We start from the raw sequence: 115343 nt of genomic DNA on the forward strand, positions 1-115343 counted from the left end.
GAATTATGTAAAACTTGACTTAGCGTTTTGGCATGACTTATACCCCCGAAGGTTTCAGGAGAGGTTACGGGCTCATGTATAAAGTGTTTTTGTCTAAGACTAAATCTATCCCAATTTGTCATTTGAATTGGTAGTAATATAGTTATAAGTTCAATAAGCCAAGGCAAAATAGGGATTTGAGGGACTCTTCTCATTCCTTTCCATATTAGAAGCGTCTGAATTACTACATCAATACTTGTATAGGGTTGCCCTAAAACTAATTTTTTTATTTTAGTGGCAGAAAAAGGTTGTACAGGCTCGAAATCAGAGTTAGCTAGATGCCCGCAAATGAAAGCGATATCTGCTGCGTGAATAAAATGAAACCTTGAGGATAATTTTATCCATCTAGCCAGCCAGATCCATCTCAATGCATCTCTAAGCCCTTCGGTAAGATAACTAGTTGGAAATTTACTTTTACCGTCTAAACGTCCGCCAAAAACTAGTGTTGGGAAAACAGCTATGATCTTCGTTGCAAGCTGATGAGATTCAAGCTCTCTGAGGCATTGTGCTTTTGTTTGTATGTACTCTGTTCCATAGGTAAAAGCTTCCGGTAACAAATTTAAGTTTCTGTCAAGAACACTTGCAGTTGAGAAATAAATAATTTGTTTGATATTGGAGGGATTTAGTAAATTGAGCAAATTTTTTACTGCATCAATATTGACTTCTTTCGCCCTTTTAGGATCACCCCAAGCAGTCGCAGTATGAATAACTCTGTTGACTTCTGAAATTTCTTTCTTGAACTTATTTGATTCTCTCAAATCTCCGACTAAAATTTTAATCCTTGGGTTTTCTAAATTTATTGAAGTTATTTTTTTAGGATCTCTAACCCATAAAAATAATTCTGAAGTTGAGTTTTCGATTAGCCAATTTGCTATGTATTGCCCAACACATCCACTTGCTCCAGTAATCAGAATTATTTCGTTTTTCAAGATGAAACTTTTATAAGTTCATTCACATTTTTACCAGCCTCGAAAAATACTCTTGCATTTTCTTCTGGCGTCCCTGGAAGTATTCCATGACCAAGGTTAAGAATATGTTTTCTACCTTTCGCTTTTCTGACGACATCAACAATTCTTGATCTAATAGCATCAGGAGTACCAAACAAAAGTCCTGGATCAACATTTCCTTGGACTCCAACTGCTTGAGGCAGCCTTTTTAGTCCATCTGCCATGTCAACAGTCCAATCTAGAGAGACTATATCTACTCCGGTTTGTCCCATCCTTTCAATAACTCCCGCACTACCTGAGATATATAAAATCATAGGTGTATCTGGATGTTTTTCTTTTACTAAATTGACTACTTTTTGTTGATAAGGCGCAGCAAACTCGTCATAATCTTGTGGACTTAATTGTCCTGCCCATGAATCAAACATTTGAACTACTTGGGCCCCAGATTGAATTTGATAGGACAAGTAGTTTGCAATTGATTCTGCAAAGTGATTTAAAAGTTGATGCAGTAGTTCTGGCTCTTGGAATGCCATCGCCTTTATAACTGCATAATTTTTGCTGCTTTTTCCCTCTACAACATATGCAGCAAGAGTCCAAGGAGCACCTACAAAGCCAAGAACTGCAGCCTTGTTCCCAACGCTTTCCCTTAGCCTTCCAAGGACTTCCCCAACAAAAGACATGCTTTCTTCTGGTTGAAGGGGTTTAAGGTCTTTAACCTGTTTGAGGCTTCTTATTGGGTCATTTATTAAGGGTCCTTTACTTTCAACGATGTCAAAGTTAATTCCCATCCCAGGAAGAGGAGTCAAGATGTCTGAAAAAAGTATCACTCCATCTGGTTGAAAAGCTTTAAAAGGTTGCATTGAAATTTCATAAGAAAGATCGGGGTTTTCGGATCTTTCCCTGAAGCTTGGATGATTATCACGAAGGTCACGATATACCTTCATGTATCTCCCCGCTTGTCTCATCATCCAAACTGGGGGCCTTTCAACATTTTCTCCGCGAGCTGCACGGAGTAGTAAAGGAGTAGTTTCGTTCATTATTTTGTCCTTTTATTCGAAAAACTTACATGAAGCAGTAACTTGAAAATCATGAAATACGTTCTCTGCAAAAGTTCGACATACCTTTTGAATTTTTACATCCAGACGACAGTTGAAATTAGGTTTTAAGTCAAGGTTGAAACATTTCTATTCGAGGAAGCTTAATTCTTCTTGGATTTATGCTTTAGAACCAGAACGCTAAGAGGAGGAAGGCAAAGATCTATAGAATTTTCATAGCCATGTATGTTGTATAGATCTGTTGATTTCCCTCCCATATTACCTAGGTTTGAACCTCCATATTGACTCGCATCTGTATTGAAAATTTCTTCATAGAATCCGTCAACAGGCACACCTATTCTGTAATTGGAGTGGTTTTGAGGTGTGAAGTTTGCCACTATTACTAGCCATTCTCCATCAGTTTTTTCTCTTCTCATGAAACTGATTACTGAATTTTTATTATCATCGCAATCAATCCACTGGAATCCGTATTCGTCAAAATCATTTCTCCATAAAGCAGGTTCTCTTTTATATAAATTATTCAAATCATCTACTAATTTCTGTATTCCTTTGTGAGGTTCATAATTTAGAAGATCCCATTGCAAATCATCCCAAACATTCCATTCTTGGCGCTGCCCAAATTCCATTCCCATAAATATTGTTTTTTTACCTGGATGTGTCCACATATATGCAAGTAAGGCTCGTGTATTAGCGTACTTCTGCCAGTCATCGCCAGGCATTTTGTGTAAGAGATGACTTTTCCCGTGAACAACTTCATCGTGGCTTAAAGCAAGCATAAAGTTTTCGGTAAAGTTATAACAAATGGAGAAAGTAATGTTGTTTTGATTGAATTGTCTAAACCATGGGTCAATTTCAAAATAATCGAGCATATCGTGCATCCAACCCATGTTCCATTTTAGATTGAAACCGAGTCCATCCATGTCAGTTGGTTTGGTTACACCAGTCCATGTCGTTGATTCTTCTGCAATAGAAAGTGCACCTGGAAAATGTTGAAAAAGAACGTGATTAGCCTGTTGTAGAAATCTGACTGCTTCAAAATTTTCATTCCCTCCATCTTCATTAGGTATCCATTCACCCTCTGGACGAAGATAGTCTTTGTAAAGCATTGAGGCAACTGCATCAACACGTATGCCATCTATATGAAATTGATCAAACCAGAAAATTAGATTTGCAACTAGAAAATTACGAACTTCATTTCGACTGTAATTGAAAATTAATGTTCCCCATTCTTTATGCTCTCCAACTCTTGGATCTGAATGCTCGTATAGATGGCTGCCATCAAAATAAGCTAGTCCATGCTGATCTTTAGGGAAGTGGCCCGGGACCCAATCGAGAATGATTCCTATTCCTTCTTTATGACATGAATCAACGAAGGCACGAAACTCATCTGGTGATCCAAATCTACTTGTAGGCGCATACCAACCTGTAACTTGATACCCCCATGACCCATCAAAAGGGTGCTCTGAAATTGGCATAAGCTCGATATGAGTGAAGCCTCTTTCTTTGACATAGGGAATGACCTTATTTGCCAGTTCTTTATATGTAAGCAATCTTGAGCCAGGCTTCATATCTGCAGCTGGAACTGGAGCTCTATGCTCTCCGTTTGAGTTGATAAATGGATCGTCCGAGGAAGCATGCATCCAGCTTCCTAAATGCATTTCATAAACCGAAATTGGTTGCTCTAAAGGATCTCTATTGTCACGATTGGATATCCAAGACTGATCACTCCATTGAAATGAGTCGATTTTTGATATAACTGAGCTTTTTGCTGGTCTTACTTCATGTTGAAAACCATAAGGGTCGGCTTTCTCGTAGCAATGTCCTTTTTCAGTCCTGATTTCATATTTGTATAAATCTCCCTCACTTAGACCAGGTATGAATAGTTCCCAAATTCCTCCTAGACGTTTTTGCATTGGGTGATGGCGTCCATCCCATGAATTGAGATCACCAATAACGGAAACACTCTTTGCATGAGGCGCCCATAAGCAAAACATAACTCCTTTCTTTTTATCTATTTCTGTGAGATGAGCACCCATTTTTCGCCATATGTGATGGTGATTTCCCTCCGCGAAAAGATGTCTATCAATTTCACCCATCCACTCTTTTCGGAAACTCCAAGGATCATGTTGAACATGTTCAATTCCTCCTCTATTTACTTTTATTTGATAGTCAGTACCTGGATCTTTTTCTAAAACCCCCTCAAATATCCATTCATGATTGGGATTTTGTAGCTTAATTTTAGTTTGTTGTGTTACCAGTTCAACTTGACTTGCCTCAGGCATCCATATTCGAATGATCCATTTATCTTTAAATGGTTGAGGGCCAAGAATTGAAAATGGACTTTCATGTCTGCATTCAGAAAGTCTTTGTCCGTCGTCTTTCAAAGAATCTAATAGAATAGAGACGGTCATGATTTATAGCTTAAATAGCTAGTAAGCTTAATCCTCTACAAGTAAATATTGAACCCCTAAGAGGAAATAAGTGATTCAAATTTAAGTTTTGAATTTAAAAGTAAGAGTGAAATTGTTGTCACTAGGCAGTTAGGGCTAGGTCCTTCGCACAAATATTTACTCTTACCAGGATTTATTCCAATTGCTGGCCATCCAGATCCTGAAATTGAAATTCTTAAACGATCCCCTTTTTTAAATGTGGCGAGAATAGGTTGAAGTCTGATTTCTCTAGCACTTGTTATACCTTTATCACAATCAGCAATTCTGAGTACACCCGTCGAAAGTTGAGTAACAGTATTCTCTACTGCTTTAGGAATTATTGATAATGCAACAAATAGATCAAAACATTCCCTGTCACAGTTAGTTTCTAAAAAAAGAGTTGGAATGCCCTCCAGCCTAAGATCTTTCAAAATAGGGTCTGATGTAAATACTGCGACATCAGGTCGAATATCAAGCTGATATCTGTTTGCTTCACCAGCGGTATCACTCAGATGTCCTCCGATGGAAGGTATGGGTCTCCATGGGTCGTGAACTAAATTCACCTCACTATCTGCTTCTAAATCAGAATTCGGGGCTAGGAATCCTTCAAGATGATTTATTGAGGCTAAACCTTCGCTTCGAAGACTCCAAGTGGGAGTTTTGTTTTGAACCGAAAGCTCCCAACCCTTAGTGGTTAAGTTCCAAAGATTGATTTGAGAGAAATGACTCTCTTTGTTTTTTTCTTTTAAATGAGAATCAAAAAAATCTAACTGGGTGCGTTGTGCTCCCTCCCACCATTGAAGATGAGTAGCAGGACCAATTAGTAATTTGGGATTGCCTCCAGCCTTTTTAGCTTTCTCAAAAATATCTAAAATTCCTTTCAAATGAGGATCCCACCAACCCCCAATTAGAAGCAAGGGTTTTTTTAACCAGCTACTTAATGGCTTATGAGTTTTCCATTGAGGAGTTTTGCTTGACGAAAGATTTAGCCATTTATGTGCCATCCCTTCTGGGTCATACTTTTCAAGTAAATCATGACCGTTATATAAATATTTTTTCGATTCAAGATTTTCACGGATTTCATGCCAACCTTTCCAATTCTTCTCTCTTTGTGCTTTTTGGGCGGCTAATTGCAAACCCCATCCAATTCCCAAGTGCCACCAAAACGCTCCTCCTTCACAACTCCAATGTTCATCCTCCGAAAGGCCTGTCATTGCAGGAATAATGCAATCAGGTGGGGGAGTACCTTCCTCCGCAATGAGCTGTGTTAATCCTTGATATGAAAAACCGTATGTGCCTAGTAGACCATTGCATTCAGGCAAGGATCGGACCCAATTATGAGTTTGACTAGTGTCTGAAGCTTCTTGATTGAAACCTGAAAATTCCCCTCCAGACCCACCTTGACCACGAACATCTTGTATGACAACTAGATAGCCCTTGCTAGCCCACCAAGATGGATGGGCATAAGTAATTGTAGAAGCAATTTCTCTTCCATATGGTTGGCGCATAAGTAAGACTGGCCATGGTCCATTCCCCTGAGGCGACCAGATTCGAGATTTGAGTACTGTTCCGTCTCTAAGTTGTAAGTCTTCGTCTCTGTATCTTATTGAATTCATTATCTCTTTAAAAAGTTTCTGGGCAATAAAGACCTCTTACGTACATAGAAAGGATCTCAGCATCTCCTTCGCTTATATTTTTTTGAATTGAGATTTTTTGAATAGATTTTTGTGAACCGGCTGAAATGTTTTCTTTATTTAGTTTTCTAAAGCTTTCACAAATAGACTTCGCTTCATCAGGATTCCTTTTTACACCTTCAAGAAGTCTTGATTGAGCGATTACACCTTGATTGATTCCAAATGATGCAAATATTAAAGTGATTAGTAAACCATTCATTTCAATTAGTTTACCAAGTTTCTATTGGATTAATTATATTCTATTACCTAATGGCACTTGGGTACATTAAATAAATTTTTTTTTGCTTTCTCTATTAAAAAATGAGCTTTTTTTAGATCTATTATTGGAATTCTTCCTGTTCGTAGAGTTCTTTCAAAGCGCCCAGTCTTTTGAACTAGCTCTTGAGGCGTAAGTCGTGAAATGGCCTTATTAGAAATTAACCCTGAGTGCATCAATAAGGCAGCTTCGCTAAGTTGAATATCTAAAGTACATATAAAATATGCTATGCATTTAAGTCTTTTTAGATTGCGAACACTTCCCAAGCTTCCATAGATTAGATTATTTATTTCTTCATCACTAATAGATAATAAAGAATCCCATGTTTTTATATTATTTGATATGAGTATTTTTTCTTCTTGATAAAAGCTTTTAGGAAGATCTTTCAAAAATGACTTATTACTCATCAGTCTCTAATAAGGAAATTTCTTCAATATCAGCATCATTTGAGAAATTTTCACTTGCAGAATAATTCCTGTCTGGTAATTCTATTATCTTTGATTCTTTTAAATCATTTATTAATTCACCTAGAATAATTGGTTTACTTGTTCCATCACCAGCGGATTCTATTTTTCTGAGCCTGACTTTGACCTGAGCGCCATTTCTTCCTCCCCCTTTCAAATTTCCGGCTATTTGTAACAATGTTGGTTTTATTGCTTCTTTAGGGAAATCATTAGATGCTTGTGCAACAACTAAATCAAATCCATTGTCGTAAACAATAGGAGCATATTTGTAGCCCTCAACATTAAAGGGAGGAGTATAGCTTTGCTCAAAGGCCCAGCAACTAGCAGATAATAAAAGTGTGAAAATTGTTGTCCCAGTTAGTCGGAATTTAATTCCCCAGTTAAATAAATAAGCCAAAATAGTCAATACGCCCAGTCCTGCCCCCACCCAGGCTAGCCATTTTGTAACATCTTGGATAACTTCAATCATAGACATAGGCTGGTTTCTCCTGAATTGATTCTTTATAGTTTGTTAGCTCCCCCAAGTTTGAGAATAATGTTTCATGGGAGATGAGTGGAGCTCTAAAAGATTAAAGCGTTGGGGACTTGCTGGAACCTTTGCTGCGTTGGGTGGTGTTTTGATTTGGAGTGGCGCAGATCTACTAGTAGATAGAACTATAAGCCGTTTTTCTCCACAAATAGAAAAAACATTATCTAATTCATTAGGTCATCCTTTAAAAATAGGTTCATACAGGGGGCTCAGACCATGGGGAGTTGAGTTAGGGCCAACAAGGCTCCTTCCAGGGATTAAAGATTCTTCTTCAGTTAATATTTCAAATTTAACAATTAAATTTGCTCCTTTTGCGAGTTTATTGAATTGGAAACCAGTAGCAATATTTAATCCAAAAGGAACAGAAATTATATTAAACAAAAATGATACTGGTTCATTTTGGGTTGTTCCCCAGAAAGATAATCCTAAACAAATCAATCTTCAACTAAAATTTAATTTAAAAGAACCAACCAAAATTGTATTTAATGCTGGGGATACGACATTATTAGCAAAAGGTAATCTATCTCTAAATCTTGGTGAGAAAAAAATTTTTGGTGCGATTAATCTAGAGTCCAAAGAACAAGGAAGCCTCTATCTTTCAGGAAAGGGTTATTGGGATGGAATCGAATTTCAAACTAAAGTAAAAATCAATAAACTTAGTCTTTCTATCTTTGAGAGAATTTTAGGAAATAATTCTAATTTTATTGCAAGAGGAAATATAAATGGAAGTCTAAAATTGGGAGTTAAGAAAGGCTTGATAAGGTGTAATGGTGGTTTATTGCTTAATAACTTAACTCTGATGGGAGGGCCTCTAAGTGATACATTGTCTACAAATAATTCAAAAATAGAATGTGATAAAAATAAGCTTAAGTTAATTGATTCTAATTGGAATTATGGATATTGGGATATATCTAATTCATCTGAAATACCATTCTATAAAAAAGATAAAACTTATATAAATTCTGAAACTACTATTAAAATTAAAGATTTTGATCATAAACCACTTTCTTTAAAATTAAAATTACCAATCTCAGTAGTTGACAGACAATTTATTCCTGGGGAACTTAATGCTAATTTTAATTTAGAATCTTTTCCTTTAGGTGCTTTAAATCCAATACTAAATGCATCATTATCAGGGAAATTAAATACAAAAGGTGATTTTCAGGGTCCTTTATCTTCTCTGAACTCTACTATTAACCTTTCCTTGGAAAATCCACAAGTTAATGGTATTCGATTAAGGGAAAAATGGAGAGGTTCTTTTACTCGAATTCCAAGTGAAAAGAAGTGGGGGAGTTTGAGAATGAAATCAGAAGGTGCTTCTATCCCAGCTAATCTTCAAATTAACTTTAATAAGGATGGTGATTTTAATGATTTAAATCTAAATAGATTAGGAGGTGAAATAAGTCTAAATCCTAAATCAAATGCTTTTGAATGGGAGGCTAATAAATTCAAATTAGATCGTGTAGAAGTGGCATTCCCGCCAGAGAAAAGTTTTAAACGAATCTTTGGGGAAGTTACAGGTAACGGATTATTTTCTCTTGACCCATTATTTCTTAATGGTGATTTGAGTTTAGATTATTTTAGATTGTTAGGTTTCAAATTAAAAAATGCAAGTATTAAAGGTCAAATTAAAAATTCAGAAACTAATTTAACAGGTGAATTAATACCATCTGAAAATGGAAAGATTAAATTTGATATTAATAATGGCTCCGAATTTTCTTTGTTAGCTCAAGTGAAGGATGTAAGCGCTAGTTGGATTACTGCTACAGCTTTAGAGTTTCCTAAATTAGGATTGAAATATTCAGATGCAATTGGGAAGGCTGAAGATTTAGAAAAATTTATAATTGGTTATCCAATTAGTTCTATAGATTCTCAGTTCGAAGCTTTAACTAGGTCTCAAGATTCATATAGAGAAGAGATTTCTAAGGTAAATAGTGAGAGCATTATTAATCCTTATGATCTAAAGGGGGATATTAATGCTGATATTAAATTAAGTGGTCCAAACCTATCTGATTTAAATTTAGAAGCAAAAGCTTTTGGTAAGGTTTGGACAAATAAATTAAAGATTATAAATTCTAATAAAATCAGACCCTTTAAGGTAACTTTTAATGGGAACCTAGCTTCAGGTCTGGGAGATTTTTCTTTACTTAATTTAAATTTTTCATTATTATCTCTAGTTGCGCCAATACCTTCAGCGGTTGATGGGTATTTTGGTTTAAAAGGTAAATATAGTTTAGCTAATTCAACTCCACAAGTTACAGCAGATTTAATTATTAAAGATACAGTAATTTATAACAGAAAGATTATTTTAGATAATGGAAATATTATATTTAAAGACAATAATCTCGAATTTGATATCACTCTAAGGGATAAATCTTCGGCAAATCCTGTTAAGTTAGGTGGAACCTACCCATTAATTAGTTCTTATCCTATTGATCTAAAGATCGAAAGTCATGGAGATGGGTTAGCGTTCTTGACTGGGCTAACGAAAGGGAATGTCTCTTGGACCTCAGGGACAGCTGATCTAAGCTTGTTGATTAGAGGAACCCCTGCGAAACCGGTTGCTAATGGTTTTTTGGTTTTAAAAAACAGTGAGCTACTTTTTCAAGATAAAGAAATTAATAATTTGAATAGCACAATAGTTTTTGATTTTAATCGAATTGAAATCCGTGATCTAAAAGCAAATATGGGGGCTAACGGCATTATTAGCAGTCAAGGTGGAATTTCGTTGTTTGATTCTCAATTAAGTGAAAGCGAGCCATTGGCTCTTTCGATAGAAAAAACACGTATTAAGACGGCATTTACTGACATCAGAGCTTCGTCTAGCCTTGTTGTTAAGGGATCTATTTTGAAACCTCAATTATCAGGTGAAGTCTTTATCTCAGAAGGTTCGATTTTTGCTAAAAGGGCTAAAAATCCAAGTAAGACTTCATCTGAAAAATCGGATCGTTATCAAGATTCTAAGGTCAGAATAATTCGTAGATTACCAGAACAAAACTGGAACCAGAAAGAACCTCTGGTTTTATTTATTCAAGATGAAGATGCACCTGCAAGTCGAATAGTTAGTGCTGGTTTGCCTAATGGATTTGAATCACTAACCTTTGATAATTTAAAGCTCGCACTTGGCCCTTCATTGCGATTAGTTTCTCAACCCTTGGCAAGCTTTGAAACAAATGGATTCCTTATCTTGAATGGCGCTTTTGACGAGACCCTTGATGTTAGTGGAGTTATTAAACTTGATAGTGGCTACGTTAATCTCTTTACGACTACTTTTAATCTAGATCAAAGTGAACCAAATGTAGCCGTATTTGTACCATCTATGGGCTTGGTTCCATATATTGATGTGACTCTGAATAGCCGCGTTCCAGATAATGTTAGAGACGTAAGTAATTTTTCCTCTAATGGCATGGCATCATTTGGTATTGGAGGATCTCGTTTCGTAAATGTTGAAGTGGCGGCTTCTGGACCTGCAGATCGCATTAGTGAAAATTTTCAATTGAGAAGTACTCCATCTTTGGGAAGAAGTGAGTTGATAGGACTTTTAGGAGGTAATTCTCTTGCAAATCTAATAAGTAGTGGAGGCAATGGTGATGTACTTGCGAGCTTTTTGAATAGATCTTTTGCTTCGTATCTTCAAGGCAATATCAATGGTTTTTTGAGTGATAGGCTTCAAATATCATTGTATCCGGCATATATAAATGGATCAGATTCAGAGGATGATACTAGTGATAGTAGTTCTTCAAGTGCTGACCAGGAAGATACTAATCTACCTGGTCAACAGGCATGGGTGACCGAAATAGGAGTTGATCTTAACGATAAAATTAATTTCTCAGTTCAGGCTGCTCCTAACCGAAAAGATATTCCACCGAAAGGAAATATTACTTTTCAAATGAATCCCAACGTAGGTCTACTAGGCTCGTTTGATAAGAATGGGAATTGGCAAAGTCAACTCCAACTCTATTTTAGATATTAAATAATGAATAGTTAAAAAAAATGATCTACTTAAAAAATGCTCAGTTAGATAGATTTTTATCTTCTTTTATTGCTTGATTAGCCATTAAAGGAATATTTTAAAGATAGTAAAAATTATCTTTGATTAAATAGTTGATCTAAATCAAATGAGTACAAACTTTTCAGTTCCTGAGCCTACCCCCCAGCTAGTAAAAGTAGCCGAGAGTGCAAAAGAGGCTTCTATTTCGCTTGGTCAATCCACAAACAAACAACGGTGTGAGGCTTTGACTGAAATGGCAAATGCTTTGAATGATAATGCTGATGAAATATTAAAAGCAAATGTTCAAGACCTTGAAAGGTCAGAAAAAGAAGGGTTGAATAAGTCACTTCTATCAAGACTTCAGTTAACAAAAACTAAACTCAAAGGATGCATAGACGGAGTCCTCAAAGTTTCAAATCTTGCAGATCCAATAGGTAAAAGACAACTTCATAGGGAATTGAATGAAAACCTTATTCTTGAGAGAGTGACAGTTCCATTAGGAGTCTTAGGAGTGATATTTGAGTCGAGACCAGATGCATTAATACAAATAGCGTCTCTTGCTGTTCGTTCTGGTAATGGAGCGTTATTAAAAGGAGGAAGTGAGGCAAAAGACACAAATCAAGCAATAATGGATTCTCTTGATAAAGGATTAAGAAAAGCAAATGTGGGTTCTGGGGCGTTGTCTTTGCTTACCACACGTCAAGAAAGTCTAGGCTTACTACGTTTAGATAAGTTTGTAAATTTGATAATACCTAGAGGTAGCAATGAGTTGGTTCAATTTATTCAAGAAAATACTCGTATCCCTGTCTTAGGGCACGCTGATGGAATTTGCCATTTATATGTGGATAATTCTGTAGATATTGATAAGGCTATAAGCATAGCTTTAGATAGTAAGATTCAATATCCTGCTGCTTGTAACGCAATTGAGACATTATTAATTCATGAAGATATTGCCGAGATGTTTTTGAAGAAAGGCTTGCCAATTTTTTCAAGTGAAGGAGTTACTCTAAAGGGAGATACAAAGAGTCAAGCTTTAGGGGTAAAAAATAAGGCTGATGAATCAGACTGGTCTAAAGAATATCTTGATTTAATTCTTTCAATAAAAATTGTTCGTAATGTAAACGAAGCTATTGAACATATTCGTAAATATAGCTCTCGACATACAGAGGCAATAGTTACTGAAGACAAGATGGTTGCTGAAAAATTTTTAAGTTCGGTTGATAGTGCAGGTGTTTATCATAATTGCTCTACTCGTTTTGCAGATGGTTTCCGATATGGGTTTGGAGCTGAAGTTGGTATAAGCACACAGACTCTTCCACCAAGAGGACCAGTTGGATTGGAAGGCTTAGTTACCTATCGCTATTATCTCAGAGGTGATGGTGATCTCGTTAAGGACTTCGCTTCTGGAGATAGAAGTTTTTCTCATATTGATCTACCATTATGAGTCAACTTCATAATTTAAGCGCAATTCATATCAAAGATATTAATCTATGGGCTCATGTAGGTGTTTTAGAAAGTGAGCGAATACATGGTCAAAGATTTCTTCTTGACCTCAGTTTTTGGTTGGAATTGGATGAGTCATCCAAGCTTGATAAATTAGATAAATCAATAGATTATAGCGAGGCAGTTAAAGCTGTTAAAAAACTTTCATTTGAAATCAAATGCTTAACGATTGAATATTTTAGTGATCAAATTTTGAATCTTCTTGAGTCTCTATATGGTCCAGTGCCAATTCATATTCTGCTGACAAAATGCTCTCCACCAATAGATGGATTTACTGGAAGTGTTCTAATCGAAAAAAAGAGAAATTTCTTATTTCCTATTAATTAATTGTATATAAACAAAAGACCAATTTTTCTTGTTCATGGTTTGTGGAACAATCCTAAATTATTTGAAAAATTAATTAAAAAAATAAACGAAGATGATTATGAATTGTATAGACCACATTTGCCACACAAATATGGAAAGACCTCCCTTAAGCGTTTAGCTCTAGATCTTGATTCTAAGATTGAAGAACTGGTGGGTCCTGAAATCGAAATTGATATTGTTGGTTTTTCAATGGGTGGATTAATAAGCAGGTTTTGGTTACAAAATCATGATGGTTTTTTAAGAACTAAACGTTTTTTTAGTATTGGTACGCCTCATTTTGGTACTTACACAGCTCAAATGATCCCTTCATTTTTGATGCCAGGTATTGCTGAGATGAAAAGAGGAAGTCGTTTATTATCTCTATTAAATAATGACTTGACTTCCTTAGAAAAGGTCGAATGTACTAGCTTTTTTACAAAATGGGATTTGATGTCATTCCCAGGCTGGCAGGCAAAACTTTCTATTGGTGAGTCTTATCACTTACCTGTGTTGACACATAAAGAATTGATAACAAATTCTAGCTCTCTTGATATTTTGGTCAAAAAGATTTTTAAAAATAGCTAATTAAGACCACTATGTCTTATTAGTGCTTCAGTAGAGGGAAGTCTTCCTCTAAATTGTTTGAAAACCTTATTGGGTGAACGACTACCACCAAGACTAAGAATTGAATCTCGATATTTTTTACCAATCTTTCTTACTTCATCCTGATTAGCAAGGCCTGCCTCTTCAAAAGCGGCAAAGGCGTCAGAACTGAGTACCTCAGCCCATTTGTAAGAGTAGTATCCAGCAGCATAGCCACCAGCAAAAATATGACTGAAGGCACAGAGAAATTGATCTTCTGGAATAGGCTCCATTACTGTTGTATTTTTTGCGATTTCTCGTCGAAACTCATCTGGGGAAATTTCTAAATCTTCATTCCATTGACTATGGAGTTTTAGATCAGTAAGAGCAAAATGTATTTGCCTTAAAGTCGCTAGCCCAGAATTAAATGTTCTGCTTTGCCTTAATTTATTGATTTCAGATTCTGGTAATGGTTCTTTCGTCTTCCAATGTATTGCTATTTCAGAAATTGTTTGATCCTCCAAGCACCAATTTTCCATGAATTGGCTTGCTAATTCGACAGCATCCCATTCGACGTTATTAATACCGGCTGCTTGAGGGTAATTTATAGTTGTCAGCATATGTTGTAGTCCATGCCCAAATTCATGAAAGAGAGTTTCTACTTCTTCGAAACTCATAAGACTGGGTTTGTTAGCAATTGGAGGAGTTTGATTGCAGACTAAATAGGCTACTGGGAGAACAATATCATCTTTTGTTTTTTGATTTCGGCACAAACATTCATCCATCCAGGCCCCTCCTCTTTTTGTCGCAGGACGACTGAATGGATCTAGATAAAAAGATGCAATTTTTTGGCCATCTATATTTTTAACATTGAAGAAACGAACATCTTCATGCCATAAAGGAGCTGTATTAATTGCTTCTTCAATGTCAATTTCAAAAAGTCTTTTGCACAGATTGAATAGACCATCAAGAACTTGATCTAGAGGAAACCATGGCCTGAGTTTCTCTTGGTCAAGATCGTATTTCTCTTTGCGAAGAACTTCGGACCAAAAACTTATATCCCATGGAGATAGCTCAAAATCTTCGTTTTCTCCATTTCTTTTGGCACACTCACGAAGATGTATTACTTCTTTTTCGGCATGATGTATTGCTGCTATTCGTAATTCTTCTAGTAACATCTCAACAGCTTCTTCATTGTCCGCCATCTTTGTGGCTAAACTAATTTCACACCAATTTTTATATCCTAATAGTTTTGCCTGTTTGTTTCTGAGATCTAGAATTTCTTCGATTATTTTTTTATTATTAATCTTTCCATCGCTAGCTCTACTTACAAAAGCTCTGTAGACTTTCTCTCTAATACGTCTATTTTTTGCATAGGTTTGAAAAGGAATGTACCTAGGCAAATCTAACCCAACTCTCCATGGTCCAATTGCTGATGACGGGTCATTACCTTCTTCATCTTTGTCACCAGCTTCCTTTGCCGCAAGAGCCAATGTTTCAAGTGCTCTTTCAGGAAGCCCCTCGACTTCTGATTTGTTTTTTAATAAAAGGCTCCAATTCTTAGTAGCATCTAATACGTTGTTACTAAATGTCGTTGACAATTCGGCTAGTCGCTCACTACGAGAATTAAATAGTGTTTTTTCATCAGCTTCTAGACCGATCCCTTTGTTTTTCATGGTTATGAGTTCTGTCTCAAGTATTCTTATTTGTGTTTCGTCCTTTATATTTCCATGCTCTTTTAAATTTAAGAGCGCCTTAAAAATGACCTCGTTTTGAGCGAGCTGATTGCTAAATCTAACGATTGTAGGTTGCTGATTTGAATGAACTGCACGTAATTCAGTGGAATTGCATACTGCATTCAGATGACTTACAACCCCCCAACTCCACCTAAGCTTTTCACCTATTTCATAAAGCTGAGGCATTACATCATCCCAACTAAGTGAGCTTTTAGTTTGTAATTGTTTTTCGAGTTGTACTTCTAGTTTATCTAATTTTTCATTTAGTTCTTTTATAAGCTTGGGTATATTTTCAGTGATCTCGTTAGGGGTGATTTTATCGTAATCAGGAAGGCCTTCACCTTTTAATAGAGCTGTTGGCTTTATTGAAGTCATTTTTAAGATTCAAAAACTAACTGATTGGTACAAGGTTATTGGTAATTAATGATTGTGCGAGAGCATTTGTTGATACCTCATATAAATCAATAGCTATTCTTGGCCAAAAACCTATTACTAATGTAGGAACTAAGAGGCTTAAACCTATTGAAAGCTCTCTAGCATCCATTTCTTTCACTATGGATAATGCAGGGATCCTAGGGCCAAAAAATACTCTTCTACACATTGAAAGAAGGTAGATAGGAGTTAAAACCAGTCCGATAGCTGCTAAAAGAATTGTTATTGCTCTAAATAAAGAAGTGAATCCTTCTTGACTAGTGATGCCTAGAAAAACTGTGATTTCACTTATAAATCCACTCATCCCTGGTAAGGCAAGTGACGCTAAAGAACTGGCCAAGAAGAATGCGAAAGTAATTGGTAAAGCCTTTGCTAAACCGCCCATGTTAGGGATTGAAAGAGTATTGGTTCTTTCATAAAAACTTCCAGTAACAAAAAACATTGCGGCAGCAATCAGTCCATGGCTAATCATTTGGAGCATCGCTCCACTGATTCCAAGTGCATTAATTGCGCCAATTCCAACAAGAACAAAACCCATGTGACTTACAGAACTGCAAGCGATGCGCCTTTTTACATTGTCTTGTGCAAAAGCATTTAGAGCTCCATAAATAATATTTACTATCCCAATGATGATTAGAGCTGGAGCAAGTATTAAATGAGTATCAGGTAAAATTTGGACATTAAATCTTATAAGAGCGTAACCTCCCATTTTTAATAAAACACCAGCTAATAACATAGAAACCGGTGCATTTGCTTCCCCATGAGCATCGGGAAGCCAGGTATGAAGTGGAAAGATAGGAAGCTTTACTCCAAAACCAATTAAAAAACCTAAATAACAAAATATCCCAAAATTCCCGGTAAAAGATTTGGCTGCAATTTCACTTAAATTGAAGGTGAATTGATCTCCAGAAAGAGCTAAAGCAAGCCCACTAATTAATATTAAAAGGGAAGCCAGTGCGGTGTAAAGAATGAATTTTGTTGCTGCATAAAGTTTCCTTTTGCCTCCCCAAATAGCAATCAAAAGATAGACTGGAACTAGCTCAAGCTCCCAAGCTAAAAAGAATAGTAAGAAATCTTGCGATAGGAAAACTAAAGCTTGGGCTGAAGCTTGTATAAGTAATAGCGCAAAGTAAAGCCTTGTTTTTTGTTTTACTTTCCAACTTGCAGCTGCGGACAAAAAAGTGATTAGACCGCTTAGGACTACCAGCGGAGCGGATATTCCATCTACTCCCAATGACCATTCAAGTCCTATAGACGGAAGCCACTGAAGTCTTTCTACCAACTGCAAGCTTTCGCTATTTGGATCAAATAAATTGGCTAAAGCCAATACAACTATTAGAAAATCGGCTAATAAAATTACTAGGGCTATATTTCTCGGAAGATTAGAATTTTTACTTTCTTGCGTTGGGAGGAAAGGCATTATCAATGCTCCAACTATGGGAAGGAGCACAATGAGTGAGAGCCATGGAAATACCGTCTGAGAATCAATACTCATAGGCAGATTGGCATCCATAATTTGGGGCAAGTCAGCCATAAAGCTATCAGTTTTTTTTCGTTTTCATGAGTAGAACTACCCAAAGGTGTTTGAAATGCATTCGCTTCCTGTGAGCTGGAGGCTCATTAAAGGAGCACGACTTGCTACACCAGCAGCTTCCCAAGCTTTGACCATCGCGACACTGACTTCTCGGCCTTTAGTCGCTTTGCACAAGGCAAGAATGCTTGGTCCTGCTCCACTAATTGCACATCCTAAAGCTCCGGCAGCCTTTGCTGCTTCTCTTACCTCTAACCCACCTTTAATCAAACCCCATCTGTAGGGTTCATGAAGCTTGTCATGCATACCATCTGTAATTAAATCCTCATTTCCAGTCCTTAGTCCTTGAAGCAGAAGAGTAAGTGCACCTAAATTGATTACTGCATCATTGACTGGAATATTCTCCGGCATTACACGTCTCGCTTCGCTTGTGCTAAGGCGAATAGATGGAATTGCAACTACTGCTTTTATTGATTTATCCCAATCACAGCGGACCACTCGCCATCTGTCGGATGCAGTTTTAGCGGTTACGCAAAGACCTCCTATTAATGATGGAACAACATTGTCTGGATGACCCTCTATATCTATTGCCAGCTCCAATAATTTTTCCTTAGGCAAAGGATATCCAGCAAGTGCATTTGCTCCAACTAGCCCTGCCACGATGGCTGTAGCACTGCTTCCAAGTCCTCTTGCGGGAGGTACTGCCAATTTTACTCTTGCTTCAAGAGCTACAGGCTCTATACCTGCAGTTCTCCAAACTCTTTGCGCGGCTCGATAAAAAAGGTTTTCAGGGCCGCCTCTTAAATGATTGCCTTCAGTACTTTCCATTATTAATTCAAATCTTTCAGCATTACCTTCAATTCTTTTAATAGTGAACTGATTGGAAAGGTCTAATGCTGCTCCAAGGCAATCAAACCCTGGACCAATATTGGCTGTAGTAGAAGGGACTTCTACTACGACAGTTTGTCCTATTTTTGGCGGCCCCATGTTTTTATCCTTTAGCTAAGTCTCCCATTTTATTCGGCAATTAAGCGTGCTCTGCAAGCTGAGCTGAATAATGTCGCTTCTTTATCTTTAAGAACAACCAATGGAATTTCCTTTAAATAAGATTGAAAGCGACCCTTATTACTAAATGCACTAAGGAAGTTAGAAGAGTTTATTCCATCGAGGTTTTTTGCTGCTGTTCCACCTGCTATCCATAAGCCTGAAGAGCAAAGTTCTTGTAAAGCAAGGTCTCCAGCTGCAGACCCATAAGCATTTAGCCATAGTTGCAAGGCTTCAGTCATTAATTTGTCTCCGTTTTTTGCTTTTTCCCAAACAAGTGCGGGTAAATCTGTGGAATCTGATTTGTCACTATCCATATTTTTTAAAATTACCTGAAGTGGATGGCTTTCATTTATTGGATCATCCAATTTCCATCTGGCAATCATGCCAAGGCCAGTACCACTAACAATTCTTTCAATGGATATTCTTTGAATATTTAACTTCTTTTTTAGCCATTTGACTAATGCCCATTCGTTTTCTGTTCTTGGGGAAAATTCTCGATGCCCTCCTTCACTTGGAAATATAGAGATGCTTTTAGGGGTTATCAAGCCTCTGGACATTCCTAAGCCAGTACCAGCTCCGATAATTGCAATTAATTTTTGATTGTTTTTGTAATCAGAATTTAATGTCCCTTGTATTACTTCATATTGGTTTCTATTGAAAAATGGTATTCCATAGATTAAAACTGAAAAATCATTTATTAATTCAATATTATTTATTTTTGAAAGTAGAGATAACTTTTTTGATTCGATATCCCAGCCAAGATTTGTAATCTTAACCTCCTGATTTTGTATTGGCCCGGCTACACCAATAGAACCATTTTGAGGCAGTGATATATGATCTGGTAAATGTTTAATAAAATCTTCAAATAATGAGTAAAAAGATTTCCATTCTGATGAAATATAGTACTTCTCAAATAATTTTTTTGGATATTTCTCGTTTGAATAAATAGCTAATATTGTTTTAGTTCCCCCAAGGTCTCCAGCAAGTAAATTCATTAGTTATTAAAGTCGTTTTTGATTTAAGATTGATTACCTTGTATACCTTTTTTGCTAATTGATTCGTCAATTATTAATTTAAACTTGTCTATACTCATATTTCCAAGATCTTTACCTTCTCTTGTCCTTACTGAGATTTCACTATTCTCTTCTTCCTTATCTCCAATAATTATCAAGAATGGTATTCTTTGCATAGTATGTTCTCGTATTTTAAAACCGACTTTTTCATTTCTGATATCAATTTCAGCTCTGAAACCAAAGTCAACTAATTTATCTTTAGCAGTAAAACATGCTTCATTATTTCTATCAGTTATGCCCATAATCATTATTTGAATAGGTGATAACCATGTAGGAAAATTCCCTGAATAATTCTCAATTAAAATCCCAATAAATCTTTCAAAAGAACCTAAAATAGCTCTGTGAAGCATTACAGGTGTTTGTTTTCTTCCTGTAATATCTATATAACTTGCATTGAGCCTTTGAGGCATGGAGAAATCCACTTGAATTGTTCCGCATTGCCATACTCTGTTGAGACAATCTTTTAAGGAAAATTCTATTTTTGGACCATAGAAGGCACCCTCTCCAGGGAGGAGCGACCAATCTAATCCTTTTGAATCAAGTGCCTCAGATAAGGCTTTTTCTGATTTGTCCCAGATATCATCACTTCCAACCCTTTTCACTGGTCTTGTTGAGAGCTTAATAAGAATTGAATCAAAGCCAAAGGTTTTATAAACCTCAAATACCAAATCAATAAAATTTTGGACTTCTTCTTGGATTTGTTCATCGGTACAAAATATGTGTGCATCATCTTGAACAAAATTTCTTACTCTCATTAAGCCATGCAGTGCACCAGAAGGCTCATTGCGATGACAAGAACCAAATTCAGAAAGTCTAATAGGAAGATCTCGATAGCTTTTTAAACCTTGATTGAATATTTGTATGTGGCATGGACAATTCATAGGTTTTATTGCATATTCCCTGTTCTCTGAAGTTGTAGTAAACATATCTTCTTTAAATTTATCCCAATGGCCTGATTTCTCCCAAAGACTCCTATCAACTACTTGCGGAGATTTAACTTCTTGATAATCATATTTTGTAATGGTTTCCCGAATAAAATCTTCTAAAATTCTATAAATAGTCCACCCTTTAGGGTGCCAAAAAACCATACCGGGTGCTTCTTCTTGTGAGTGAAAAAGTGAATATTTTTTCCCTAACTTTCTATGATCTCTTTTCTCAGCTTCTTCAATTCTAGAGAGATATTCTTTTAACTCTTTTGAGCTTTTCCAAGCTGTTCCATATATTCTTTGTAGCATTTCATTATTAGAGTCTCCGCGCCAATAAGCTCCTGATACTTTCATTAGCTTAAATGCTCTTAGATGCCTTGTATTTGGCACATGAGGACCTCTGCACATATCAATATATTCTTGATGTTTGTATAACTTTATGATTTCATTTTTAGGGATATTTTTAACTATGTCTAGCTTGAAAATTTCACCTCTATCAGTAAAAACCTCCTTGGCTTTTTCTGGACTAACTATTTCAACACCTACACTATAATCTCTATTAACTAACTCTTTCATTCTCTTCTCAATTTTGAGAAGATCATCAGGAGTGAATGTATCTTTATAAGAAATATCATAATAAAAACCATCTTCAATTACTGGCCCTATTGCCATTTTTGCTTCGGGGTATAATTGCTTTACAGCATGTCCAAGAAGATGAGCGAATGAATGTCTAATAATTTCTAGACCTTCATCATCTTTAGATGTAATAATCTGTATATGAGAATTTTGAGTTATAGGAATACAAGTATCTATTAATTCCCCATTCACTCTCCCCGCTAACGCTGCTTTTGCTAAACCAGGCCCAATTTCTGAAGCTATTTGATCAATTGTTACAGCGGAATCATATTTTTTTTCAGTTCCATCAGGTAATGTAATTATTGGCATAATTTTCTACAAATTCGAATAAAATCCTAGAGCTTCTTTAACTCTATTTAATGTTAACTTAGAAACCTCCTCGGCAGTCAGTTTGCCTTTATTTAGTATTCTTTTTAACTCTTCTGGATCATTCATTAGTTCTTTATATTTTTCTTGAATAGGTTTAAGAACGTTAATCATTGCCTCTGTAAATTCTGGTTTGAATTTACCCCAGCCCATTTCTGCGCAATACTCAGCGGCTTTTTCTCTACCTAAGCCAGAAATTATTGAATAAATTGTTAAAAGATTATCAGCTTCGGGTCTTAAAGGATTACCGAATTCTAATCCTAATTCTGAGTCGGTTTTTGAACGTTTTATTTTTTTAGTAATTATATCTGGACTGTCTAATAAAGTAATCCTACTATTTTCATTTGGGTCGCTTTTACTCATTTTCTTTGTTCCGTCTGTCAGGCTCATGACTTTGGAACACTCTTTCAAAATTAAGGGATTTGGAACTTTAAGTATTGGATTCTCTTTCGTTCCGAATTTTGAATTAACTCGTTGAGAAGCAATATCTCTCGCAAGCTCTAGATGTTGCTTTTGATCTTCTCCAACAGGAACTAAATCAGCGTCATAGAGAAGAATATCCGCTGCCATAAGGACTGGATAATCTAATAATCCAATAGATACATTGTCGCCTTGTTTAATGGACTTTTCCTTGAACTGAATCATTCTTTCCATCCAGTTTAAAGGAGTTAAGCAATTTAATATCCAGCAAAGCTCGCTATGGGCGCTTATCTGACTTTGTATGAATATTGAGCATTTATCAGGATTCATCCCACAAGCGATATACAAAGCCGCTGTAGATAAAGAATTTTGATAAAGAGATTTTGGGTCATGCGGAGTCGTTATCGCATGAAGATCAACAACGCAGACAAATGTTTCATAATTTTCTTGTAATTCAACCCAATTTCTTATTGCTCCAAGCCAATTACCAATATGAACATCTCCTGTGGGTTGAACACCAGATAAGACTCGCTTCTGATTCACTTATCCTTGCTCGCTTGTATTTGTGGAATCATCTTCATTTGAACTTGCTTTTGTTGCTTCATCATTATCTTTTTCTGCATGATCTTGAGCAAGATTGTTTGCTTGATCAGTATCAGCTACCTCTTGTTCTTTAACTGGCTTTTCTGGTCTTGCAAAAGGGTTAGGCTTTGTGTTGGCTGAGTTGTTATTTTCACCGTTATAGTTTCCCCTGTTACCCCTGCCTCTTCTTTGTTCATTGGCGGGCGCTTGGGACCTATATTCGTTGACTAAATTTTCAAGATTTCCATCTTCAAGCATTTGGGCAAGAGTTCTTACTGCGAAACCTAAAACAGCAACAGTAGAACGAAGATTAAAGGCTTCTTGTAATGATCTAGCTGCTCGCATTTCATTATCACTTAAGCGAATACGAAAGCCTCCCTCTCTATTGTTAGGACCTCGGCCACCTCTGAAATTATTACGACCATTTTGTCTTTGGTTTTGGAAATCGCCACCACCGGACTGATTATTGGTGTAAGAGTCACCCATGAACATATTTGCCAATAGGGGCAAGTGTGACGCATAGCCGGTACTTTTGCGACATATTTGGATATCTTGATTAGCACTTTCACATCTAATGATATTGATCCCAGCGGAATGATTTGATTTCTTTAGGCATAAATTTTTCTTATTAAAAACGTAAAACCTTCTTTCTTTGCGGTTATTAAGGGAAAATTTGCTTTAAAATGAAAGTTAGCTAAGAAGAAACTGTATTTATTGAAATCGTGGAAAATCATTCATTAACAAAATCTCCTCTCTCCTTACCTTCTTTTTCGATTCCAAAAATTAGTCTTTTTATTGGGCTAACTATTACAGGTCAATGGGTTTTAAGTGATGTGGCCCATATCCCTGGGGGTGGACTTGGATTGCTATTAGGACTTGGTTGTATTTTTTATTTTCTAAAACCAGGAAAGGTTTCATTTGATGCTCCCTCTACTGTTCAAGGATGGGTAAGAAGATGTCATGACGTTTTAGAGAATTTTGAGTACTTACTTGATGATGGAGAGCAAAGTGAAAGAAAAAAAGAAAGAATAAATTCCTTGCAAAAAATTATTGATAGAAGCGAAGATCAAAGCATTGGTTTCTTGAAAACAAAAGGCGTAAAATTACCTGATAAAGAGCAATTGGAAAAAGTTTTAGGAATAAATAATCAAATAAAAGTTTCTTTTCCACCAGCTCTTCCTGTAAGAGATCGAAATTGGATTTTGCCAGATTTAATCCAAGAGCAAGATTTTATTGTTTATTCTTTGGCACTTCCCATGAGCGCAGCTGATCTTTTGTGGATTAAAAATATCCCTACAGATCAACCAGCCTGGCTAATGGTTGCCAGTAAAGAATCTACTGATTGGTCTGATGAGCGAAATGCATTAGAGGCTCAATTACCAGATAGATGGACTAACAGAGTATTGAAATGGGATGGATCTCAAAAAGAAATGGCAACGGTTCTTTCTCCAATCAAGAAACTTCTTGAAAATCCAAAGAAGAATACAGACATTACTAAACAAAGACTTTTGTCTCGATTGCATACTTCTTGGCAAAAAGATTTAGAAAAATTAAGAAGAGAAAAATTCAAGGTTATTCAAACAAGATCTCAGTGGATAGTTGCTGGTATCGTTTTCGCCTCCCCTGTAGCCTCAACTGATTTGCTTGCAGTTGCAGTGGTTAATGGCTTGATGATCAAAGAAATGTCGAAAATATGGTCTTCCAAAATGAAGCCAGAATTACTTGAGGCAGTCTCACGACAACTAGCAATGGCTGCAATTGCTCAAGGAGTGGTCGAATGGAGTGGACAGTCCTTGTTGAGCTTGGCAAAGCTTGATGGCTCCTCTTGGGTTGCTGCTGGAACAATTCAGGCCTTGAGTGCTGCTTATTTAACAAGAGTTGTTGGGAGATCGATGGCTGATTGGATGGCTCTCAATAATGGAGTAACTCAACCTGATTTAGAACTTATTAAGCAACAAGCTCCTCAACTAGTATCAAAAGCTGCTGAGCTAGAAAGAGTTGATTGGGTGGCTTTTTTAAAGCAATCAAAAGAATGGATTCAGTCTCAATCTATTAATTACAAAGTTAAATCCGTTTAAGTTTATAGCTTTTCTTCTGGGATCTCTTTGACTTATATTTAGATAAAACATTAATATTTTCTAATTTCAAATATATGTTTAATAAAAAGGTTATTTCTGAGTATATTTATAAGAAAAATAAGATACTTAGTTTATCTATTTTCCTTGCTTTAAATATTTTATTCCTGACAGGATGTGTAAATAAAAACACCTATAAGCCAGGCAATGATAAGCCTTTCGTTTTAACTACTTTTACAATTTTGGCCGATCTTGCAAGAAATGTTGCTGGGGATAGACTTTTAGTTAAATCAATAACGAAACCAGGAGCAGAAATCCATAGTTATCAATTTACACCTAGTGATATTGTGAAAACTAAAGGAGCAAAACTGATTATTGAAAATGGTTTAGGCCTTGAAGCTTGGTTTTCGAAATTTATGATTAGCACGGGTGATATTCCTAATGTGAAATTAACTGAAGGAATGAAGCCATTATTGATAGATGGAGATGCTTATTCAGGAAAACCAAATCCTCATGCTTGGATGTCGCCAAAAAGAGCTATGAAATATGTAGATAAAATCGTCGATGCTTTTATCACAATTGATCCTGATGGAGCTCTTGAATACTCATCTAACGCTTCAACCTATAAAGCTAAACTTGAATCGCTTGATAAAGAGCTAAGAGATTCTTTATCCTCTATTCCTAAAGAAAGAAGATTTTTGGTGACATGTGAAGGAGCCTTTACTTATCTGGCCCGTGATTACGGAATGAAAGAGGCGTATTTGTGGCCAGTTAATGCTGAAAGTCAAGTAACCCCTAGGAGAATGGTGAACCTAATAAAAAAAATCAAAGAAAATGAAGTCCCAACAATTTTTTGTGAAAGTACTGTGAGTGCAGACGCACAAATGGAAGTTGCGAAATCAAGCGGAGCTGTTTTTGGTGGGACCTTCTACGTTGATTCACTCTCAGATCTAAATGGTCCTGCTCCTACCTATATAGATTTACTAAGGCACAATGTTCGATTAATTACTAAGGGCCTATCCATTTCAAAAGTGAAAAAATAATGAACCCAATTTTTAAAAGCCATGAGAAAGATTTTATGCGTATTGAGGCAGACCAAGTTTGTGTTGACTACAACGGTACAGTTGCTCTCTATGACGCAAGTTTAAATTTAAAAGCTGGATCTATATGTGGCCTTGTGGGCATGAATGGCGCAGGAAAATCAACTTTTTTCAAGGCTCTGATGGGTTTTGTTAGACCTTCAAGGGGGAAAATTAGGATCAATGGTATAAAGGTTAATCAAGCCCAGAAGGAACAATCAGTTGCATATGTTCCACAAAATGAAGGAATAGATTATTCATTTCCAGTGAGTGTTTGGGATGTTGTGATGATGGGCCGATATGGTGCTATGAATATTTTTCGAATACCAAGAGAGTCAGATAGAAGAGCAGTTGTTCATGCTCTTGAGAGAGTTGATCTTTTTGATCTCAGAGAAAGACCAATAGGATCTTTATCTGGAGGGCAACGCAAAAGAGCTTTTCTTGCAAGAGCAATTGCTCAACGGGCATCAGTACTTCTATTAGACGAGCCTTTTTCTGGAGTTGATGTACCCACTGAAAAGCTTATGGCTGAGCTATTTCTTCAGTTTCGACAAGAAGGGCATACTATTTTGATATCCACTCATGATTTGAATCATGTGCGAGATTTTTGTGATTTTGTTGTCCTTATCAATAAGACAGTTCTTGCGTATGGTGAAACCTCGGAGGTCTTTACTTCAGAAAATCTAAATAAAACATTTGGAGGAATCCCACCAAACCCTTTATCAGGTCCAACGTCAAGTAAAGATTTTATAAATGAGTGAATTTCTAATTTCCATTACGCCAATTGATTGGCTATTGGATCCATTAACTCATGACTTCATGAGAAGAGCTTTAATGGTTAGCGCACTAGTGGGAGGGGTTTGCGGACTTTTATCTTGTTATATGACATTAAAAGGTTGGGCATTAATGGGTGACGCGGTTTCTCATGCGGTTATGCCTGGAGTAGTTGTTGCTTATGCATTAGGGCTCCCTTTTTCCTTATGTGCTTTTGTTTTTGGCGTTGGTTCAGTTGCTTTGATTGGATTTGTTAAACAGAAATCTAGAATCAAGGAAGATACAGTAATAGGACTTGTTTTTACTGGCTTTTTTGCATTAGGCCTTGTATTGGTTTCAAAAATAAAAAGTAATATTGATCTAATGCAAATACTTTTTGGAAGCCCTCTTGGTATTTCTCGTTCAGATGTTAACCAGACTTTAATAATTTCGTTTATTGTTATATCTATTTTGCTTATATTTAGAAAAGATTTAATGCTTTATTGTTTTGATGCTAAGCATGCTAGATCTATAGGAATAAATACAGGCATTCTTCATTATTTATTATTAACTTTATTGTCATTATCTGCAGTAGTAGGATTGCAAACGGTAGGTATTATTCTTGTAGTAGCAATGTTAATAACTCCTGGTGCAACGGCATATTTACTCACAGATCGTTTTGATAGAATGACGATATTAGCAGTAATTAGCAGTTCTTTCTCAAGTATTTTAGGAGTTTATATAAGTTATTGGTCAGATATTGAAACAGGAGGATCTATTGTTTTAGTGCAAACATTAATCTTTTTAATAGCTTTCTTATTCGCTCCAAGATATGGAATATTTAAAAACCAAACTCTTATAAATAATGATTAATTTAATAGAACTATGAACAACTCAGCTTCCGAACAAAAATGGAAATGGTGGCCACTCTTACCTCTTTACCCTTACGGAAGAAGACGAACAATATTTCGTGAATTAGTCCCTAATCAAATATGGAGTTTTGAGCAACTTCAAGGTATCTATTATGTTGCCGTGCCAGTGAGGTTGTTAGTCATAAGAGTAAAAAATGAATTAATGATAATTAATCCTCTCCCTCCAACCAGTGAATTACTAAAAGAAATAGACCTACTTCAAAAAAAAATAGGACCAGTAAAAACTATTGTTTTGCCTACGGCTTCTGGCTTAGAACACAAAATCGGACTTCCTGCTTTGGCTAGAGCTTTTCCTAATGCAAAAATATGGTTATGTCCTGGGCAATGGAGTTTTCCTTTTCAATTGCCTTTTGATTGGCTAGGAATTCCATCTAATAGAACAAATATTTTATTGGCTGATGGATTTCCACATGGTGATGATTGTGAATGGATTTCTTTAGGACCTATTGATATTGGTCTCGCACGTTTTCAAGAGATTTCTTGTTTTCACAAACCAACAAAATCTTTATTGGTAACTGATGCTCTGGTAGGTATCGAGGCCACCCCTCCTGAGCTCTTTAATTTAGATCCAACTCCGTTGTTGTTTCATTCTAGAGAGAAAGGCTCCGAGGAACTTATTGATTCACCTATTGCTAGAAGGAAAGGATGGCTTCGATTAGTTCTTTTCGCTTCTTACCTCAAACCTGAAAAGTTGGAGATACCAAAAATAAAAGAGATTCTTGAAAACTCTTTTAAGCCAAAGATGAGAAACAAAAGATCACATTTCGGAATCTATCCTTTTGCTTGGCAGGAGGGTTGGGATCTGTCTGCGAAAAAACTTGTTGGAGAAAAGACTCCCCTAATACAAATCGCTCCAGTAATAGAAAGATTAGTTTTCCCTAGAGGAAAAAAAGCTTTTATCTCTTGGTTGAATAAAATTGAGTCTTTAAAAGGGATTTCTTTTCTGATTTCTGCCCATTACAGTGGAAAAGTGAGATTCACTACAAATGAAATAAGAGCTTTAAAAGTTAAAATTGATAATTCAAATTGGGAAAAAACCCAAGGAGATTTTAAGTTTTTAAGTTGGTTCGATCAAAAATTATTAAATTTTGGAATAGTTCCTAAAAATCCACTTAAAAAATTCAGCGATTAAATTTTATCTGGGTCAACAGACATCTCTTCGTCGGATAAAAGAGTTTCTTCTAATTGTTTCCTTTGTTCCATCTGTCTTAAGAAATAACCTGTCATCATTGCAGAGGCTAATAAACTTGCCAAATTATCTTTGCTGGAGGTTACTTTTACCTCAAATTGCTCCCCAGGAAGCATTCCTAGCAAACCTTGTACATTGTGTCTGATTATTTCTTGAATCTCAGGACTTGCGGACTTTGCAACTCTCTGGAGAACATCTGCCGGTTGATCTTGTAAATATTGGATTAAAGCATTGGCTTCGTGACCTTCATTATTGTCTGTAGCTAAAAATTCAGGATTAAACATCCAGTTTTTTTCTATGTACAATTACATTATCGCAAAATGTACACTAAAAAAAATTAATTTAGGTTATGGGAACCGAATAGGCCCTATTTTTTTTAATGGCCAGTACCTTGCAAGCGCCGTACCTATAAGATTTTTTTCTGGGAGAGCTCCCCAGATATGAGAGTCTAAACTGTTATTTCGGTTGTCTCCTAAGACCCAAAGTGAATATTCAGGTACATTTATTGCGTCCATTTCATATTGGATAGGTTCTTTAATCCAAGGTTCATTTATTTCTTTTCCATTTCTATATAGTTTCCCATCAGTTACTTCTATTTTGTCTCCAGGTAAGCCAACGACTCTTTTAATTAGCGCTGAACCATCACTGTAACCTGCTTCTGTAAGAATTTTGGGAGGTTTGAAAATAACAATCGTGTTTAAATTTAAATGTTTATTTAGTTTATTATTAAGTCTTGGGGTTATTTTTTCTATCAATATTCTGTCTTGAATTTGCAAAGTTGGAATCATTGATCCAGATGGAATCCATCTAGGTTCAACTGCTTGCCATCTTAATAAAAGCGCAATTAATATCCAAACCAACAATCCTTTCCAGCTATTTTGGTTTTGATTCTTTTTTGATCCAGTAGATGTCATGAATTTTCTTTGTTTTAGTTACTTGTTGGAAAGTTTTTTACAAAAATCCAAGTAGTTGTTCTTTTGACAATTTCACTAGCTCGTTACAATTTTTTTATCAGCTTAGAGCTCCTTAAAACTCTAGTAGCTAAGGGAGTGAAATATTTTGTCCTTTGCCCCGGTAGCAGATCAGGCCCTCTAGCTTTGGCCGCAGCAAGTCTCTCTAAAAGAAAAGAATTAACTCTCATAACATCAATTGACGAAAGGTCAGCTGCATTCCTTGCTTTGGGAATAAGTGCAGCTAGTGGGCAAGTAAGTTGTGTCATTACAACTTCTGGAAGTGCTGTCGCAAATCTTTTGCCGGCTGCTGTTGAAGCAGATAGGTCATGCCATCCTCTCTTGTTTTTAACTGCAGATAGACCTTTGCGATTAAAAGAATGTGGAGCCAATCAAGCAGTTAATCAACAGGATTTTCTTAAGTCTGTTTGTAGACATTTTGATGAATCTCCAAAAGAAGGAATTCATTTGATTTCTAAAGAAAGACTGACATCTCTAGTTGGAAAATCATTCGAAATGGCTTCTAACATCCCCGGACCAGTTCATATTAACCTTGCTTATGAAGAGCCTTTGCATCCTTGCGAACTTGATCAGAAAAAAGTTCTTGATGGATGGGTCATTGAAGGATTTTTAAAGGGAAAAATCACTCCAACTAAGGATGAGGTTGTTAAAAGTTTTCAATCTTTAAAACTACTAAAATTAGATCCATTTTCTTTGGGAATAATTATTGTTGGGCCATGGAGAGGAAAAGTAAAACAACTTAATTCCTTTAGGGGCGCATTAAAGAAATGGCAAAAATTAACTGGATGGCCAATTCTTGCGGATCCGCTCTCTGGGGTTGAAAATGATCAAGAGGGTTTAATAAATCACTGGGATCTTTTTTTCTCAATAGGTTTATTTGAAAAAATCAAAGAGATTCAAGTTTTACGATTGGGTCCAATACCTCCGAGTAGAGAATTACAAACTTGGCTTAAAAAACCTGGGAAATTTCAATTACTTATTACTGAGGGAGATTCTCGAAATCTTGATCCCATAGGTGGCTCGACACAATTTAGTGAAGGATTTTCTTGTTGGGTTGATAAAATGCTTGAGGTTATTCCGGTAAAGCCAGCAATAGATAAAAAAATTGTTAGTAAAAAGTTGATTAAAGAGCTTATAAAATATGATTTATTTATCCATGATTGGCTTGATAAAAGGTTATTCAGAAATGGGTTAATTACTGAACCTGCTTTAGCTAGATTGCTTCCTCGCTTGTTACCAGAGTCTATCCCTGTGATGATTGCTTCAAGTAGTCCCATAAGAGATTGGTTGAGTTATTCAGGTGAGGGGGCTTTCCTGAGGAGGTGTTTTGGCTTTAGGGGGGCATCAGGAATTGATGGGACACTCTCAATGGGTATGGGATTATCAATAATTATGGGGAGAATGGTATTGGTTACAGGTGATTTAGCACTTCTTCATGATACAAATGGTTGGCTATTTTCAAAGGATAAAAATATTAGTCTAATTGTAATCATGATTGATAATGGTGGAGGGGGTATATTTAATCAATTAAATATAGATAGAATTGAAGAAGGCGATTTTGAAGACATTTTTCTTATGCCTCAGCAAGTTTGTCATCTTACACTTGCGAAAGCCTATGGATTGAAATATAAGCAAGTTGCTTGCTTGGATGATTTAGAAAAAGCAATTGAATGGAGTTTTTCTTTGTCAACAAATGTATTAATAAGAGTTTGTACTAACTCTATTGAAGATCATAGATTGAGAGTAAATTTAAGTGATGACCTAAAAAAAACATTATCTGAGAATTTATCAAGTTTTGACTAAATTTAATTAAAAAATGACTTTAAAACCTATTACTCCTAACAATAACAATATGTCTAGAAGAGTTCTCCCTGGGGAAATTATTACCTCATGGGTTTCTGTTGGTGAATACAAAGATATCTTGCTTGATAAAAGCACAGAAGGAATTGCTCGTGTTGCAATAAATCGTCCTGAGAAAAGAAATGCTTTTCGACCTCAAACAATTTCAGAACTTTGTGATGCATTTATTCGAATAAGAGAAGATCCAAAAATTGGAGTTGTTTTATTTACAGGGGTAGGGCCTTCCAAAGATGGAAAGTTCGCTTTTTGTTCTGGCGGAGATCAGGCTATACGTGGAAGTGGAGGATACCTTGGAGATGATGGAATTCCTCGTTTAAATGTTCTTGATTTACAACGTATAATTCGGAGCCTTCCTAAAGTAGTTATTGCGCTTGTCCCTGGTTTCGCTATAGGGGGAGGACATGTTTTACATTTAATTTGTGATCTGAGCTTGGCTGCAGATAATGCAATTTTCGGACAAACAGGACCTAAAGTTGGGAGTTTTGATGCAGGGTTTGGTTCCAGTTATTTAGCAAGGGTTGTAGGTCAAAAAAAGGCTAGAGAAATTTGGTTCCTATGCAGGAAATATGGAGCGAAGGAAGCATTGGATATGGGGCTAATAAATGCAATCTCACCAATTAATTTACTCGAGTCAGAAGGAGTTAAATGGGCGAGGGAAATACTTCAAAACAGTCCCACAGCTATAAAGTGTTTGAAATTTTCTTTTAATGCTGATACAGATGGATTAGCAGGTATCCAAGAGCTAGCTGGCCAGGCAACACATCTTTTTTATACGACTGATGAGTCAAAGGAGGGAAGAAATGCTTTTATGGAGAAAAGGGATCCTGATTTCTCCGAATCAAAATGGCTTCCATGATTTTATTTGGTTTATCCAAAAAATAAATCTTTCTTTTTCATGAATTAAATGCGAATACTTTTTGCTGCTGCTGAATGCGCCCCAATGATAAAGGTTGGAGGTATGGGTGATGTTGTTGGTTCATTACCTCCTGCGCTTAAAAAACTTGGACATGACGTTCGATTAATAATTCCAGGGTATGGAAAATTATGGACGTTGATGGATATTGCTCCTGAACCTATCTTTCGATCCAACACAATGGGTGTTGACTTCTCTGTTTTTGAAACAAAGCATCCCTCTAATGGGTTGCCAATTTATTTAGTTGGACATCCATGTTTTGATTCTGAGCGTATTTACGGAGGAGAAGATGAAGATTGGAGATTTACTTTTTTTGCTAGTGCAGTCTCTGAATTTGCATGGAACTCATGGAAACCACAAGTCCTCCATTGTCATGACTGGCATACTGGAATGATTCCAGTTTGGATGCATCAAGACCCCGAAATCAGTACGGTATTTACTATTCATAATCTCAAATATCAAGGCCCATGGAGATGGAAGCTTGATCAAATAACTTGGTGCCCTTGGTATATGCATGGTGATCACACCATGGCATCAGCAATGTTGTATGCGGATAGAGTGAATGCAGTATCTCCAACTTATTCAAGAGAAATTCGAACATCTGAATATGGAGAAAAATTAGAGGGACTTTTAAATTATATTTCTGGGAAATTACGAGGAATATTAAATGGAGTTGATCTAGATGAGTGGAACCCAGCAACGGATAATTCATTGCCAGCTAAATTTAGTGTAGATAATATTTCTGGTAGAGCAATTAATAAAAGAGTCCTGCAAGAAAGAATGGGACTGGAAGTGAACCCTGATAAATATCTAATGGGAATGGTTGGTAGGCTTGTTGACCAAAAAGGTATTGATCTTTTACTACAAGTTGCTAATAGGCTTCTTTCTTATACTGACTCTCAGGTCGTTGTTCTTGGGACGGGTGATCGCTATTTAGAGTCATCTTTATGGCAACTTGCGATTGAATATCCTGGTCGTTTTTCTGTTTTTCTTACTTACGATGATGCATTATCTAGGCTCATTTATGGAGGCGCTGATGCATTCCTAATGCCTAGTCGCTTTGAGCCGTGTGGTATCAGTCAGTTATTAGCTATGCGTTATGGTGCAATTCCGATCGTTAGGAAAGTAGGTGGTTTAGTAGATACAGTAGAGCCTTATAACCCCATGAATGAAACAGGTTCCGGATTTTGCTTTGATCGGTATGAACCAATTGACTTTTATACATCATTAGTTCGTTCTTGGGAAGAATATAGACATCAAAAAAGTTGGAAGCAGTTGCAATTAAGAGCAATGTCAAATAAATATAGTTGGGATAGATCCGCGAAGGAATATGAATTAATGTACAAAGACGTTTGTGGAATTAAGGAGCCTTCTCCTGATGCGGCAGAGGTTGAAAAGTTTTCTTATGGCCAAGAAGCAGATCCTTCAAGAAAAGGCAAAAAAATAAAATTATAGGATTTTTGAGTATTTAGATTACTTTGCTTCTATTCAAATATTTGTATGGATATTACTTTTAAGGATTTAATTAAACTTTGGGGGACGCTAGATAATCAAAAGGAAATAGATCTTGATTTACCTATTGGTCGTATATCTACTGATTCGAGGACAATCGAAAAAGGTGATTTCTTTGTCCCTTTGGTAGGTAATAAATTTGATGCTCATGATTACTTAGATATGGCTTTTGATCTTGGTATACAGGCAGCAGTAGTTTCTGAAAAATATAATGGTTTGGTACCAATTGGCCTACCTCACTGGGTGGTTCCAGATACTCTGTACGCATATCAACAAATCGCATTGCTTCATCGAAGAAATTTAAATCTTCCTGTAGTTGCTGTTACTGGCTCTGTTGGTAAAACAACTACAAGAGAATTGATTCGAGCAATATTGTCTCCTCTTGGTGAAATTGTCTCTAGCAGAGGGAATGAAAATAATGATATAGGTGTTCCAAAAACTTTGCTTAGTGGGTCGGAAACAGATGCTGCATTTGTTCTTGAAATGGGTATGCGTGGTTTTGGTCAAATTACACGTCTCTCTCGAGTCGCTGAACCTGATATAGCTGTAATTACAAATGTGGGACAAGCTCATATTGGCATTCTTGGTAGTAGAGAAAATATTGCAAAAGCCAAGTCAGAAATCACCTCATACTTAAGCCCTGATGGTGTTGTGATTATTCCTTTTGGCGATTACATCTTAGAAAAAGCTTTGTTAGAAAAATGGTCAGGACGTATTGTTCGAGTAGAGATAGAGGGCTTTTCACTGAATTGGTTAGATTGTAATAATGAGCATTTTGCTTTTCAAGATATTGAACCAGATTATATTTCTCAAATTGATATGCAAAATAATTTCATTCTTTTTGAGGGAAGAAAATTCAAATTGCCCCTTGAAGGAAGACATAATGCTATGAATTTTCTTCTGGCATTAACTGTCGCAACAGAATTAGGACTATCAATAAAGAAACTTGATCAATTAAAAATAAATATGCCAATAGGAAGAAATAGATTGGTTGATTGTGGACAATATTTAGTATTAGATGAGACTTACAATGCATCTCCTGAATCTGTTATTGCATCTCTAGAGTTATTGGTAAGCAAGCCTGGTAGACATTTTGCGGTTTTAGGTACGATGCTTGAGTTGGGCTCTGAGAGTATTTTACTGCATCAGAAAGTTCTTAAAAAAGCAATTGAATTAGGTCTAACTGGTATTGTTTTCGTCTCTTGTGGAGAGGAATCTAATATCATAAAAAAGACAATTAAAGAATTACCAAATCATGATGTAGTAAGTAACCCAAAAGATGCGGCCATGTCTCTACTACCATGGCTTTCACCGGGAGACAATATTTTAATTAAAGGTAGTCGTAAGTTGGAATTAGAAAAAGTATTACCTTATTTACAGAAATAACTTCGCCGTTATAGTTAATCAGCCTTAGTTCTAATAATTGCTTTTGATCTTTCAACTACTAAACTTTTATCTGGAATATCTTTACTTATTGTTGAGCCTGCACCAATGGTTACATGTGCTCCAATCTTGATGGGTGCAACAAGTACTGAATTCGCACCGGTTTTTGAATAATCATCAATAATTGTTCTATGTTTATTTTTACCATCGAAATTAGCTGTGATAGTACCTGCTCCAATATTAATATTTTTTCCTAGAGCTGAATCACCTACATAGCTTAAATGATTGATTTTTGTTCCTTCACCAATACAACTTTTTTTTATTTCTACAAAGTTTCCTATTTTAGAATTTTGTCTTATGTTTGATTCCGGTCTTATGTGGGCGAATGGGCCAATTGATGTATTATTTCCAATCGTTGCCTCATTGATGAATGAATGAATGGCTAATACATTTTCTGCAAGAGTTGAATTTGTTATGACACTACCTGGTCCTAAATGACATCCATTTCCAATACTGCATTTACCGCGAAGATGAGTTTGTGGCTCAATAATTACGTCTGTACCAAAGTTTGAATCCTCACTTAGAGAGCAACTAATAGGATCAACAAAAGAAACTCCCTTGCTCATCCATAAGGATTTAAGCTCTTCTTGGATGTAATGCTCGCATTCAGATAGTTGAACTCTATCATTAATGCCTTTGATCTCAAATGGATTGTCTACCTCAAAATGCAATGCTTTTTTGAGTAAACTTATAGTATCTGTTAAATAAATTTCATTTTGACTATTTTGGTTAGACAATAGGTTTAATACATCTGATAATTGTTGCCAATTGAAACAATATATACCTGCATTTATTAATTTGTTTTTTCGCTGTTCATTGGTGCAATCTCTCTCTTCGATGATTTTTTTTACTAGTCCGGACTCATCTGTAAATACTCGTCCATATCCTGTTGGTGAGTCTAAACTTGCAGATAAAAAAGTTACACTCGCGTTGGATTCTTTATGAAATTTTAACAGCGAACTTAGCGTTTCCTCTTTTAGTAGTGGTACATCGCCATTTAATACTAGAAGTTCCCCATTAAACCCTTTTAATCTAGGCTTTAATTGCTGAATCGCATGTCCTGTTCCATTTTGAGGTTGCTGAAGAACAAAATCTAAGTCTTGATGTTTTCTCAGAGAGTCCTCTACTAAATTAGCTTGATGTCCTACAACTATTAATCTACGGTTTGGCTTGAGCCCATGAGTACAAGACAAAACCCTATCAATAAGTGATTTTCCTGCCAAAGGGTGAAGGACCTTAGGCAGCTTGCTTTTCATTCGCGTACCTTTTCCAGCCGCTAAAATTGCGATGGCAAGCATTAGAGTATTTTTTTAGAAATCTAATTGCTTTATTGCTATCGCGCAGTATTCCATCGTTTTCTCCATGATGAAGTGTTTATTAATTGACTTTTAGATTGCTCTATTTCTCTTGTTGAAATAATTTCTTTAGAGTTTCCTTTCCCTGTTGGATCTCTATAAGGAATTGATGAACGCGTAGCAAGGTGTTCTACTTCTTTGGTGCTTAGCTCTTTAATCTGACAATTTTTTTCAATCAACTGTTGTTCAATTTTCTTTTTCATAGCAACTGTCCCTGAACTCCATTTTCTTTGATCATCGGTTGATGGAACTATTGAATAGATGTTTAAACCAGCTCTTTTGAAACTCGCTCTAATTGAGGCAGCAGTTGAATATGTAATCAAGCGGCCCTCGGTAGATAGCCTTTCGGTTAATAAAGAGATGAACTCCTCACTCCATAGCTCGGGACACTTTTGTGGAGAAAAAGGATCAAGAAGAATTAAATCAAACCTAAGAGAATCTTGTATTTCGAATATTTTTTGCCTCGCATCCCCCCAGTGAATAGTTCCTTGGTTAAAACCTTCAGTCCATTTCCCCGATATGTTTAAGCAATTAAAAAAATTTAATACTTTTGAAGACCAAATTTCTTGAAATATTTTTTCATTAAGACCAAGATTTAGAGGCTTTTGATCAATCTCAAGTCCATGCCATTCGATTTTAATATTGCGTTGAAGTAACTCTTCGAGAATACATCCAGTGTTGTATCCTAAGCCCATACAAACATCTAAAACAACAATTTTTTTAGCGTTATAAAATTCTTCTAATTGAGCTGGTAATAGATATTTATTGATTGATTCTCTGAGGGCTCCGTCCTTGTCATGAAATCCTTCTTCATAGCTCAAGCTATAAAGACTTAAACTCCCATCTTTTGTCGTATGTTTTTTATAATCATCCAATTCTCAGAAAGCTAATTTTTTTGTTGAAGTCTCTTAAGATCACTCCAAAAATCAGGATATGAAATAGCTGCAGCCTCACTACGTCGTAATGTCGAATTAGAATTAGCCATTATTGATGCAATAGCTAAACTCATGGCTATACGGTGATCATCCTCGCTATCAAGTTCGCATCCCTCTAAGCTTTTTCCTCCATAGATAGTTAGACCATCTTGATGCTCATCTACGCTGGCTCCCATCCTTTTTAATTGCCTTGCCATTACAGCTAATCGATCAGTTTCTTTAACTCTTAGTTCACTTGCTCCTTTTATTTGACTGATACCATTACAAAAACATGCTCCTACGGATAAAATGGGTATCTCGTCTACAAGCCGTGGCATTATCTCACCGTCAATTTTAAATGGTTTTAAGTTTTCTTTGTAGAAAACTTCAATATCTCCGACAGGTTCACCGGCTACATCTCTTTTGTTTATTACGTTGATATTTGCTTCCATTTCTTCTAATACGTCAAGTATTCCAGTCCTTGTTGGATTTAGACCAACATTTTCTACAACCAACTCTGATCCGGGTATGATGCTACCTGCAATGAGCCAAAATGCAGCGGAACTAATATCCCCTGGAACAATAATTGATTGACCTTTTAGATCTTTACCAGGGGAAACAGTTATATGTCTACCCATTTCTCCACCAACCTCAAGATTAGCTCCGAAGGCTTTTAGCATTCTCTCGCTATGATCTCTTGATCTGGCGGGTTCAATAACCGTCGTTGAGCCTTCTGCGTTAAGAGCAGCTAGTAGGATTGCAGATTTTATCTGAGCACTAGCTACTGGCGTACCAATTACGGCACCTCTTAATTTATTCCCGATAATCGATAGAGGAGCCAAGTTTCCACCGCATCTTCCGAAAACTTTAGCCCCCATCATTTTTAACGGCTGTCCTACTCTTTTCATCGGCCTATTTCTTAGTGATTTATCGCCTGTGAGGATGAAATGATGATCTTTTTGACCGGCTAATAATCCCATTATTAATCTCATAGTTGTTCCTGAATTTCCGCAGTTCAAAATATCTTGTGGCTCCTGGAGGCCATTTAATCCAACGCCCTCAATTTCAATAATGTCTCCTTTCTTGATTGGACTAATCTTTACGCCCATTGACCTAAGGCATTCAGCAGTACTTAATGGATCTTCAGCAGGTAAAAGGCCCTCAATTAGTGTTTTCCCTTTAGCAATAGCCCCAAAAAGTAGTGCACGGTGTGAGATTGATTTATCTCCAGGTACTTTCACCTTTCCACAGAGCTCCCCTCCTTTTTGAAGGTTTCTTAAAGACTGATCTTTAGTGGGGGCGTTCAAAGAAAAAACAATATATTTTTTTATATTTTATTTATCGATAAGCTTTATTCCTGATTTATGAATTGTTTATTTGTTTTTGACGCATTAGTTCATCGATAACATACCCAAATAATTCTGGACTTGGTTTCTTGTTTTCCAGTTCCGATAACCCTAGTTCTTCCCATCTTTCATCAACTTTGTCTTCAAGCTCTTTCGGTCTTGTTAGTGGTTTGCCCCAATCATGATTTTTCTCTGGGCCAATTTTTGTTGTTGCATCAATAGCTAATCTCCCTCCTAAGCCAATATTTTCACTCGCGAAGTCAAGGGTATCAAAAGGAGTGTTTTCTAGCACAAATAAATCTCTTTGAGGGTCAACTTGGCTGGATAAGACCCAAACGACTTGTCTAGGATCTCTTACGTTAATTGTGGAGTCGACGACGACGACAAATTTTGTATAAGTAAATTGGGGTAAAGCACTCCAAAACGCCATAGCAGCTCTTTTAGCTTGACCTGGATAAGCTTTGTCAATTGATATGACTGCCAACTTATAACTCAAGGCTTCCATCGGAAGGAAAAAATCAATAATTTCAGGTATTTGTTGTTTAAGTATTGGTGTGTAAATTCGATTTAATGCTATTGCCAGCATTGCTTCTTCTTTTGGAGGCCTTCCGCTAAAAGTTGTTAAGAATATTGGTTTTTTTCTTTGAGTCATACATTGGAATCTAATCAAAGGTGAGGACTCAGCACCCCCATAGAAGCCCATATGGTCTCCAAAAGGACCATCCATCATCTCTTCTCCAGGAGATATAGACCCTTCAAGAACAACTTCACTATGACTTGGTACCTGAAGATCAATAGTTTTGCATTTGGTTAATCGAACACCCTCTCCTGCATACAAGCCTGCAAAAAGCCACTCGCTTAGCTGCACTGGAATGGGAGTTGCTGCCGCCATGACAAGAAGTGGATGAACTCCAATAGCAACAGCTACTTCTAGTTTCTTATTCATTGCAGCTGCTTTGCGAAGATGCCTGGCTCCTCCTCTGACACTTAACCAATGGACTGTCATGCTCTTTGCAGACTGTCTTTGGAGTCTGTAAACACCAACATTTGGCACGCCTGTTTCTGGATCTTTCGTTATTACGAGGCCTAAAGTGATGGCTCCCCCAGCATCCTCTGGCCAGGGACGCAAAAGTGGCAAATGATTTAGATCCAAGTCTTTTTCACTAATTACTTGTTGATGGCATGGTGGCAATAGATCAATATCTGGACGTGCTTTAAGTAGATCCCATGCAACTGAAGCAAAAGCTTTGGTTTCTTTCAGCCCTTTCGGAGGACGTGGTTGCTGAAGAAGAGCTAATTTCTTCCCTAAATCTTCCAATTCTTCTTGCTTCTCTAAACCCATACTCCACACCACACGTTCCATCGTCCCAAGTAAATTCACTGCAACAGGCATTGATGATCCTTTTACATTTTCAAAAAGTAGAGCAGGACCTCCCATCCCAAGGACTCGATCACTTATGGCCGCAATTTCTAGGTCACTATCAACTGGACTGCTTATTCTCTTCAGTTGTCCTTTCTTTTCTAAAAGAGTAAGAAAATCTCTTATGTCCCGTGTAAGAGGTTCTTGACGAAATAATTTCATGAAGGTCTGCACGATTAACCTATTTATCTAGTTACTGTGACGCAAGTTATCAGCCTTTGTGGAAATGAAACTTTCTTATTTTTATGTAGCGGCAGATGTTCCTGATGGAATTATTCCTGAATCATCAGTAGTGATTGATGTTCTGAGAGCTACAACAACTATTGCTTGGGCACTGGAAAACGGAGCTGATTCAGTGCAAGTGTTTGCAGATGTTGATGAACTTAAAAATCAGGCAAAGACTTTTGACTCTAAAGAAAAAATACTTGTTGGAGAGAGAGGTGGAAAAAAATTAGATGGATTTGACTTGGGAAACTCCCCATTGGGAGTCTCACCTGAGAGTGTAAAAGGGAAAAGAGTTTTTATGAGCACTACCAACGGGACAAGATCATTACATCGTGTTAGAGAGTCCAAAAGTTTGTACACAATGGCACTCCCAAATAGAAAAGCTATTGCTGAAAGATTGAAAAGTGATAATCCTAAAGAAGTTTGGATTGTTGGTAGTGGTTGGGAAGGTTCATATTCTTTAGAAGATTCTTTAGCTGCTGGGGCTTTAGCCTCTCTTTTAATGGATCAATTAGAGTCTGTGCAGATAGTAAATGATGAATTAATGGCCTCCGTAGCACTATGGAAAAATTGGGAAAATGATGTTGAAGGATGTTTACGTATTGCAAGTCATGGACAAAGACTTGCAGGAATAGGTAATCATGATGATGATTTTGCTTGTTGCGCTTCTTTGGATAACCTTTCTGTTATTCCAAAACAGATTGAGATGGGCGTACTTCGCTCTAACTAACTTTTAAATTATTTTCTTTTTAACTCAGTGTCAGATTTTTTGGCTGCGGCCTTACAGCTAACAAGTACCTCAGACATAGACTCAAACCTCAATGCTGCTGAAGAACAAATTGAGTTAGCAGCAAGGCGTGGGGCTGATCTTGTTGGACTTCCTGAAAACTTTGCATTTTTGGGTGAAGATCAGAAAAAATTAAAAATTGCATCTTCAATATATGAAAAATGCAATAGTTTTTTAGTAACAATGGCAAGGAGATATCAAGTTGTTTTACTTGGAGGTGGTTTCCCTGTTCCAGCTGGAGATGGAATAAGAACTTTAAATAGAGCCGAGTTGTTTGGAAAGGACGGTCAATCTCTAGCAAGATATGACAAGATTCATCTTTTTGATGTTGATCTACCTGAAGGAAATACTTATAGGGAATCTGAAACAATTGTTTCAGGAAGTGAATCTCCACCAGTAGTTGATGTGCCTGGTCTTTGCAAAATTGGATTATCTATTTGTTACGATGTGCGATTCCCTGAACTTTATCGGGATTTGGTAAATAAAGGCGCAGATTTATTAATGATTCCAGCTGCTTTTACAGCTTTTACGGGAAAGGATCATTGGCAAGTCTTGCTCCAAGCAAGAGCTATTGAAAACACTGCTTATGTTGTTGCACCAGCGCAAACTGGTCGTCACTATGGCAGAAGACAAAGTCATGGGCATGCGATGGTAATTGATCCATGGGGGACAGTTTTAGCAGATGCAGGGGTTGTTCAAGGAGCAGCAATAGCTCCTGCTGATAAAGAAAGAGTAGAGAGAATTAGAGGACAAATGCCCAGCCTGAAACATCGAAAAACAGAGCTTTTTATTTGATGTTTAAAGATCAATCTTTAATGTCAAAACTGGGATTGTTTGCGGGATTTATTTTTTGTTCCAATCTCTTTATTTCTTTACCTCTAAGATCTGCTAGTGCTCTTGCCGCTTGGGCCTTAACTAGCAACGGTAGTCTTAAATTACGAACTTCCTCTGGGGCTAAATTAGATGCTTTTTATCAATCCTCAACTACTGATAAGGGTGATAGGGTTTGGATCGATTTCACTGGAGAATTAAGCCGCCCTAGGACTATTAAAGGTAATGGATCAGTTAAGGAAATCAGGCTAGGAAAACCCTCTAAGGGTATAACAAGGCTTGTTATTGAATTCCTGCCATCAGTAGAATTAGAACCCTCAAAATTACAATTAATTGGTATATCAACAAATACCTGGGAGTTGGAACTTATTGGTCTAGAAAGTAATTCTTTTCGTCCGATTGAAGAAGGTAATATTCTAAGAAACTCAATAAAAAGAACTTATGAAAAAATAAAGCCTGAAGATTTAGATGTTTCTTCTTTACCAAATGTACCCTATGGAAAGTATAAAGTTGTTATCGATCCAGGGCATGGTGGCTCAGACCCTGGTGCTGTTGGAATTAATGGATTAAGAGAGACTGATATTGTTTTAGAAGTGTCAAAGAGTGTTTCAGATTTTCTAACAAATAAAGGAGTTAAAACTATTTTAACTCGGAATTATGAGAGAACATTAGACTTACAGCCAAGAGTTACCAAGGCTAATAATTCAAAAGCAGATGTTTTTGTTAGTATTCATGCAAATGCAACACGAGGTAAGAGAAAAGAAGTTAACGGCTTAGAGACCTATTATTACTCTGGTTATAAAGGCTATTCTTTAGCAAAAAATATACAAAAACAAATTTTGATTGTTTCTCCGCAAAGTCCTGATAGGGGTGTTCGTAGATCACGCTTTTATGTGATAAGAAAAACATCAATGCCTGCAGCTTTAGTAGAAATTGGATTTGTTACTGGTATGTATGACGCCGATTTGTTACGACAAAAAGTTTATAGGGATAAAATGTCTTTTGCTATTGCTAGGGGAATACTTAACTATCTAAAAATTTCAAATTAGATATGCGTATTGGATTATTTGATAGTGGTATTGGAGGCTTCACTGTTCTAAAAAAGGTTATTAAGTTATGTCCCAATAATTCATTTATATATTTAGCTGATACAGCAAGACTTCCTTATGGAATAAAGACGACTAATGAGATCAAAAAAATTGCTGAAGAAATATCATCTTGGTTTAGATATCAAAAAATTGACGCCTTTTTGGTCGCCTGTAACACAACAAATGCCATTGCCTTGGACATACTTAAAAAAAATTTAGATATCCCTGTTTTTGACTTGATTGGCTCTGCTGCCTCAACCATTCAGGAATCTAGGGTGGGTGTTCTCGCAACTCCTTCTACAGTAAAAACAAAAGCTTATACAAATGCGATTTTAGAATTCAAGCCAAAAACTTTTGTAATTGAGCAACCATGCCCTGCATTTGTTCCAATGATTGAAATGGATAATATTAATTCAGATGATATTACTGATGTTGCGACTGGGTATTTACAACCTCTTTTAAAACAAAAAATTCATTCTTTAATTCTTGGTTGTAGTCATTATCCTCTCATAGCCCCCTCTCTGAGAAAGGTTTTACCATCAAGTGTTAAATTGATTGACCCCGCAGAAGCTCTTTCTTTTAAATTAAAGTTGTTTATTGATTCAAAAACAAGCAATTATTCAAAGAATAAAAATTTTGTTGATTTAAAGTTTTACGTAACCTCTAACCTTAAACATTTTCCCAATAAAGCAAAGCATTGGTTAAATGTATTTCCTGAAGTTAATCTTGTTTCACTGCAGAAGAAGGGCTGGGTCTCTTAATATCAAAAAGTAGAGCGGTTTTATGACCACAGCCACGGAAATCCTTCAACCAGTAGAACTTGATCTAGAAGCGTTGCTTTTGGATCTTCGCAGCCTCATAGGTGCTGGGCACCCTATTTTGCAGGCTGCTGCAGAACATCTTTTTAGTGCAGGCGGTAAACGTTTAAGACCTGGAATTGTTTTATTAATTTCAAGAGCTTTGACTTCTGAAAAGGAACTTCCTCTGAAGCATCGGAAATTGGCCCAGATTACTGAGATGATTCATACCGCTTCTCTTGTTCATGATGATGTCGTTGATGAAGCTGATACCCGAAGAGGTGTTGAAACTGTCCATAGTAGATTTGATCCAAGGATAGCTGTTCTTGCTGGAGATTTTCTCTTTGCTCAAGCAAGTTGGCATTTAGCAAATCTTGAGAATTTAGAGGTTGTTAAATTGTTAAGTAGGGTGATTATGGATCTAGCTGAAGGTGAAATAAAACAGGGTCTTAATAGATTCGATTCAAGTCAATCTTTTGAGAGTTATTTAGAAAAAAGTTATTGTAAAACTGCCTCTCTAATTGCTAATAGTTCCAAGGCTATCGGTGTTTTATCTAATGTCGATCAAGAGAGCTTAAATTCACTCTATTTTTTTGGAAGACAATTAGGATTAGCTTTTCAAGTGGTTGATGATATTCTCGACTTTACGGGAAATGATGAACAACTAGGTAAACCAGCGGCTAGTGATCTTCAGAGTGGTTATCTTACTGCCCCGGTCTTTTATGCTTTGGAAGAAAACCCAAGTCTTAGTGAACTTATTAATGGTAAATTCTCCCAAAAAGATGATCTTGATCAAGCTCTATCTCTCGTAAGAGATTCAAGTGCGATTAAAAAATCAAGAGAATTAGCCGAACAATTTGCATCTGAATCAAAAGATTCTATTTCTTGGTTGCCAGATTCACCATCTAAAAAAGCTTTACTAGAATTACCTGAATTTGTTATTAGCAGACTTTATTAACTTAATATTCATTCAATATTTGATCAATTTCTTTTAGATGACTGATTTGTCTTAAATTAAGGTGTTGATCCAAATCTTCTTTTTTCGGAAGTTCTTCACTTTGTGCTTTTAAAAATAAAACATAACATCCAGCCTCTAAGGCTGAAGATACTCCAGCAATTGAATCTTCAACAGCCCAGCATTCTTGAGGAGCAATATTTAATTTTTTAGCTGCTAGTAGATATGGATCTGGAGCTGGTTTCCCCTTCGCTAGCAATTTTTCATCGCCAAGAACTATTACAGAAAATAGATTCATCCATTTGTGTTGAGTCGTTTTTATTTGGAAAGATTCAGCGCTGCTACTAGTTACTAAAGCCATTGGGATATTGTTCTTATGACATCTTTCTACCAAGCTCTCTCCACCTTGCATTGCTTGGGCCCTAAGGATGAGTTGTCTTGAGATGGGTCTATGACGGTCTAGTAAGTCTTTCACCTCAACTGTCTTTGGAATCAATTTAACTAGTTCATTGGCACAATCAATTCTTCTTTTTCCTCTCAAGAGTTTTAGTTGCTCAAGGGTTAAATTTAGATCAAAAAGTGCGGCGGTTTCTTTCCATGCTTGTCCATGTAAGGGTTCTGAATCAATTAGAACTCCATCAAGATCAAATAAAAATGCTTTAGGAAAATTCCAATTTTTCTTCATTATGAATTTGTTTTAAATAAGAGTTTCACTATTCAAGCCTTTTGGTCAGAAATAGCTTGAATGAAATAAATGAAAAGTTGTTTTTATCTTTCATGAATTCAAACAATTCTAACTCTATTGAGTCTGTTCTACAGGAGCAGAGAGTTTTCCCCCCTTCTGATAACTTTTCCAGTAAAAGTAGGATCTCATCTTTTTCAAAGTATTTGGAAATGTCTGAGATGGCCAAATCAGATCCAAATAAGTTTTGGGGTGACGCTGCTAGAGAAGAATTGCACTGGTTTAAATCTTTTAATAAAGTACTCGATTGGTCCAATCCACCATTCGCTAAATGGTTTGATGGAGGAAAAACTAATATTTCCTTTAACTGCTTAGATCGTCACTTAAATAGTTCAACGGCTGACAAAGTCGCCTTGATTTGGGAAGGTGAGCCAGGTGATAAGAAAAAATATACCTACAAACAACTACACAAAGAAGTATGCAAAGCCGCCAATGCACTCAAGTCTATAGGTATAGGTAAAGGAGATCTTGTCGCTTTGTATATGCCTATGGTTCCCGAAGCTGCAATTGCAATGCTTGCATGTGCAAGGATTGGAGCTCCGCATTCAGTAGTATTTGGAGGCTTTTCCTCTGAGGCACTAAGGGACCGATTAATTAATGGAGAAGCGAAAGCAATAATTACAGCTGATGGTGGTTTTAGAAAAGATAAAGTAATTCCTCTCAAAGATGCTGTTGATCAAGCATTGGGAGGTGGTGCTTGTCCAAAGGTCGAATCAGTTTTAGTTGTTCAAAGGACAAAAAAAAATATCGCCATGGATGATGGTAGAGATTATTGGTGGCATGAAATTGTAGACAGTCAAGCAGATGATTGTTTGCCGGAACAAATGGATAGTGAGGATTGTTTATTTGTTTTGTATACCTCAGGCTCTACAGGCAAACCAAAGGGAGTAGTTCATTCAACAGCTGGGTATAACCTTTGGTCTCATTTAACTTTTAAATGGATTTTTGATATTCGTGAAAATGATGTTTATTGGTGCACGGCTGATGTGGGTTGGATAACCGGACATAGTTATATCGTCTATGGTCCACTATCTAATGGTGCAACCACTGTTATGTATGAAGGAGTTCCTAGACCATCAAATCCAGGAGCTTTTTGGGATGTCATTCAGAAGCATAAAATTTCGATTTTTTACACTGCTCCAACTGCTATAAGGGCTTTTATGAAAGCGGGTAACAAGATTCCTAACCAATATGATTTATCTAGTTTGAGGCTTTTAGGAACTGTTGGAGAGCCTATTAATCCAGAGGCTTGGATATGGTATCGGGATGTTATTGGAGGAGGTCGATGCCCGATAGTTGATACATGGTGGCAAACAGAAACTGGAGGAGTGATGATTAGTCCTCTCCCTGGGGCGACGCCAACGAAACCTGGATCAGCAACTTTCCCTTTACCCGGAATTGAAGCCGATGTAGTCAATTCAGATGGGGATTCTGTCGCTAATAATGAGGGTGGATATTTGGTAGTGAAAAGACCTTGGCCTGGAATGATGAGGAATGTTTATGGAGACGAAAAAAGATTTAGAGAGAGTTACTGGGAGTATTTAAAACCTTCAGACAATAGCTATATGTATTTTGCTGGAGATGGGGCTCGAAGAGATGAAGATGGTTATTTTTGGGTTATGGGGAGAGTTGATGATGTTATAAACGTCTCTGGTCATAGGCTTGGAACAATGGAAATAGAATCAGCTTTAGTTAGTCATGAGCTCATTTCAGAGGCCGCAGTTGTGGGTAGACCTGATGATTTAAAAGGAGAATCAATCGTAGCCTTTGTAACCTTGAGAACTGGCGCAGAAGCAAATGAAAATATTGAGGCACAATTAAAAAAACACGTCGTGAATGAAATAGGCCCTATTGCTAAACCTGATGAATTTAAGTTTACTGATTCTCTTCCTAAAACAAGAAGTGGAAAAATAATGCGCAGAATTTTGAGAGCACTGGCTTCAGGAGATGAAATAAGCGGAGATACAAGTACCCTTGAGGATAGATCAGTTTTAGATAAATTAAGAAGTTAAGATTTCCCAATGAATTATTTGATCGACTATTAAATTAATATTTTCGTATTTTAAAGAATTTTGAAGATTAGCTTTTAGTAATTTTTCTCTTAGTCCCACGCTTACTGGGGTTAGATGATTTCCGTCTAGATTCATGATTTTAGATTTATCAGCGGATCTTTCCTTTAATGATTTAAGTAAAAAATCATTTTGATCTAAGTTATCGTTTTTAAATTTAATTAATAGATTGTTTATTTGCTCATAGTGTTCTCTAACAAGATTTAATGTTTCGCTAGGACTTGGACTGAATTCAGTTTGAAAATTAAGCTTTTTAGACATCTTTCTAAGTAAAGGTATAGATTTATCTGCCCTGAAATTATTAAAGCTTATAGCTACTAAACCATCGCAATTTCTTCCTCCATCCGGCGCTAGTAAATGTAATTTGCATCCAAGACTATGTCCTAGTCTAATTGATTTTGGTATTAAACCAATTCTTTTTTCAAGAATTTTTCGAGATTGACGGAATTGTTTCCACGCTTGATTTGCTTGTAGTTGATGATCAAAGTTAGGGATATAGCCCCATGAATGAACAGCAAAATTTTTTTTTAAAAGACAAGAAATAAGTCTTTTGTATGTAACTTCGGGCTTGATTGATATATAGCTACCTCCAATTAGTTCTATAAGACCAACTGGTCTTGATGGCCATTGGCAAGAAACATCGCTTATACGCTTAAAAGTGCTCATCGATGAATAATCACTCTTTAAGAGAACTAGAAAACGATTATAAATTAAAAATAAGTATCTTTTATTTTTAATGTTCTACTAAGTTTTTATTCAACTATGTTTTTTTGATGATAATAGAAGTACGACTAATTAATTTTGAAGTGAAAGAAGAGCAGAATCATCAAAAAGAGAGTGAGCAGCTTAACTTTTTAGATGAAACAACTAAAGAAATTGCTAATGAAAAGGAAAAAGATTTAGTAGTACAAAGTCCTCTCCAATCAAAGGATGAACGGTTCGGAATCTTAAGGAATGAACATTTCCCTGAGAATATCTTGATTTTGGATACTGAAACCACTGGCCTTGACAATGAAAATGATGATTGTCTTGAAGTAGGTTCGATCCTTTTTAATGTAAAAAGTAGATCGGTGCTAGCGCAGCAATCTTTTCTTTTACCAGTTGAAATTAATAACGCAGAAAAAATAAACAATATTCCTGCTGAAATAACTAGATTGCCTCAACCTCTCTCTGAAGCAATTAAATATTTTGAATCTTTAGTTCGAGTATCAAATGTGATTGTTGCTCACAATTCAGAATTTGATAAGAAATGGTTTGGTCTCAAGAAATTGCCTCAGATTGAAAAACCATGGATATGTTCTATGGACGATATAACTTGGCCAGCTGATAGACAATTGAAGACACGTCCTTCTGTAAGAGATCTTGCATTGGCTTATGGTGTGCCGGTCTGGAATGCACATAGAGCTTTGACCGATTGCATATATCTGGCAGAGGTTTTTATAAGATGTAGCGAACTTGAAAAACTACTGATTAGAGCTTTAGAGCCAAAAGTTTTGCTTCGAGCTGAGATCTCCTATGAGGACAGGTATTTAGCGAAAAATGCTGGCTTTAGGTGGAATGATGCAATTAAGGGCGCTTGGTCTAGGAAAATGAGTCGTAGAGACAAGGAGAAATTAGATTTTCCTGTTCATGAGGTTGACTTTCATTCTTGAAGTAGATTCTTCATAAAGTACTCATTTCAAATCTTTGCTATTTGTTTAATGTATTGATTAGTGAGTTTTTTAGAGTTTTCTCCATGATTGATTTATGAGAAAATATACCACTAAGAAAAATATAGTTGGTCAGCGTCCCCTTGTTAAAAGCAAGGCTGGCAATAACGAATTAAAAAAGCGTCTCAGGCAATGGCAGCATTCAAGAAGCTGGGCTCGTTTAATTTGTGAAGCTGAAAAAATGTGGAGTCTTGACTCAAGAGATCTAAAGAGACTTGGAGCTATGGAATTAATTCAACTCCAAAATGAAATGCCTTTTAATGTGAGAAGAAGAGTTAATTATTGGTTGGTTAAATATTCAGGCGCTACTCGACTAGAGAATTAGGCTTAGTGCCCTTCCTGCTTTAAGTCTCACCAATTTGGTTTAGCAAAACTCAGGGATAAATATTATTTTACAGTTTACTTAAACAATTACTATTAAACGAATAACAAATGATTTTGCTGAAGCTACTTTGACCAATCTCAAGAATTTAAGAGGAATGGTAGATCTTTTACCTGCTCAGAGTCAGGGCTGGCAGAAGGTCGAATCAATTGCACTTGAACATTTTAGTCGAGCTGGGCTTCAAGAAATTAGAACACCAATTATTGAACAAACAGAATTGTTTTCAAGGGGGATTGGCGAAAATACTGATGTTGTAGGCAAAGAAATGTATAGTTTCGACGATAGGGGTGGTCGCTCTTGCACATTGAGACCTGAGGGTACAGCATCTGTTGCGAGGTCAATTGTTCAGCATGGATTATTAAATAAAGGCCCTCAAAGACTTTGGTATAGAGGGCCAATGTTTAGATACGAGCGCCCTCAAGCAGGAAGACAAAGGCAGTTCCATCAAATAGGAGTTGAATTTGTTGGATTAGCTTCTGTTATTAGTGACGCTGAAGTTATTTCAATAGCTTGGAACTTTTTAAAGGATGTTGGTCTAAATGAGTTGACTTTAGAAATTAATAGTCTTGGAAGTAATGAAGATCGCAATATTTTCAAAGAAGAGTTAAAAGATTGGCTTAATCAGAGATTTGACTTGTTAGATGAAGATTCTCAGAAAAGAATTAATGTTAATCCCTTGAGAATATTAGATAGTAAAAATAATTCTACAAAAGAACTTTTATCTGAAGCTCCTTCTTTAATCGACTTTTTATCTAATGAGAGTAAAACTAGATTTGATTATTTACAGGAGTTACTCGTTAATCTAAAGATTCCATATGAAATTAATTATAATTTGGTAAGAGGACTTGATTATTATTCTCATACAGCTTTCGAAATAACAAGTGATCATTTAGGTTCTCAAGCTACCGTATGTGGAGGAGGACGTTACGATGGTTTGATAAGTGAACTTGGGGGGCCTCAAGCTCCTTCTATCGGTTGGGCTATTGGAATGGAAAGGCTTATTATTCTAGCTGGAGATAAAATTTTACAGTCAAAATCTCCAGATGTTTATGTGATTCATAAAGGTAAAAAAGCTGAGCAACTTGCCTTGGAAATTACTTGTCAGTTAAGGTCATCTAACTTAATTATTGAATTGGACTACTCAGGTTCATCTTTTTCAAAACAATTTAAGCGAGCAGATAAAAGTAGGGCTAAATGGGCCTTAGTTATAGGTGAGGATGAGGTATCTAAAGGTCAGTTATTAATGAAGAAATTAAGGGATAAACAAAAGGATGAGGAGAGTAGGGAATATATTTTCTCGAAGTCGGATCTAGATCAGTTAATTAAAAAGTTGATTGCTGAAAAAAAATGATGAATTATTTTAAATGAGCTCCATTAAAATCCAGAAAATATGTTGTATTGGCGCTGGTTATGTAGGTGGTCCAACCATGTCTGTTATTGCAGATAAATGTCCTGATTTAGAAATTAGGGTTGTTGATATCAATAAAGAACGAATTGATGCATGGAATGATTCAGATCTCAATAAATTGCCAATATTTGAACCTGGACTAGATCGGATAATTTCAAGAACAAGAGGGCGGAACCTTTTCTTCAGCACAGAAATGGAAAAGTCGATATCTGATGCTGATATGATTTTTATATCAGTCAATACTCCCACCAAAACAAAAGGTCTTGGAGCAGGACAAGCAAGTGATCTTAGTTGGGTTGAAGCTAGTGCAAGGCAAGTAGCTAAATACGCAAAAGGACACACGATAGTAATTGAAAAAAGTACTCTTCCAGTTCGTACTGCACAGGCAATAAAAGAGATACTTAAGACAACAGATAAAGAGATGCAAAAAAATGAAATTTCAAAAACTTTTTCTGTTTTATCGAATCCTGAATTTTTGGCTGAAGGCACCGCAATTAATGACTTAGAAAAACCTGATAGGGTTTTAATTGGTGGAGAGGATTCTGACTCTATAGATGCATTGGTTAAGATTTATTTGAACTGGGTTCCTTATGAGCAAATAATTTGTACTAATCTTTGGAGTAGCGAACTTTCAAAATTAGCTGCTAATGCATTCCTAGCTCAGAGAATTAGTTCCATCAATTCTATTTCAGCCTTTTGTGAGGCTACTGGAGCTGATGTTCAGGAAGTTGCTAAAGCAATAGGAACAGATAAAAGAATAGGTAATCAATTTCTTAGTGCAGGACCTGGGTTTGGTGGGAGCTGCTTTAAAAAGGATATTTTGAATTTAGTTTATTTGAGTGGATATTTTGGATTACCAGAGGTTGCTAATTACTGGAATCAAGTTGTCGTGCTCAATACTTGGCAACAAGATAGAATTTATAAAATTGTCCTAGAGAAGCTTTTTGGTACAGTTAATGGAAAAAATATAGCAATACTCGGTTTTTCTTTTAAGGCAAACACCAACGATACCCGAGAATCACCTGCGATAAGAATTTCCAGTGACTTACTCGAAGAAGGAGCAATTTTATCAATTTATGACCCTAAGGTTACATTTGAGAGAATAGAAGAAGATTTTGAAAAATTTTCATTTAATAATCAAGGAATTTGGAAAATGGCCAGTTCTATTCCAGAAGCATTGAAAAATGTTGATGCAGTTATAATTCTCACTGCATGGGATGAATTCTTTGGACTTGATTGGAATTATTTAGCTTCTTTAATGAGATCACCAGCTTGGGTCTTTGATACAAGATCTGTTGTTAATCGACAAGAAGTTGAAGATACAGGTGTAAATCTTTGGAAGCTGGGTGAGGGGAACTAAAATATCTTCATAAAACAAATAATATGCCTATAATTGATGCTTAAATAAATCTAATTTATTTTAAGTCTGTTATTAATTTAATTTTAGAAAAAATAATGCTCTTTAAATTTCTTTCCAAAAAGAAGAAGAAAAAACTTCAAGAACATTCAGAACAAAAATTTGACATGAATAATTGGATGAACTTATCAAAGGAAGAGAGACTTGAAATAGATTTTAATGAAAAGAATACTATAATGAGAAAGAAGAGGGCATTACTAAAATCAATCCGAGAAGAATATATAAAAATGAAAAATGAGAAATAATTAATATTTAAGTTTCAAAAAAATGCTCAAAAAGTTATTTATTAGAATAATCTCAGTGAATTTTTGAATTTTATGATTTGGCCTCCAGTAAAGGCATGGACTAGCAAGGTTTATCTCAATGGTCACATTCATTTCGTAGCAATTAATTATGGTGGCGAATTGCCAAGAAGATGGGTCCTTTTGATGTCTGTACTTGACTCGACTGTGGTTGTAAAAGTTCCGTGGTCCCAATTGGTTGATTTATCTAATTGGGAGGCTGGATGGGATGAAATAAATTATAGAGAATCTTCTGAATTAGTTAATAATAAAATTGATGTAAAAACTACAAACTTTACTCATCCATCTATTGATTCTGGTTTGACAATACCTATAAGTGGAAAGACTATTAGACCTTGGTTTGAAGAGATTTAAGTAATATTTTATCTACGATTTTAATGCAATATAAGTATGTTTTTATTATTACTAGCTTTCCAAGCGCATATCTTTGAGCTTTCTTTGGCGGGCTTTTTACGTTAGAAAAAAGATACTTGTTTGTTCAAGAATGAGAGAAGCATCAATGTGGTTATCAGAAAAAGAAGCTAGTGAGGTTTTAAGAGTAGATGAACAATCTTTAGAGGCGATGAGAGAAAGGGGTTATTTAAAGCCAGGAACCCACTGGAGAAGTTCAAATGATCCTAAACAATTGCCATGGAAGCCAAAAGTCTTTTATTTTATAAGGGGATGTAAAGAAGTTATTGAATTTTTGCATAGCAATGATGATTCTTTTGCTCAAAGAGCGGCCTAAAGAAAAAAATAATTTTTGTAGATTTGATATTTAAGAATTGGCCTTTTAAGCTACTAAATTTTCGCCTTTACAGTCCTTGATCGAAGTCTCCAAAATCGGATAAAGAGAAATCATTTTTCCGTATTCAGGCGATGTTCTGTAAACCTTCGCTTTTTTTCTGTATTGATCTTCTGTCTCCATCTCTAGACAATTAAGTCGATTGAAGTTCATGATTCATTATCAAAAGGGATTTAACTATTTAATAGTTATAAATAATGAGACCAAATTAATCTTTTATATTAATTACATATTTGGTTGTCTTTATATGGATTATGGGTCTTAATTGGTCTCGAATGCCTGATAAAAATTTATTTTATGTATCAATTAATTCTTTAATTAACAAGTCTTGGTCATGCAATTCGCTTGATTATTTTGTCATGAGTCTTTGGCTGTCTGTTTTGTATTGTTTAAAACCTGCTTTTTTTGATATTTTTTTATTTCATTGGATTTAAATAATAAAAAAAATTTACAGATTCTTTCTGTTGCATGAGTATTCGGTGAAATTGAAGTATTCTCTATTCGGTTTTGAAAAATAGAACTTCTAATGCAGACCTATGGAAATTCAGCCGTCACCTACGGGTGGTGGGCTGGTAACTCAGGGGTCACCAACCGTTCAGGCAAATTTATTGCTGCTCATGCCGCTCATACCGGTTTGATTGCTTTCTGGGCTGGTGCCTTCACGTTATTTGAATTGGCTCGATTTGACCCTTCTGTACCAATGGGTCATCAGCCTTTAATTGCGCTTCCTCATTTAGCAACTTTGGGTATAGGTTTCGATGAAACTGGAACCTTTGTTGGTGGAAGTGCGGTTGTTGCAGTTGCTGTGTGTCATCTAGTTGGATCCATGGCTTATGGGGCAGGTGGATTGATGCACTCTCTTCTTTTCTCTAGTGACATGCAGGAATCTTCTGTGCCACAGGCCAGAAAATTCAAGCTTGAATGGGACAACCCAGATAACCAGACTTTCATCCTTGGACATCATTTGATTTTCTTTGGTGTTGCATGTATTTGGTTTGTTGAATGGGCGCGAATTCATGGGGTCTACGATCCTTCTATTGGTGCTATTCGTCAGGTTGAATACGACCTTAATTTGAGTCATATCTGGGATCATCAGTTTGATTTTCTAACTATTGACAGCTTGGAGGATGTTATGGGAGGTCATGCTTTCTTGGCTTTCTTAGAAATTACTGGTGGTGCTTTCCATATCGCTACTAAGCAAGTTGGAGAATATACGAAGTTCAAAGGAGCTGGGCTTCTTTCTGCAGAAGCTATTCTTTCTTGGTCACTAGCTGGTATTGGCTGGATGGCAGTTGTCGCAGCATTCTGGAGTGCAACAAATACCACTGTTTACCCTGTTGAATGGTTTGGAGAACCACTAGCACTTAAATTTGGAATATCTCCTTATTGGGTAGATACTGTTGATTTAGGTTCAGCCCACACTTCTAGGGCTTGGCTAGCTAATGTTCATTACTACTTTGGATTTTTCTTTATTCAGGGTCACCTATGGCATGCTCTTAGGGCAATGGGATTCGATTTCAAACGAGTAACTAGTGCCTTAAGTAATCTTGATACTGCTTCAGTATCTTTAAAATAGTTAAATAAATTTAACTTAATAAAAAAGCCCCACATTTATGGGGCTTTTTTATTGGGTTCTATTTATCAATAGCTCAATTCTTTCAATAATAATTAATCAGATTTTTATTAGTTTAAAATATTAAACTAATAAAAATCTGATTATGGTTTGATCTCAGGTTTGCTAATAATTAAAGCTAATTAATTGATTTGATTGAGATATGATAAGAATCAAAATTACTTTAGATGTTAAATATTCATATGGGATATTATTTTTTAGGGATTTTCATTTACTTCCGTAAGCTTGTTAATAGATGAGTCTGTCGTTTTTAGGTTTGGAAGACCTATATAAAATTAATGCAATCCCAACGTTAGTCCTCTCTTTGGGTTTGCTTGGACTGATAGGAATTCTTTTAACCCTTGGTAGAAGATTGGATTCCGCGATGAAGTTGGAAAGATTTGGTATTCCCATAGCCCTTTTAATTGGAGCTTTAGGTTTTTTAATCGGTCCTTATGGACCTCTTTCTTTATTACCAGAAAGGGTTCTGAATACTTGGATGCAATTACCAACTCCATTGCTTACTTTAGTCTTTGCGACCTTAATGCTAGGAAGACCTATTCCAAGAATTAGTGCTTTATGGAAACCAGTTGCTTCGCAGGCATTGCTTGGACTTTTATTAGGTTTTGGTCAATATGTTGTTGGTGGGATAATTGTGCTGTCATTTCTGCTTCCTTATTTAGGAGTAGATCCACTGATGGGATGCATTATTGAAGTTGGTTTTGAAGGAGGACATGGAGCTGCGGCAATAATGGGAGAAAGTTTTATGAAGTTAGGTTTTCCTGAGGGATTAGATCTGGGCTTTGCAATGGCAACTGTAGGATTACTTGCTTCTACTTTGCTAGGGAGCGGTTTGGTTGTCCTAGGTAGGTTTTTTGGATGGCTTGTAACTACTGAACAAGAGCTCCCAAATGATTTAAATGATATTGAATTTGCAATCAAACCAATTGAACAACTTAAGTCGCTTTTATATAATTTTGCTCTACTAGGATTAGCGGTATTGATTGGAATCTTTTTTCTTTATTGTTTAAGGCTATCTTCTACTTTTTCTAGTGATATAAGTAAGCAGGTGATATTAGCTTTCCCAGTATTTCCATTGGCTTTGATGGGTTCATTTTTAGTTAGATTTTTATTGGAAAAAACTGGAAAGACTAAATTAGTATCATCACTTTTTCAACGAGAGATTGGCATACTTTCAACCGATTTACTCATAATTACCGCGATGGCAGGATTGAATTTACCTTTATTAGTTAACTACTGGGTTCCAATAACCATTTTAGCCGTTGGTGGATTGATTTGGAATCTTGTAGGGATGTTGATTTTTTCTAGATTATTTTTTAGAGAAGAATGGTTTGTAAGAGCAATAGCAGAGTTCGGAAATTCAACAGGAGTTGCAGCTAGTGGACTATTACTTTTGAGATTGGCTGATCCAAGAAATTCTACTAATACGTTACCTGTATTTTCTATTAAGCAATTATTTCTTCAACCACTTCTTTCTGGAGGTCTGATTACTGTAATAGCGCCTTTGTTTATTAGTAATTTTGGGCTTAAAGGGTGGACAGAATTTTGTGGATTAGTTTCATTGTCTTTATGTGTAATAGCAATATCTCTACAGTCAAGATATACAAAAGCCTCAGCATGATAAAAATGTACTTAACTAAAGTTATAATTTATATAAATATAACTTTTAATAAACTTTTTCCCCCTTTATATGAATCGACAAATTTACAAAGATATTCCCCCTCAAGAATCAAAAGAAAAATGGTTTAAAAGTCATCTGCTTGGGAAAGAGGTTGAATTAAGAGAACTCTATGAGTTGCCTCAGGATCAGTTGGATTTAGTCATGGCAGAGACTGCAGAGTTTAGGAGCGATATAGGAAATAGAGATAGAAATCTAGGTAAATTTTGTACAGCTGGTTATTTTTTAGAGCTATCAAGAATCATTGACAAAAGAAGGGCCTCAGAATGATTTTCTGCTCTATTATCCAATAAATAGAGGTTCATTTTTCTTACTCCATGGTTCATTCTTTTTCATAACTATTGGATATTTCTCATGCGTAAAAAAATAATTTAACCAACAACGTAAATATTGGATTTCATAGTTTTGATCAAAGTTTATTGTGTCAGCTATTCTAAATTGCCTTACAAATGGCCAGATAGCCCAATCAGCTAAGCTTTCTTTTGCATCAACAAGAAATAACGGTTTTCCTTCATTTGAATATACTTTTAATCTGTTATTTAAAGATAAAAGTATTTTCATGGCTTCAGAACGATGAGTTTCTGATTCTTCAATATTAAATCTAGATGCATATTTAAATCGATCTAAATGATATTTAAATGCATTATCATTTATTTCTATAAGACTCAAAATTTCTTTTGAAATATCATTATTTTTATCACCAAATAATTCATTCATATTTGATCTTTTGATACTCCAGATCATTATTTCTAGGCTCTCATCAATTACTTTATTTAAACTAGTCTTTAATACAGGTACAGTTGCTTTTTTAGAAATTTGAATTAATTCTATAGGCTTGTTCTTTAGTTCGACCTCTCTTAACTCCACTGGTTGATTGGTATTTAATAAAGCCCATCTAGCTCTAATTGCGTAAGGACATCGTCTAAAGCTATATAGAATATTGTGCTTCATAATTTTCCTGTTAAAATCATCTTATCTCTTATGCCTAGATATGATTAGTCAGTAGTATTCATCACAATAGAATATGCTCCACAAGTATATCCTTTATGATTTTCCATGGAAATTATATTTTACTATTAAAATATATTCCTTTCGCTTTTTTTAAGAAAATTAAATTATGTCAGGATTTGTTTATTTAATGAAAAATGGTGATTTATATAAACTTGGATGTACCACTAATTTGAAAGGTGAGGCGAGTAAAATGAAACCAGGTGAAATAATTTCTTCTTTCAAAACTAATGATCCAAAATCTTTTGAAGTAAGATTGCTAAGGCTTTATAAGAAAAAAAGAATTCCGGATACGAATTATTTTCGTCTATCTGAATCTGAAGTTAATAATTGTAAAAAACATTTAGAAGGCAAAAGTAATTTTCCAAAAAGTTTAAATGATGAGTTAAGAATTGGATTAAATGGATCTTTGTTTTTCGCAGTTATAACTTTTCTGATTTCTTTCCTTATTAATAAGATGTTTATATTTAGTTTTTCTATCTCAATATTATTTTCCTCTCTCCCTATGTGGTCGCTTGCAATTCTTGGTAGCTTTGGAGGTTATGATGCTGATGACCTTTCACTTTTTTCGACAGTTTCTAATAGATTTAAAGGTCTTTTGATAGCTATTTCTATGATTTCAGTGTCATATGTTCTATATACTTTTTCTCGTTTTGTAATTACCTTTTAATCTGGACAATTATTTTTTTTATTTATATAATTTATAACTTCTTGCTCAATTTTCTTATTATAGCTATAAATATATTTAATAGTTAGTGTACTTTAGAAAGTATGAACATTTCTGATTATCTTCAATTTTTAGAACCAATACAAGAACAGCTGAATAAGGTTTACTCAATCGCTTCACTGGCTCTTACCGTATTGGTTTGTTTATGGCTCTTTAATTTTATAGTTGGTCTCATTCAAAGAACGTATTCAGTAGGTAAAGCAATAGGAGGGGTTTATAGAAACTATTTTCATAAGTATCTTCGTCAGGCAATTCTGGGAGTGTTGAATACATTTAAAAAAACTACTAATCCTATTTAAAAAACAAGACTTATCTTCTAAATGTTTGTTTCAAGTTGACAATTTAGTGAGATTTCAAAAGGAATAGAACTGTTTGGTAAAGTAAGTAAATTGGAGCAAATACTTGCAATATCCTTTGCTTGTGACATATCTTTTTTGGGATAATGTTTTATTTCTTTTGCCATGTCTGTATTTACCCAGCCTGGGCAAATAGCTGTAACTCTAATACCGTTTCCCCATCCTTCATTTCTCATTGTTTGGCATAAGCTCATTAAAGCAAATTTACTCATAGAATAGCCACACAAGTTACCTTTTGATCGTTTTCCACTCATTGATACTAATACAATAATTCGTGCTGAATTGCTTAGAGATAAATACTTCCAAGCATGTTTTGTTAGTATCCATGGCCCCATCACATTAACTTTCCATAGATCTTCAATATCTTTCATTTCATTATCATTAAATAATAGTTTTGTTCTTTTGAATATTCCAGCACAATGAATAATAGTATCAACACTTTTAAAAGTTTCAAATGTTTTTTCTACCCATTTCTTTGATGAGTTTTGATCAGTTGCATCATAGGTGTGAACCAAGAAACTATCTGAATTGTTTATTTTTGGATCTAATGGTGTATTAAATAAATCGTCTCTTTCTCTTACTCCTAAGCTTAAATAATGTCCTTCTTTAAGTAATTTTATTGCTATCGCTTTTCCTATACCTCTACTTGCTCCACTTATAAGGATTTTTCTCATTTATTATTAACTAATAATGCTTTAAATAATAAATATAATTCTCTACCATGCATATTCATTAATCCTTGTTTGATAGTCCAGGGTGATTTCCTAAACATCTTCCACATTGCGGATATTAGTTCTTTAAGGCTAAGAGTATTTGTAAGGAATCCATACCATTGTTTATTAGGTAAACTAAAAAATTCTATAAAAAATCCTCTTAGCAAATTCTCTTCAAAGCGCATCAATTTTTCTAATCCAAATTTATAAATAGCTTGTTTTCTTCTAAGTTCTGATGGCCATAAGGTTTGCCATCCTTTTTTTGCTAATGAAGCTGAGGATGCTTTTGGGTCTTTCATTGCTAATGAAAGGGCTTTGGCAACTTTAGGAGCTCTTCTTAATAGGCTGCCAACCATGTATCCAGATGCAGGATGTACCATTCCAGCAGAACCGCCAAATCCAAGGACCGGCTGTGTTAGGTAAGGGATTGGCATGTTCATCGGCAGATATGAACCATGCTCTTCATGATCAAGACTTTTTATTTCTAAACCCCGAGTCTCTAATCTTTTTTCCAGTCTTCTTTTTAACTCATCAAGAGATACTGGAGGAAATAGGCCCAAGGATGTTTCTTCTAAGAAAAACTTCCCATTTCCCATATCCATAGCGTATAAAAATGTTGGAGCTTCTTTTCTCTCCTCTGGATTCAAGTGGTCGCAACGATAATCCATTAAGACAAATTGGCCTTTCTCTACAGGGGGTGCGCTGAACTCCCCTACGATTCCGTAACAAGTTTGAACGGCTACTGGCCCTTGGTTAGGAGACTTAATGAAAACAGGTTTGTAGCCAGTTGCGTCTATGACTACCCGAGCATTAAGCTCCTTTCCATTAGACGTTTTAACTGTGCTAATTAATTGATTCGTTTCTAAATTGACTGCTGATCCTTTATGCCATTCTATTTCAGCATTGTTGCATTGTTCTAACCAATAAGCTTGTAATTTGTTTTTATCAAAAAGCCCATAATCTCTATTGTGTTTAGTGATTTCATTCTTTTTAGAATTTGGATCCTTGTCTCCCTCGCCAAAATAACTAATGGTATTTACCCATCTATGTTCAAGTAAATGACTTAGACCAAGTTCGTCAACTTCTTCGCCCCAAATCCCATAGGTGAAGGGCCAAGGTTCCTCTGGAGATTGTTCAGATAAGATTTCAACATCTAAGTTCTCAATCGCTAATGCTGCCGCTATAGATAAAGCGCCTGGGCCTGAGCCAAGTACTAGGGCATCTTTTAATGCTCTAGTACTCATGGCTTCCCTTTAGGAGCGTGGCTATTTCCTTTTACTTGGAGTCGAAAAATAGGATTTAATTTCTTAGAATTAAATTTAGTTATTTGATTGCCTCCCTGGTTTACCACTTTAAACACCAATGCCTATAAAAACAACAATAGCTCGCGATGGCATTAAGAATGAAATGTATTAATGTTTTTTATCAACTTAATGATTTTATTTTTTTTTAAGTATTTATAAAGAGTTTTTTATTGAAGATTGAAATACTATATAATTTAATTTAATTTAATTTAATTTAATTCGAAAACTATTTAATAGTAAAATTAGAAAATTATGAAAGAAAAATCAAATATTTTCAATAGAGATAAACCTTTAACTGTAATGATAACAGGTGGTTCATCGGGTATTGGTTTTCAAGCAGTTTTAAAATTAATTTCCCTTGGTCATAATATAATTTTACCTTGTAAAAATATATCTCGAGCGAATGAGGTGTTGACTAATTTATTTAATCATTCTTTAGATGAATCATCTAACAAAGGGGAAATTTATACTCCAATAATGGATCTTTCTGATTTGAGTAGTATTGATTCTTTATGTTCTGAGGTTAAAAATAGACGTTGGACTATTGATGTTTTAATTTTGAATGCTGGTCTTCAATATACAGGATCAAAAACACCTAGAAGGTCCACTCAAGGAATAGAATTAACTTTTGCCGTTAACCATTTATCACATTTCTATCTGACACAAAAGATTTTACCTTTTATAGATATAAGAAATGATCCAAAAATAATTATTACTTCTTCAGAAGTTCATAATCCTAATAGTGGTGGAGGAAAAGTGGGAGCTAAGGCAAGCTTAGGAAAATTAAAAGGATTAATATCTGGTGCCGGTTTTGAAATGATTGATGGAAATAAATTTAATGCTGATAAAGCATATAAAGATAGTAAATTATGTAATATTCTTTTTGCAAGAAAGTTAAGTGATAATTTTATGAAAAAGAAATTATCAATTCCAGTTATAGCATGGGCACCAGGCTTGGTTATCTCTAGAGATAACCAAGGATTTTTTAGGTACAGCAGGAAATACAATCAATTAGGACAAATATTATTTGCCTTTTTAGCTAGAGATATTCTAAAAATAACCACATCAAATAAAAAAGCAGGCTTACTTTTAAGCAATCTAGCTTGTTTAAGTAAATATACAAAACCTGGTTTCAACTATTATAGTAATAAAATTATTTCATCTGGTAAATTCATTTTTGATGAAACCGAAATAAGTAATGATGCCCAAAGAGGAGATTTATCAGATAATTTATGGGAGTTATCTAAATCTCTAATAGATAAGATAAATAAATAAATATCACTTATTTATTTATATGAATTGTTTGGGTTGGATATGCGAAGTTAATATTTTCATTTTGGAATTTCTTCATGATCTCTAGATTAATTTCTTGCTGAGCTGACATTGCTAGAAGATAATCACTTGTAGGGATGTAATAGACTAGTTCAAAATCAAGACTGCTATTTGAGAATTCGATAAAATGACATCGGTCGAAGATCGCATTTTCAGTTTTATCAACAATATTTTTTATCATCATAGGTATGCTTTTTGTTTGATCATATGTAGTTTCATAGACCACACCTAATTTATGAACCAGTCTTCTTTTTTTCATCTCAGCATAATTTGAGATTACTCCATTTGTTAGTCGGCTATTGCTCATTACTATTGCTTCTCCGTTAATACTTCTTAGGCGTGTTGATCTAACACCTACTCTCTCAACCTTTGCCCAGATCCCATCAATATGAATGAACTGTCCACTTTGAAATGGTTTATCTAGGAGTATCGTTATGTATTCGAAGAACTCTTGAACTGGTTCCTTTAATGCAAGTCCAGCTCCTATACCTCCTGCACTTAAAAGAGCCCAAATGGCTGCCATTTGGACACCCATATTTTGAAGGTAAAAAATAACTCCTAGACTCCAAACAGATGCCCCAACCATTGGACTAAGTGAACGAATCATTTCACTTATGGATTGATCATTGATTTTACTTGCCCATCTTTGTATTATCTTTAAAAATACTCTATTTATAAATCTGACAATATAAATAAGGCATAGAAACTTACTAATACCAATCAATGTCTTATCAACTATTCCACCAATCAGTAAGACTTTCCATGCAACTATGAAACTTAAGATAAACCCTAAAGGTTTAATAGTCTCAATTAAAAGAATAGCTATGTAGTCATCAGTTTTGCTTTGAGTCGCAGAGGTTATTCTCCTTAAAACCTTTTTTAGGATTTTTGAACTTACCAGGGAAATAATGCAACCAACGCTAAAAGTAAGTAATGAAATGATTATGTTTTTATAAAAATCGTCCATGATGTCAGATTACTTTTCTTCAGACTGCCTGAAAAAATTGATTTGTCTAGATATTTTCTAATTATTTAATTTGAAAATGAATTTTTTAAAATTTTACTTACCTCCCTAAATTCTTTTCTATTTGAGGTCTTACATAATTCACATATTAGACTTTCAGTCGTGGATGCAACTGCACCAGATAATATAAGCCTTAAAAAAGCAGTATCATTGTCCATTTTATTTCTACTTCCAATAGCATCTCTTGGGATTAAAATGTTTAATCCTTGTTGTAAAAGATCCATCGATGTTTGAAGAACACATATATGACTCTCAATCCCACTTACTATAATATTTTTAAAATTATAATCATTTATATACTTAATAAAGTTCTTATTGTTAATACAACTAAATTCCATTTTTTCAAATTTAGGATATTCATTATTATCTGTAATAGATTCTAGAGTCTTCCCAAGCTTCAATGGATTTTGTTCCGTAATAGCGATACGAACATCAAGCAAATTGCAGGTATCAATAAGCTTTTTTATGTTAAATATTAATTGTTGATTGTCTTTTATATTCTTTATAAGCTTTTTTTGCACATCTACTATAAGTAGTAATGTTTCATCCTCTACTATTATTTTATTATTATTATTATTTGTATTGATTGGGTTTGGATTTGTTTTTATGAATTGATCCATCTTAGAATTTCTTTCTGTTTATCTAAATATAAATCATCTAATAAATTTAAACATAATTTTTATCGAAAAGAATCTGAATAAGCTTTCCTTTTTGTTGCGGGCTGTTCTCATTACGCTATGCTATTGAGAAAGCAAAGTTGATATTGGTTTCTCCCCCTGCCTATCGAAGTCATCCTTCTCCTTTTGAATCTGGCCTTCGTTCAGATGGTAAAAGAATGACCCCTCAAAGGAAAAAGGTTCTTTCTCTGTTTGAAGAGATTGGCTCTGGAATCCATCTCAGCGCGGAGGAGGTACATTCCAAGTTGACAATTTCTGGGGAGAAGGTTTCTCTTGCGACTATTTACAGAACTTTAAGACTCTTGGTCAAGATGACCTTCCTTAATGAACTTGATTTAAGTGAGGGAGGGAATAGGTTCGAATTGCTTAGTCATGACCATCCAGATCATCATCATTTGATTTGTATTCGTTGTGGTAGAACTGAAGAGTTTGAAAATAATAATGTTATTAATGCTGGTAAAGCAGCAGCTAAAAACTTTGGATTTAAATTATTGGAGTCATCGTTAAATGTGAGAGCTTTATGTCCCAAGTGTTCTAACAAATAAACCTTTTTTTTAAGTTAATTCTCCACCACAACTTGAACCCGCTCCAGCAGTACATCCAAAACAATGATTCCCTGTTGAAATAGGATTATTCTTTAAAGAGACAAGTGGAATCAATAGATCATTCAAATGCTTCACGTTACCATTTCTCTTCATCCCAAGTTGTTGGTTGAAATCACAATCATATAAAAAACCTTTCCAATCAACACTAAGAGTTGATCTACACATTACTGAATTAATATTTCCTGGATTATGATTATCTTTGAGTAATTTATTATACTCTTCTAGTTTTCCAATTGTTTTTAAATAGTTCTCATATCTATTAATTGGCATATTCGCTAAAACATATAAATTCGAGAAAAAAATACCATACCTTTCTTTTAGTTCGCGTCTATAAATATCTTCTAGCTCTTTTTGAGATGGTGGAAGTTGTGGAGTACTTGGATTATAGACTAGATTCAAAAGCAGACCTTTATCTTTTATGCCGTAACCTAAATTGTTAAGCTGTTTAAGAGCTAATATACTTTTTTCAAAAACACCTTTTCCTCGTTGTTTGTCTACATTGCCCTCTAGATAACAAGGAAGAGATGCAGTTATTTGTACTTTATTTGATGCTAAAAAACCTGCTAAACTTTCGTAACCCGGCTCTTTAAGGATTGTTAAATTACATCTGTCCATAACTTCAACATTAAGACTACGTACTTCTATTACTAATTGTTTAAATTTAGGATGAAGCTCGGGGGCTCCTCCGGTAATATCTAGAAGCTTAATTTCGTTAGCTTTGATAACTTTAGGTATGAGTTTTATGATATCATCGCTCATCATTTCTGTTCTGCTTGGACTAGAATCAACATGACAATGACTGCAGGCTTGATTACATTTATAGCCTATGTTTATTTGCAAAGTATCAAGATAGTCTCTCTTGATTTTTGGGAATTTTTTTTTAATTATCTCCATAAAGATCTATATATGAAAAGCATCAACTTTCATTATAGTTAAAATATTTACTTAAGTGAGAATTTAAAAAAAAATTTACTAATAAGCTAAAAGTTACTAGCTAATTGTTTAAACCACTTAATATATTCTTTTGGCCCATCATTAATAATCATATTGAATTTCAAATCATCATTAGGATCACTAACTCCTTTCATATCAGTTCCATTTATTCTTGGTCTTAATACCTGCTCGTTGCAGCTGTTGACAAATACAACTTGATTATCTTTCTTATATGATTCTCCCAACCTTTGGATCAATGTTAAGAAACCTCGATCACTTCCACCTCTTAACCAAGAATTATCTTTGTTATCTTTAACCGAGGTTACCGTATCGCCAACACCTACTAGAAGTGGCATTTGTTCGTGCGGTATTTTATCTCTGCATAGCTTTATTAATTGAGCATGTGTCTTTGGAGCATTCCTGACATTGAAGTTTTCACCGAATGGATAAACGCCAGTTTTATTTGCTATGTATTTATTTAATAGAAATAAAAGGCCTGCTTCTTTTATTGCACCCTTGATAATGAACTGGATATCTGTTGTTCCAAATTCATTTTGAGTTGAATATTTCATTATTTCTCTGCCATCTCTTATCCCTAGATTAGGCATCAAATGCAGATAAAAAGAATTATCTAAGCCAAGATTTTTAGATTCTTCTAGTAAATTATTCATTATTTTTCCCATAATCAATTGCAAATCTTTAACTTTTTGAAAATCATTTTTAACGTAGCTAAAGATTTCATTAAAATTCAAAGTAGGTGTAAAGCGTGTATCACATACAGCTACATCAATTAATTTATTTCTTTTCTCATTTGAAAGGTTTGGTAAGAATTTTTTTAATTCATTAGTTAACATTGAACTCATCATCTTTGGAACTTCTGCTAAAAAGTTAATCTCATTATCTTTGAGTCCTGGATAGGATGAATTACTAAATCTATCTTGATACTCAACTCCACACGCTGCAAGGCCAGGTAAGTATAAGCCATTTTCTTTTGCAGTTGTTTTCGAATCAAGTGCCTTTTCTACTAAGCGATTAACGCCTCTTTTGCCTTCATGCTCCCCGCAGGTTAGAACTGCAAACTTCTCTCTTAATTTTGAAACGTCCTTCACATATTCTTTGTTGATCTCTCTTTGAAGTGGGTCTTGAACTAGTGGAATACAAACGCCGTCAAGATCCTGAACTATTAAAATATTTTGTTCGTTGATTATAATGTTAATAAGTTCTTCTTTCATCTTAAATATTTTCATAAAAGAAGCCTTTAAATATTAGTTTACACTAGATCAAATGAAGATACACTTTCTTGATAGTTATTGTTCTTAAATAATTATATAGAGATATATTCAGTATAGTAAAAACTATTTTTAAAAGTTTCTAATTATTGTATATAATCTAATTGAATGAAAATGAACTGTGTTTGATAAGAATTTACGTAATAGCTTTTTTGCTGAGCCTTATTCAAGTGAGCCTTTAGCCATAAGAATCAGAGAGGTTTTGAATGGAAAAGTCGGATTTTACAGTGTCGGCTTATACCCTGCCTCTCTTGCCTATAACTGTGCGTTGCAAAATGAAGGCTTCAACATTCTTCTAGCCCCAAGAGACGGTAGAGAACTCTTTGGAGCTTTTTCTGATATTGATCTCTCTGAAATGGATAACGGTATAAAAAATAAAATTGAATCTATGGCAATCCCAAATGAAGATAAATCAGGCAGATATAATACTCTTAAGGATTTATTGATTAACTGTGAATTAGTTGTTTTGAGTTCAAATAGTAAACATATAATAACTGACCTTGATTTAGCATTCAAGCTCAGAAAAGAGCTAAATCGAGATAATGTTTTAATTGCATGCTTGGTTGGATCATTTTGCCATGATCATAATTTGAACGAATCTTTTGTGTTGTGCGAAAAATTAAATAAACTAGCTTTCTTTTCAGGGTTTCATCGACACGGAGCTCTTCGAAATCCATTAGATAGTTTTACAGCTAACTTTTGTCATCCAGACTCTATGAATGCAATATTAGGTGCAAAATTATTAAATAAAATTTCACCAAATATTCAAGTTTCTGCAGGTATACATAATGTTGAAGGTCAATACATTAAAGCTGCTAAAAATATATCTTCAATCTTTGCGGGTTTTGGTCATACTTTTCATAAGAATAATCCTGGATTGCTACCAACTTTATTAACTCTATTATTAGATCAGTGCTTAGATCAGGCTGCCTACGTTTCAATGAGTCGAACAGATAGGGAGGACTTATATTCTAAACAACCTTTTCCTATTACCGAACTTGGATATAGCGTCCAACGCATAGAGGCCTCCTATGTTAAGGATGGAGATTTTGTTCAGGTTAGAGATCATACTTTTACTCAACTGAAAGCTATGGTTGCGGATGTGAGAGGGAGTATGATGTTGCCTGTAAGTGGTAACCCAACTAGGAATTTTCAAGCTGGTCAAGTCCTGGCTGAGAGGATGATTGAGTATAAAAGATGTCCAAAAGGTGTAGATGAATTTATAGAATGGTGCGAAAGATCGGGTCTTAAGCGTGGAGCTTTAGAAGGAATAAACTCTTTAAATTATTGGCCAAATATTTTAAGAAAGTATTCAATACCCTTGAATAATTCCTCAATGATTAATCTTTTATATATGTGTATATTGGGACCTGTTGAGATAAAAAATTGTATTTATAATGTTATGTCAAGTAGCCGTGAATTAGCCAACTATTGTCAAGAATCTGTTAAGTCATCACAAAACAAGAAAATATCTGAAGCACTAGATAATTTCCATTTAAAAACTTCTGTAGATTTTGTAACAAAGTCACTAATTGATGATGATAAATTATTTTTTGAAAATAATGAGATTGGCTTTGATAATCCACTAGGAGCACAAAATATGCCGATTTATAATAAAGTTATTGATTACATGGAGACCTATTTATTAGAATCTAATCTATAAAATAAACCCTATGAATTTTGAAAAAATAAGTTTAATTACTTCCAATTTTTTTGATAACAGTAAACTTTTAAATATTGATTTTATAGATTCTGGCCTTATAAATAAAACGTATATTATTGAACATCTAATTAATGGGAAAAAGTCTAAATTTGTTTTACAGTGTCTTAGTAATATCTTTGAATCCTATGAGAAAATTAATATGAATCATAAATTAATAACTAATCATATTAAAAATAAAATTAAAGGAAATTATCTTAAATCTAGCAATCAAAGATGGGAAGTTCCAAGTTTAATTAAGTGTAATTCTAATAACCTTTTTGTATTTCCTTTTTGCGAAGGTTTTTGGCGAGCTATGGAATATATAGATGACACTTTTAACTTTGATATTTTAGAAGATAATAAAATGGCTTATCAAACTGGTCTTGGTCTTGCTAAGTTTCATGAAATATGCTCTGATATTGACCTTGCAAAATTAGAAAATACTATTAAAGATTTTCATGATACAAAAAAATACATTGATCAATTTCATATGACTATTAAAGATTTTAACTTTATTAAATTAGACGATAATGTAAATAAAAGGGTTCAAAATTTAATTGATAGTTTATCCAATCATATCTTATATATTGAATCTTTATTAGGATATTTAAATAAAAAATCAATACAACCTTGTTTAATTCATGGTGATCCGAAGTTAAGTAATTTTCTTTTTGATATTCAAAATAAATATGTTGTTTCTTTGATTGATCTAGATACTGTATCTTCTGGTTGTTTGCCTACTGATTTGGCTGATTGTATTCGATCCATTTGTAATATTGCTGGCGAGGATCCAGATAATATAGAGAATGTATTTTTTGATGTCGATTGTTTTAATTATTTTCTCAAAGGTTATTTCTCTTCTTCTAATAAAAATTATGATTACGGTTTTGGTCTCCTTCTCGAATTTATTTATTTGATAATTGTTGAATTAATTATTAGATTCCTGAATGACTTTTTACAATCAAATAGGTACTTCAAAGTAAAATATCAAACTCACAATCTATATAGAGCAGAGGTGCAATATCGATTGCTTGCTAGTTTCATTACTCAAATTCCTACTTTGTCAAATTCACTTCTTGGAATTGGGATTTCTTCAAACTCAAATTTTGTCTTCGATGTACAAAATATTGTTTAGGGTTTCACATAATCCAACTTATCACTAAAGTAAAATCGATATTTATTTTTTCTTGTGGCAAAGGAATTAACCCATAGAGCCGATGAGCTTAAACAATTAGGTTGGAATCAGGAAGATTTGTACAAATACATTGAGTTATGGGATTACAGACAAAGGTGGGGCTCTATAAATCTAGAGAGAGAAGATAGGTTGTTTCTAAGAAAAGCAGAATCTTTATTGCCTGAAATTTCTAAAAGCAAAGTTTCAGTTAAAAAACCTCTCAAGGAAAAGTCATATTATTGCTGGATTCAGTTTTTCCTGAATGAAATGAATGATTTTGAGTTGAATGAAAATTTAGACGATGGCATGAGAGGTATTTGGCCTATTTTTCTAGAGGAGGAACTTCGAGTAATTGATTATTTCGAACCAGTTTTAGGCTTGCCGGATACAATTAAGGCTAAATTAATCGGCCCAATTAGAGAGAACTTGGTCAAAACAGCTTTAGAAATCTACAAAGATTCAGTTATTACAAAGCAATTTGATTTCCAAAGGGCTTTGGCTAATGCCAAATCTAGTGGTAAAAACTCTAGTTGGAGATCTCTTAGAGATGGTGATTTTGAGAGCAATCAAGACTATCAAATTATTTATAAAGATAACGTTCTTGAATTCCGTAAGAAAGTCAATGAAAAGCTTTTATCATTTATAAAAGAGAATTTACCATCTCTAGCTGAGTCAGATAAATCTTTACCTCCTAATGATTGGATAAATTAATAGCCAATTCTGAACTTATGTGGCTAAAAAGAAAATAGAGATAATTAATTCTTTGACTTCCCAACGTTTTGAAACTCTTCAATTGCATGCAGGTCAAGTACCAGATCCTGTTACCAATTCTAGAGCGGTTCCTATTTATCAGACAAGTTCATATGTTTTTAACGATGTAGATCATGGAGCAAATTTATTTGGTTTGAAGGAATTTGGAAATATTTATACGCGCTTGATGAATCCTACAACGGATGTTTTCGAAAAAAGAATTGCAGCACTTGAAGGAGGAGTAGCTGCTTTAGCAACAGCATCAGGACAGTCTGCACAATTCATTGCGATTACAAACTTCCTTACTGCAGGAGACAGCTTCGTATCAACATCGTTTTTGTACGGTGGCAGCTATAACCAATTCAAAGTTCAATTTCCACGATTAGGAATCAATGTCAAGTTTGCTGATGGTGATGATGCAGAAAGCTTTGAAGAACAAATTGATTCATCTACAAAAGCAATTTATGTAGAGTCAATGGGTAATCCTAGGTTTAACATCCCTGATTTTGAGGGACTATCGAAATTAGCTAAATCGAAAAATATCCCTTTAATTGTAGATAACACTCTTGGTGCTGCTGGAGCTTTAATTCGTCCTATTGAACATGGAGCAGATGTGGTTGTTCAAAGTGCTACAAAATGGATAGGAGGACATGGAACAAGTCTTGGAGGGGTAATTGTTGATGCTGGGACTTTTGATTGGGGAAATGGAAAATATCCTTTAATGAGTCAACCAAGCGCGGCTTATCATGGTTTGGTTCATTGGGATGCTTTTGGATTTGGGAGTGATATTTGTGGAATGCTTGGGGTCCCTGCAGATCGAAACATTGCTTTTGCTTTGAGAGCTAGGCTAGAGGGGTTACGAGATTGGGGCCCTGCGATTAGTCCTTTTAATTCTTTTTTATTACTTCAAGGATTAGAAACTTTAAGTTTAAGAATAGAAAGACATTGCTCTAATGCACTTGCATTGGCTAAGTGGTTAGACAATCATTCGAAAGTTGATAATGTTAGTTATCCAGGATTACCATCGGACAAATACCATTCAAGAGCCTCTAATTTTATGACCAATAGAGGAAAAGGTTCTATGTTGATTTTCTCTCTGAAAGGTGGCTTTGATGATGCTGTGAAGTTTATAAACTCTTTAAAACTTTCTAGTCATCTAGCAAATGTAGGCGATGCAAAAACATTAGTAATTCATCCTGCTTCAACAACCCATCAACAACTATCCCCAGAAGAACAGTTGTCCGCAGGTGTTACTCCAACTATGGTAAGAGTGTCTGTTGGTATAGAACATATTGACGATATCTTAGAGGATTTCGAGCAGGCTCTAAATTTAATTTAATTTTCCAAGGAGGTATATAGATATGGCTTTAATACTTCCTCGTAGTTATCATAAAATTTCATCGATAGAAAAAAATCATATTTCATGGATTGAGCCTGAATTAGCAGAAAGACAGGATATTAGACCTCTTAGGATTGGGATATTAAATATTATGCCTTTGGGAAAACAATATGAATTTAATTTATTGCACCCTTTAGGACTGTCTCCTCTGCAAATAGAACCTATATGGATAAGATTGAAATCCCATTCATATAGGACTTGGGATCTAGAACATCTGAAAAACTTATATGTTCATTGGGAGGAGGCAATGTCTCCCATTCCTCTTGATGGGTTGATTATTACTGGAGCACCTGTTGAGCACCTTCCGTTTGAAGAAGTTCATTATTGGAAGGAATTAGTAAACCTAATTGAGGAAGCAAAATTAAAATGTGCAAGTACCCTAGGATTGTGTTGGGCTGGTTTTGCAATGGCTTATATGGCTGGAGTTGAGAAAGAAAATTTTAATAAAAAGCTTTTTGGTGTATATCCAATGAGAAGTCTTGTTCCTAGCCATTCTTTAATGGGAACACAGGATGATGAGTTCTTCTGTCCCCAAAGTAGGCATGCTGGTTTACCAGATATCGAAATGGAAAAAGCAGAACAAAAAGGCAAGCTAAGATTATTGGCTCATGGAGAAAAAGTAGGTTACACAATTTTTGAAACACCTGACCAGAGGCAATTAATGCATTTAGGACATCCTGAATATAACGTTGATAGATTAAAATCTGAGATGGAAAGGGATAAGAAAAGAGGCGATGTACCTCCTCCAGAAAATTTTGATTTGACCAAATCAAATACTTCATGGCGATCACATAGAAACTTATTATTTCAACAATGGTTGTGGTTCTGTTATCAACGTGTAAGCCTGAGTGTTTAATTTTTTTGGATTTTTCAGGGATAAGCTTTTGTTGAAAAAATTGACTATTTTAATGGTGGCATTATATTTCTTGGATCATGAATGGCTTTGAGCTCTTCTAAGTTTGGGAGCCAATCTTCGAATGCGGATGATAATTCTTTTTTATGCCATTCTAAATGTGGGTGTATTTGCGCAAGATGAACCCCAGGGCATATGAATTCTAGATTATTCCAACACTCTGTCATCCATTCCAGCGTTCTTTTTCTCTTCGCTTGATTGTGGGCTTCCCAAGCACCGTTAATCCAAGGTTTCCAGATTGCATCACGATGAATAAAAGAAGTGTCAAGATCATTTAAATGTGTTAAACCTCCTAATTGTTGAGAAGCTATATAACAACTTTTGTTTGGCCTTTTATTTATTAATTCTTTAAGGATTTTTAATACTTGTTTATTTTTTTCTTGCCAAGCAGGGCCTAATAACCCAAGCACTTCAGAATGATTTGAATTATTATAATTATTGTTATTTCCAAAGCTTAAATTAGGTAAGGACTTCATATTGTTGAATTTATTAATGATTCTATTTCGAGAGAATGGCAATTTTTCTAATAATTTAATCATGACGGATTCATCATCAGTATTTTTAATTTCACCAATTGCATGAGCAAAAATATCGTCTCCATATATCCATTGAAGGCTAAGAGAATTAGGCCAACTTTCGGCTTGATTAATACATTCAGATAGCTCAGAAAATGAAAGATTTGCTGTCCAGCTTAATAGTGGTCTTAATGGCTGAGTCTTTAACTTTACCTGTGTGATTATGCCAAGAAATATAGCTGCTCCGCAAAGGGCTTTCCATTCATTAGTCAACTCATTTTTGGTATTTGGTCGTAGTAAATGAAACTCTTTTCCATTTCCCCAAAAACCCTTAATCTCTATGATTTGATCAATTGCTAATCCTTTGCTCCTACTGAGTGGACTTATTCCACCGGTCAAGATATATCCCATTCCTGTATTTCCAGACAAACCAATTGGAAAACTTCTTTTATGCTTTTCTAGAAAAGAGCATAATTTTCCCATCGTTACCCCGGCTTCAATTTCTACATGCTTTTTTTTTAAATCGAAAGATATTTTTTGGTAGTTTTTTCTTAGGTCTAAAATCCAATGTTTATCTGCGGCGGCTCTACTTGTGGTTCCTCCACTAGATACTAAAAATGGACTGGAAGTTTGTTGGGATGATTTCAGTGATTGAAAAAATTCTGAGTTTACAGCTTCAAAAACCCCAAGGACATCACTATCATTGGAATTTTGATTTTGTAGTGATAACGAATTTCTAATAATCTGCTCCTTTTTCTATAATGAATTTCTTAAGTTAGTATTTTATAAAACTATATTCAATTAAAGTATATTATTGGCTAAAACATTTTGATTGCACCTGCATCAATTAACTATAAATATCCATCTAATATTGGAATTTTGTTATGCGGACATGGTAGTAGAGATCCCAAAGCAGTAAAAGAGTTTATAAATGTAGTAAATAAAATAAAATCTAGAATACCTGATATCCCAGTTGAATTCGGTTTTCTAGAATTTAATAGACCAATAATTAGTGAGGCCCTAGATCAGCTTAGGAGTTTGGGGGTTGAGAGAGTGATTGCTCTACCAGCTATGTTATTTGCTGCCGGGCATACTAAAAATGATATCCCTGCGGTTTTGAATAAATACTCCGCTGATAATGGACTTCTAATTCAATATGGCAGGGAGCTTGGATTGAATTCTTTGATGATTGGAGCAGCAGGAGCAAGAATCAAAGAAACAATTGATAGTAATCCAATATTTCCTCTTCATGAAACATTACTTGTCGTAGCAGGTAGGGGATCGTCCGATCCAGATGCTAATTCAAATGTGTGTAAGATTACAAGGATGCTTGTTGAGGGATTTGGTTTTGGATGGGGAGAAACTGTTTTTTCAGGAGTAACATTTCCCCTCGTTGATCCTGGCTTGAGACATGCTCTCAAATTAGGTTTTAAAAGAGTAATTCTCTTCCCTTATTTTCTTTTTTCTGGAGTTTTAGTCAGTCGCGTTAGAGAACATTCTATGAGAGTTGCAAATGATAATCCTGATGTGAAGTTTCTAAACGCAAGTTACTTATCAGACCAAGATTTAGTCATTGATACTTTTATGGAAAGAATTCAAGAAGTTTTTGATGGTGAGAATTTTATGAACTGTGCTTTATGTAAATATCGTTCTAATTTATTAGGTTTTGAAAGCGAGGTTGGATATGAGCAGATCAGTCATCATGATCATGTTGAAGGTTGTCTAGACATTCGCCGAGAAAACAAAGAGCATAATCACGCGCATGAACATTTTCCTTATCCACATGCAAAGCATCCTTTCGGACCTGTCACGCTTCCCTCTTTAAACAAAAGCCAAATCTAAAAAAAATAGGTTTAAATTAGAGAATCATTTGTCTCTTTCTTGCTTGTGACGCAAGGGACTCGTTATTTATACATTTTTTTAATGTTTAGTTTCAGCTCTTTTCCCCAAGTGATTTCCACAACTAGTGAAGAGTTTTCCACTAAAAAAAACTAAAACTCTAGTTTTCGTGATGTACTTGTGGGATTCAATAGATACTTTAATAGTAATTTACACTTAGATACTTTACGCAAAGAAAACTAATTTATTTCAAATGAACCTTCAAGAAGTATTGATATAAGGTGAGTCTATCTCTGTCTCGGATTTTCGATTCAGGTTTTCTTTATCTTTGACGTTTTATAGAAAATTTAAGATCCTTATTTCATTGAGTTCGAGCTTTTAAGAAAGGAGATGGAGTTTAATCAAATTGAAACTCGTATTGATGAGATGAAAACTGATGAGATTAGATGCTGTGAAAATGACTTGGACCTAATGTCTATAAGTCTTGAAGCTGAGGTGCCTGAAGCTCTTTATGTAGGCATGAAGGATTTTATATGTGGGAATGAGAACTGGGATCAATCCAAGCTTATTAGCTCAGCTATCGCTAATTTTCTCTTTCAAAATGGTTCTGATGATAGGGCTGTTACAGAAAAATACTTAAATGATATTTTTAACCTTTAAAGTCTCTAATTGCCTTTTCGCAAGCTCTCTTAGTTATTGCCATCATTGTTAATGTTGGGCTTTGCCAAGATGAAGTAGGCCAGCAAGCTCCATCAACTACTAATACATTGTTGCATTCCCATAGACGATTCCAGTTGTCTAAAACACTATTTCCTTTGTCATTTCCCATTGGTGCTCCTCCTACCTCATGTATGTAGTAACCAGGGGGTGGAGCATCGCTTTTAATAGCAACTGATTTGCTTAAAATTTGTTTGGTAAATGGAATCTTGAGAATCTCATTCACTGGAATAATTTTGCCATTACCAGAATTAATAATAAGTTCAATCATTCTGTTCATTTCTGAAACCATTCGTTTCTCATTTTCACGCCAAACTATTGATATGTGCGGTATGGAAATACCATATAGATCATTGGTATTTGAGAGAGAAACAGTGTTTTTTTGATTTGGGAGTACTTCTCCATGACCAATAAGGAACCCAGTTTTTGTGTTTTTATATTTCTTAAAAACTTCTGGTGGTTCAAATCTATCTATTCCTCCCCAGATGCCATATCCACCAACAAAGTTTTTTTTAGTTGAGCTGTCTCTACCGATGGGAATAAAGAAGCTACCTGCTCCTGTTAAAAGATGATTATTATTTTTATCTGAATAATCATTGAAATTCTTCTCGATAGGGACACTGAAAAACCTACAGGTTGATATATGATCCATTAAGTTCATTCCTAATGAATTAGAGGGGTCAATTAGACCATTTGAATTATTACTTTCTTCGGAACTTAATAGAATTCTAATTGTTTGGATTGTTGATGAACATAGTATTATTAAGTTACTTTCTAATTCACTTCGCTCTCCATTTTTTTGGTTTACTACAATAACACTTTTTGCAGACTTCCTATCCTTATTCAAAACTAATTTATCTACAATATGATTTGAAAGTATTTCTATTTTACCTAGCCTAGCGGCTTCTTTTAATGTGCTGCCTAAACTGCTATATCTGGGCCATTTCGTTTGATCTTCATTTGGTCCAAACCCTCTGGAATGTATAAAGGGAAGATTTAAATTTTTTTTTATATTGGAGGCAAATCTTGATTCACTTTCTGTAAATGGAAGTTTGCCAATATATTCACCATTAGGTAGTTGATTGAGATCGTCTTTGTTGCCATATATTTTTAGAAAACTCTCTATTTCCGAATAATGCGACTCAAGATCTTTGTAACTAATAGGCCATTCGAGGTTGTATTCTTTTTCTTTTGAGGCTTCAAAATCCTCGTCAGATAATCTTAAGGTTATCCCTCCCCAAGTAAGGCTTCTTCCACCAACTTGATTGCCTTGCGTCCACATGAATGGGGCTTTTGGCGGGTGTGTATAAGGATTTGCTTTTTTGTTTGCGTACAGTAAGGGATTTGATTTCCAGAACCCTGGATGTTGAGGTTGATTTTGATAATTTCCAGTTGTTACCCCTAAAAGTCTCCGAATCATATTGCAAGGCTCTGTTCCTTTTGCCTGCTTGATCTCTAGTTCAGGACCTCTTTCTATTACTAGTACTCTTACACCAGCCTTAGCCATTGTTAAGGCTGCCATTCCCCCGGTTGCACCTGAACCGATAATTATGACTTCATAGGGCTTGTCAATCATTTTTTGGAAGTTGTATATTTTGAATTTGGTAGATTTATGGAATTATTTTTTTAATATGTAAAATTTATATTAAATCATAGGGTTAGTGAATAGACCGTTGGAAAAATTGATTAATTTATATAGTTTTTACTTTCTTTAATAAAGAATTAGCATGAAATGTTTTTTATTAGATGATTCTTAATAATTTGCACTGAAATAATTAAATAATTTATTTTGATTTGTTTTTATGATTTAAGAGAGGTTATAGTATTTGTCTTTTAATATATAATTTATATTAAATCCAATATTTAACTGTCAGACCCTTTTGAATTAAAATATAATCATTAGAAGCAATTAGAAAGTTATGTTTAAACGTCTTCTTTTTTTTGTAAGCGCCGTTCTTTTTTTCTTTTATCCTCTGCCAGCTTATTCAGCTTTGGACTATGGAAAGCAAACCTTGATAGGTTCTGATTTCTCCAATATCGATTTAAAAGGTGCGACTTTCTATTTAAGTGATCTCCAAAATTCTGATTTTTCAGGAAGTGATCTTCAAGGGGCTAGTTTTTTTGATGCAAAGCTTGAAAACGCTAATCTAAGTAATACAAATATGAGAGATGTAACAATGGATGCAGCTATACTTAATGGCGCAAACCTTTCAAATAGCATATTAGAGGGTGCTTTTGCTTACAATGCAAAATTCGAAAATGTTATTATTGAAGGTGCCGATTTTACTGATGTCTTGATCGCAAATGATGTTAGAAATAAACTATGCCTTATCGCAAATGGGATAAACAGTGTGACTAATAAAAAAACAAGTGAAACATTGGACTGTTAGTAGCCAGTATGCTTATTAAGAAAAATATTAATCACTCTAAATATATTTTTTGGATTTCAATTTTATGTATATGGATTCTTTCGACCATAATTGATCGTATTTGGTGGAATTTATATAGCATTACTCCTTCATGGGATCAGGCTGACTATCTCAATAGTGCTATTGACCATGCCCGTGCACTCTCTTTTTTGGGAGCAGATGGAGCTTCAGACTTTAATTCTTTACTAGATAAATCGCCAAAAATTCCTCCTTTGGCTTCAATAATCAATGGAGCCGTAATTGCCTTTGCTGGTGATGCTCCTCATCAGGCGGCCTGGTCCTTAAGTTTTTGGAATGGATTCTTTATCTTTAATATTGCTTCGTGGGGACTTTATTTGAGTGGGAAAAAACTTGGACTTTTTTGTGTTCTTATTAGTGCATGTTCTCCTTTCTTATTTAATCTAAGAACTGATTATTTATTGGAGTTACCTTTAATTTCCGCTATTACATTTTATTTATTTCATCTAGGAAGGTGGAGTGATAAATCAATCGGAGGTAAATGGATTCAATTGATAATTGCTACTTTCGCATGCTCTTTTTCTTTATTGATTAAGCAAAGTTCTTTATTAGTTATCATACCTTCCTTATTATTTGTCTTTGTGCTTTCTTTTAAAAGAGATAAAAAATTTCGATTACAATTTTTATGCTTAGTTCTTATCAATATTTTAGCAATTTTACCTTGGTTTTTTCACAATTGGATAATGATATTAAGTGGAACTTATAGAGCTGTTTTTGAATCGGCGGCGATAGAAGGTGATCCTTCTATTTTAGGTTTTAAAAGTATTTTCTGGTATTTCCCATATTTAGATAATCAGTTTGGAAGTATTATTTTCTTTTTTGGATTGTCAGGAATACTATTTGCATTTTTAACCTATGTAAGATCTTTTAGATCTCAAGCAAGATTAGTCGATATTTTTAATGAGAATAATTATAAATGGACATGGATTTATTTTAATTTAATAACATGCTGGACTTTTACAACTTTCATTCCTAACAAGGATGAAAGATATATAGCATGTACAATCCCGTTAATTATTTTACTGCTAGGCTTTGGATTTACTAAGTGGAGTGATTGGCTAGATACTTATTTTAAATTAAACTCTTATATTTTATTATTTATTCCTGCTGTCAGTTTTCTATTTTCCAATTCTATTAATAAGTTTAACACTTTACAAAATATTGCAAGTAAATATTATCCTGTTAAAGATATTTTATCGATAGTTAGATCTGATCAGACTATCGATAAAAAAGAAACAGTTATTGTTGTTCCAAGCACCCCTGAAATTAATCAGCATAATGTAAGCTATTTTGGAAGAATGCAAGGTGGAAATATTTTAGGCAGACAACTTGGGCAATCTCTTTTGCATATAGAACCAGTGCTTAAATACTCTAATTGGATTATTTTGGCAGACGGAGATCAAGGCTCAGTTCCAAGTAATTCACTAGTTCTAGACAAAGCGATTAGAGATAGTTCTCTTTTTATACAAGTTCAAGAATTTCCTAGAGAAAAAGAAGGAAGCTATACTCTTTGGAAGCGAAGATCAAGTTCATTTAATCCAAATGAATTTCATAATAGATTTATTGAACTAGCAAAGGGGATGGAGAAAGGTCCATTAGGTATTAAATTGATTTTTGATGAAATAGAAATAGAACATATGCTTGATGGGCATTTAAAATATCAAAGTATAGTTAGAGATAAGGCATTATCCAAAATAAGTTCAGACCCTGAAAATGTTGAATCTTTATGGTCCTTATCGCTTTTGAAGATATTATCGAATAGACCTTATGAAGCTGATATTTATTTAAGAAATTTAGAAATCTTGTTGCCAAATAATCCTTGGCCAAGTGCTTATAGAATAATAGTTAACTTTGCCTCTTGGAATCCTTGGAAGGCCTCATTAATAGCCGATAAAGCTAATAAAAGAAATCCAAATTACTTTCTAAAAAGTTTGAGTGATATAAGTGCAATTTTTAGGGGATCCTTTTGGCGATTAAAGTCTGCTTTAAATAGTGTTCCGAATGCAATAAAAAGTGTTGATGAATCTCTAAAACCAATAGAAAAATAGATTTTTAAGACAGAATTTCTATTTTGAGATTCAGGATTCAGAGTTGGTCTCTTTCAAATGTTTTTGTTATTTCTTTTAGAAATTCAACTATTTGAATATTTGTATACCCAAGCTCGGTTCTGAGCCCTTTACATGAAGAGGTAATCTCTTTCCAAATATCAGCTCTTACAATTGCTTCTCTGTCTTTTAAGTAACGCTCTTCTTTCATTTTGATTAATTATGCAAGGTATGGGTTTGTGGGCTTTTTAAGAAAGTCAACCTAGTAAATCTCAAATATTTACTAGGTTGGTTTGATTGATATCAGGTCAGTATCTTAAAAGTCTTTTAAACCTATTTCCGGATTACCTTAACGAAAAAATAAAAGAATCATGAGAATTATGGCATTCTTGTATGCATTAAATATTTGATTTACTTATCTAAGTAGTCGAAAAAATAAAACATTTTTAAGATTTTTTGACTAATTGATCTAATATTTTGGTCTTTTTATCATATAGCAGGGGCAAAAGTATAATTAAATACCTCCAAACTCCCCAACAAAGAACGGAGAGTGGGGGATTCGAACCCCCGATGGAGTTGCCCCCATGCTAGTTTTCAAGACTAGAGCCATAAACCACTCGACCAACTCTCCACTTAAGATTTTACCTTATTAGCTTCAGGAATCTTAAAAAAATTGCTCAAACGACAATTTCATCGCTTTTGCTATTAATTCAGTTTTAAATTTAATGCTTTTAAGCCTTTAAAAATTTCAGAACCTATAGATTCTCTGTTTGGACAAATGTCAATGAGATTATTTGTGCAATAATTTCAAACATTGGTAAATCACATTCATGGCAAGCAACAAGAGCCCACAATCTCGTTTCCTTGGAGACCTCCCAATGGAGGGTGGTATTAGTCAAAAAGAGAAATACCGTTATGTAGCTCACTTGATGTTCTTTATTGGATGCGCTCTGTTCTCCTTTGGTATTTGGGCTCTCTCTGGCTTTACTGCTTCAAGTGGGGCATCAGGACCATTCCCTTTTTAAATTGAGTGGAGTGTAAAATTAATCTTGAATTAGTAGACCTAAAATAAAAAATTATTCTATCGACAAGTTAGTTATTGTATTTTCTCTATCTTCAATGAGTGTTAGGAGCCATTTTGAACCTAATGCTCTAGATATACTTCTATTTTTTAATAGTTCACAAATTCTTTTATAAAGTTTGTCAGATTCAATATTGGAATTGAACCATTTCTCGAATTTCAGAATTTCATCTGTGTTTTTACAAGCTCTCAATTGATCGATAAGTGCATCGTTAGCACTCGTACCACAAATCTTTAATGGTTTATTAGTCGTAGTCATTGAAATTTTGAGGAACACAATACCTATTTAATAATTAGCCAAATTTTCTAATTTGGACAATTATCTTTAAAACTTCTTTGAAAAACTAAACTTATTTTATTTGTTAAGCAACGTCCTTCGGATGATAAGAAAAAACCTTCACTCAAGATTGAATGACTGCTATTAAGACGGTTTGGCCAGTGGAAGTAAGCATTTATCAGAATCGCAACCTGCTGGACCTGCTTCAGTAAGCTCCCCTTGATCATATCGACTAAGAGCTTCAAAGAAATCACAAGTGTCTCTTCTTTTTATGACCTCTGATTGCATTTTTGTGTAGCATTCTTCATCAATAGGTTCAAAAGGAAGTCTGGGGAAGGTTGCATTTGCATCAAACCTGGCTAGCAATGCCGCTGAAATATAACCTTTATTTTCACTGATTGAGCTATAAAGAGCTTTAGCTAAACCCTCTATCTCATTTTCTCTGAATTCAATAGTGGCAGAGGTGTTGTGGTCTGTATAGTTTGTTTGAACTTGCATATAAAAATCAAATTGTGCAAGAGCTGAGAAGTTATTGATATCTATTTCATCCGCACCAGGAATGTTTGCCCAACTTACCTCAGTAGGTATTTCAACTAGCCACTCAGTACATTTTGGATCAAATGGATTGTCTAGTAGTTTTCCATTTTCATCTTTATCTGACTGAGAAGGGACGATTGTGTATCCATAATCCATGCAAGCTAATGCGACTGGATCGTTCTTCCTAAACGTAATCCTTCTGATAAAACGCTGAGCTTTTGGAGGATGCCAACCTGGCGAAGCCCCTGTTAGAAGACTTTTTGTACCCGCAGGTTGAACTGTTGTACAACGACTTGGACGGCGAATATTATGTCTATCACAATACTCCCAAACTGTATCGTTGACGATCTTCCTCCATCGACTCAAAAAAGTAGCTTCTTTGAGTTTGAAATCATTTCCTTCTTTTGTCTCAGGTCGTCCCGCCTCCCACCATTTTAGCCATGGAGTCCCAAAGGCATGAACAAAAAAGTCAAAAAGTCCTGTGAAGCTAACCCCAACAATGGGATCCCATTCGCGACTTTTTCTGTACCGCTCTACTTCGAATCGATGATTAAGGAGACAGGCTACTGACAAAGCGGCTGCTTTGAAAGCATCCTCTTGTTGATTTATGTCTAATGGATCAATTTGATTAAGATGGATTTCTGCAAGATTACAGTGAAAATCTGAACCTAGAATTTCTCCGCAAGGATTTAGACCATATCTACTGAGTCTGTGAAAAAGCTCTTTATCATCAAATGGACCATAATTTGATTGAATCCATTTGGAAGCTTCTTCTTTACCTTGGTCACAATAGATCTCTATAAATTCATTCCTGAGTTCTACTGTTGAAAGTATGTCAGCATTTGAGCGAGCAATTGCCTCTGGTGCAAATTGAATAGCTCCCTCTCCTGAATGAAATTGTTTAATAACCGCATCGACAAGAACTTTTAACTCAGGTTTGGTGTGGTAAACACGAGTATGGTTAGCCATTCTTAATGCATCCTTCTCTGGGTCAATACTCCAATTCCCCTCTGAGTCTTGCTTCCATAAATTTTCTTTAGCACCAGCTGCTTCTAAATCTTGCGAAGAAAATTGGCGCATACCTGCACTCCTTCTGATGTTGCCAGCAACGATTGTTACGGCTGCTTCGTCGATAAGCAGACAACATTCAATTGAAGTTAGTTTTCTTCCTACTGCTTTGTTTAGAAGAGTTGCTACGCGCGGGTATAAATCTTTGAGTTTTACAGGGTTCGCCATGCCTCCGAAACCTTTGAGTGATTCACCCGCTGGCCTTACATCTTTTAAATCAATAGATACATTAACAACTTTAGAATTGAAGCTATTGTCACTGCTTAATTCAAGGATTTTTTGATAGCTATCAACCCATCCACGTCTACTATCCCCAACTTTTATGAGTACATTATTATCTTTAATAGAAAATGTAGTTTTTTCATTTCTTTCTTCAGAAGGGGTTAATCCAATTTCTGTAACATTTGCAATGTGAATTGTATTTCTAACTTCTGGCAGTTGATCAATTAAGTGTGGTTCAATTATCGCCCCTGTTCCGCAACCCATCATGGCTAAATCCATCATAAGTCCAAAGGCTTGCCAATCAACAAGATTCGTTGAGGTGCAATTGTAGGCTCCAGAAAAATTCTTCTCTTTTTCAATCCATTCTGTTCCCCCTATCCAAAGCCATCGACCTGATGGAAGAGCTTTTTTTTCTTGTTGCATTCTTTGCATTAAATTTATTTCTGCTTCGTTTAGTCCCCCAAGCTTCTTTAGACCATCTAGGTTTCTAGCATTTACTTGTTCCCAGCTTTCACGACCAGCTGGAAGTTTCCTACTATAAGTTCTGTAAAAGACAGGATTGGCTGCAGGTGCAGTTATTGGAAAATCAGTCGTATCATTTTCTTTACCCGATGCTGAATTATTGGTTTCGGGCTGACTAGTTGCAATTGTCAAAATCTTTGTATCCCTTGGGTAAGTACCACGGTAACGCCATCTATAGCGTTGGCAAGTTTTTTTAACACCATCTACAGGGGCTTCAAATTAAAAAATTTATTTTTTTCTATTAATGAATCGAACGCCGGAACCAGAGCTCATGCAAAGCCCTTCGCAGGTAAGGGCTTACGCGGATGCAGATTTCTCTAGGAGTGATTCTATGGTGGTTAAATCGCTTGAAAAATATTTAAAAAAAGTAGGAAGAACTTTTAATAAAACTGATTTAATTTTTGATATAGCATGTGGACCAGGCAATATTTCAGAGAGAATTGCCAAAAATTGGCCTTTCGTAAATGTTGTGGGAATTGATGGCTCAAAAGAAATGTTGGATGAAGCAGAAAAGAAACTTTCCAAAAATATTACGAAGAATCTCTCTTATCAATTGATTGAAATTAATTCAATAGCCAAAGGTGAAACACATTTTCCTTTTAAAGCTGATGTAATTGTCAGTAATAGTGCCTTGCATCATTTTCATTATCCTTATAGGTTCTGGGGTGCATTAAAAAAACTTGGTAGAACCAAGTGCATTCATGTTCATCGTGATTTAATAAGGCCTACTTCTGAAGAAAAAGCATTTGAGATACAAGAAAAACATCTTTCAAATTCCCCAGAAATTCTAAAAAAGGATTTTTATGCATCTCTCAAGGCATCATTTACAGTTGATGAAGTAAATCAACAGTTAATTGATGCAGGGTTATCTCAATTAGAGGTCTTTCAAGTTGATGAGCTTTATTTTGAGATTATTGGGTGTACTTAATCTTTCCCCTGAACAAATGCACAATCAAAAACAATAATGAAATCAACTCCCCAAGACAAGACAAATTTAGATCCAAATTTAGTAGAAGAATTAACTGTATCTTTAAGTAAAGAGGTTAGTAAAAGAAGAAATTTTGCGATTATTTCCCACCCTGATGCAGGGAAAACTACTTTGACAGAAAAACTTTTACTTTATGGCGGAGCTATTCAACAGGCAGGAGCAGTAAAAGCAAGAGGAGAACAGAGAAAAGTTACTTCTGATTGGATGGAGCTTGAAAAACAACGAGGCATATCAATTACATCGACTGTTTTACAATTTGCTTATAAAGATAAGACGATAAATTTATTAGATACCCCTGGCCACCAAGACTTCTCGGAAGATACGTATAGGACACTTGCCGCTGCTGATAATGCTGTAATGCTTGAGGATGCAGCAAAAGGTCTTGAACCTCAAACAAGGAAGCTTTTTGAGGTTTGCAGAATGCGTCAGATACCAATTTTTACATTCATCAACAAGATGGATAGGCCAGGTCAAGAACCGCTGGAATTATTAGATGAGATTGAGTCTGAATTAGGGTTATTGACCTTTGCAGTTAATTGGCCAATAGGTAGTGGTGAGCTTTTTAGAGGTGTTGTTGAGCGTGCTACCAAAGAAGTTGTTCTATTTTCTAGAGCGGAAAGAGGGAAGCAATCTAATGAAATAAGGTTAAAAATCAATGATCCTGAACTTAAAAACTTAGTCGAAGAAGAACTATTGACAAAAGCACTTGAAGAGATTGAGATCCTAGATGAGGCTGGTTGTGACTTAAATCAAGAATTAATCTTGTCTGGCGAATTAACTCCTGTGTTTTTTGGATCTGCAATGACCAACTTCGGGGTTAGGCCATTTTTAGATAATTTTCTTGATCTTTCTCAGGGACCTGTCGCTCGAAATAGCTTTGATGGGCCAATCGTTCCTACAAGAGAATCATTTAGTGGATTTGTATTTAAATTACAAGCAAATATGGATCCAAAACATAGGGATAGAGTTGCTTTCGTGCGTGTATGTAGTGGGAGGTTTGAAAAAGATATGACAGTTCAACACGCCAGGACAGGTAAACAAATCAGACTCTCAAGACCCCAAAAGATTTTCGGTCAAGATAGGGCTGTTGTTGATGATGCTTATCCTGGGGATGTTATTGGTTTGAATAATCCGGGGATGTTTTCTATTGGAGATACTTTATTTATTGGACCGAGAGTCGAATTCGAGGGCATCCCATGTTTTAGCCCCGAGATATTTAGTTGGTTAAGAAATCCAAATCCTTCAGCTTTTAAAAACTTTAGGAAAGGGGTCAATGAATTAAGAGAGGAGGGAGCAGTCCAAATTCTTTACGATAAAGATCAAAGCAAAAGAGATCCAATTTTGGCCGCAGTTGGTCAGCTTCAGCTTGAGGTGGTACAGCATCGACTTGCTAGTGAATATGGGGTGGAAACTCGGCTTGAACCAATGGGTTATCAAGTCGCCAGATGGGTAAAAGGGGGATGGCCTGCTTTGGACGAGGTTGGAAGAATTTTTAATTGCAAAACGGTTCAAGATGCTTGGCTTAGACCAGTACTGCTTTTTAAGAATGAATGGAATCTTAATCAGTTAAAGGAAGATCATCCTGAAATGGAATTAAACTCAGTTGCTCCGGTTGTTAGTGGTGTTGATCCTGTTTCTCTCTAAGGTAGATTAAAATCTAATATTAAAGAGAGTTCATAAATCTTTTTTTGAAAAATCTATGGATCTTGGTAGCAATTCACAATCAAATTCAAACTCACAAGATCCATATTTGATACTTGGAATAAATGAAGGTGCAAGTTTTGATGCTATTCAAGAAGCAAGAGATAAAAAGTTAAAAGAGGTTGGTGATGATCAAATTACTAAAGCAAAAATAGAAGCTGCTTATGATTCATTGCTAATGGTAAGTCTTAAGTCAAGACAACTTGGTAATGCAAGTAACGAGGCAATAAATGCATCAAAGAAAGAAAATGAAGCCAAGAAAGTTGGTGATATAGGACCTGGTTCGCTCCTCACTAGGTTGAAGAATTTAAATCTTCCTAAATACGAGGCTTCAACATCTAACTTTTTACCAAGCTTAGAGTTGCCCTCGGGACAAGAATTAAATATACGGATATCTCTTGGAATATTGGCCTTTTTACTAGTTTTAATTGTGCCTTCTGAAAGTGTTGAATTAATACTTTCATTTTCAACAATAGGTTTATTCATTAGTCAGTCTCGTAGAGGAAGACCTTTCTTTTCTTCTGTCATCTGGTGCATTCTTCTGCTTAGCATTGGACTTTTATCAGGTGCATTACTTATGGGGGGTGCCCAATCATTTATTGATAACGCTGGATCATTATCTTCAGACAAATTTGAGGCGATACCTGCAGTATTTTTGCTTTGGTTAGGAGTGGTTTTCCTTGATTAATCCTTTAATCGATTAAAGATATCAATTCGTCCTCTTTAACAAGATAAACATTTTTACAGAATTGACATGTTAGTTCTGCTTTCCCATCTTCCTTTATCATTTTCTGAAGTTCATCTTTCCCCAAAATCTTTAACGCTGATAGGCTTCTTTCTCTTGAACATCTACATTTAAAATGAACTTCCTGAGATGTGCTAATAATATCTGAAGGTGATTGATCAAGATCTGGGAAAATCTCTTCAATAAGAGAAATAAGGTTATTCCCTTTTTTGTTTAATAACTCACTAAAAGAGTTAATCTCTTTACATCGATCTTCAAGTAAGTCAATTAATGAATAATCTCGTTCTGCTTTAGGTAGTATTTGTGCTAAAAGTCCTCCGCTACAAACTATCCCATCCTGATTGATTTTTTCTCCAACAAACACAGCTGAGGGCGTTTGTTCGGAATGTAATAAATAGGAAGCTATGTCTTCACCTATCCCTCCATTAATTAATTCGACTGTGCTGTTGTGTGGCTCACCTTTCCCGTCATCTCTAATAACGTGAAGATAGCCAATACCTGTAGCTTTTTTGAAATCAAATGTATAGTGATTGCTTTTATTCTTAATTAGGTCTAATTCAAGACTTGGATCGCCAACGTAACCTCTCACACTTCCATCTCTACCAGCATCAATAGTTAATCCTTTTAGTGGTCCATTTGAACTTATCCTCAAAGTCACCCTTCCATGATTTACCTTCATTGAGCTTGCTAGCAAAAGGCTCGCACTCATTGCTCTACCTACAATTGCAGAAGTTAAATAAGAAAGTGAATGTCTTTCTTTTGCTTCTTTTGTAGATTCAGTCGTTGATACGGCGACTAGTCTGATCCCCCCTTTTGCAGCAGTAGCTCTAACTAGTGAATCTGTCATTGATTAGTTGAATTGTTTATTGAGGGATAAGTTGACCATTGTGCAACTTGTAATTGTCGGTATTCAAATTTTTAAAAAGTTCGGGTTCATGGGTAACTATTAGAATGGTTTGTTTGTCTTTAAGCTTTGCGATTAATTCTATAATTCCTTTTCTCACTGACCAATCTAAACCCGCTGTTGGCTCGTCCAATAAGAGTACTTTTGGACTCCTTAATAGTTGAACAGCAATAGCTAGTCGTCGTTGTTGTCCTCCGCTAAGAGATTCTGGCGGCTTCTTTAAATCTAAGTTGATTAATCCCACTTTTGTGAGAGTTGAAATTAGTTCTTCAGTCGTTAACCTCTTGTGCCCAAGACGTAATTCTTGAGCTACGGATAATCCAAGAAAATATCTTTCTGGAAATTGAAAAACCAACCCACATAACCACCTGCGCTGACGTGCATTTAGAGTTTTGTTTAACCATGTTATTTCTCCTTTCTGATATCCCGATAGACCGCTAATGATTTCTACCAATGTAGTTTTTCCACTTCCACTGGGTCCCCTAACTATTGTGATTTTTCCAGTCTTAAATTTTAAACACAAATCTCTAAGGATTGGTTTCTCTGCTGTCGAGGGATGGTAATAAATATTTTTTAAACTAAGCATTCTTTTTTATTGAGGCTTTGATCAAATAACTAATGATTTTTCTATTTTCTTTATTCAATTTACATTAGATTATGTTGGATATCTTTTAGTTTTTCTTTTTCAAGATCTATTGTTTATGGAAGTTAGATTTCGTGAAGTTGATCCTTTCAATTGTTGGATATGGATTAGATATTCAGGTGTTCCAAGTAAAGGAGAAAAAGATTACATTGATGGAATTTTTGATTCTTGGTATGTGCTAGGCCGACTCGGGGGATTTAATTCTGAAAATTTACAAACGCACGAAATGGGTGCTGATGTCAGTTGGATGAGCTATGAAAATGACGATACCTCTTATAGTCTGCCATCATTGATGCATAATCTTGGAGAATTTGAATTTAACGAGTGTTGGGCTAGATGCTGGGTCGATTTAGGCACTTCTGACCTCATCGCAATTGATATTTTGATAAATGTACTAAAACAAATGGATGTTGATGTTTTGAAAATAGAGGAACTAATTATCGGTGGAGTCAATGAAGATTGGCCAGTAGAGGAACATCCAGATGCAATTTTTTCTTCAACAGATTAATTTTCTATGGCTGAGAAAAGAAGATTATTTATAAAACTAAATCGATTAAGAGATGAAATCGATTCAAATGGAGAGTTGAAATTGACCTCTAATGAATCACATTATTTATTCAGGGTTATGCGGATGAGATCGGAAGATCTTTTAGAAGTCATTGATGGAAAAGGTCGTCTTTGGAACGCTAAAATTGTTGAACAAAAAGCTATAAAACTTACCAATGGTTTTGATAAGCCTCTTCAATTCGTTTCAAGAGAAAGACCATTAATAGGAATTGCCATAGTTATTCCTAAAAAGGGGTTTGAAAACTTTTTGCAAATGAGTTGTGAGATAGGAGTTGATATTATTCAACCATTAATTTCAAAACGATCAGTAGTTAAAGAATGCAATAACGAAAAAATTATTAGATATAAAAAAATTATTTATGAAGCCGTTGAGCAATCCGAAAGACTCTGGAGTCCAGAATTAATGCAGGTATTAACATTTCCCAATTGGATAAATGATATGTCTTCGGAAGCTCAAGTCGGATTTGCTGCAACACGTATTGAAGACTTGCCAGATTGTGTGACTTGGGTAAAAGAAACACCACATGAAGTCAATCAAGTTTGGGTGGTGATTGGACCAGAGGGAGGCTGGAATAAAGATGAAGAGGAATTAGCTTTTAACGCTGGATTCGTTGGGGTGTCTATGGGAGAAACTATTTTGAGGACATCAACAGCTGCCGTAAGTGCCTCACAAGTAATGACTTCATGGAGAAGACTTAAATCATCCTTTTAAGATTCAATATTTTTGATCATAAAAACGTCTATTGTTTATATACAGGCATGCTTAATAGAAACCGATGGGTAACTTGTCTTTTGTTGGGGGTACTTGGGTTAATGCTTTTTTGATTAATTTCTTGTTGATATTTTTGGGACAAAGGCTTCCATTTTTAACTAAGAAAGGTTGGATTCATGCTGGAGTACTTGGAACACTTTTATTAGGATCTATTGGTTGGAATGGTTGGATATCAGTTTGTGTATATCTCTTGTTGGGGACATTAGTTACAAAAATTGGATATAAAAATAAGGCTTCCCGAGGTATTGCTGAAGCCAGAGGTGGTAAACGTGGCCCTGAAAATGTTTGGGGTTCTGCAGCAACAGGCTGCTCACTCGCATTATTAAGTTGTTTTTGGCCAAATTTTTTAAATTTATTCATGGTGGGTTTTGCTTCTAGTTTCAGTGCAAAACTCTCCGATACCTTTTCAAGTGAAATTGGCAAAAGATTTGGTAAAAGAACTTTTCTAATTACGACTTTAAAGCCAGTATCACCAGGAACAGAGGGGGCAATAAGCATCGAAGGTTCGATAGCTGGTTTGCTAGGAAGTTTTATCATGACTGTGTTTATGCTTAATCTATCGATCATTTCTGGACTATCTGTTGCTTTTATAGTCTTCTTATCTGGCTATTTAGCAACTTTTTTGGAAAGTTATATTGGAGCAATGGTACAAAATAAGATTAATTGGATGACTAATGAATTAGTTAACTCTATCCAGACATCTATAGCCGCTATTATTTCTATCTTTTTATATTTGAATTTTGTTTGAAATATTTATTTTAAATCAGCCCAATTCTTTAATGCTGGCCATTCATTAATTTGGTCATAAATCCATTTATGACCCTTAGTATTCAGATGTATTCCATCTGTTGAGAGTAATTCTTTAAATGATAATAAGTTGATCATTTTTTTATGAATTGATAAAAACGGGACATTTAATTCTAAGCAAGTTTCTTCAATTTTATTTTCATACTTAGAACAAGCTAGATTTGAATACCAAAGACATTCTGCAAAAGGCATTGAGTCTTCATTAACAGGAGTTAATCCAAGAACCATTATATTTACTTCATTCTTAATTTCATTTACTAATTGTTTTAAGCCAAATTTAAAAGCGTCCTCGCTAAGTTGTGGTCTTCCATCTTTTCTTCCAATTTTAGCTGTATCATTTAAACCAATTGATAGTAAAATACCTTCAGGAACTTTTCTCCTTAATTCTCCCCTTGTTGCCCACTCATTCTTATATCTTATAGCAACTTTCTCTAATCCATCTCCTCTTACTCCGAGGGAATAAATGATAGGGGCTCCATCTATATTTAACCAGTTTTGTCTTAATCTTTCAGACCATCCGCCTCCTTCTAGATCTCCCCATCCGTAAACCCCACTATCTCCAAGTATGATTAATTTTTTCTGATATTTATTCATAAGTCTATATGTTGAATAAAAATAACTAACTAATGAAATTGTTGGTTGAATTGTTTAACCAATAATTTTGAGAAGTGTTAAATAAAAATTCTCCTGAAATTGTTAATAAAGAGAAAGTAGCAGTTATTATCATAACTTGTGCCCAATCGAATGAGCTTAGTGATTCCTGTAATTGCCACCCTAATCCTACTCCTCCGACTGCTCCTATAATTGCTGTTTCCTTTAGGATTACGTCACTTCTGTATGCTCCATAAGCTAAGTAACTATTACTTTGGGGGGCTAATATTCCATAAAGCGTTGCTGATTGCTTGCTTGAACCATTGCTTTTAATCGCTCCATAAATACTTTTTTCTTGATTTAGTATGTTATCTGTAAGTAACCTTCCCATGACTCCCATATGTGTAATTCCAAGTGATAATGCGGCTACAGATATACTAGGATTAGTAAAAAGAAGAATAAGTATAGTGGTCAATGGAGGAGGTATCAATCTAAAGAAGATCCAAATAAGATTTTGAACTTTTAGAGAGAATTTACCTGGAAATAATACTAGTAAAAGTGGAGGTGTCCCTATTGCAATCCCAGAGGCAAATAAAGTTACTAAAATTGTTGTAATAATTAGTTTAAACAGAGTTAAGTTATTAAATCCATTTCTTATCTCTACGAATGAAGGTAAATTTAAATACGAAAAGCTTAATGGAGTAAATAACTCAAAATTTAGATTATAAAGCAAACCAATACCTAACGATAGAGATAGTGTAAATATTGAGATTGAAATTAAGAAAGAATTTTTTAAACTAATATTGTCAGATAAATAACTTCTAGAAAATCTTATAAATTTCTCTAATAAAATTATTACTAACCAAAGCATCCACAAACAAGTCCACATCTCATTGAACTCAAAGGATTTTAAAGTTAAATATAGTTCTGTTCCTATACCTCCTAATCCAAATATTCCAAGTAATGTTACACCCCTAATTGCACATTCAAATCTGTAACTTCCATATGTAGATACGATAGGTATTAACTTTGGTAGTAGAATAGTTATAAATGAGCCCATAATATTAGATCCAGTTTGCTTAATTGCTATTAGAGGTTGTATGTCAAAACTATCTAGTTGCTCTGAAATTACTCTTGCTGTTAAGGCTGAATAGGGAATGACTATAGATATAATTGCCACCCAAATATTCAAACCTAAAATTTGAATAAATAGCAAGCCCCAAACTACTTCATGTATTGATCTTGGAATTGCTAATGAGTATTTTATGAATTTACCTAAATAAGAAAATTTAGGAATACGTTTCCAAAATAAATCTGTAGATAGTACACCTAAAACAATTCCAATAAGCATACTTATAACCCAGCTAGTTAAAGCAGTAGCAATTGTTATTTGAAGTCCTTCCCATGCGCTTTTTACTACTTCTTGATTAAACGATGGTTTTATTGCTGAGCTTAAGAATTGAAATATGATATTTAGACCCCCAATATGAAATCCTTTGATGATTTCTATTAGAATGGGAATGTAGGCTATTGATGGAATTAATGTTAATAAAGTTGATACTGGTTTTATTAATTTCATTATGAATTAAAATAGCCAATCAAGCTCTGATTGATTAATATTATGAATTTGTCTATCTATTACAATCTCTCCATCTTTTAACCCAATAACTCTATTGAAATTATTTATTAAATGAATTTGGTGAAGACTTATAAGTATGGTCTCAGGGATTTTAATTCTAAGATAATTTTTTTGATTTATAAATAAATTTAAGATATTTTTTGATAATAGAGGGTCTAAATTTGAGAAAGGTTCGTCTCCAAGCAAGATCTCTGGTTCTTGTCTTAAAAGACGTGCAATTGCTATTCTTTTTTTCTGACCACCAGAAAGTTTATTTACATAGGAATAAATAGTTTTTTTTGGGAGAGAGACCGCTGCTAGGCAGTCTTGGCATAAACCTGTATCTATGACTCCTAGGAGATTTTTTAAAGCCCATATGAAATTGTGTTTACCTAATGCACCGCAGTTTATATTCTGAGCGACATTTAGCTCTTCTATTAAAGATAAATCCTGCCATATAGTTCCTATTTTTGAGTACTCAATATTTGAGATATTGTTAATGTGAAAACCTTTCCATATTACATCTCCTTCGTTCGGGATTAGTGATCCATTCGCGATCGAGATTAATGTACTTTTGCCGGAGCCACTCTTGCCGATAAGCGCTATCTTCTCACCTTGATTTATTGTTAAATTAATATCTTTTACTCTAATGCTTTCTTTACTCCTATGGCTTATATTCTTTAATTCTAGTAACTTAGTCACTTAATCTTTCCAATTGTTCTGCCTACCTTTTCTATTTGATTATAATTCTCGTTTTTTGATATTATAAATTCCTTTGCGCTAAATAATTCAAGAATTTTTTTTTGTTTTTTTGACTTTTCATTGAAACGTAAAAATACATTTGTAAGGTCTTTCGTAAAACCTTTTTTGAACTTTTTATCTAGGTTTCCTTGAGCAATCCAATGATAATTATGATAAGAAGGAGTCTTCCAAATCACAAAGACTTTTGAGGGATCTACACGTCCACTCTCAAGATTTCTTTTCCATACTTCTTCGCTAAGAGCACCTGCCTCATATGAACCACTTTGCACAAGCATTAATGTTGCATCGTGGCTACCACTAAAGCCTGGGCTTGCACCTTTGAAATCTTTAAGTTGCAAACCTGCTTTGTTTAAAAAATATTGGGGCATCAATCTTCCTGATGTTGAACTTTCAGAGCCAAAAGTAAAACGCTTGTCTTTTAGTGTTTTTAAGTCATTTATGTTATTTATTTTTTGGATTGAACTTTTCTTGTTTGCGATAAAAACACTATGGAATTTTTCATCAATATCTCGTTGTGCTATTACCTTGGATCCTTTGCTTTGAAGTCTTGCTTGTACACCCGTTAAAGCACCGAACCATACTAAATCTAAATCTCCGGTCCTAAAAGCTGTTACAGCTGCAGCATAATTAGTAACTGGTTTATAACGGACCTGAACATTGAGCTGCTCGCTTAATTCAGAGGATAAAACCTTATATAAACGATTGAGGTGCTCTGGGTTTTGATCTGGTATTGCCCCAATATGAAGGATCTCTTCTGCTTTTAATGAACCAATAGAAAATAAATTAGATACTGATAAAACTGCAATAGCTATTTTTATAAGTTTTATTCCTCTTATCTTTTGATTCATTCTTTTTAAAAATCATTTAATAGTCTTTCTAGCCTATTAACTCCATCTTCGATCATTTTATTTGAAGCTGCGTATGAGATTCTTATACATTTGTCATCTCCAAAAGCAATCCCTGGAACTATTGCTAGACCGACCTTTTCTAGTGCCAATTTGCAGAAACTTATTGAATCGATCTCCTCTAGATTAATTTCTGGGAAAACATAGAAAGCTCCATTGGGAGGGACAAAAGAAATATGTTTTATTTTTTTTAGTCTTTCTGTTATTAATAACCTCCTTTTGTTATAAATATTTGCCATTTCATGAACGCAATCTTTTGAGCCTTGAAGTGCTGCAATAGCCCCTTTTTGAGCAAAACTACATACATTGCTTGTACTTTGACTTTGTAAAGCAATGGCTTTCTTTATTACCTCGGCGTTTCCTGTTAAGTAGCCAATCCTCCAACCAGTCATTGCCCACGCCTTGGCAAAACCGTTGACGGTGAAAATTCTATTTTTTAGGTCTGGTGCGATTTTCGCGAAACTGTGATGAACTTGATTTGGAGAAATAAGAAATTCATAAATTTCATCACTCATTAATAAAATTCTTGGATGCCTTCTTAAAAAATCGGAAATAGTTTTCATCTCTTGCTCAGTTAAAACACAGCCAGTTGGATTACTTGGAGAGTTAATAATTAATAACCTTGTTTTTTCGGTTACGTGTTCTTCTAGAGAATTGATATCTATTTTAAATTTATCTTTAGTGGATGATTTAATTTTTATTGGCTTGGCACCCGCTAAAAGAGTTATCTCTGGATAACTAAGCCAATAAGGAGTTGGGATCAGGACTTCATCTCCGGGATTCAAAACTACTTGAAATAAATTGTATATTGCTTGTTTCCCTCCATTAGTTACTAGAACATTGTCTGTTTTTGTTGGAACTTTATTTATATCTGATTGTTTTTGCGCAATGGCTTCTCTTAATTCAGGATCTCCAGCTGCAGGCCCGTAACGAGTTTTCCCATCTTTTAATGCTTTTAGAGTTGCATCGACAATAAATTCAGGGGTATCGAAATCAGGTTCCCCTGCGCTTAAACTACAAATATTTTTACCTTCAGCTTTTAAAGCTTTAGCTTTTGCGCTGATCTCAAGAGTTAGAGAGGGTTTTATGGAGAGAGCTCTTATAGATATCTGTGATTTGTCAGTCATCTTCGAAGCATAACTTCAAAATGTTTTTATCAGATTCACTTTTAAAGTGAATTCATCTAATTATAAACTTACTACTTAATCAGATACTTGCATGCCTTTGATGAACATAAACTTTGTAATTGCTTCTAAAAACCCTAAAGAATTAACTGAATTTTATGCCAAGATCAATTCTGACAAGGTGAATAAAGGTTTTAATGCAACTCATTATTTTATTTCATTAAGTAATCGATCCAAAATACATTTTTATAGACCTAATAAAAACCACGAATGGCAAAGGAAAGGAAACTCAACCTCATTGTGTTTTCAGCGTGAACCTTGCGAAGACCCATCAAAAATCATAGAGAGCTGGACATCTGAGATATTGAAAATAGGAGGTAGTGCAATGGGGATTTCAAAATTGGCAAAGTTTGGATGTGAGCAATGGATGCTTGACCCAGAAGGCAATCAATTCTTAATTTTGGTGCCCTATCTTATAAAAGGATCAGATAAGGAAGCTTTATTTTGACCATAAACATCTCCTCTGATAAAAACGTTTCTAAAGTTTCTGATTTAGACAATTCCATAAACAAAATCGTTGTATCCAGGGGTAACCCTTTTGCTAAGTTAATGATTATTGGAGAAGCTCCAGGAGCAAAAGAGGAGGAGATAGGAGAGCCTTTTGTAGGAAGGTCTGGAAAATTACTTGATAAATTGCTTCAAAATGCTGGGATTGATATTAACCAAGATGTTTATTTTTGCAACGTGATCAAATGTAGACCGCCCAAAAATAGACGCCCAACAAAGATTGAAATACAAGAAAATCTTCCTTGGTTGTATCAACAAATAAAACTTGTAAACCCCAGTGTAATAGTCCTAGTTGGAGCAACAGCATTAGAAGCTATTTTGAAAATTAAGTCTCCTATTAGTATCCTCAGGGGTGAATGGATTGATTGGGAGGGCAAACTTGTAATGCCTGTCTTCCATCCATCTTATTTACTTAGGAATCCATCTAAAGAGGAAGGAAAACCAATGAGTCTGACTAAATCTGATTTTTTAAAAATTAAGGAAAAAATTGATTTTTTATAATAGCCCTTAAATATGTCATTCTTATTTATTAAAGAGGCTCAATTGTTAACCCATGATTGCGACCCTAGAAAAGAATATGGAAGGAAATAATCTCTCTCAGCGATATAGCACCAGAATTATTCGTAGAGATACTAGGCCAGTAATGGTCGGTGATATTGGCATCGGTGGAGATAATCCAGTGCGTGTTCAATCAATGATTAATGAAGATACGATGGATATCGAGGGTTCAACGGCCGCAATAAGGAGATTGCATGAAGTTGGATGTGAGATTGTCAGATTAACAGTGCCAACTCTTGCAAGTGCAAAAGCTGTGGGGGAAATCAAGAAACTTCTAGCTAGCACTTATCAACCAGTTCCTCTAGTAGCCGATGTTCATCATAATGGAATGAAAATAGCTTTAGAAGTAGCTAAGCATGTAGATAAAGTTCGTATCAACCCTGGATTATTCGTTTTTGAAAAACCTGATCCCAATAGAACTGAATTTACTAAAGATGAAATTGATGTAATTAAAGAGAAGATCATACAAAAATTCAAACCAATTGTTAATACTTTAAAAGAGCAAAATAAGGCACTCAGAATAGGCGTTAACCATGGATCTTTGTCTGAAAGAATGTTATTTGCTTATGGAGATACTCCATTTGGCATGGTTGAATCAGCTATGGAATTTATTCGAATATGTCATTCATTAGATTTTCATAATATTGTAATTTCGATGAAGGCTTCTCGAGCTCCCGTGATGCTTGCAGCTTATAGAATGATGGCTGACACAATGGACAAAGAGGGATTTAATTATCCTCTGCATTTAGGTGTAACGGAAGCGGGAGACGGGGATTATGGAAGAATTAAAAGTACGGTAGGGATAGGGACATTATTATCCGAAGGTATTGGAGATACCATTAGAGTTTCTTTAACAGAGGCGCCCGAAAAAGAAATACCAGTTGCATATTCAATTTTACAAGCGGTTGGTTTGAGAAAAACCATGGTTGAATATATTAGTTGTCCTAGTTGTGGTAGAACATTATTTAATTTAGAGGAAGTTGTAGCAAGAGTTAGAGACGCTACTCAACATTTAACGGGTTTGGATATTGCTGTAATGGGTTGCATTGTTAATGGTCCTGGAGAGATGGCAGATGCTGATTATGGTTATGTAGGAAAAGGTGTTGGTACCATTGCTCTTTATAGGAATAGAGATGAAATTAAGAGGGTACCTGAGGATGAAGGCGTTCAGGCATTGGTTGATTTAATTAAAGAGGATGGTAAATGGGTAGATCCTTAAAAATAGAATATATCTTTTTATTGTTTTAGTATTAGAAAAATTATTTGATAATTATGTTGAAGAGTTTTTTAAAAATATCTTTACTTATAGCTATTTGCCCTTCACCATCTTTCTCTTTCCAGGCTAATTCCTCTACTTTGATTACTAACAATCCAAAGGAGATTATTGATCAGGTATGGCAAATTATATATCGCGACTTTTTGGACTATTCAGGGAAATATAAGGCAGAAGATTGGATTAAATTAAGAAAGGAAATACTATCAACCAAATATTTTGATAATGACGAAGCATACATTGCCATTAAAGATATGTTGACAGAATTAGATGATCCTTATACCAGATTTTTAGATCCTAAAGAATTCAATGAAATGAGAATAGATACAACGGGAGAATTGATGGGAGTAGGTATTCAAATTTCTCTAGATGAAGTTACTAATCAAATTGTTGTTGTATCACCTATAGAGGGAACCCCAGCCTTTCTCGCTGGAATTAAACCGAAGGATATAATTGTATCTATAGATGGTAAGCCTATCGATGGTCTGAGCATAGACAGAACTGTTAAACTTATTCGAGGTAAAAAAGGAACGAAGGTTGAACTAGGTATTATTAGAGAAGAGGAGTTATTAAATATCTCATTAATACGAGATAGAATTGAAATTAATGTAGTTGATAGTCGTATAAATAATACAGTTTCAGGCGCGAAAATTGGTTATGTAAGGTTAAAACAATTTAATGCAAAATCTCCAAAAGAAATGAGTTTATCGATTAATAAATTAGAAAAACAAAAACCTTTTGGTTATGTATTAGACCTTAGAAGTAATCCTGGTGGTTTGCTTGAGGCAAGTATTGAAATAGCGAGACAATGGATAAATACAGGAATTATTGTTAGTACTAAAACAAAAGATGGTATTACTGATATTCGGAAAGCAAAAAGTAGAGCCTTAACTAACAGACCAGTTGTGGTTTTAATCGATGAAGGATCTGCGAGTGCTAGTGAGATTCTCTCTGGAGCAATTAAAGATAATAAAAGAGGAATATTGGTCGGAAAAAAGACTTTTGGTAAAGGACTGGTTCAATCTGTCAGGTCTCTTTCTGATGGCTCAGGTCTAACTGTTACGGTCGCAAAATATTTAACACCAAGTGGTAAAGATATTAATAAAAATGGAATAGCACCAGATATCAGAGCAGATCTTTTGTTAAATGAAAAAAACAAATTAACAAATGCAGATCTAGGAACTTTAAAAGATAGTCAATATGTTGCAGCTGAAAATATATTAATTAAAAAGTTTAAAATTGAGAGTAAGAAAAATTCTTATAATCCCTTGAAATCAAATTTGGGCTATGCCCTGAAAAACTAGCTAAAACTTGTCAATTCTCCTATATCCATACCAGTCAGGAATAATTTTTTCGCTTCTTTCTTGAACGTCTGGTATCAGCTTTATTTCCCAATTCTTTATTTTTATAGGATGCAAATCGTCCACCTGTTCAAAATAGTTTATACCTGAGTAATCATCATTATGTTTATTTTTTAAAGTTGTTTCCCAATTAATTTTAGCTTTTTTCTTTGCCTCAATAGCTTTTTGTGCAACAACTAGTGTGAATTCATGTTCTTCATACATCTTTTTAGGATTGTACCCACCTAAATTGACAAACCAAAGTTTTAAGTCTTCTATTTTAGGGGAATTTAAATTAACTTTATTAGATTTAGAAATGATTATTTGATAGCCATCTATATATTTAATACACTTATAGCTATCAATATGGAGTCCGCTTTTCTTTCCTAACCATTGTTTCCTAAGCTCAGGGAATGTATCCTCTATTGTTTCACCTAAAACCCATCTTACATCATGTATTTCTATATTACTTTTTAAACTTCTTCCCCCTAAAACAACAATAAAAAGAGATAAATTCACACTTGTAATCAATTACTCATGTCAAGCATTTTTTTCAGTGGCTTATAGGCCATTAATCTGATTTGTTCGTCCATGTGCAACTCTGGATTCATTTCTTTTAGGCAATTTAATACTTTTTCTAAAGTATTCATTCTCATATATGGGCATTCATTGCAACTACAACCATCTAGACCAGGAACTTCTATGTATGTCTTTAAAGGGTCTTTTAATCTCATTTGATGAATTATTCCTGGCTCAGTTAGCACGATAAATTTATCTTTTTTACTATTTTGAGAATAATTCAGCAATTTGCTTGTTGAACCAATGAAATCTGCTAAATCTAAAAGATTCTCTTGACATTCAGGATGGGCAAGAACTTCGGCGGTTGGATTTTTGATTTTTAATTTTATAAGAGATTCTTCATTAAAAGTTTCATGGACAAGACATCTGCCTGGCCACAAGGTTAATTTTCTACCACTTTGACGTTCAACCCATCTGCCAAGATTCCTATCTGGTGCAAATAAAATAGGTAATTCTTTTGGTAATTTGTTTACCAGATCAACTGCGTTACTACTTGTACAAATTAGGTCACTTTTTGCCTTTACCGCTGCACTGCAATTTACATAGCTAATGGCAAAATGATTAGGATGCTTGTCTAAGAATTTTTGGAAGTCATCAGGTTGGCAATCATCTGCGAGTGTGCATCCAGCATCAAAATCAGGAAGAAGAACAGTCTTATTTGGACTCAAGATCTTTGCTGTTTCGGCCATAAAATGAACGCCACAAAAAACAATGACGTCTGCATTTGTCTCTGAAGCTTTTCTGGATAATTCAAGTGAATCTCCAATAAAATCTGCAATATCCTGTATTGCAGGCTCTTGGTAGTAATGGGCAAGAATTATAGCGTTTCTTTTTTTACGCAAAAAATTGATCTCATCAATGAGATTTTTGCTTTTATTTGAGACTGATATATCAGTCTTGTAATAGGAAACAGTAGTAATTAGTTTCCAATTCAATGTGTTGGGGCAGTATAGAGGGTAATTTCCAAAAAAATCTGACAGATATCCGAATTGCTATCGCTGGGGATTTACATGGCTCATGGAGTCAGGATGATCTAGATCTGCTTTTAGAACTTAATCCTGATGGTGTTTTATTTGTTGGCGACTTGTCCGATGGTGATTTAAGAATTGTTCGAGGGATAAATAAAATTTCTATACCCACTTCTGTAGTACTGGGAAATCATGATAGAGGTAGAGACGGATCTGGGAATGTTTTACAAGCCCAGTTGGATTTGTTAGGTGAAAAGAATTGTTCATGGAATTTGTCGAAATGGTCATTAAAGGAACTTTCTGTCGTTGGAGCCAGACCTTGCAGTGGTGGGGGAGGTTTTTTTTTAACACCAGAAGTTAAGTCTGTGTTCGGGGATGTCAGCCTTGATGAATCTGTTTTTAGGATTGTTTCTGCCGCTAAGTCTGCACCATTAGATCTTCCTTTATTAATACTTGCTCATTCTGGACCAGTAGGTCTTGGATCAGAGGCTTCTAGCCTTTGTGGCAGAGATTGGAAATTGCCCTCAATGGATTGGGGGGATAAAGATCTTGGTATCGCAATTGATCAAATTCGTAAATTTAGAGTTCCAGAATTAGTCGTTTTTGGCCACACTCATCATCAATTAAGAATTGGGGGGAATCGAACTAGAAAAACTTTTGCTCAAGATCTATGGGGGACTTCATATCTAAATGCAGCGTGTGTTCCAAGAAGAGGTATTGATTCTGCAGGTGAGAATTTGTGTCATTTTTCTTGGGTTGAGTTCTCTAATAACAAGCTTGTTCATGTATCCCACAGATGGTTTAGGAATGATGCATCAATTGCCTATAAAGAGGTTTTATTAAACCAAGAAAACTAGTATTCACTATATTTTTATTTTCTTTATACCCAATTGTCTTTAACTTTGCTTATTTGAATCAGGATCCTTGAATTTTCTTTCTGCAATCAAATATGCACCAATAGCAGAGCCTATAAATCCCAAAATATTTCTCATTAAAGGCAAAATGTCATTAGTTCTTGTTACCACAGGAGCAATGCCAAAAATTCCAAATAGCATTATCCAAAGTGGAGAAAGGAGCAAAAGCCATCCTATTGAAAATGATTCATTTTCTTTTCTTGGCGAAGCTGCGAAACCCGCAATAATCCCTCCCAACAAAGAGGTCAATAAAGTCCATTGCCATTGTTCCTGGGGCAAACCAGGTACAACTTCACATCCACCACGGTCTAAGCAGGTCTCTACCGCTTGTATTGAAGCTAAGATTGCACCGTCCTCTCCGTTATCTCTTACATAAAATTGGTTGCCAAACCTGGTTTGTAATTCCACCCAAAATATTCTGGGCATGAGTGCAAAGTATGCATCTCCCACATTAAAACTGAGTAAATTACCTCCTCTTGGATCAGCGATTATGAGTAAACTTGTCTCATCAAGATTCCAATAGTCCTTCACTGCTAAACCAGGGGTTTTCTCATATTGCGACAAAACCCTTATTTTCCACCCAGTTTCTTGTTCATAAGAATTTAGTGAGTTCTCCAATTCTAATCTTTGTTTCTCACTAAGAGTTTTTGCGAGATCGATTATGGGTGTTTGTTCTTTTGGTAATAGTTCAGGATTATCGTATGCAAATGCGCTTCCGCCCATTGAAAACATAATTAATAGTCCCAGACAAAAAATTATGGTTCTCTTAAATGATTTCTTCAGCATGTACTTGATTTTCTCTGAAGGTATTCTCCATCATGATTGACCCGACCGCGAGATGTCCTAAATGGTTAATTGATCGCATTGGAGATAGTGGCGGTTCAATTAGTTTCTACAGATATATGGATTTAGTTTTAAATGATCCAGATAATGGAGTTTATTCAACTGGAAAATTGAATATTGGTAAGAATGGAGACTTTTGTACTTCTCCATCTTTGAGTAATGATTTTGCACGTTTATTAGCTATTCAAGTGGTTGATTGGCTTCTTGATCTGGAAAAATCAGGAATTGATTCCAAATTGTTGTCTCTTGTTGAGATTGGCCCAGGAGAAGGGACTTTATCAAGAGATTTGATAGTGGCTATCGCTGAAATCGCACCTGCTTTAATCTGTAAAGTTGAGCTTGTATTAGTTGAATTAAATGTAGGGATGAGAAGACGACAAGAAAAAGTAGTTAACAATTTGGAGGGGATAAATTGTCGCTGGAGCAGTATCGAAGATCTCATCTTAAGACCAGTGACTGGTGTAGTTATTGCTAATGAAGTTTTGGATGCATTCCCAGTAGAAAGATTGGTTTTTAATGACAATAAAGTTTTTAGGCAGGGAGTTTCTTTGAAAAAAATAAATGATGAATATTCTTTGGAGTTTGTTGATCTCAAGCCTACTTCGAAGATTATTAAATTTTTGAAAGAATCTAAAAGCCTTTTAAAAATTGAGTTTCCACCAAAGGATATTTGTAATAGATGGGTCACCGAATGGCATTGTGATGTCCCGAGTTGGTTTGGGAATTTGTCTAAGGTTTTAATTGATGGCGCATTATTAGTTGTCGACTATGCGATGGAATCGAAGCGCTACTACAACGCAATGAGACAAGACGGTACTCTTATTTCCTATAGAAATCATGTGGCAAACCCTAATGTTTTAAAAGATGCTGGCTTGTGTGATTTAACAACACATTTGTGTATCGAATCAACCATTAATTATGCTTTGTTTAACGGATGGAAGTTTATGGGGGAAACTAGGCAGGGACAAGCTCTCTTGGCATTAGGACTTTCAACTTTTCTTTATTCTCTTCAAAATAATATTAATAATGATCTCTCAGCCGCATTAAATCGTAGAGAGTCATTATTGAGGCTAGTTGATCCAATTGGACTAGGGGACTTTAGGTGGTTGGCTTTTCAGAAGGATAATAGTGATGATTTGATTTTAGGAAAGCGTTTTCTTGAAGAGCCAATTAGCTAATTTTTTGCAAGCATTCACGTATTTCTTTATTAGAAATATTATTAAATAATTTTACATCACCAATTTTTAAGGGCATAACGAAACTCACCTTGCCGTTCTTAACTTTCTTGTCTCCTTGAAGTGAGCTTAGAACACTTTCTATCTCAAGCTGAGGCCAATTAGAAGGTAAGCCTGCTTTCTCTATTAATCGTTTCTGCCTTTTCGCGTTATCCTCTTTCCATAGTCCCCTCTGAACCGCTAACTGACCAACTGCAACCATACCCATTGCAACTGCCTCACCATGCAGCCATTTCCCATAACCACAAAGATTTTCTATTACGTGGCCAAATGTGTGACCATAATTTAAAAATGCTCTAACTCCACTTTCCTTCTCATCTTTTATAACAATTTCTGCTTTAGATTTAGCAGAACGCTTAATTATTTCTATTAGTAGTTTTTCTTTTATGTTTGAAAGATCAGAAATATTTTCTTGCCTTTCTAGAAGTTCGAATAGTTCTAAGTCTGATATAACTCCGTACTTTATTATTTCAGCCATACCTGCTTTGAACTCTCGTGATGGGAGAGTAATTAATGTTTTAGGGTCTATTAAGACCAATCTAGGTTGATGAAAAGCACCTATAAGATTTTTACCTTTTGAATGATTTATCCCTGTTTTACCACCAATAGAAGCATCAACCATGGCGAGTAACGTGGTGGGGATTTGGACTACATTTACTCCACGCAACCATGTAGCAGCTGCAAAGCCAGTCATGTCTCCAATCACGCCACCTCCAAGGGCAATCATTAATGATCCTCTCTCTAACCTCGCTTCATATGCCGCATTGTGGATTAAATCTATAGAAGATTGATTTTTTTGATCTTCTCCAGCTTTTATTATTAAAAGCTTTGGTTTGAATTTACTTTTTATCAGACTTTTGATTATGCAATCACCATAGTGATCAGAGACTTCCTTGTTGGAAACGACTAATACTTTTAGTCCTTCCCTAAAACCAATATTAAATAGCTCATCTCCTATGCTTTCAAGACTACTTTTTCCGATAACTATTTCGTATGGGTTGTTAGTTAGAGAGACTTTAATATGGTGGTTGTCTTTATTCACAGTTGTGAGGGTGTAAATTGTTTGATGGTTTATTACGTTAAATCATCAAAATATAGAAGTAATTATATGTTTGATGAACACATCTTATAAGCAAATGATATGTATTCATATACGTTCAGTATTTATTATGGGATAACGTGGAGGAATATTCTTTAGGTTGTGAATTAAGGATGTTTTTATTAAAATCAGACTTCATACATTATTTTATTTGTTTGTTCGCGATTTTGTTATTTGCTTGCTAGGGCAAAGCTCTAAAAATGAGGTCTTTAACTAAATGATTGGGGTCGTGGGTGGAGGACAGCTTGCAATGCTTTTGATTGAGGCTGGAAAGAAAAGAAATGTTGATGTCGTTGTTCAGACGGCTGCTAAAACTGATCCTGCTGCTAAAAAGACAAAGCAACTCATTTTGCATGATCCTACGAATCCCGTGGGTACAAAACTTCTTGCAGAAAAGACCCGCTTGATTACTTTTGAGAATGAATGGGTTGATATCTCAAGTTTACTTTCTCTTGAAAATAATGGAGTTTCTTTTGTCCCTAGACTTCAATCAATAAGACCTTTAATTAATAAAATAACTCAAAGAGAGCTATTAAACAGTCTTGATATTCCCTGCCCTGATTGGTTGGCTATACCATTAAAAAAATCAACAGAAATTGATCTTCCTGCAGATTGGGGATTTCCTTTGATGGCAAAAGCTGCCAAAGGTGGATATGACGGGAAAGGAACTAAAATTATTAAAAATCTAAAGCAACTTCAAGAATTTCTATCAGTTGAAAGAGAAGGGCAATGGATGTTAGAAAAATGGATCTCTTTTGATAAGGAATTATCCATCGTTTCTAGTAGGGATTCAAAAGGAATTGTCCGTAGTCTGCCAATCGTAGAGACATATCAATCTAAACAAGTATGTGACTGGGTCCTTGCTCCAGCTGATATTAATCATGACGTTGATCTTATGGTTAGAAATATCGCAGCCTCGTTGCTTGCTGAGTTGCAATATGTTGGAGTTATTGCTATTGAATTTTTCTATGGATCTGAAGGATTACTTGTAAATGAAATAGCTCCAAGAACTCATAACTCAGGTCATTTTTCTATTGATGCTTGTAGCAGCAGTCAGTTTGATCAACAAATATGTATCACCTCTGGTATTAATGTACCTATGCCTGAAATGCTTGTTAATGGTGCTTTAATGGCAAACTTGCTTGGTTTGCAAAGTAACTATCCAATATCACTTACCCAAAGATTGGATAATTTGAGGGGTATTCCTGGCTTGAATGTTCATTGGTATGAAAAAGAGGAAGAAAAAAAGGGCAGGAAGCTCGGTCACGTCACATATCTCTTGAATAATAAGGACGCTTTGTCTAGAAAAAAAGAAGCATTAGATGTTTTACAAACCATACGGTCAATTTGGCCGACCTCTTGATAATATTTCTTTTAGATTGTTCCAGTACTGCTTTGTTGGTATAGGCCTTCTCAAGTGCTCTGATCTGACTCTCTTTCGATTTGGGGAAGCTGTCGTGAAAGTGACGTATACCAGCTTGTTCTGGAAACGAAGCTCCACTTTGAATCCCCCTCTGGTTCTTCCAGGTCGATGCTTCTTGGGCCTTACGGCAAAGCGGTACTCCCTTTCAATGAGATGGTTTAAATAACATATATTTTTTGAAGATTTAAATTATTTGATGCTGGTTTTTATTTGTTCTTAGTACTTGATTTTATAAGTGTACAAACAGTAAACATCATGAGGTTAATCCTTTAGATTTGCGGACCTTTCTTAATAGCTCATGATCTTCTCTTGCTCTTTTATCAAGAATGGCTACGTCTTTTCTGGCTTTTTTATCAACTTTTTGAAAATCCTCTCTTGCTCGTTGGTCCAGTAGTGCAACATCTTTTCTTGCTCTTTGATCTATGTTCTCAAGGTCTGCTCTAGCTCGCTGATCAGCATTCTCTAAATCGATTTTTGCTCTTTCAACCATGCTTTTCATTGAGTCCACCATCATTGATAAAGCGGCAGGAACTTGTTCCCCAGAAGCTGAAAAAGAGGACTGCTCATTAAGACTAATACTAGTGTTTGCTTGATTCGAAGCCATAGGTTTAATTAAAATAGGCTTGCATTAGTTAGAAGCCATTTCTTTATATTTCTATTATCTCTTGTTATTAGCCCAATAAATAAAAATCTCCTGAACAAAAACGAGATGTAATAGAGAGAAACTGCTTTTGCTAGAAAAGGCCATTAATACTTGATTTCATTTTTTTACAGACTTTAATAAAATCTAGTTTTTAGAAGAATTAATTGAGTTATTAAAAAAAATCAACAATATTACCCCTTTGGATAAAGTCTAGCTATCTGCTTCTTTTGATTTTCTTTTTCTAGGTTTTTTCTTTTACGATCCTTGTATGAAGCATCATCATCATTAAGCCTAAAAAAGACAAAATAGAACATAATACCTGTGAAAATAAATCCAATTAACAGTACCCAAAAACCAATTAGACCTGTAGGAGATAAGTAGTTCATGTCGAAAGAAATATTAGTCATTTTTTTTTACTTAAAAAGTCTAGAATTATATTATCCACAATAAATAGAAAATGAAGGAGAAGCGTCGTTTTTCATAAACCTAGTTTCAGGATTTAAACTTAAAAGATTTATTTGCTTTTAATAAGAGTTTTTACGCATTAACATATAGTAAAAATTAATTAGAATAAAAAATATTAATTTCTGATTAAATGGAAGGAACTCATAACTATGCTATGAACCTTATCGTTCCACTAATGGGTGTTGCTCCGCTACTAATGCTATTTATATTAAAAGGAGAGAAAAAATCAAAGGCATCCAAGAGTTGGACAAGATCTACTAATTAGATTTAAAAAGAATAACACCTCACCTTCTTTGAACTAATAAGTAATTTAAAAAAAATAATATTATTTAAGAATAACTATTTGCAGGTCTTTTAATATATTTTATATTAAAGTAATTCTTGATCTGTAATATTTCAATTGAGATACTTTTGGATTGATAAGTAATCTTAAAAATATAAGTTAATGGTTTAGTGAGAGCTGCGAGTTATCTTTGTTCGGTTTTCACACACACAGTATTGATTTATTGTTGCTACATTTTTAAAGAACTTAACTCTGTACGCGTATTTAAAATATTCTAACATTTTTAATACGCTTAATTACTAATGAAGAAAACCAAAACACAGCAATTTTCTAAATTTTTTCTTAAAGATCTGAAAACTAAAAAAACAACTTATAATAAAGAAAACTGTCTTGAAAAGTAGATTTTTTCTTCATAAAATTATATTTTTTATATATAATTGACAAATTTTTATAGCTTTACATTTTATAAGTCTTCTCTAAGCAATTTCAATAATTTCATAAAATACTTCTGTAAAGATTTTATTTATATATATGTTTTTTATATTATAAAATTAAGCTTAAACACATAGAAAAAATTAAAACTATGCTAAATCTATCTTAGTTTGATTTGTGAGATATGAATAAACTTATTCAATGAAAAACTATTCTTAAATGAAACTCTGATTGCGAGGTATCTTCAATTGATATGACAAGTAATCTAGAACTTCTTGCTAACAAGTAGTTAACACAATGTGTTTTAGCGTGTGATCCAAAAAAAATATTCAGAGTTACTATTTTATTTTAAAGACTACTGATAAGTGAATTTACCTAAAAAAGTTTTGTTAATTTATCAATGAATCTGATCATTTAGTAGTATGTTTAGTTACTACTAAAATTAAAAATATGAAAACTGCACAAGATAGATATTTTGAATGTTTAGAAGTTTGTATAGAAAATGAGCAGGGAAAATCTTGTCGCCAAGTATGTGCACCAATTTTAAATGATGATCCTTCTGATCATCCCACAGTGCCAATAATTAAAAAACATTAATTATTAAACGGAAAATTTCAAATCTAGATCTTGAAGAATAAAATTTCACTCAAAAGTAATTATAAATTTCAATTATTCTTGTAGTTTTAGAAGTTAATGGTCACTTTAATAATTGGAAGTGCTTTCTTGTAAAGAAATTAGTTAGAATTTGTGAAATTTTGAAAAATCATGGATACTCCTATCACACACATAAATTTGTTCAATGCCATGCTTGCTCTTTATGTGATTGGTTATCAAATATCAATTTGCTCAGATTGGAGTTGGATTCCAATGAATAAAGAGGATTATCAACTTCCTTATCAAGATAAATGGAGTCGAACTACTTAGTACATTATATTATAAAAAATTTTATATATAAATCTAATAATTCACAAACTTATCTAAATATGCATATTACATAATTAAATAGAATTAATATATTTAATTAATTTTTTTCTCACAACAAATATAATAACTAAAGTTATTATTTTTAATCAAACATTGATTAGTTCAAATTTATATACTTTGAACTACGTGAAATAAACCGAATGAATACCCCCCTATTAGAATCCAACCCAGAATTGCTGAAATTATTGTAGACCTTCTATTGTGTCTTCTTATTGCATTCTCGATCATTTCATTTACATCTTCTCTATTTATTAGATTTGTTGATTTTGGATTTGTTGAAGTCATTTGATTTTATGAAAATTTGATGTTTGAGATTGATTAATCCCTATTAAACGAATTCAATCCGAGACAGAATCTGCTTATGGGGCAGAGGTTTATTCTTTGTAGCTATCCTCGATAGATGCTAGGAAGAATTCCTGACGGATAAAGAGCCTATCCATATGTAAATAATTGTTAACACTATAATGTATTTTTTTAGAAGTTGTGTAGGTAAAATCACTTTATTCTGTATTCAGTCCATGATAATTACCTATTACCCTTAAGAATAATTCTGGGATGCATGAAATTCCTCTTGTTCTAAAAACTGTGGTTTCACTTCCTTTATTTTTAGGAAGATGTATTCAAAGTTCTAGTTTTGTTGCGATCGAATTTATTATTTTTACTATTAATTAATCATGCTAATAAGCCTTTCTTCGCTGTATGCAAATGCTTCCACATTTATTTCTAAAACTTAAAAAACTTATGACAGGCGAATCTATATAGAAATAGATTATCAATAGTAAAGCTACAGTTTGCTTTGACGACCTTTTAGTCTATCGGTGACAATAACAGAACAGCTCAAGTATCAGATAAGAATGTTTTGGATTAATATTAAGAATTGACTACATAATTTTTATTTAATTTAAGTTTTTTTTTCCTATTTTAATTTCTTGCTAACAAAATTTTTGTAAGAATAATACGTTATGTACTTTTTTCGTTATTGTCTGATTCATTCTTTTCTAAAAGCTTTCTAGTTAGAAAAGAATAAGATGCTTGATGTTTTTCCTTCCATTCTTTATGTTCTTTTATCTGATCTTTTAACTTTTCTAAACTCTCTTTTTCGTCTGGATAAAACCTTTCTAAGTATTCAGGACTTAAATTTATATTACCTTCAAATTCATAAACCATTTCCTCAAATGATTCACATAAGCCAAGGATGTCTGCCATGAAATCTTCAAATTCATCAATGTTAATTTCTTGAAGAAGCTTTCTTAACTTACTTTGACTCGATTCCTCTGGCGCCCATTCTTTTTTTAAAACGTGAAGAAGATTAAGCTGGCCAATTCTATCTAGAAGATCCCACTTGGAGGCATCATCGGCTGAGTAAAAATAGGACCCATCACCCGACTGATAAAACTTTCCTCTTTCTTTATCCATTTTTGTTAAAAGGAGTATATATTAAATCTTCTATATTAGGTTTACAGAGGTAAAACATTTGATTCAATCTGTTTACGACTAGATTTTAGTTTAGTAAGATTTAAAATTTTAACTTTGTTTATATATTAGAATACATTTCATTTTACACTTTTTTTTTTTTGATTAATTTCAAATTTACTAGCTATTTAAAATATTATTCCTCTCTTAGGAGCTATTAACTATTATTCTTAATCAAAGAAATCTAGTGGAAAGGGACCAATTGTTTTAGAGGTCAATGAATTTTCATGATTTTGACAAGTTATCAATATACCTTCACCCAAGCCAAATTCAACCCTAGCGTGAATTTCACCTGTTTTTTGGTTTGCCTTTAGGAATATTGGACCGTCAGAACTAGGGACTGTGATGCATTTCATTTCGTCGTATTCAAATTTTTCTTCTATTCTTCTAACTGCGTTTATGCCTCTTTTGAATGAAGGTGACATTACTCCTATCGTTATCCAATCTGAATTATGAATAAGATGACTGAGTTGATTAAAAAGGGTTTTTGATTGTTTTTTATTTAGCTTAGGAGCAGATCTCAATTTATCAAGGTCTTCTAATTTGCAGATATTAATATTATTTGTAGACATTTACATAGTTATTTTATCTATTTTATCAACTAGACTATTTCGTTCTTGTTTTTATTTATATGATTATAATATTTTTATATATTTATAGTCTTACTTTTTCACGTTTATTTAAAAATATATATAGATAGACCAAATATATTTTACTAATATAACCATTAAAAAATCTTATCTAATGTCAAACTTATATCTATTATGATTTGTATATGCGTAAATTTGATTAGATTATTGGATTGTATTTTGTTTCTATTAATTAATATTGTTAGATTCTTTTATTCTTCTGGATTCATGCAGTTGTTCTAACTCGTTATAGACATCACGTAATGTTTTCTGTATGTGATCTAAATTCTCGATAGATCCAAGTGAATTCATCGCTTTTAAAAGGTTTTCTTTAGCTTCTATCAAACCTCGACATTGTGTGCTACCCGCTTCAGAGGACATCTTTGTATGAGCTGTTGGTATGCGTTTATTATAACTATTATTTAACTTAGTAATTTTCTTTTCAACTTTTTTAAATTTTCATTTCTTTAACTTCACTTTAGATTTCCGACTTGACGAACCCTGCTTTTCAAATTAAAAACAAAAATAAGAGTATGTTCTTTGATGGCGAAAGCAGAAAATCTAAAAGCTCCTATTGGCTGGCTCACAGATCCACACAATAAATGGGCAATTAATTTTAACTTTAAAAAAGGTACTAATGATGAGAACTCTGCAGATTTCACTATTGATATGTGGGGAGTAGTTCCAAACGGTAAACCTATGCAATTTAAAAGTAGAAGAAAGGTCACAAAACATGAATCATTAAAGACCTGGAAACAATTGCTCTCATCAAATTGGGTTGAATTCGATTTTGAAATGAATAAGAGTGCTTGAAAGGCTTTTTATTCAAATGGGCATTTTCCTTTTCACTAGTTATTATGTATTTATGTATTTATGACTTTCTAGATTGCTAAATACTTTCCATAAACTTCTCAAATTAGCCTTTATATTCACAGCTGTAATTACTGGATGGACTTCTTTTATTCTTTTATCCAGCACAACATTTAATATAGAGATTAAGGAATTAATAACTAAAATGTATTTGAATCAAAAGAATTTTATCTTTAATGTAAAAGATTTATCACTTCTACTTGTTAAAGATGCAAATGAGCGTCTTTCTGAGAAAAATCAAGGAAAAATTCCATTAAACAATTCTAAATTAAATTAATAAAATTGACAAATAAAACACTTTATCTGGCCTCTCCATATGGCTTCTCTGAGCACTGGAGGCTGAAACTTCTACCTGACTTTGTATCTAAATTGGAGTTTATGGGGGCGAGTGTTTTGGAACCTTTTGATCGTAATAGTCATATTGATATTTCTGCGCCTGGTTGGGCCAATAAAGTTGCTAATTCAAACTTAAACGATTTGAGGCAAGCTGATGGCTTATTCGCAATAGTTAATGGATCGCCCCCCGATGAGGGAGTAATGGTTGAGATTGGGGTCGCTATTGCTTTAGGAAAAACTACATTTTTATTTAGAGATGATTTTCGTAAATGTTCTGATTCTAATGAATACCCCCTTAACTTAATGGTCTTTCTTGGGTTGCCTTCTGATTCATGGAATGATTACTATTATTCTTCTTTGGATGACCTAGATTGTAAAAAGAAAGCTATTTATAAATGGTTGAGAAATGAAATCTAATGTATATAATTTCAATTAATCTATATATTTAAGTCATTTCAATTCTCTTTGTTTACATGATATGATCTACTAAAAGATTCTTTTATTATTATATTTTAAATGAAGGATATTTTATTTAACGTTAATGAAATACGGATAGAAATATCTTTTAAATCTTTTGATGAACTTCGTAAGATTCTATCTTTTTATCAGCGAAATAATCTTTATAAAATTAATGTACCCTGTAAAAATACTTTAAAAAAAGATTTTCTTTTAAAGTCGATTGAAATTGCAAAAGATGAGTTTCCAAGTATAGATATTATTCCTCACTTTAGTATTCTCCATGAATTTAAAAGAAACATGATTAATACTCAGGATTCTTTAGTTAATTTTATGGAAGCTGTTATATATAATGGATGCAAGCATGTACTTCTTGTTTCTGGTTCTCAAAAAAGAGCGTCAATAGATTCTGTTTCTGCTTTATATATGCTTAAAGACAATTCTTTGTTTTTTAATCAAGATATTTCTTTTGGCGTAGCATTTAATCCTTACCTACCTCCCTATTTGTTTGATGAAGAGATTTTAAGATTAGAAAAGAAACTTCAATCAGGTTTAGTTAGTTCTATCTGGATTCAATTTGGTACCGATTATCAACTTCTCAAAAGTAGGATTGAAATACTCTCAAGGATGATATCCGCGACTATTAATAAAAATCCTAAAATTTCAAAAATTATTTTATTTGGTAGTATTTTAATTCCTTCTAAGCAATTTCTAGCTAGGTTTAAGTACCGACCATGGAAAGGTGTTTATTGTTCTAATGAATTTTTAGAATCAGAGGAAATGGCTCATAAAATAATTACAAATCTATTAAAGACTTATAAACAAAATGAAATTTGCCCACTTATTGAGACAAATATTACTACAGATGAACATTTGAAAAAATTATCAAATATCTTTAATGTATAGATTAAATATTAATTACTCTTAAATTAAATGTATCTGAAATAGCTTAAATTTAAAAAATTATACCTAAGTTCTAGTTAGAACTTCATGAATATGTTTTGTCTAAAATAGTTTTTAAATTAAAATTTTGCATAGAATTTTTGATGTATAGCTTTTTCTTGTAAAGCCCCACACAGAACTGAAATAATGGTTTATAGGGATTCATCTCCATTTTAATATAAAAATTTGTTTAGGTTGGGATGCAGCTTTTTCTATCCGAGCTTTGAACTTGCTAGAAGGCTGAACTAACTCATTTGGTTAAGCAAGATTAGAAAAATTATTACTATAAACAAATGTAAAGCATTTATGAATTTTTGTAAATCTTCTTCTTTTCTGGCCTCCCTTCTATTCTTTTGTTGAAAGGAGTAAGGTTTTTGTGGTGGCAATCTGTTAGAAAGGTTTCTTAGCTTTTTTAAATATATATCCTTTTTCAATTTGAGCAGTCTTTAACTAAGCCCTCTTTCCCCTTGGTGTCACACCCTAGGCCGATGTTTGTAGCTTTGTGTTCGAGAGAAGACCCATCAGTTCTTCGCAGTCCATGGGAAATTCCATTAATTTAAAGTATATGAGCCATTA

At 34.6% G+C, this 115343-nt stretch carries 112 protein-coding genes, 1 tRNA gene and 1 other RNA gene (1 of these 114 only partly in view); 61 read left to right on the forward strand and 53 right to left on the reverse strand.

Going from position 1 to position 115343, the window contains the following annotated elements:
- The 7 genes from PMN2A_RS03030 to PMN2A_RS03060 form a co-directional block, all read right to left on the reverse strand.
- Window positions 1-968, reverse strand: the 5' portion of a protein-coding gene (locus tag PMN2A_RS03030) for an NAD-dependent epimerase/dehydratase family protein (protein WP_011293552.1). Its footprint begins 19 nt before the window's first position; the window shows 968 of its 987 coding nt (coding positions 1-968); it begins with the start codon at window positions 966-968; its stop codon lies off the left edge, out of view.
- Window positions 965-2023 (reverse strand): uroporphyrinogen decarboxylase, encoded by a 1059-nt coding sequence (hemE, locus tag PMN2A_RS03035; protein ID WP_011293553.1) that lies wholly within the window; start codon window positions 2021-2023, stop codon window positions 965-967. Before hemE ends, PMN2A_RS03030 begins: the two co-directional genes overlap by 4 nt.
- 161 nt (window positions 2024-2184) lie before the next feature.
- Window positions 2185-4452, reverse strand: a complete 2268-nt coding sequence (glgB, locus tag PMN2A_RS03040) for a 1,4-alpha-glucan branching protein GlgB (protein WP_011293554.1) — start codon at window positions 4450-4452, stop codon at window positions 2185-2187.
- Between the two features lie 56 nt (window positions 4453-4508).
- Window positions 4509-6086, reverse strand: a complete 1578-nt coding sequence (locus tag PMN2A_RS03045) for a CocE/NonD family hydrolase (protein ID WP_011293555.1) — start codon at window positions 6084-6086, stop codon at window positions 4509-4511.
- Window positions 6087-6093: 7 nt separating this feature from the next.
- Window positions 6094-6363, reverse strand: coding sequence for a hypothetical protein (locus PMN2A_RS03050; protein WP_011293556.1), 270 nt, complete (start codon window positions 6361-6363; stop codon window positions 6094-6096).
- 47 nt (window positions 6364-6410) lie between these two features.
- Window positions 6411-6827: a DUF4332 domain-containing protein gene (locus PMN2A_RS03055; RefSeq protein WP_011293557.1), complete on the reverse strand. Its 417-nt coding sequence runs from the start codon at window positions 6825-6827 to the stop codon at window positions 6411-6413.
- Window positions 6820-7353, reverse strand: a complete 534-nt coding sequence (locus PMN2A_RS03060) for a Ycf51 family protein (protein ID WP_343222740.1) — start codon at window positions 7351-7353, stop codon at window positions 6820-6822. The genes PMN2A_RS03055 and PMN2A_RS03060 overlap by 8 nt, the downstream gene beginning before the upstream one ends.
- A gap of 73 nt (window positions 7354-7426) precedes the next feature.
- On the opposite strand from PMN2A_RS03060, the gene PMN2A_RS03065 reads away from it, so the two are divergent.
- From PMN2A_RS03065 to PMN2A_RS03080, 4 genes are all read left to right on the forward strand, one after another.
- Complete coding sequence (locus tag PMN2A_RS03065) at window positions 7427-11386, forward strand: translocation/assembly module TamB (RefSeq protein ID WP_011293559.1); 3960 nt, start codon at window positions 7427-7429, stop codon at window positions 11384-11386.
- A gap of 145 nt (window positions 11387-11531) precedes the next feature.
- Complete coding sequence (locus PMN2A_RS03070; protein ID WP_011293560.1) at window positions 11532-12848, forward strand: glutamate-5-semialdehyde dehydrogenase; 1317 nt, start codon at window positions 11532-11534, stop codon at window positions 12846-12848.
- A complete protein-coding gene (locus PMN2A_RS03075) occupies window positions 12845-13234 on the forward strand; it encodes a dihydroneopterin aldolase (RefSeq protein WP_011293561.1) in 390 nt (129 codons plus the stop codon). Before PMN2A_RS03070 ends, PMN2A_RS03075 begins: the two co-directional genes overlap by 4 nt.
- A complete protein-coding gene (locus PMN2A_RS03080; RefSeq protein WP_011293562.1) occupies window positions 13235-13837 on the forward strand; it encodes an esterase/lipase family protein in 603 nt (200 codons plus the stop codon).
- Here PMN2A_RS03080 and PMN2A_RS03085 read toward each other — a convergent pair.
- The 7 genes from PMN2A_RS03085 to PMN2A_RS03115 are packed head-to-tail and all read right to left on the reverse strand — an operon-like array spanning window position 13834 to window position 23075.
- On the reverse strand, window positions 13834-15945 hold the full coding sequence (locus PMN2A_RS03085; RefSeq protein WP_011293563.1) for a M3 family metallopeptidase: 2112 nt from the start codon (window positions 15943-15945) through the stop codon (window positions 13834-13836). The genes PMN2A_RS03080 and PMN2A_RS03085 overlap by 4 nt on opposite strands.
- A gap of 16 nt (window positions 15946-15961) precedes the next feature.
- Complete coding sequence (locus PMN2A_RS03090; RefSeq protein ID WP_041710946.1) at window positions 15962-17515, reverse strand: NAD(P)H-quinone oxidoreductase subunit 4; 1554 nt, start codon at window positions 17513-17515, stop codon at window positions 15962-15964.
- Window positions 17516-17572: 57 nt separating this feature from the next.
- A complete protein-coding gene (gene thrB / locus PMN2A_RS03095; protein ID WP_011293565.1) occupies window positions 17573-18520 on the reverse strand; it encodes a homoserine kinase in 948 nt (315 codons plus the stop codon).
- Window positions 18521-18549: 29 nt separating this feature from the next.
- Window positions 18550-19575: a glucokinase gene (locus PMN2A_RS03100; protein ID WP_011293566.1), complete on the reverse strand. Its 1026-nt coding sequence runs from the start codon at window positions 19573-19575 to the stop codon at window positions 18550-18552.
- A gap of 23 nt (window positions 19576-19598) precedes the next feature.
- Complete coding sequence (thrS, locus tag PMN2A_RS03105; RefSeq protein WP_011293567.1) at window positions 19599-21524, reverse strand: threonine--tRNA ligase; 1926 nt, start codon at window positions 21522-21524, stop codon at window positions 19599-19601.
- Window positions 21525-21530: 6 nt separating this feature from the next.
- Complete coding sequence (gene trpS, locus PMN2A_RS03110) at window positions 21531-22544, reverse strand: tryptophan--tRNA ligase (RefSeq protein WP_011293568.1); 1014 nt, start codon at window positions 22542-22544, stop codon at window positions 21531-21533.
- Window positions 22545-23075: a hypothetical protein gene (locus PMN2A_RS03115; RefSeq protein ID WP_011293569.1), complete on the reverse strand. Its 531-nt coding sequence runs from the start codon at window positions 23073-23075 to the stop codon at window positions 22545-22547.
- A 230-nt stretch (window positions 23076-23305) separates the two neighbouring features.
- Here PMN2A_RS03115 and PMN2A_RS03120 point away from each other — a divergent pair, with 230 nt between their 5' ends.
- The 5 genes from PMN2A_RS03120 (at window position 23306) to PMN2A_RS03140 (ending at window position 28554) form a co-directional block, all read left to right on the forward strand.
- On the forward strand, window positions 23306-24661 hold the full coding sequence (locus PMN2A_RS03120) for a YcjF family protein (RefSeq protein ID WP_011293570.1): 1356 nt from the start codon (window positions 23306-23308) through the stop codon (window positions 24659-24661).
- Between the two features lie 74 nt (window positions 24662-24735).
- Window positions 24736-25701: a metal ABC transporter substrate-binding protein gene (locus PMN2A_RS03125; RefSeq protein WP_011293571.1), complete on the forward strand. Its 966-nt coding sequence runs from the start codon at window positions 24736-24738 to the stop codon at window positions 25699-25701.
- Complete coding sequence (locus PMN2A_RS03130) at window positions 25701-26498, forward strand: metal ABC transporter ATP-binding protein (RefSeq protein ID WP_011293572.1); 798 nt, start codon at window positions 25701-25703, stop codon at window positions 26496-26498. The genes PMN2A_RS03125 and PMN2A_RS03130 overlap by 1 nt, the downstream gene beginning before the upstream one ends.
- Window positions 26491-27363, forward strand: coding sequence for a metal ABC transporter permease (locus tag PMN2A_RS03135; protein WP_011293573.1), 873 nt, complete (start codon window positions 26491-26493; stop codon window positions 27361-27363). Before PMN2A_RS03130 ends, PMN2A_RS03135 begins: the two co-directional genes overlap by 8 nt.
- 12 nt (window positions 27364-27375) lie before the next feature.
- Window positions 27376-28554 carry a DUF4336 domain-containing protein gene (locus PMN2A_RS03140; RefSeq protein ID WP_011293574.1) on the forward strand — a complete coding sequence of 393 codons (1179 nt, stop codon included), beginning with the start codon at window positions 27376-27378 and terminating at the stop codon, window positions 28552-28554.
- Here PMN2A_RS03140 and PMN2A_RS03145 read toward each other — a convergent pair.
- Window positions 28551-28895 carry a DUF760 domain-containing protein gene (locus PMN2A_RS03145; RefSeq protein WP_011293575.1) on the reverse strand — a complete coding sequence of 115 codons (345 nt, stop codon included), beginning with the start codon at window positions 28893-28895 and terminating at the stop codon, window positions 28551-28553. The two genes, PMN2A_RS03140 and PMN2A_RS03145, sit on opposite strands and share 4 nt — an antisense overlap.
- 63 nt (window positions 28896-28958) lie before the next feature.
- A complete protein-coding gene (lepB, locus tag PMN2A_RS03150; RefSeq protein WP_011293576.1) occupies window positions 28959-29525 on the reverse strand; it encodes a signal peptidase I in 567 nt (188 codons plus the stop codon).
- Window positions 29526-29588: 63 nt separating this feature from the next.
- On the opposite strand from lepB, the gene menD reads away from it, so the two are divergent.
- The 4 genes from menD to PMN2A_RS03170 are packed head-to-tail and all read left to right on the forward strand — an operon-like array spanning window position 29589 to window position 35253.
- Window positions 29589-31385 (forward strand): 2-succinyl-5-enolpyruvyl-6-hydroxy-3-cyclohexene-1-carboxylic-acid synthase, encoded by a 1797-nt coding sequence (menD, locus tag PMN2A_RS03155; RefSeq protein ID WP_011293577.1) that lies wholly within the window; start codon window positions 29589-29591, stop codon window positions 31383-31385.
- A 13-nt stretch (window positions 31386-31398) separates the two neighbouring features.
- A complete protein-coding gene (gene menB, locus PMN2A_RS03160) occupies window positions 31399-32298 on the forward strand; it encodes a 1,4-dihydroxy-2-naphthoyl-CoA synthase (RefSeq protein WP_011293578.1) in 900 nt (299 codons plus the stop codon).
- A gap of 48 nt (window positions 32299-32346) precedes the next feature.
- A complete protein-coding gene (glgA, locus tag PMN2A_RS03165; RefSeq protein ID WP_011293579.1) occupies window positions 32347-33810 on the forward strand; it encodes a glycogen synthase GlgA in 1464 nt (487 codons plus the stop codon).
- 45 nt (window positions 33811-33855) lie between these two features.
- Window positions 33856-35253 carry a UDP-N-acetylmuramoyl-tripeptide--D-alanyl-D-alanine ligase gene (locus PMN2A_RS03170; RefSeq protein ID WP_011293580.1) on the forward strand — a complete coding sequence of 466 codons (1398 nt, stop codon included), beginning with the start codon at window positions 33856-33858 and terminating at the stop codon, window positions 35251-35253.
- Between the two features lie 14 nt (window positions 35254-35267).
- On the opposite strand, the gene glmU is transcribed toward PMN2A_RS03170, so the two are convergent.
- Genes glmU through PMN2A_RS03190 form a run of 4 tightly spaced genes read right to left on the reverse strand, consistent with a single transcriptional unit; the run spans window position 35268 to window position 40507 of the window.
- Window positions 35268-36608, reverse strand: a complete 1341-nt coding sequence (gene glmU / locus PMN2A_RS03175) for a bifunctional UDP-N-acetylglucosamine diphosphorylase/glucosamine-1-phosphate N-acetyltransferase GlmU (protein WP_011293581.1) — start codon at window positions 36606-36608, stop codon at window positions 35268-35270.
- Window positions 36609-36643: 35 nt separating this feature from the next.
- Entirely contained in the window at window positions 36644-37540 is an 897-nt protein-coding gene (locus PMN2A_RS03180) for an MnmC family methyltransferase (protein WP_011293582.1), read from the reverse strand.
- Between the two features lie 11 nt (window positions 37541-37551).
- Window positions 37552-38886, reverse strand: coding sequence for a 3-phosphoshikimate 1-carboxyvinyltransferase (gene aroA / locus PMN2A_RS03185; protein ID WP_011293583.1), 1335 nt, complete (start codon window positions 38884-38886; stop codon window positions 37552-37554).
- A 55-nt stretch (window positions 38887-38941) separates the two neighbouring features.
- Complete coding sequence (locus tag PMN2A_RS03190; RefSeq protein ID WP_041710949.1) at window positions 38942-40507, reverse strand: UbiD family decarboxylase; 1566 nt, start codon at window positions 40505-40507, stop codon at window positions 38942-38944.
- A gap of 64 nt (window positions 40508-40571) precedes the next feature.
- Between PMN2A_RS03190 and PMN2A_RS03195 the strand changes: the two genes are divergently transcribed.
- The 5 genes from PMN2A_RS03195 to sds are packed head-to-tail and all read left to right on the forward strand — an operon-like array spanning window position 40572 to window position 45031.
- Window positions 40572-41300: a 2-phosphosulfolactate phosphatase family protein gene (locus tag PMN2A_RS03195; protein WP_011293585.1), complete on the forward strand. Its 729-nt coding sequence runs from the start codon at window positions 40572-40574 to the stop codon at window positions 41298-41300.
- 27 nt (window positions 41301-41327) lie between these two features.
- A complete protein-coding gene (locus PMN2A_RS03200) occupies window positions 41328-42152 on the forward strand; it encodes a carbon-nitrogen hydrolase family protein (RefSeq protein ID WP_011293586.1) in 825 nt (274 codons plus the stop codon).
- Window positions 42152-43237, forward strand: coding sequence for an N-acetylmuramoyl-L-alanine amidase (locus tag PMN2A_RS03205; RefSeq protein WP_011293587.1), 1086 nt, complete (start codon window positions 42152-42154; stop codon window positions 43235-43237). Before PMN2A_RS03200 ends, PMN2A_RS03205 begins: the two co-directional genes overlap by 1 nt.
- Before the next feature lie 2 nt (window positions 43238-43239).
- Window positions 43240-44037, forward strand: coding sequence for a glutamate racemase (gene murI, locus PMN2A_RS03210; protein WP_011293588.1), 798 nt, complete (start codon window positions 43240-43242; stop codon window positions 44035-44037).
- 22 nt (window positions 44038-44059) lie between these two features.
- Complete coding sequence (gene sds / locus PMN2A_RS03215) at window positions 44060-45031, forward strand: solanesyl diphosphate synthase (RefSeq protein ID WP_011293589.1); 972 nt, start codon at window positions 44060-44062, stop codon at window positions 45029-45031.
- A gap of 1 nt (window position 45032) precedes the next feature.
- Here the strand turns inward: sds and PMN2A_RS03220 are convergent, their stop codons facing one another.
- Complete coding sequence (locus PMN2A_RS03220; protein ID WP_011293590.1) at window positions 45033-45713, reverse strand: HAD family hydrolase; 681 nt, start codon at window positions 45711-45713, stop codon at window positions 45033-45035.
- Window positions 45714-45805: 92 nt separating this feature from the next.
- Between PMN2A_RS03220 and acs the strand changes: the two genes are divergently transcribed.
- Complete coding sequence (gene acs, locus PMN2A_RS03225) at window positions 45806-47782, forward strand: acetate--CoA ligase (RefSeq protein ID WP_011293591.1); 1977 nt, start codon at window positions 45806-45808, stop codon at window positions 47780-47782.
- Here acs and PMN2A_RS03230 read toward each other — a convergent pair.
- Entirely contained in the window at window positions 47771-48505 is a 735-nt protein-coding gene (locus PMN2A_RS03230; protein ID WP_011293592.1) for a DUF1350 family protein, read from the reverse strand. The two genes, acs and PMN2A_RS03230, sit on opposite strands and share 12 nt — an antisense overlap.
- 107 nt (window positions 48506-48612) lie before the next feature.
- On the opposite strand from PMN2A_RS03230, the gene PMN2A_RS03235 reads away from it, so the two are divergent.
- The 6 genes from PMN2A_RS03235 (at window position 48613) to PMN2A_RS03265 (ending at window position 53784) form a co-directional block, all read left to right on the forward strand.
- On the forward strand, window positions 48613-49491 hold the full coding sequence (locus tag PMN2A_RS03235) for a 3'-5' exonuclease (protein WP_011293593.1): 879 nt from the start codon (window positions 48613-48615) through the stop codon (window positions 49489-49491).
- 94 nt (window positions 49492-49585) lie between these two features.
- Window positions 49586-49873, forward strand: a complete 288-nt coding sequence (locus PMN2A_RS03240; protein ID WP_011293594.1) for a hypothetical protein — start codon at window positions 49586-49588, stop codon at window positions 49871-49873.
- Window positions 49874-50000: 127 nt separating this feature from the next.
- Complete coding sequence (gene hisS / locus PMN2A_RS03245; RefSeq protein WP_011293595.1) at window positions 50001-51281, forward strand: histidine--tRNA ligase; 1281 nt, start codon at window positions 50001-50003, stop codon at window positions 51279-51281.
- Window positions 51282-51294: 13 nt separating this feature from the next.
- Window positions 51295-52698, forward strand: coding sequence for a nucleotide sugar dehydrogenase (locus PMN2A_RS03250; RefSeq protein WP_011293596.1), 1404 nt, complete (start codon window positions 51295-51297; stop codon window positions 52696-52698).
- A gap of 374 nt (window positions 52699-53072) precedes the next feature.
- Complete coding sequence (locus PMN2A_RS03260) at window positions 53073-53411, forward strand: TIGR02450 family Trp-rich protein (RefSeq protein WP_011293598.1); 339 nt, start codon at window positions 53073-53075, stop codon at window positions 53409-53411.
- A gap of 130 nt (window positions 53412-53541) precedes the next feature.
- Window positions 53542-53784, forward strand: coding sequence for a hypothetical protein (locus PMN2A_RS03265; RefSeq protein WP_011293599.1), 243 nt, complete (start codon window positions 53542-53544; stop codon window positions 53782-53784).
- A gap of 45 nt (window positions 53785-53829) precedes the next feature.
- On the opposite strand, the gene PMN2A_RS10425 is transcribed toward PMN2A_RS03265, so the two are convergent.
- Window positions 53830-53994, reverse strand: a complete 165-nt coding sequence (locus tag PMN2A_RS10425; RefSeq protein ID WP_187146471.1) for a hypothetical protein — start codon at window positions 53992-53994, stop codon at window positions 53830-53832.
- 373 nt (window positions 53995-54367) lie between these two features.
- Between PMN2A_RS10425 and PMN2A_RS03275 the strand changes: the two genes are divergently transcribed.
- From PMN2A_RS03275 to PMN2A_RS03285, 3 genes are all read left to right on the forward strand, one after another.
- Complete coding sequence (locus PMN2A_RS03275) at window positions 54368-55417, forward strand: chlorophyll a/b binding light-harvesting protein (RefSeq protein ID WP_011293600.1); 1050 nt, start codon at window positions 54368-54370, stop codon at window positions 55415-55417.
- 292 nt (window positions 55418-55709) lie between these two features.
- Window positions 55710-57095 carry a sodium/glutamate symporter gene (locus tag PMN2A_RS03280; RefSeq protein ID WP_011293601.1) on the forward strand — a complete coding sequence of 462 codons (1386 nt, stop codon included), beginning with the start codon at window positions 55710-55712 and terminating at the stop codon, window positions 57093-57095.
- Window positions 57096-57164: 69 nt separating this feature from the next.
- Window positions 57165-57422, forward strand: coding sequence for a hypothetical protein (locus PMN2A_RS03285; RefSeq protein WP_011293602.1), 258 nt, complete (start codon window positions 57165-57167; stop codon window positions 57420-57422).
- Window positions 57423-57434: 12 nt separating this feature from the next.
- Here PMN2A_RS03285 and PMN2A_RS03290 read toward each other — a convergent pair whose 3' ends face one another.
- Window positions 57435-58103 carry a glutathione S-transferase gene (locus PMN2A_RS03290; protein ID WP_011293603.1) on the reverse strand — a complete coding sequence of 223 codons (669 nt, stop codon included), beginning with the start codon at window positions 58101-58103 and terminating at the stop codon, window positions 57435-57437.
- A 166-nt stretch (window positions 58104-58269) separates the two neighbouring features.
- On the opposite strand from PMN2A_RS03290, the gene PMN2A_RS03295 reads away from it, so the two are divergent.
- Both PMN2A_RS03295 and PMN2A_RS03300 read left to right on the forward strand, forming a co-directional pair.
- A complete protein-coding gene (locus PMN2A_RS03295) occupies window positions 58270-58830 on the forward strand; it encodes a GIY-YIG nuclease family protein (protein WP_011293604.1) in 561 nt (186 codons plus the stop codon).
- Window positions 58831-58931: 101 nt separating this feature from the next.
- A complete protein-coding gene (locus tag PMN2A_RS03300; protein WP_011293605.1) occupies window positions 58932-59186 on the forward strand; it encodes a hypothetical protein in 255 nt (84 codons plus the stop codon).
- 17 nt (window positions 59187-59203) lie between these two features.
- Here the strand turns inward: PMN2A_RS03300 and PMN2A_RS03305 are convergent, their stop codons facing one another.
- Complete coding sequence (locus PMN2A_RS03305) at window positions 59204-59917, reverse strand: SDR family NAD(P)-dependent oxidoreductase (RefSeq protein WP_011293606.1); 714 nt, start codon at window positions 59915-59917, stop codon at window positions 59204-59206.
- Window positions 59914-61200: a lycopene beta cyclase gene (crtL, locus tag PMN2A_RS03310; protein WP_011293607.1), complete on the reverse strand. Its 1287-nt coding sequence runs from the start codon at window positions 61198-61200 to the stop codon at window positions 59914-59916. The genes PMN2A_RS03305 and crtL overlap by 4 nt, the downstream gene beginning before the upstream one ends.
- A 312-nt stretch (window positions 61201-61512) precedes the next feature.
- Here crtL and PMN2A_RS03315 point away from each other — a divergent pair, with 312 nt between their 5' ends.
- The gene (locus tag PMN2A_RS03315) at window positions 61513-62535 is read left to right on the forward strand and encodes an SDR family NAD(P)-dependent oxidoreductase (protein WP_011293608.1); all 1023 of its coding nucleotides are present in this window, start codon (window positions 61513-61515) and stop codon (window positions 62533-62535) included.
- A 7-nt stretch (window positions 62536-62542) separates the two neighbouring features.
- On the opposite strand, the gene PMN2A_RS03320 is transcribed toward PMN2A_RS03315, so the two are convergent.
- On the reverse strand, window positions 62543-63559 hold the full coding sequence (locus PMN2A_RS03320; protein WP_011293609.1) for a mechanosensitive ion channel family protein: 1017 nt from the start codon (window positions 63557-63559) through the stop codon (window positions 62543-62545).
- 65 nt (window positions 63560-63624) lie between these two features.
- Window positions 63625-64236, reverse strand: a complete 612-nt coding sequence (locus tag PMN2A_RS03325; protein WP_011293610.1) for an isochorismatase family protein — start codon at window positions 64234-64236, stop codon at window positions 63625-63627.
- Window positions 64237-64451: 215 nt separating this feature from the next.
- Between PMN2A_RS03325 and PMN2A_RS03330 the strand changes: the two genes are divergently transcribed.
- The gene (locus PMN2A_RS03330) at window positions 64452-64838 is read left to right on the forward strand and encodes a Fur family transcriptional regulator (protein WP_080502540.1); all 387 of its coding nucleotides are present in this window, start codon (window positions 64452-64454) and stop codon (window positions 64836-64838) included.
- A 9-nt stretch (window positions 64839-64847) separates the two neighbouring features.
- On the opposite strand, the gene arsS is transcribed toward PMN2A_RS03330, so the two are convergent.
- Both arsS and stpA read right to left on the reverse strand, forming a co-directional pair.
- Window positions 64848-65792, reverse strand: a complete 945-nt coding sequence (gene arsS, locus PMN2A_RS03335) for an arsenosugar biosynthesis radical SAM (seleno)protein ArsS (protein WP_011293612.1) — start codon at window positions 65790-65792, stop codon at window positions 64848-64850.
- A gap of 86 nt (window positions 65793-65878) precedes the next feature.
- Window positions 65879-67063, reverse strand: a complete 1185-nt coding sequence (stpA, locus tag PMN2A_RS03340) for a glucosylglycerol 3-phosphatase (protein WP_225866326.1) — start codon at window positions 67061-67063, stop codon at window positions 65879-65881.
- A 178-nt stretch (window positions 67064-67241) separates the two neighbouring features.
- On the opposite strand from stpA, the gene PMN2A_RS03345 reads away from it, so the two are divergent.
- The 5 genes from PMN2A_RS03345 (at window position 67242) to PMN2A_RS03365 (ending at window position 73001) form a co-directional block, all read left to right on the forward strand.
- Complete coding sequence (locus PMN2A_RS03345; RefSeq protein ID WP_011293614.1) at window positions 67242-68783, forward strand: hypothetical protein; 1542 nt, start codon at window positions 67242-67244, stop codon at window positions 68781-68783.
- 199 nt (window positions 68784-68982) lie between these two features.
- On the forward strand, window positions 68983-69957 hold the full coding sequence (locus tag PMN2A_RS03350; RefSeq protein ID WP_343222741.1) for an aminoglycoside phosphotransferase family protein: 975 nt from the start codon (window positions 68983-68985) through the stop codon (window positions 69955-69957).
- 54 nt (window positions 69958-70011) lie between these two features.
- Window positions 70012-70707: a hypothetical protein gene (locus PMN2A_RS03355; RefSeq protein WP_011293616.1), complete on the forward strand. Its 696-nt coding sequence runs from the start codon at window positions 70012-70014 to the stop codon at window positions 70705-70707.
- 52 nt (window positions 70708-70759) lie between these two features.
- Entirely contained in the window at window positions 70760-72085 is a 1326-nt protein-coding gene (locus tag PMN2A_RS03360) for an O-acetylhomoserine aminocarboxypropyltransferase/cysteine synthase family protein (protein ID WP_144043259.1), read from the forward strand.
- Between the two features lie 22 nt (window positions 72086-72107).
- A complete protein-coding gene (locus tag PMN2A_RS03365; RefSeq protein WP_011293618.1) occupies window positions 72108-73001 on the forward strand; it encodes a homoserine O-succinyltransferase in 894 nt (297 codons plus the stop codon).
- 44 nt (window positions 73002-73045) lie between these two features.
- Here the strand turns inward: PMN2A_RS03365 and PMN2A_RS03370 are convergent, their stop codons facing one another.
- Complete coding sequence (locus PMN2A_RS03370) at window positions 73046-74317, reverse strand: FAD-binding protein (RefSeq protein ID WP_071813621.1); 1272 nt, start codon at window positions 74315-74317, stop codon at window positions 73046-73048.
- 84 nt (window positions 74318-74401) lie between these two features.
- Between PMN2A_RS03370 and PMN2A_RS03375 the strand changes: the two genes are divergently transcribed.
- Together PMN2A_RS03375 and PMN2A_RS03380 are read left to right on the forward strand one after the other, a co-directional pair.
- Entirely contained in the window at window positions 74402-75415 is a 1014-nt protein-coding gene (locus PMN2A_RS03375) for a sirohydrochlorin chelatase (RefSeq protein ID WP_011293620.1), read from the forward strand.
- A gap of 387 nt (window positions 75416-75802) precedes the next feature.
- Entirely contained in the window at window positions 75803-76072 is a 270-nt protein-coding gene (locus tag PMN2A_RS03380) for a DUF2811 domain-containing protein (RefSeq protein WP_011293621.1), read from the forward strand.
- Here PMN2A_RS03380 and PMN2A_RS03385 read toward each other — a convergent pair.
- Window positions 76062-77705, reverse strand: coding sequence for a GMC oxidoreductase (locus tag PMN2A_RS03385; RefSeq protein WP_011293622.1), 1644 nt, complete (start codon window positions 77703-77705; stop codon window positions 76062-76064). The genes PMN2A_RS03380 and PMN2A_RS03385 overlap by 11 nt on opposite strands.
- A 343-nt stretch (window positions 77706-78048) precedes the next feature.
- Between PMN2A_RS03385 and PMN2A_RS03390 the strand changes: the two genes are divergently transcribed.
- Together PMN2A_RS03390 and PMN2A_RS03395 are read left to right on the forward strand one after the other, a co-directional pair.
- The gene (locus PMN2A_RS03390) at window positions 78049-78519 is read left to right on the forward strand and encodes a pentapeptide repeat-containing protein (RefSeq protein WP_011293623.1); all 471 of its coding nucleotides are present in this window, start codon (window positions 78049-78051) and stop codon (window positions 78517-78519) included.
- Between the two features lie 8 nt (window positions 78520-78527).
- A complete protein-coding gene (locus PMN2A_RS03395; protein ID WP_011293624.1) occupies window positions 78528-80624 on the forward strand; it encodes an ArnT family glycosyltransferase in 2097 nt (698 codons plus the stop codon).
- A gap of 37 nt (window positions 80625-80661) precedes the next feature.
- Here PMN2A_RS03395 and PMN2A_RS10430 read toward each other — a convergent pair whose 3' ends face one another.
- Window positions 80662-80832: a hypothetical protein gene (locus tag PMN2A_RS10430; RefSeq protein WP_011295219.1), complete on the reverse strand. Its 171-nt coding sequence runs from the start codon at window positions 80830-80832 to the stop codon at window positions 80662-80664.
- 333 nt (window positions 80833-81165) lie between these two features.
- Window positions 81166-81252 (reverse strand) — tRNA-Ser (locus tag PMN2A_RS03400).
- A gap of 199 nt (window positions 81253-81451) precedes the next feature.
- Here PMN2A_RS03400 and PMN2A_RS03405 point away from each other — a divergent pair.
- A complete protein-coding gene (locus tag PMN2A_RS03405) occupies window positions 81452-81646 on the forward strand; it encodes a hypothetical protein (RefSeq protein WP_011293625.1) in 195 nt (64 codons plus the stop codon).
- 51 nt (window positions 81647-81697) lie between these two features.
- Here the strand turns inward: PMN2A_RS03405 and PMN2A_RS03410 are convergent, their stop codons facing one another.
- Together PMN2A_RS03410 and nrdJ are read right to left on the reverse strand one after the other, a co-directional pair.
- Complete coding sequence (locus tag PMN2A_RS03410; RefSeq protein WP_420063803.1) at window positions 81698-81961, reverse strand: RNA recognition motif-containing protein; 264 nt, start codon at window positions 81959-81961, stop codon at window positions 81698-81700.
- Between the two features lie 162 nt (window positions 81962-82123).
- On the reverse strand, window positions 82124-84460 hold the full coding sequence (gene nrdJ / locus PMN2A_RS03415; RefSeq protein ID WP_011293627.1) for a ribonucleoside-triphosphate reductase, adenosylcobalamin-dependent: 2337 nt from the start codon (window positions 84458-84460) through the stop codon (window positions 82124-82126).
- 112 nt (window positions 84461-84572) lie between these two features.
- Between nrdJ and PMN2A_RS03420 the strand changes: the two genes are divergently transcribed.
- The 3 genes from PMN2A_RS03420 to PMN2A_RS03430 are packed head-to-tail and all read left to right on the forward strand — an operon-like array spanning window position 84573 to window position 87705.
- A complete protein-coding gene (locus PMN2A_RS03420) occupies window positions 84573-85256 on the forward strand; it encodes a class I SAM-dependent methyltransferase (protein WP_011293628.1) in 684 nt (227 codons plus the stop codon).
- 36 nt (window positions 85257-85292) lie between these two features.
- Window positions 85293-86960: a peptide chain release factor 3 gene (locus PMN2A_RS03425; protein WP_011293629.1), complete on the forward strand. Its 1668-nt coding sequence runs from the start codon at window positions 85293-85295 to the stop codon at window positions 86958-86960.
- A 55-nt stretch (window positions 86961-87015) separates the two neighbouring features.
- Window positions 87016-87705 (forward strand): CPP1-like family protein, encoded by a 690-nt coding sequence (locus tag PMN2A_RS03430; protein ID WP_011293630.1) that lies wholly within the window; start codon window positions 87016-87018, stop codon window positions 87703-87705.
- A gap of 4 nt (window positions 87706-87709) precedes the next feature.
- Here the strand turns inward: PMN2A_RS03430 and hslO are convergent, their stop codons facing one another.
- Both hslO and PMN2A_RS03440 read right to left on the reverse strand, forming a co-directional pair.
- The gene (hslO, locus tag PMN2A_RS03435; protein WP_011293631.1) at window positions 87710-88609 is read right to left on the reverse strand and encodes an Hsp33 family molecular chaperone HslO; all 900 of its coding nucleotides are present in this window, start codon (window positions 88607-88609) and stop codon (window positions 87710-87712) included.
- A 16-nt stretch (window positions 88610-88625) separates the two neighbouring features.
- Window positions 88626-89252, reverse strand: a complete 627-nt coding sequence (locus tag PMN2A_RS03440) for an ABC transporter ATP-binding protein (protein WP_011293632.1) — start codon at window positions 89250-89252, stop codon at window positions 88626-88628.
- Between the two features lie 115 nt (window positions 89253-89367).
- Between PMN2A_RS03440 and PMN2A_RS03445 the strand changes: the two genes are divergently transcribed.
- The 3 genes from PMN2A_RS03445 to PMN2A_RS03455 all read left to right on the forward strand — a co-directional run bounded on the left by PMN2A_RS03445 (window position 89368) and on the right by PMN2A_RS03455 (window position 91396).
- Complete coding sequence (locus PMN2A_RS03445; protein ID WP_011293633.1) at window positions 89368-89817, forward strand: DUF3531 family protein; 450 nt, start codon at window positions 89368-89370, stop codon at window positions 89815-89817.
- Window positions 89818-89823: 6 nt separating this feature from the next.
- Window positions 89824-90588, forward strand: a complete 765-nt coding sequence (locus PMN2A_RS03450; protein ID WP_011293634.1) for a 16S rRNA (uracil(1498)-N(3))-methyltransferase — start codon at window positions 89824-89826, stop codon at window positions 90586-90588.
- A gap of 64 nt (window positions 90589-90652) precedes the next feature.
- Window positions 90653-91396 carry a TIGR00297 family protein gene (locus PMN2A_RS03455; RefSeq protein ID WP_011293635.1) on the forward strand — a complete coding sequence of 248 codons (744 nt, stop codon included), beginning with the start codon at window positions 90653-90655 and terminating at the stop codon, window positions 91394-91396.
- Window positions 91397-91401: 5 nt separating this feature from the next.
- Here PMN2A_RS03455 and PMN2A_RS03460 read toward each other — a convergent pair whose 3' ends face one another.
- From PMN2A_RS03460 to PMN2A_RS03480, 5 genes are read right to left on the reverse strand one after another with little or no spacing between them, the layout of a single operon-like run.
- On the reverse strand, window positions 91402-92049 hold the full coding sequence (locus tag PMN2A_RS03460; RefSeq protein WP_011293636.1) for a GDSL-type esterase/lipase family protein: 648 nt from the start codon (window positions 92047-92049) through the stop codon (window positions 91402-91404).
- Window positions 92050-92074: 25 nt separating this feature from the next.
- Complete coding sequence (locus PMN2A_RS03465) at window positions 92075-93625, reverse strand: PhnE/PtxC family ABC transporter permease (protein WP_011293637.1); 1551 nt, start codon at window positions 93623-93625, stop codon at window positions 92075-92077.
- A 6-nt stretch (window positions 93626-93631) separates the two neighbouring features.
- Window positions 93632-94366, reverse strand: a complete 735-nt coding sequence (locus tag PMN2A_RS03470; RefSeq protein WP_011293638.1) for an ATP-binding cassette domain-containing protein — start codon at window positions 94364-94366, stop codon at window positions 93632-93634.
- Window positions 94363-95274: a putative selenate ABC transporter substrate-binding protein gene (locus PMN2A_RS03475; RefSeq protein ID WP_011293639.1), complete on the reverse strand. Its 912-nt coding sequence runs from the start codon at window positions 95272-95274 to the stop codon at window positions 94363-94365. Before PMN2A_RS03475 ends, PMN2A_RS03470 begins: the two co-directional genes overlap by 4 nt.
- Window positions 95275-95279: 5 nt before the next feature.
- Complete coding sequence (locus PMN2A_RS03480) at window positions 95280-96458, reverse strand: pyridoxal phosphate-dependent aminotransferase (RefSeq protein WP_011293640.1); 1179 nt, start codon at window positions 96456-96458, stop codon at window positions 95280-95282.
- Window positions 96459-96558: 100 nt separating this feature from the next.
- On the opposite strand from PMN2A_RS03480, the gene PMN2A_RS03485 reads away from it, so the two are divergent.
- Genes PMN2A_RS03485 through PMN2A_RS03500 form a run of 4 tightly spaced genes read left to right on the forward strand, consistent with a single transcriptional unit; the run spans window position 96559 to window position 100157 of the window.
- Complete coding sequence (locus PMN2A_RS03485) at window positions 96559-96963, forward strand: lactoylglutathione lyase (RefSeq protein ID WP_225866327.1); 405 nt, start codon at window positions 96559-96561, stop codon at window positions 96961-96963.
- A complete protein-coding gene (locus PMN2A_RS03490; protein ID WP_011293642.1) occupies window positions 96960-97523 on the forward strand; it encodes a uracil-DNA glycosylase in 564 nt (187 codons plus the stop codon). Before PMN2A_RS03485 ends, PMN2A_RS03490 begins: the two co-directional genes overlap by 4 nt.
- Before the next feature lie 52 nt (window positions 97524-97575).
- Window positions 97576-98799, forward strand: coding sequence for a (E)-4-hydroxy-3-methylbut-2-enyl-diphosphate synthase (ispG, locus tag PMN2A_RS03495; RefSeq protein WP_011823448.1), 1224 nt, complete (start codon window positions 97576-97578; stop codon window positions 98797-98799).
- Between the two features lie 53 nt (window positions 98800-98852).
- Window positions 98853-100157, forward strand: a complete 1305-nt coding sequence (locus tag PMN2A_RS03500; RefSeq protein WP_011293644.1) for a S41 family peptidase — start codon at window positions 98853-98855, stop codon at window positions 100155-100157.
- Here the strand turns inward: PMN2A_RS03500 and PMN2A_RS03505 are convergent, their stop codons facing one another.
- Both PMN2A_RS03505 and nadA read right to left on the reverse strand, forming a co-directional pair.
- Window positions 100158-100712 carry a DUF1543 domain-containing protein gene (locus PMN2A_RS03505; RefSeq protein ID WP_011293645.1) on the reverse strand — a complete coding sequence of 185 codons (555 nt, stop codon included), beginning with the start codon at window positions 100710-100712 and terminating at the stop codon, window positions 100158-100160.
- An 8-nt stretch (window positions 100713-100720) separates the two neighbouring features.
- Window positions 100721-101662, reverse strand: a complete 942-nt coding sequence (gene nadA, locus PMN2A_RS03510) for a quinolinate synthase NadA (protein WP_187146461.1) — start codon at window positions 101660-101662, stop codon at window positions 100721-100723.
- A gap of 44 nt (window positions 101663-101706) precedes the next feature.
- On the opposite strand from nadA, the gene PMN2A_RS03515 reads away from it, so the two are divergent.
- Window positions 101707-102597 (forward strand): TIGR04168 family protein, encoded by an 891-nt coding sequence (locus PMN2A_RS03515; RefSeq protein ID WP_011293647.1) that lies wholly within the window; start codon window positions 101707-101709, stop codon window positions 102595-102597.
- Between the two features lie 39 nt (window positions 102598-102636).
- Here the strand turns inward: PMN2A_RS03515 and PMN2A_RS03520 are convergent, their stop codons facing one another.
- Entirely contained in the window at window positions 102637-103386 is a 750-nt protein-coding gene (locus PMN2A_RS03520; protein WP_011293648.1) for a TPM domain-containing protein, read from the reverse strand.
- 86 nt (window positions 103387-103472) lie between these two features.
- Between PMN2A_RS03520 and PMN2A_RS03525 the strand changes: the two genes are divergently transcribed.
- Window positions 103473-104675 carry a class I SAM-dependent methyltransferase gene (locus tag PMN2A_RS03525; protein ID WP_011293649.1) on the forward strand — a complete coding sequence of 401 codons (1203 nt, stop codon included), beginning with the start codon at window positions 103473-103475 and terminating at the stop codon, window positions 104673-104675.
- Here the strand turns inward: PMN2A_RS03525 and aroB are convergent.
- Window positions 104668-105774: a 3-dehydroquinate synthase gene (gene aroB / locus PMN2A_RS03530; protein WP_011293650.1), complete on the reverse strand. Its 1107-nt coding sequence runs from the start codon at window positions 105772-105774 to the stop codon at window positions 104668-104670. The two genes, PMN2A_RS03525 and aroB, sit on opposite strands and share 8 nt — an antisense overlap.
- Before the next feature lie 274 nt (window positions 105775-106048).
- Here aroB and PMN2A_RS03535 point away from each other — a divergent pair, with 274 nt between their 5' ends.
- Window positions 106049-107194 (forward strand): 5-(carboxyamino)imidazole ribonucleotide synthase, encoded by a 1146-nt coding sequence (locus PMN2A_RS03535; RefSeq protein WP_011293651.1) that lies wholly within the window; start codon window positions 106049-106051, stop codon window positions 107192-107194.
- A 21-nt stretch (window positions 107195-107215) separates the two neighbouring features.
- A non-coding RNA gene (ssrS, locus tag PMN2A_RS10060) (6S RNA) lies at window positions 107216-107397 on the forward strand.
- Window positions 107398-107507: 110 nt separating this feature from the next.
- On the opposite strand, the gene PMN2A_RS03540 is transcribed toward ssrS, so the two are convergent.
- Complete coding sequence (locus PMN2A_RS03540) at window positions 107508-107858, reverse strand: hypothetical protein (RefSeq protein ID WP_011293652.1); 351 nt, start codon at window positions 107856-107858, stop codon at window positions 107508-107510.
- Between the two features lie 230 nt (window positions 107859-108088).
- Window positions 108089-108304, reverse strand: a complete 216-nt coding sequence (locus PMN2A_RS03545) for a hypothetical protein (RefSeq protein ID WP_011293653.1) — start codon at window positions 108302-108304, stop codon at window positions 108089-108091.
- A 1223-nt stretch (window positions 108305-109527) separates the two neighbouring features.
- On the opposite strand from PMN2A_RS03545, the gene PMN2A_RS10435 reads away from it, so the two are divergent.
- Both PMN2A_RS10435 and PMN2A_RS10440 read left to right on the forward strand, forming a co-directional pair.
- Entirely contained in the window at window positions 109528-109674 is a 147-nt protein-coding gene (locus PMN2A_RS10435) for a hypothetical protein (RefSeq protein WP_011295058.1), read from the forward strand.
- 168 nt (window positions 109675-109842) lie between these two features.
- Window positions 109843-110001, forward strand: a complete 159-nt coding sequence (locus PMN2A_RS10440) for a hypothetical protein (RefSeq protein WP_011295083.1) — start codon at window positions 109843-109845, stop codon at window positions 109999-110001.
- Between the two features lie 168 nt (window positions 110002-110169).
- On the opposite strand, the gene PMN2A_RS10445 is transcribed toward PMN2A_RS10440, so the two are convergent.
- From PMN2A_RS10445 to PMN2A_RS10065, 4 genes are all read right to left on the reverse strand, one after another.
- Complete coding sequence (locus tag PMN2A_RS10445; protein ID WP_011295028.1) at window positions 110170-110346, reverse strand: hypothetical protein; 177 nt, start codon at window positions 110344-110346, stop codon at window positions 110170-110172.
- A 675-nt stretch (window positions 110347-111021) separates the two neighbouring features.
- Window positions 111022-111477, reverse strand: a complete 456-nt coding sequence (locus PMN2A_RS03550; protein WP_011293654.1) for a hypothetical protein — start codon at window positions 111475-111477, stop codon at window positions 111022-111024.
- Window positions 111478-111704: 227 nt separating this feature from the next.
- Window positions 111705-112106, reverse strand: a complete 402-nt coding sequence (locus PMN2A_RS03555) for a DUF1824 family protein (RefSeq protein ID WP_011293655.1) — start codon at window positions 112104-112106, stop codon at window positions 111705-111707.
- A 246-nt stretch (window positions 112107-112352) separates the two neighbouring features.
- Window positions 112353-112544 (reverse strand): hypothetical protein, encoded by a 192-nt coding sequence (locus tag PMN2A_RS10065; RefSeq protein WP_011293656.1) that lies wholly within the window; start codon window positions 112542-112544, stop codon window positions 112353-112355.
- Between the two features lie 162 nt (window positions 112545-112706).
- On the opposite strand from PMN2A_RS10065, the gene PMN2A_RS03560 reads away from it, so the two are divergent.
- From PMN2A_RS03560 to PMN2A_RS03575, 3 genes are all read left to right on the forward strand, one after another.
- Window positions 112707-112976, forward strand: a complete 270-nt coding sequence (locus PMN2A_RS03560; protein WP_011293657.1) for a DUF1651 domain-containing protein — start codon at window positions 112707-112709, stop codon at window positions 112974-112976.
- Window positions 112977-113315: 339 nt separating this feature from the next.
- Complete coding sequence (locus PMN2A_RS03570; protein ID WP_011293658.1) at window positions 113316-113786, forward strand: nucleoside 2-deoxyribosyltransferase; 471 nt, start codon at window positions 113316-113318, stop codon at window positions 113784-113786.
- Between the two features lie 99 nt (window positions 113787-113885).
- Window positions 113886-114731 carry a hypothetical protein gene (locus PMN2A_RS03575; RefSeq protein ID WP_011293659.1) on the forward strand — a complete coding sequence of 282 codons (846 nt, stop codon included), beginning with the start codon at window positions 113886-113888 and terminating at the stop codon, window positions 114729-114731.
- Window positions 114732-115343 lie beyond the last annotated feature (612 nt).

The organism is Prochlorococcus marinus str. NATL2A, from assembly GCF_000012465.1.
Taxonomy (GTDB): Bacteria; Cyanobacteriota; Cyanobacteriia; order PCC-6307; family Cyanobiaceae; genus Prochlorococcus_B; species Prochlorococcus_B marinus_B.

What these genes read in the sequence shown, in the direction of transcription:
- hemE (WP_011293553.1), bottom strand. Translation starts at nt 2,023, where the DNA reads ATGAACGAAACTACTCCTTTACTACTCCGTGCAGCTCGCGGAGAAAAT.
- glgB (WP_011293554.1), bottom strand. Translation starts at nt 4,452, where the DNA reads ATGACCGTCTCTATTCTATTAGATTCTTTGAAAGACGACGGACAAAGA.
- PMN2A_RS03045 (WP_011293555.1), bottom strand. Translation starts at nt 6,086, where the DNA reads ATGAATTCAATAAGATACAGAGACGAAGACTTACAACTTAGAGACGGA.
- PMN2A_RS03050 (WP_011293556.1), bottom strand. Translation starts at nt 6,363, where the DNA reads ATGAATGGTTTACTAATCACTTTAATATTTGCATCATTTGGAATCAAT.
- PMN2A_RS03055 (WP_011293557.1), bottom strand. Translation starts at nt 6,827, where the DNA reads ATGAGTAATAAGTCATTTTTGAAAGATCTTCCTAAAAGCTTTTATCAA.
- PMN2A_RS03060 (WP_343222740.1), bottom strand. Translation starts at nt 7,353, where the DNA reads ATGATTGAAGTTATCCAAGATGTTACAAAATGGCTAGCCTGGGTGGGG.
- PMN2A_RS03065 (WP_011293559.1), top strand. Translation starts at nt 7,427, where the DNA reads ATGGGAGATGAGTGGAGCTCTAAAAGATTAAAGCGTTGGGGACTTGCT.
- PMN2A_RS03070 (WP_011293560.1), top strand. Translation starts at nt 11,532, where the DNA reads ATGAGTACAAACTTTTCAGTTCCTGAGCCTACCCCCCAGCTAGTAAAA.
- PMN2A_RS03075 (WP_011293561.1), top strand. Translation starts at nt 12,845, where the DNA reads ATGAGTCAACTTCATAATTTAAGCGCAATTCATATCAAAGATATTAAT.
- PMN2A_RS03085 (WP_011293563.1), bottom strand. Translation starts at nt 15,945, where the DNA reads ATGACTTCAATAAAGCCAACAGCTCTATTAAAAGGTGAAGGCCTTCCT.
- PMN2A_RS03090 (WP_041710946.1), bottom strand. Translation starts at nt 17,515, where the DNA reads ATGGATGCCAATCTGCCTATGAGTATTGATTCTCAGACGGTATTTCCA.
- thrB (WP_011293565.1), bottom strand. Translation starts at nt 18,520, where the DNA reads ATGGGGCCGCCAAAAATAGGACAAACTGTCGTAGTAGAAGTCCCTTCT.
- PMN2A_RS03100 (WP_011293566.1), bottom strand. Translation starts at nt 19,575, where the DNA reads ATGAATTTACTTGCTGGAGACCTTGGGGGAACTAAAACAATATTAGCT.
- thrS (WP_011293567.1), bottom strand. Translation starts at nt 21,524, where the DNA reads ATGCCAATAATTACATTACCTGATGGAACTGAAAAAAAATATGATTCC.
- PMN2A_RS03115 (WP_011293569.1), bottom strand. Translation starts at nt 23,075, where the DNA reads ATGTTCATGGGTGACTCTTACACCAATAATCAGTCCGGTGGTGGCGAT.
- PMN2A_RS03125 (WP_011293571.1), top strand. Translation starts at nt 24,736, where the DNA reads ATGTTTAATAAAAAGGTTATTTCTGAGTATATTTATAAGAAAAATAAG.
- PMN2A_RS03130 (WP_011293572.1), top strand. Translation starts at nt 25,701, where the DNA reads ATGAACCCAATTTTTAAAAGCCATGAGAAAGATTTTATGCGTATTGAG.
- PMN2A_RS03135 (WP_011293573.1), top strand. Translation starts at nt 26,491, where the DNA reads ATGAGTGAATTTCTAATTTCCATTACGCCAATTGATTGGCTATTGGAT.
- PMN2A_RS03140 (WP_011293574.1), top strand. Translation starts at nt 27,376, where the DNA reads ATGAACAACTCAGCTTCCGAACAAAAATGGAAATGGTGGCCACTCTTA.
- PMN2A_RS03145 (WP_011293575.1), bottom strand. Translation starts at nt 28,895, where the DNA reads ATGTTTAATCCTGAATTTTTAGCTACAGACAATAATGAAGGTCACGAA.
- lepB (WP_011293576.1), bottom strand. Translation starts at nt 29,525, where the DNA reads ATGACATCTACTGGATCAAAAAAGAATCAAAACCAAAATAGCTGGAAA.
- menB (WP_011293578.1), top strand. Translation starts at nt 31,399, where the DNA reads ATGACTTTAAAACCTATTACTCCTAACAATAACAATATGTCTAGAAGA.
- glgA (WP_011293579.1), top strand. Translation starts at nt 32,347, where the DNA reads ATGCGAATACTTTTTGCTGCTGCTGAATGCGCCCCAATGATAAAGGTT.
- PMN2A_RS03170 (WP_011293580.1), top strand. Translation starts at nt 33,856, where the DNA reads ATGGATATTACTTTTAAGGATTTAATTAAACTTTGGGGGACGCTAGAT.
- glmU (WP_011293581.1), bottom strand. Translation starts at nt 36,608, where the DNA reads ATGCTTGCCATCGCAATTTTAGCGGCTGGAAAAGGTACGCGAATGAAA.
- PMN2A_RS03190 (WP_041710949.1), bottom strand. Translation starts at nt 40,507, where the DNA reads ATGAAATTATTTCGTCAAGAACCTCTTACACGGGACATAAGAGATTTT.
- PMN2A_RS03195 (WP_011293585.1), top strand. Translation starts at nt 40,572, where the DNA reads ATGAAACTTTCTTATTTTTATGTAGCGGCAGATGTTCCTGATGGAATT.
- PMN2A_RS03205 (WP_011293587.1), top strand. Translation starts at nt 42,152, where the DNA reads ATGTTTAAAGATCAATCTTTAATGTCAAAACTGGGATTGTTTGCGGGA.
- murI (WP_011293588.1), top strand. Translation starts at nt 43,240, where the DNA reads ATGCGTATTGGATTATTTGATAGTGGTATTGGAGGCTTCACTGTTCTA.
- sds (WP_011293589.1), top strand. Translation starts at nt 44,060, where the DNA reads ATGACCACAGCCACGGAAATCCTTCAACCAGTAGAACTTGATCTAGAA.
- PMN2A_RS03220 (WP_011293590.1), bottom strand. Translation starts at nt 45,713, where the DNA reads ATGAAGAAAAATTGGAATTTTCCTAAAGCATTTTTATTTGATCTTGAT.
- acs (WP_011293591.1), top strand. Translation starts at nt 45,806, where the DNA reads ATGAATTCAAACAATTCTAACTCTATTGAGTCTGTTCTACAGGAGCAG.
- PMN2A_RS03230 (WP_011293592.1), bottom strand. Translation starts at nt 48,505, where the DNA reads ATGAGCACTTTTAAGCGTATAAGCGATGTTTCTTGCCAATGGCCATCA.
- PMN2A_RS03235 (WP_011293593.1), top strand. Translation starts at nt 48,613, where the DNA reads ATGATAATAGAAGTACGACTAATTAATTTTGAAGTGAAAGAAGAGCAG.
- PMN2A_RS03240 (WP_011293594.1), top strand. Translation starts at nt 49,586, where the DNA reads ATGAGAAAATATACCACTAAGAAAAATATAGTTGGTCAGCGTCCCCTT.
- PMN2A_RS03250 (WP_011293596.1), top strand. Translation starts at nt 51,295, where the DNA reads ATGAGCTCCATTAAAATCCAGAAAATATGTTGTATTGGCGCTGGTTAT.
- PMN2A_RS03260 (WP_011293598.1), top strand. Translation starts at nt 53,073, where the DNA reads ATGATTTGGCCTCCAGTAAAGGCATGGACTAGCAAGGTTTATCTCAAT.
- PMN2A_RS03265 (WP_011293599.1), top strand. Translation starts at nt 53,542, where the DNA reads ATGAGAGAAGCATCAATGTGGTTATCAGAAAAAGAAGCTAGTGAGGTT.
- PMN2A_RS10425 (WP_187146471.1), bottom strand. Translation starts at nt 53,994, where the DNA reads ATGAACTTCAATCGACTTAATTGTCTAGAGATGGAGACAGAAGATCAA.
- PMN2A_RS03275 (WP_011293600.1), top strand. Translation starts at nt 54,368, where the DNA reads ATGCAGACCTATGGAAATTCAGCCGTCACCTACGGGTGGTGGGCTGGT.
- PMN2A_RS03280 (WP_011293601.1), top strand. Translation starts at nt 55,710, where the DNA reads ATGAGTCTGTCGTTTTTAGGTTTGGAAGACCTATATAAAATTAATGCA.
- PMN2A_RS03285 (WP_011293602.1), top strand. Translation starts at nt 57,165, where the DNA reads ATGAATCGACAAATTTACAAAGATATTCCCCCTCAAGAATCAAAAGAA.
- PMN2A_RS03290 (WP_011293603.1), bottom strand. Translation starts at nt 58,103, where the DNA reads ATGAAGCACAATATTCTATATAGCTTTAGACGATGTCCTTACGCAATT.
- PMN2A_RS03295 (WP_011293604.1), top strand. Translation starts at nt 58,270, where the DNA reads ATGTCAGGATTTGTTTATTTAATGAAAAATGGTGATTTATATAAACTT.
- PMN2A_RS03300 (WP_011293605.1), top strand. Translation starts at nt 58,932, where the DNA reads ATGAACATTTCTGATTATCTTCAATTTTTAGAACCAATACAAGAACAG.
- PMN2A_RS03305 (WP_011293606.1), bottom strand. Translation starts at nt 59,917, where the DNA reads ATGAGAAAAATCCTTATAAGTGGAGCAAGTAGAGGTATAGGAAAAGCG.
- crtL (WP_011293607.1), bottom strand. Translation starts at nt 61,200, where the DNA reads ATGAGTACTAGAGCATTAAAAGATGCCCTAGTACTTGGCTCAGGCCCA.
- PMN2A_RS03315 (WP_011293608.1), top strand. Translation starts at nt 61,513, where the DNA reads ATGAAAGAAAAATCAAATATTTTCAATAGAGATAAACCTTTAACTGTA.
- PMN2A_RS03320 (WP_011293609.1), bottom strand. Translation starts at nt 63,559, where the DNA reads ATGGACGATTTTTATAAAAACATAATCATTTCATTACTTACTTTTAGC.
- PMN2A_RS03325 (WP_011293610.1), bottom strand. Translation starts at nt 64,236, where the DNA reads ATGGATCAATTCATAAAAACAAATCCAAACCCAATCAATACAAATAAT.
- PMN2A_RS03330 (WP_080502540.1), top strand. Translation starts at nt 64,452, where the DNA reads ATGACCCCTCAAAGGAAAAAGGTTCTTTCTCTGTTTGAAGAGATTGGC.
- arsS (WP_011293612.1), bottom strand. Translation starts at nt 65,792, where the DNA reads ATGGAGATAATTAAAAAAAAATTCCCAAAAATCAAGAGAGACTATCTT.
- stpA (WP_225866326.1), bottom strand. Translation starts at nt 67,063, where the DNA reads ATGAAAGAAGAACTTATTAACATTATAATCAACGAACAAAATATTTTA.
- PMN2A_RS03350 (WP_343222741.1), top strand. Translation starts at nt 68,983, where the DNA reads ATGAATCATAAATTAATAACTAATCATATTAAAAATAAAATTAAAGGA.
- PMN2A_RS03365 (WP_011293618.1), top strand. Translation starts at nt 72,108, where the DNA reads ATGGCTTTAATACTTCCTCGTAGTTATCATAAAATTTCATCGATAGAA.
- PMN2A_RS03380 (WP_011293621.1), top strand. Translation starts at nt 75,803, where the DNA reads ATGGAGTTTAATCAAATTGAAACTCGTATTGATGAGATGAAAACTGAT.
- PMN2A_RS03385 (WP_011293622.1), bottom strand. Translation starts at nt 77,705, where the DNA reads ATGATTGACAAGCCCTATGAAGTCATAATTATCGGTTCAGGTGCAACC.
- PMN2A_RS03390 (WP_011293623.1), top strand. Translation starts at nt 78,049, where the DNA reads ATGTTTAAACGTCTTCTTTTTTTTGTAAGCGCCGTTCTTTTTTTCTTT.
- PMN2A_RS03395 (WP_011293624.1), top strand. Translation starts at nt 78,528, where the DNA reads ATGCTTATTAAGAAAAATATTAATCACTCTAAATATATTTTTTGGATT.
- PMN2A_RS10430 (WP_011295219.1), bottom strand. Translation starts at nt 80,832, where the DNA reads ATGAAAGAAGAGCGTTACTTAAAAGACAGAGAAGCAATTGTAAGAGCT.
- PMN2A_RS03405 (WP_011293625.1), top strand. Translation starts at nt 81,452, where the DNA reads ATGGCAAGCAACAAGAGCCCACAATCTCGTTTCCTTGGAGACCTCCCA.
- PMN2A_RS03410 (WP_420063803.1), bottom strand. Translation starts at nt 81,961, where the DNA reads ATGACTACGACTAATAAACCATTAAAGATTTGTGGTACGAGTGCTAAC.
- PMN2A_RS03420 (WP_011293628.1), top strand. Translation starts at nt 84,573, where the DNA reads ATGAATCGAACGCCGGAACCAGAGCTCATGCAAAGCCCTTCGCAGGTA.
- PMN2A_RS03425 (WP_011293629.1), top strand. Translation starts at nt 85,293, where the DNA reads ATGAAATCAACTCCCCAAGACAAGACAAATTTAGATCCAAATTTAGTA.
- PMN2A_RS03430 (WP_011293630.1), top strand. Translation starts at nt 87,016, where the DNA reads ATGGATCTTGGTAGCAATTCACAATCAAATTCAAACTCACAAGATCCA.
- hslO (WP_011293631.1), bottom strand. Translation starts at nt 88,609, where the DNA reads ATGACAGATTCACTAGTTAGAGCTACTGCTGCAAAAGGGGGGATCAGA.
- PMN2A_RS03440 (WP_011293632.1), bottom strand. Translation starts at nt 89,252, where the DNA reads ATGCTTAGTTTAAAAAATATTTATTACCATCCCTCGACAGCAGAGAAA.
- PMN2A_RS03445 (WP_011293633.1), top strand. Translation starts at nt 89,368, where the DNA reads ATGGAAGTTAGATTTCGTGAAGTTGATCCTTTCAATTGTTGGATATGG.
- PMN2A_RS03450 (WP_011293634.1), top strand. Translation starts at nt 89,824, where the DNA reads ATGGCTGAGAAAAGAAGATTATTTATAAAACTAAATCGATTAAGAGAT.
- PMN2A_RS03455 (WP_011293635.1), top strand. Translation starts at nt 90,653, where the DNA reads ATGGGTAACTTGTCTTTTGTTGGGGGTACTTGGGTTAATGCTTTTTTG.
- PMN2A_RS03460 (WP_011293636.1), bottom strand. Translation starts at nt 92,049, where the DNA reads ATGAATAAATATCAGAAAAAATTAATCATACTTGGAGATAGTGGGGTT.
- PMN2A_RS03465 (WP_011293637.1), bottom strand. Translation starts at nt 93,625, where the DNA reads ATGAAATTAATAAAACCAGTATCAACTTTATTAACATTAATTCCATCA.
- PMN2A_RS03475 (WP_011293639.1), bottom strand. Translation starts at nt 95,274, where the DNA reads ATGAATCAAAAGATAAGAGGAATAAAACTTATAAAAATAGCTATTGCA.
- PMN2A_RS03480 (WP_011293640.1), bottom strand. Translation starts at nt 96,458, where the DNA reads ATGACTGACAAATCACAGATATCTATAAGAGCTCTCTCCATAAAACCC.
- PMN2A_RS03485 (WP_225866327.1), top strand. Translation starts at nt 96,559, where the DNA reads ATGAACATAAACTTTGTAATTGCTTCTAAAAACCCTAAAGAATTAACT.
- ispG (WP_011823448.1), top strand. Translation starts at nt 97,576, where the DNA reads ATGATTGCGACCCTAGAAAAGAATATGGAAGGAAATAATCTCTCTCAG.
- PMN2A_RS03500 (WP_011293644.1), top strand. Translation starts at nt 98,853, where the DNA reads ATGTTGAAGAGTTTTTTAAAAATATCTTTACTTATAGCTATTTGCCCT.
- PMN2A_RS03515 (WP_011293647.1), top strand. Translation starts at nt 101,707, where the DNA reads ATGTGTTGGGGCAGTATAGAGGGTAATTTCCAAAAAAATCTGACAGAT.
- PMN2A_RS03520 (WP_011293648.1), bottom strand. Translation starts at nt 103,386, where the DNA reads ATGTTTTCAATGGGCGGAAGCGCATTTGCATACGATAATCCTGAACTA.
- PMN2A_RS03525 (WP_011293649.1), top strand. Translation starts at nt 103,473, where the DNA reads ATGATTGACCCGACCGCGAGATGTCCTAAATGGTTAATTGATCGCATT.
- PMN2A_RS03535 (WP_011293651.1), top strand. Translation starts at nt 106,049, where the DNA reads ATGATTGGGGTCGTGGGTGGAGGACAGCTTGCAATGCTTTTGATTGAG.
- PMN2A_RS03540 (WP_011293652.1), bottom strand. Translation starts at nt 107,858, where the DNA reads ATGGCTTCGAATCAAGCAAACACTAGTATTAGTCTTAATGAGCAGTCC.
- PMN2A_RS03545 (WP_011293653.1), bottom strand. Translation starts at nt 108,304, where the DNA reads ATGACTAATATTTCTTTCGACATGAACTACTTATCTCCTACAGGTCTA.
- PMN2A_RS10435 (WP_011295058.1), top strand. Translation starts at nt 109,528, where the DNA reads ATGAAAACTGCACAAGATAGATATTTTGAATGTTTAGAAGTTTGTATA.
- PMN2A_RS10440 (WP_011295083.1), top strand. Translation starts at nt 109,843, where the DNA reads ATGGATACTCCTATCACACACATAAATTTGTTCAATGCCATGCTTGCT.
- PMN2A_RS10445 (WP_011295028.1), bottom strand. Translation starts at nt 110,346, where the DNA reads ATGACTTCAACAAATCCAAAATCAACAAATCTAATAAATAGAGAAGAT.
- PMN2A_RS03550 (WP_011293654.1), bottom strand. Translation starts at nt 111,477, where the DNA reads ATGGATAAAGAAAGAGGAAAGTTTTATCAGTCGGGTGATGGGTCCTAT.
- PMN2A_RS03555 (WP_011293655.1), bottom strand. Translation starts at nt 112,106, where the DNA reads ATGTCTACAAATAATATTAATATCTGCAAATTAGAAGACCTTGATAAA.
- PMN2A_RS10065 (WP_011293656.1), bottom strand. Translation starts at nt 112,544, where the DNA reads ATGTCCTCTGAAGCGGGTAGCACACAATGTCGAGGTTTGATAGAAGCT.
- PMN2A_RS03560 (WP_011293657.1), top strand. Translation starts at nt 112,707, where the DNA reads ATGGCGAAAGCAGAAAATCTAAAAGCTCCTATTGGCTGGCTCACAGAT.
- PMN2A_RS03575 (WP_011293659.1), top strand. Translation starts at nt 113,886, where the DNA reads ATGAAGGATATTTTATTTAACGTTAATGAAATACGGATAGAAATATCT.